Here is a 115,343-nt window from a genome sequence, read left to right on the forward strand (position 1 = left end):
CTAGCAGATCCAGAGGAAGCTGCCAACCGTGATCTCGTCCGGTGAAGCGGTTTCTAAGCGATCGACCCCAACCCGTCAACACCATCCAACATAAAAACTTCAAAAAAGTGCGTCTTAATTTTTAGAACACACCAAAACCCCAGTTTCCCGCCAGTTTCCAACGGGATAGCCGCAACATTAACGGCTTGGGGGCTCCCCAATCAGCTGAAACCCCACTTTTGGGCCCCAAGAAGGCTTAGGAATCATGGAAGCCAACAGGGCTCCGCCCTTCCTCTTTATATAAGAGAGACCGTTCTATGCCGCGCCCCTCTCCGTGCTCACGACTGTTCACGAAAAACGCGCCGCCTCGTCCCTGCCCCGCTTGAGGCGACCTTGACTATATGGAGCGTGCCACGATTTGTGCATGTGTGCAGGTTACACTGCCGCACAGAAACAGGTTGATGAGGCACCCGATGACGCAAGCAGAAATGACGGACCATGCCTCAATACAAGAGGTGTTATTTCACTGATGCGCGTTCTTTTCCCTTATATCGCACAGCCGCACCAAACCTTGCATTCTCTGCCGATTGCAATGGAAATCGCTAGCAGACACCCTGAAACAGAGGTCCATATTGCCTGCGCCACGCAAGCCCATCTGGATTATGCGCAATCCCTTGCGTCCTATTATCCGGAATCGAGAGCGAGCTTCGAACTTTTGCACCTCCCGAACCTGATCCGGGAGCGTGTTGAACGGCATGGGCACACCGTTTTTTCCCGGTTTGCGAGCCTTTTCTTCAACAAGAAATATTTCTCTACGTTTCAGGGCATCGTCGTGCCTGAACGCACATCGCTCTATTTAAGGAAGCTTGGTGTGCGCCAGCCCCGCCTGATCTGGACCCGTCATGGGGCGGGTGATCGGGCCATTGGCTTTGCCCGCGACGTCAAGAACTTCGACTATGTTCTTATGGCTGGCAAAAAGGTCGAACAGCGGCTTCTTGCTCAGGGGGCCATCCGCCCCGGCCACTATCATACTGGCGTTTATGCCAAGTTTGACATGGTGCGCCGGATGCGAAGCACGAGCTCCCGCCTGTTTAACAACAACCGTCCGACCATTCTTTATAATCCGCATTTCAATGCCCGCCTGTCCTCCTGGCCAAAAATGGGACTGAATATTCTCAGCCATTTTGCCAATCAGGATCGTTACAACCTCATTTTTGCCCCGCATTACCGGCTGTTCGATAATCGCCGGACCGAGGCTGCGCAGCTCAAGCGGGCTTTTGGCGGCCACTCTCATATGATTGTGGATACGGGGAGCACCCGCAGCATTGATATGACCTATACCTCTGCGGCTGACCTGTATCTGGGGGATGCCAGTTCCCAGATTGCCGAGTTCCTTATCCATCCCCGCCCCTGCGTTTTCCTGAATGCGCACGACGTTACCTGGCAGGGTGATGAGAACTACCGCTTCTGGACTCTTGGGCCCGTCCTGAACCAGCTGGAAACCTTCTCTGAGGACATTGAAGGCGCATTTTCTTCACATGATGCTTTCGTAAATCTCCAAAAAGACTATATACGCGACACGTTCGATCTCACGGGAGACGAACCAACCGCGCCGGTAGGGGCCGACGCTATTGTTGATTTTCTTCGAATGGCCAGCTGATGAACGTTATAAATCCTGCATCTTCACCTTCTAACGAAGAGGCCCTGCAGCCGGTTCCCACCGGTTCTGGTCAGCAGCGCCGTTATGGAGATTTTGCAACATTCCCCGAAGCGCTTGATTACGCTGCGCAGGGTGAAGCTGGCTTTAATATCTATTCCGGCCGAGGCGTTCTGCTGGAAGCGCTGCCGTATCGCACACTGCGTGAGCAGGCGATTGAAACCGGCCTGCGCCTTTTGGGAATGGGCCTCCAGCCGGGTGACCGGGTTGCGATTGTCGCCGAAAGCGATGGTGATTTTGCCCGCATTTTCTTCGGCTGCCAGTATGCTGGTCTGGTGGCGGCTCCCCTCCCCCTGCCCGTCGCTTTTGCCGGGAAAGAAACCTACCTGACCACGCTGCGCGGTATGATTACCAGCGCCGGGGCCAGTGCGGTGATTATCCCCCAGATTATTGAAGGCTGGACCGACGATATCGTCAGCGGCATGGGACTGGCCTTTGCAGGCTCCCCCGCTGAACTGATGGAACGGCCTGTGCCGGACATGGCGCTGCCGAACATTCACCCGGAAGCCCTGTCTTATCTTCAGTTCTCCTCAGGCAGCACCCGCTCCCCCATGGGTGTGTGTGTCAGCCAGCGTTCCGGCATGGCCAATGTGGCTGCCATTGCGCATGATGGCCTGTGTGTGCGGGAAACCGGCGACCGCTGTGTGTCCTGGCTGCCGCTTTATCATGACATGGGGCTGGTCGGCTTCTTTCTGACCCCCATGACATGCCAGCTGACGGTTGATCTGCTGCCGACGCGCGAATTTGCACGACGTCCGCATGTCTGGCTGGACCTGATTAGCCGCAACCGTGGGACCATCGCCTACAGCCCGTCTTTTGGTTACGAGCTCTGCGCGCGCCGTCCGGCCTCTGCTGAGCTGGATCTGTCCTGCTGGCGCGTTGCCGGGATTGGCGGCGATATGATCCGTCCGCACATTCTGAAAGAATTTGCCGAGCGGTTTGAAGCGGTTGGCTTCAACGCGAAAGCCTTTGTCGCCAGTTACGGTATGGCAGAAGCCACGCTTGCCATCAGCTTTGTGCCGCTGAATACCGGGATTGAGACCGACACGATTGATCTCCCTGCACTGGAAAATGACGGTATTGCCCGTGCGGCAACGGATCCTTCCACCCCGACCAGAACCTTTGTGGTCTGCGGCAAGGTTCTGCCCGGCCACGAGCTGGAAGTGCGGGACCCGGAAGGGCATGTGCTGGGCGACCGTCAGACCGGCACCATTTTTGTGCGTGGCCCGAGCCTGATGAACGGCTACTTCCGCAAGCCTGCCGACACAGCCCAAGTGCTGGATCAAGACGGCTGGCTGAACACGGGTGACCTTGGCTACATGCTGAACGGCCAGATTGTCGTGACCGGTCGCGCCAAGGATCTGATTATCATTAATGGCCGGAATATCTGGCCGCAGGATCTGGAATGGTCTGCTGAAAGCCATATCCCTGCCCTGCGCAGCCGCGATGTGGCCGTGTTCTCCATGGAAAAAGGAGAGCATGAGGAAATTGTGGCCCTCATCCAGTGCCGCGTAACCTCCCCGGAAGCGCGGGAAGCGCTGCGTGCCGAGGCCGCCAGCCTGTTCCGCCGCCTGCATGGCGTAGATGTGTCTGTGGTTCTGGTGCCGCCACACGCTCTGCCGCAGACGTCCTCCGGCAAACTGACACGCGCCAAAGCCCGCAAGATGTTCCAGACCGGCATGTTTGAACCGCAGCCTGAAGCAGCCTCTGCCTGCTGAGGCGGGAAAATAAGGATTTTAAAATGAGCGAAACCGTTGAAAGCGTGTCTGCGCTGATCATCCAGAAGCTTCTCGCCAATCCGAAAGTGCCGCGTGATATCGACGGCAACTGTAAGATTATGGACGATCTGGCCTTTGATTCTCTGGCAGTCATGAACTTTGTCATGGAAGTGGAAGACAGCATGGATGTCTCCGTTCCGCTCGACAAACTGGCTGATATCCGGACCATCAATGACCTTGCTGCCTGCGTTGTTGATCTGAAAAACAAAGGCTGAACACGCATGACGTCTATTTTTTCCAAATTTGACGGCATTGCAGGAGCTCTCGGCTCCCTGGTGGAAGCTGGCGGACGTAACCCGTTCTCTGTGGTGATCGAAAAGCCCGTCTCTTCCACAGTTGGTATCATTGAAGGCCGCGAAACGCTGCTTTTTGGCACTAACAACTATCTGGGCCTGAGCCAGTCCCCCCGCGCGATCAAAGCGGCTCAGGAAGCTGCGGCAACCTGCGGCGTGGGCACAACCGGCTCCCGCATTGCCAACGGCACGCAGTCTCTCCACCGGCAGCTTGAGCGCCGTATTGCCGATTATTTTGGTCGCCGCGACGCCATGGTGTTCTCCACCGGATATCAGGCCAATCTGGGCATGATTTCCACACTGGCGGGAAAAGACGATTATCTGATTCTGGATGCGGATAGCCATGCCAGCATTTATGATGGCAGCCGCCTGAGCCCTGCACAGGTGATCCGTTTCCGCCATAATGATGCGGATGACCTTTACAAGCGCCTGAAGCGTCTGGACGGCACCCCCGGTGCAAAGCTGATTGTTGTGGAAGGTATTTATTCCATGACCGGCAATGTTCCGCCGATTGCCGAGATGGTCGCCGTCAAGCGTGAAACCGGCGCTTATCTGCTGGTTGATGAAGCCCACTCCTTTGGTGTGATGGGCGAACATGGCCGCGGCATTGCTGAACAGGCTGGCGTGGAAGCCGATGTGGACTTTATTGTCGGCACCTTCTCCAAGAGCCTTGGCACGGTTGGTGGCTACTGTGTGTCCGACCATCCGGAACTGGAACTGGTGCGGCTGAACTGCCGTCCTTACATGTTCACAGCGTCTCTGCCGCCGGAAGTCATTGCCGCCACCATGGCCGCTCTGGAAGACATGGCGGAACATCCGGAGCTGCGCACGCAGCTGATGGACAATGCTGCCCGTCTGCATGCCGGGTTCCATGGCCTTGGCCTGAATGCCAGCAAGCAGGTCAGCCCCGTGATTGCCGTCACTCTGGAAGAAATCGGGCAGGCCATTGTGATGTGGAACCGCCTGCTGGACCTCGGGGTTTACGTCAACCTCAGCTTGCCGCCCGCAACGCCGGACTCTCGCCCGCTGCTGCGTTGCTCTGTGATGGCGACACACACTGCTGAGCAGATCGACAAAGCGATTGCGATCTTCAAGCAGGCCGCTCTGGACGCTAACGCTCTGCCGGCAGCCGCCTAAGAGCGTTTGAAAGCCCCCTTGCGCCAGAGCCGCCAGAGTAACGGCGGTGCGGCCAGCAAGGGGTGCTTTTCAGCAAAAGGTGTCAGCGGCACCTTGATCCCGCTATGCCGTTCGATTTTCCACGCCGCGTAGCGTGCCCCTCCGGTAAATGTATAAGCTGCCTTCATCAGGCGCAGGATATTCAACGGACGCCCTATGCGGCGCCGGACCTGCCATGCCTGCTCTTCCCGGAATTTCTGTGCGGATGAGATAAGCGGCCTGACCTCTTCTCCCTCCACGTCATAAGGCAGCCCCGCCACCTGCCAGCATGGCAGCAGCAGGTCCCTGTAGCGGTCCTGATAGCTGGCGACGATCCCGGCCCCACGGCCTGCTTTTTCTACCCGGAGCTCTGTCTGGTAGGTCTGGCGATAGAGAGCGTTCCAGAAATCGTTCCGGCTGCCTTTTTCCGGACCGAGGAAGGCTGTCCAGCGAGCTGCCGTCAGGGTGGCGCGCATCACGCAGCGGCGCAATGTCTGGGCTGCTGCGGCATCCCGCTGCCAGACAAGCCGCACAGGCTGAGAAAAACGCGCCCATACCGTCGTATCCAACGCACTGAAGCCGGTCAGCCTGCGGAACTGGGCCAGCGTCAGGATGGCGACTTTGGCACGCAGAGGCTGCCCCTCAACAGTCAGCTCATGATATTCAACATTGGGAGGCAGAAGTGCATTGGCCAGACAGGCCAGTCGGCTGCGTGGCCAGTCGGATTGCTTGCGCACGATCACATAAAAATCGAGCAGCGTGTCCGCCTGAATGCCTCCCCGCAGGCCAGACCCATAAAACAGCACGCCCAGCGGCTCCGCCATCCCCACCATCTGTTCCACAAAATCCAGCACCGCAGGGCTGACGCGTGTTGTCAGTTCCTGCCGAACCTGGTCATCCAGAAAACGGGCGGCTTTGGCCTGTGTCGTGACGGTATGCAGTTCAGTTGGCTGCTGTTTTACCATGTCATGCCTGTAGGAAAGAAAGAATCGGTCCTGCGGAAATTTCCAGACTTTGCGTTGGTCCCGTTTCCAGAACCTCACCATCCAGCACGAATGACTGCTCCGTGTTGAGCAGAACCTGCCGGGCAGAACCGCTTGAATAGGTTGGGTCCGCCCGTAGCCATGCGGGGCTACGCCCACGCAACAGGCTCCAGATGGCCCGCATCAGTTTTTTGGGATTTGCCGCCACATCCAGATAGCTGATGCCTTCGTCCGCCCCGTTCTCACGCCAGAACGGCCAGATGCCATGCGGCAGACAATGCAGCCCCGTACACAGGAACAGGAAACGGTTGTGCGCTTCCAGCTCACCTCCGTTCAGGCCAAGTCCGACCGGCGTCCCATCCAGCCAGCTTTGCCGCAGGCGCGGCGTGATAATCTGCCGCAAGGTTTCCGCCAGCGTAATGAGCACAGCAGTGTCATGCGCATAATTTTTCAGGATGGCGGGCGAATGGGCAATTTCGATTCCGCGCGTAAACGCACCCAGACCGCCAAAAAAGCCCAGAACGGGCGCCCGGTCCTGCCCCGGCCAGGAGACAACCAGAGGCTGTCGCTGCTTGACGTCTGACACCAGACGGTCTGAGCGGGCTCTGTCCTGCAGCCGCTGCAAGGCTTCCTCACCCCGCATGCCAAACCCGACGTCGGCGGCTATCAGATTTGTATTACCGGATGGCAGAACGGCGATCATCGGCAGTCTGTCTTTGGGGTAAGACGAGACATACAGCGCACTCAGCACGTTACCGACTGTGCCGTCCCCTCCGTCCACTACCAGACACCGCACGTCCTGCCGTGCCATGTCTTCTATGACGTCATGCAGTTCGGTCTGGGAGTCTGGCGAGAAAAACAGCGGCCCCAGAGTGCGGCGCGCGCAGTCCAGATAACGACTATCCGCCTTGAGATTGCGTCGGCTGCGGGAATTGTGAATCAAGGCGAAACGATCGGGCACTCGGAAACTCTTGCTTTTGCAGATACGGTGCCAGCGCTTTTGCTCCGGCTTGTCGCGGTGGTATAATTAGAGTCCGCCCGCTTGTCACATACTGTCCTGTCAGGCCCCCTGCGCCGGAGACCTTCTTTCTTGCCTTCTTTTCAGATTGCGCACCTGTCCGACCCCCATCTTCCGCTGGCGGAATTCCCGGCTCTGGATGAAATTCGCTTCAAGCGTATCCTCAGCCTGCTGTCCTGGACATTAAAACGCCGCCATCTGCATAAAGCCGCCCCGCTGGCACGGGTGATGGACGATATCCGGCACTTTCAACCCGAACTGGTGGCGTTGACAGGCGATCTGACCAACCTTGGCCTCCGCTCCGAATTTCGCCGCGCCCGCTGCTGGCTGGAAGAGCAGGCTTTGCCGCCTACCCTGCTGGTGCCGGGGAATCATGATGCGCTGATCCGCCAGAATGCCACCGGCAAAGCGGCCCTGTGGGGAGAGTGGCTCAAAACGGATGCCTCTTTCCCGTCCCTGCTGGTGAAAGACCATATCGCCCTGATTGGGGTGAACACCGCCGTGCCAACCCGTCCATTTTTGGCCTCGGGCAAAATGGGAGCTGCGCAGGCTGAGCGCCTCCGTGCCGTCCTTCACAAAACCGGGCAAGAGGGACTGTGCCGGGTCGTGCTGATCCATCACCCGCCCGTTGCAAAACTGGTCAGCCGCCGGAAGGGGCTGGATGATCTGGCGCTATTCCAGTCTATTCTGCGCGAGGCCGGGGCCGAGCTGGTGCTGCATGGCCACTCGCACCGCGCGACTCTCGCCTGCATTCCGCACACGGATATTCCAGTTGTCGGCACGACGTCCGCCTCGCATAGTGCGGACAGCCCGGCCACCGCAGCCGGATGGAACGCCATTGCTGTCCATCCGCAGGCCGGACACTGGTCAATAACCGTGCGGCGGCGGGAACTTGGAACGGATGGCATCATGCGCGATGGTTTAACGCGAGTGTTCACGCCCCATCGCCTTTCCCCGTCAATCCGGCTATGACACCCCCCATGCCGAACCCGCCCCTGTTGCGCCGACTGCAAGCGTTCTTCACTCCAGGCACTCTGGATCGCTATCTGATTGCGCAGGTCATTCCGCCTTTTCTGGTCGCCCTCTCAGTCGTGATGGCCGCCCTGCTGCTTGAGCGGCTGCTGGTGCTGTTCAACCTGCTGGCCGCAGGCAACAACCATCTTGGCGTTTTTGTTGAGCTGCTGACCACTCTGCTGCCGCATTATCTGGGGCTGGCCATTCCGGCAGCGCTCTGCGTAGGCGTGTTCTCCATTATCCGGCGCATGAGCCAGAATGAAGAGATTGACGCCATTACCAGCAGTGGCATTTCTTTGGTTCGCATTACCCGACCCTATATTCTGATGGGGGCGTTACTGAGCTTTCTCGCCTTCCTGCTGTATGGTTTTGTGCAGCCGCATGCGCGGTATGACTTCCGGGCGACGTTCTACATGGCCAGCCACACCGGCTGGGCGCCCCGGCTGCAATCCAACATGTTTGCCAGCCCCTCACCCACGCTGACCATTGTGGCGGATAACGTCACACAGGGCGGGTCCGATCTGCATGGCGTGTTTATCCGCGATACGTCTGACAATCAGGAACGCGATATTACCGCCCGGCACGGCCATATCCGGCTGGCTTCAGACAGTTCCGCCGTGGAAATTGATCTGGAAGACGGCACAATCCTGACAGACAACCATAAGAGCGTGCCGACCCTTACGACCTTTGACCATGCCACACGCCTGCTGACCCGTGCGAACCATATCACCCCCTTCCGTGAACGCGGCGAGGATGAGCGCGAGCTGACCTCTCCGGAGCTTGTCAGCCGGCTGATCCATCAGGATCCGTCGATCTCCCGCCCGCATATGCGCTCGGAAGTGCATTTCCGGCTGGCGCGCAGCCTGACCATTCCGTTTATTCCGGCACTGGCGGCCGCCCTAGCCATCATGCGCAAGCGGCAGCGGAGCAGTGCCGGGCTGGTGCTGGCCTTTATCATCATGGTGGGGTTCGACCATATGCTCCAGTTCGGGCACAGCATGGTTGCCACAAAAAAAGCCTCTCTGCTGATTATCTGGGGGCCAGCCCTTTTCTTTGTCGCGATGAGTTCTCTGCTGCTTCTGTATAAGTCCGGCACATTTCAGACTCTCAAAGCCCGGTGGACGAGCAAACGACGCGCTGGGGCGAAAAACAGCCAGAAGGCCCTGCCTTGAAAACGCAGTCTCCCGCTCCGACCCACGTTCTCCTACGCTACCTGTCTGGCGTTCTGTTCAGCCGTGTCATGTTCAGTTGCGCCATTCTGGTGGGGCTGATGGAAATTCTGGCTCTGCTGGAACAGACCACCCCCATTCTGCAGCGGCATCTAGGTGTTTCCGGTATTCTGACCTATGCGGGGATGCGGCTTCCGTTTCTGATGGCGGGAGCCCTCCCGCTTGGAGTGCTGATTGGTGCGCTGATCATGCTCACGCAGATGACCCTCGCCAGCGAGATGGCCATTCTGCAAGCCTCCGGGCTTTCCATGTGGGGCCTCTACAAGCGGCTCATTCCCGCCACCCTGATTATTGGCGTGATGGGCGTGGTGCTGGACGACCAGGTTACCCCCCGCTCCGAACAGGCTCTGGCCGCATGGTGGAACCGCACAGACCCTCACCCCGAAAATGGCCATGCCTTCTGGTTTCATGAAGGTGGGCGGATAGGCCGCGTGCACTATGTGGCGGATGGCGGCAACATGCTTTCCGGCCTTGATCTGTACACACGCACACCAAATGGCCTTTTGCATAAAGCCATGCATGCGGAACGTGCGGATTATACCCACGCGCATGGCTGGCAGCTGCATGCCATCACAGGCATTGAAGTCGATGGGAATAAAACGGCCAGACTGCCGGTCGAGGCCGACGCCGCCTGGCAGACAACCCTGCATCCGTGGGACTTTATCCGCCTTTCAGCTGAAAATCCGCCCCTGTCTTCCGGCACCATTATCGGCATGTTGCGGGGGCGGCTGCCCTCCGATTCCAGCCCCGGCTTCCTGCAGGCGGGCCTGCTGGAACGCTTTCTACGCCCGGCGGCCATGATGGTATTGTTGTTGCTTGCCATGCCGGTAATCTATATTCCACCCCGAACAGGCACACGCAGTTGGGTCCCGGTCTGGTGTCTGGGGGCCGGTCTGCTCTTTATTATCGCGCAAGGGCTGTTACGGGCCATGGGCAATGCCGGACTTCTGCCCCCACCCGTTGCGACCATCCCCGGGTTGATCATTTTCACCCTGGGAGCGGCCACGGCGCTCCTGAGGAACGAGGCAAAATGAGCGGTACTCTGAATAATGCGACAATCCGCACAGGCCGGAGTTTTGATCTTGGCAAGATGAACCTCCGCCAGCTGTGGGTCGCCTATCTGACTTACCCGACCATCCTGCTGTATTTCGCACTGGTTATTGCCAGTGCTGCCCTGGCTACATGGTTTTTTGCCGGATGGGGCCCGACACTGATTTCCATTGTCGCGGTTATTCTGGTCTACCCGGTGGTGTGGTATCTGCTGCATCGCTACGTCCTGCATGGGCGCACGCTTTATAAGATGAAATGGACGGCCGCCCTGTGGAAGCGCATCCATTTTGACCACCATCAGGACCCGCATCTGCTGGACGTGCTGTTTGGCGCACCGGTCACCACGCTGCCGACCATTGGTGTGATCACCCTTCCCATCGGTTATCTGATTGGTGGATGGGGCGCTGCCGCCACCGCCTTCGGTACCGGTGTAGCCATTACCTGCATCTATGAATTCTTTCACTGCATCCAGCATCTGAACTACAAGCCCCGTGCCGCATGGATCCAGCGGATGAAGGCGCGCCACGTGCTGCATCACTTCCATGATGAAGACGGCAATTTCGGCATCACCAGTTTTGTGGTCGACCGCGTCTTTGGCAGCTACTATCTGGACGCCAAGGCCCGCCCGCGTAGCCCAACGGTGTTCAATCTGGGCTACGACGTGAAGGAAGCGAAGCGCTTCCCGTGGGTGATGGATCTGACCGGGTCTCCCCCGCGTGACCGGCCCGACGGTGCCCGCCCGGAAGCCAAACTGATGCGCGACAACACCAGACACGCTGCATGAACACGACTCATGGGGCGCTGTCCGCCCTTATTCTGGCGGGCACACGCCCCGGCGCGCCGGACCCCATGGCGCAGGCTTGTGGCGTTTCTCACAAAGCCATTTTGCCTGTAGCCGGCACCCCTATGGTGCTGCGTGTCATCCACGCCTTGCAAGCCACACCGGGCATTGGGCGGATTGCCGTTTGTATCGACAATCCGGCCGTGCTGGAGGGTTTGCTGCCCTCTGATATTGAGATTGTTCCTTCCAGCCCGAATGGCCCCAGTGCCAGTGTGCTGGCCGGGTTGACGCAGATGGGCACCCCCCTCCTCGTCACGACTGCGGACAATGCCTTGCTGCGTCCGGAATGGATTAGTGAATTTCTGGCTAAATGCAGCCCGCAAACGGATGTTGCCGCTGCTGTTGCACCGGAAGCCGTCGTGCTGCGCGATGTGCCCGGCACGCGACGCACCTTTATCCGGCTGGCTGATATGGCATTTTCCGGCTGCAACCTGTTCCTGTTCCGCACCCCGGCCTCCCTACAGGTGGCAGCACTTTGGCAGCGTGTTGAAAAAAACCGGAAGCATCCGCTGCGGATTGCCTGGCTGCTTGGCCCCGGCATTCTTCTGCGCGCAGTATGCAAAAAACTGACACGCGCCGCCCTGTGCAGGCGCATTGGCACGTTGAGCGGCACGATGGCGGAACTGGTGCCGCTCTCAGATGGGCGAGCCGCCGTTGATGTCGACAAACCGGCTGATCTGGAACTGACAGAAAAGCTGATTGCTGCCGACGTCGCAGCGAACACCTGACCTGTCATGCGCATTGCCTACATTATCAATTCCACAGAAGGCGGCGGCGCGGCCTTTCCTGTGCCTGCCATTACCAGCGTGTTTCGCAACGCCGGGCATGAGGTTGCTGTCTTTGCACTGACGCGGCGTGATGGCCGGGCCATCAAACCCATGCAGGACGCAGGGTTGGATGTGCGGGTTCGGGACGGTGGCCGGAAAGACCATCTTGCCGCCTTGCTCTGGCTGAAACGCCAGATGGAGCTGTGGCAACCCACTCATCTGTGGACGTCCCTGACCCGCGCGACTCTGCTCGGGCAGATTGTCGGCCAGAGGCGGGGCATTCCCGTTGCCAGCTGGCAGCACTCCGCCCGGCTGCGCCCCCCGAACGGCACTTTGCTATGCCTGCGGCGGAATGCCTCCTGTCTGTGGGTGGGAGATTCGCAATACGTCACGGACATCACCCGGCAGCAACTCCATATCCCGGCGGACCGCCTGCTCTGCTGGCCGATTTTCCATGCGCGGGCCAATGCCCCACAATCCCGGCCATGGCAGCATGGAGAGCCAGTGCGCCTTGGCTCTCTGGGGCGGCTGCATCCCGTTAAAGGGTTTGATACGCTTTGCCTCGCCCTTGCCCGGCTTCAGCAGGCCCAGCGCATTCCTCCTTTTCACCTAACACTCGCAGGAGAAGGAGAAGAGCGCCCGGCACTGGAAGCGCTCATTCGGGAAAACGGGCTGCAGGAGCATGTCTCCCTACCCGGCTTTTGTGAGAATACTGGCCAGTTTCTGGCCGATCAGCATCTCTACCTTCAGCCATCACATTGGGAAGGATTCTGCATGGCGGCACATGAGGCCATGCAGGCTGGCCTGCCGGTGATTGCCTCCGCCGTTGGAGAGCTCACCCATTCCATCCGTAATGGGGAAACCGGCTGGACCGTGCTGCCCAAAGACCCCGACGCACTGGCCACAGCCCTCGCAACAGCCCTCGCCCAGCCGGAACAACTGGCCGGTATGGGTCAGGCAGGACGTCATTATGTCCTGACCCATTTTAGTGAAGAGGCCTTTACCCATGCGGGTGAGGTAGCCCTGCATAAACTTGCAGCGCTGACGACCTGATAAGTCGGACGCAGCCAGAGCGCGACCCGTTACCCCAGCAAGGCCGCAGCTTTTTCCGGAACATCCGCCATACGCGCAGCACTGCCGTTTGCCTCTTTGGCAAAAGCCGGATTTCCATACCCCCACGCCGCAAACAGGGATCGTGCGCTGGCGCCTTTTGCCGCCAGCAGATCCGGCATCATATCCCCAATCATCACAGTGGAGGCCGGATGCCCTCCGGCCTGCTCAATCGTGCCCAGCAAGTGCGCGGGGTTGGGCTTTCGGACAGGAAAGCTGTCCCCGCCCCCTATGCTGGCAAAGAGAGAGGTCAGTCCAAAATGATCGAGAATATGCCGTGCCGCGGCTTCGGGCTTGTTGGTACAAACCGCCAGCTGCCAGCCCTGCGCCCGTAACGTCTCTAACGCGTCCTCCGTGCCGGGAAACAGGCAGGAGAGCCGCGTTGCACGAGGCATATAAAGACCCAGAAACTGCTGAACGGTCTGATCCGGATTGATCCCGATCTGCCCGTGTGGATCCGCCGTGCGAATCAGGCTCTCCACCAGCGCCTGAACGCCATTGCCAATCATCCCGCGCACAACGGGATCCGAGACGGGCGGCAGACCATGCGAGGCCAGAATTTCCCGCACGCAATCGGCAATGTCCGGCAGGGAGTCCAGCAAGGTGCCGTCCATATCAAACACGGCCAGTCCTGACTGCGTCATACGCTGTTATCCTTCTGTAAATTTTGGAAAAGTTTTATGATACACATATAACGTCTTTCCCCGGCCAGACGTTTGACACTTCCTTGAGCTTGGCTTACCGCAAGTGGATCATGACGTCTTCTCCCGCATCCCGTCCCGCCACTGCCGTCCTGCTTGCTGCCGGGCTTGGCACCCGTATGAAATCCTCCCGCCCCAAGGCCATGCAGCGTCTGGCAGGCAGGCCCATGCTGGCCCATCTGATCGCCAGCGCGGCAGAAGTGTTTGACCGGCTGGTTGTCGTTATCGGCCCGGAAATGGGCGATGTGGCCGAGCTGGCTGCGCCCTACCCCGTCGTCATCCAGCATGAGCGGCTGGGCACAGCGCACGCCGCGTTGCAGGCGGAAGCCTATTTTGGAGAGGGCGACGTTGCCGTTCTCTATGCCGATAATCCCCTGATTTCCGCAGATACGCTCAGCCGCCTGCTGGAAGCCCGGCATGCGCCGGATGTGGGACTGGCTCTTCTGGCCATGCGCCCTGCTGAGCCGGGCCGCTATGGCCGCGTGATTGCGCAGGACGGGCTTGTGGAACGGATTGTGGAATGGGCCGATGCCTCGCCGGAAGAGCGGGCTGTTGACCTGTGCAATGCCGGCGTGCTGTGCGCGGATGCCACCACCTTCCGCCGCTGGCTGCACAGCGTGAAGAATGATAACGCCAAGGGTGAATTCTACCTGACAGATGTGGTCGATTGTGCCGTGGCCGATGGTGTGCGCGTCCATGCTGTGGAAGCCGCAGAAGACGAACTGCGCGGCATCAATTCCCGTATGGAGCTGGCGGAAGCCGAAGCCGCCCTGCAAGATCGCCTCCGGCAGAAAGCCATGGAAAATGGCGTAACGCTGGTTGCTCCAGAGACGGTGTTCTTCTGCGCCGACACCACACTGGCCCCGGATGTACTGGTAGAGCCGCATGTGGTGTTTGGCCCCGGTGTGACGGTTGAAAGCGGCGCTGAAATCCGGGCTTTCAGCCATCTGGAAGGCTGCACCGTGCAGGCAGATGCCATTATCGGCCCGTATGCACGCCTGCGCCCCGGCACCACCATCGGCACGGCGGCACGCGTGGGCAATTTTGTGGAAGTGAAAAACACCACCCTGGGTGATGGCGCAAAAGCCAACCATCTGACCTATCTGGGGGATGCGTCCGTTGGCACCGGCTCGAATGTTGGGGCAGGCACGATTACCTGCAATTATGACGGGTTCTTCAAACACAAAACGACTATTGGGGACCGGGTTTTTGTCGGCTCCAATTCCATTCTGGTGGCCCCGGTCAGCATTGGCACCAATGCGCTGATTGCCGCAGGCAGTGTGATTACCAAAGACGTGCCGGAAGATGCCATGGCCTTTGGCCGCCCCCGGCAGGAAAACAAGCCCGAACTGGGCAAACGTTTTAAGGAAACCCTCAAAGCCCGAAAGGAAAACGGCTGATGTGTGGCATATGCGGCGTTGTCGGCCTGCGACACGCCACCCCGATTGTCTTTGAAGGTCTGCGCCGGCTGGAATATCGCGGTTATGACTCCGCAGGTATTGCAACGCTGGTCGATGGGCGGGTTGAACGCCGCCGGGCTGCGGGCAAGCTGGATAATCTCGGCCGCCTGCTGGAAGAAAGCCCACTGGGTGGCACCACAGGCATTGGCCACACACGCTGGGCCACGCATGGTGCGCCTACCGCCTGCAATGCACACCCGCATGGCACGGAACGCGTGGCGATTGTCCATAACGGCATTATTGAAAACTTTGAGACGCTGCGCCGGGAGCTGGAAGCCGTCGGACAGGTTTTCCAGACGGAAACGGACAGCGAAACCATTGCCCTGATGGTGGATTACTATCTGACGCAGGGTCTTGCCCCAAAAGAGGCCGCTCTTAAAACCCTGAACCGCCTTGAAGGCGCTTATGCCGTCGCCATGATCTTTGCTGGTCATGAAGGCCTGATGATCGGCGCCTGCCACAGCGCGCCCCTGGCTGTGGGCTATGGTGACGGGGAAATGTTCCTGGGGTCTGACTCCCTCGCCCTCGCCCCGCTGACCCGCCGTATTACCTACATGGAAGATGGCGACTGCGTGGTGATTACCCCCGCAGGGGCGGACTTCATGCGGTTTGATGGCACGCCTGTTACGCGCAAGGAGCAGACAACAGCTCTCGCCGCGGGCTCCATCGGCAAAGATGGCTACCGCCATTACATGGAAAAAGAGCTGCACGAGCATCCGCTGGTTATCGGCCAGACGCTGCAGCGCATGGTGGACCCGGCCAGCCGCCGCGTGATGCTGCCGGAGATGCCGTTTGATCTGGCTTCCGTGCCACGCGCCGTCATTACCGCCTGTGGCTCAGCCTTTTATGCCGGTATGATTGGTCGATACTGGCTGGAAGATATTGCCCGCCTGCCGGTGGATATCGATGTCGCCAGTGAGATGCGGTATCGCAACCCGCCCCTCACAGCCGGCTCTCTTGGTCTGCTCATTTCTCAGTCCGGTGAGACAGCCGATACGCTGGCGGCTCTGCGCAGCCTGCGGGAAAAAGCCGTTCATATCCTCTCCGTGCTCAATGTGGAGCACAGCACCATGGCGCGTGAGAGTGATGTTGTGCTGGGCACCGTGGCCGGTCCGGAAATTTCCGTGGCCTCCACCAAAGCCTTTACCGCGCAGCTGACGGTTCTGGCCTGCCTGACCATTGCTACCGCCCGCGCCCGTGGCACGCTGGACGCTCTGGGTGAGGAAGAACTGGTCTCCGCCCTGCTTGATCTGCCCAGCCGTGCGGCGGAAGTCTTCGCGCAGGGTGAAGCGGTCCGCCGTATGGCGCAGGTCGTGGCGGAAGCGCGGGATGTGCTCTATCTGGGCCGGGGCAGCATGTTCCCCGTCGCCATGGAAGGCGCGCTGAAGCTCAAGGAAATCACTTACATCCACGCGGAAGCCTATGCCGCGGGCGAGATGAAGCACGGACCGATTTCCCTGATCGACCGGACGGTGCCGATTGTTGCCAGCGCGCCCTACACCCCGCTGTTTGATAAGACGCTCTCTAACCTGCAGGAAGCAAAGGCTCGTGGCGGTCGCCTGCTGGTCTTTACGGATACCAAAGGAGCTGAGCGCGTCTCCGCCATAGCGGAAGACATGGTTGTGCTGCCGCATGTGCATGATTTTGTGACCCCCATCCTGCAAACCATTCCGGTGCAGATGCTGGCCTATGAGGTTGCTGTGCTGAAAGGCACGGATGTGGACCAGCCGCGCAACCTCGCAAAGTCAGTAACGGTCGAATAAGCCGACATTCACACAGTTTTAGACGAGGCTGACAAAACGTGCGGCGCACTGTGTCCTGAGAAAACTCTCAGACCTGCGCGCCACACGTTTTTGTTTTTTCAGGTCGCCTGCTTCGGCGTCCCATCCAGAAGAATGGTAATGCGGCCAAGTTTGGGGTGATCGATCTCAACCCGCACCGCTACAAAACCGGCTTCTCCTATTTTTTCAAACCACGCCCGGCCCGGCTGCGGGTTCCGCAACTTGCTCTTCTCGCTGTTGAACTTGAAGCCTTCGGTCTGCTGCGCCACAAAATCACACCGCAGCGCATCTTCACCCCATTCCAGCGGGCCGCCGGAAGGAAGGCGTTGTAAGCCCACCGGGTGCATGGAGAGTGTGCTCAAACGCATGCCATCAAAAACTTTGGCCTGCCCGCTACAGGTCTGGGTGGTGCGGACCTGATGCAGCAAATTCATCAACGCAGCGAGGGTATCGATGGCCCCCTTTTTGTCTGCGTCGGGCACAACTTCCCGATCCGTCTCGGCCGGGTCAAGCTGGGTGACCACAGGCATCTGATCCCGATAGACCAGAGAGACATGGCGGTTCCGGCCACGAGACCAGCCCACGCTATCATACGCGGCAGGCTCTGCGGTCTGGCCCGCAAACTGCCCCTGCGCAGTGGTCTGCAAATTCGTTTTCATGAACAGGCCGAAAAACCCGCCTGTCCTGATATGGGCGGCAACCCCATATTGCGTCTCGCTCAGCCGATAGGATGCCTGAATATCCATGACGTTGAAGCCATGCGCATAGACACGATAGTTCACGACAGTCTGGGGCAACGCGGCATCAGCGCGCGCAGCAGAGCCACACGCGCCCACCAGCAAAAGTCCGGCACACAGGCCCGGCACAAAAGACCTCAAAAGAGCGGCCCCACCGGACAGCAAACGTAAACGCGGCATAGCATTCCTTTTCAAACGGCCTCAGACAGACTCGGCCTGCACAGGACGATACCCCAACCGGCGGGAAAGCGCCTGCGCCAGAGCCCCAGCCATGCGCCCAAGCTGGCTGACATCATAACGGCCAAGCTCAGTTTGCGGCAGGCTCAGTCCTACCCCCGCCACCATGCGCCCGGAATGATCCTTCACCCCGGCGCCGAAGCACCAAAGGCCATCATGGATCTGTTCATCATCCACCGCGTAACCGCGTTCTCTGATTTCCGCGATTTCCCGCACCAGAGTCGTGACTGAGCGGATACCGTTGGGCGTCAGCGGTTCCGGCCATGTTGAAGCCGGATGCAGGGTCAGCCATTCCCGGAAGGCGTTATCGTCCATCTCGGCCAGCATGGCATTGCCTGTGGCCGTAAATATGGCAGGCAGGCGCATGCCAACTCGGAAGGACGCGCCCAGCACCGTGGCACTGTTCCGGCAGGCCATGTAGACCACTTCCGTATCTTCCAGCACCGTGAGTGTGACCGTAAAGGCCGCGAGGTCCGAAAAACTTTCCAGAGTCTGGTAAAATTCCGTCACCAGATCCCGCCGTTCCGTCACCCCTCCGGCCCAGTCCAGCAGGCGCGCGCCCAGCCGATAGCCTTGTGTGACGGTTTTTTCCAGCAGCCCCAGTTCCACCATAACCGCCACCAGCCCGTGGACTGTGCTGCGGGGCAGTTCAAGCTGGCGGGCGATATCAGCCGCAAGCGGCGGGCGCTCTGTGCTTTTCACCAGATCCAGAATGCGCACAGCCCGGCGCAGGGCGGGCACAGAATCATGAGATTTGGACATGCCGTTTCTTATTTTCCTTGTTGACAAAGAGGGGCCTTACCCTCATTATTCCAAATACGGGATCGAGTTCAATATAATGAACAATAAAAATCAGAACTCGATCCTACCGCAGACTATTCTGGTGGAAGCCTGACAAGAACCCGGAACAGGGCAGCAGGCTTCCCCCCGGACTTTTCTGATCTGACACATCTCCCCCTCCACACTCGCTCCTTTGGTTCTCTTACGCTAAACAGGACAGACGCAAGTCCCGTCAATGTCGTAAAGATGAGTGCCTGACCGTGACCACACTCTATGATTTTACCCTCCCCGCCCTTGAAGGTGGTGAGATCAATCTGGCTGATTACCGTGGCCGGCCCGTTCTGATTGTGAACACGGCCTCCAAATGCGGCTTCACCCCGCAATATGAAGGGCTTCAGGCCCTGTGGTACCAGTTCCGCAGCATGGGGCTGGTTGTTATCGGGATTCCCAGCAACGATTTTGGGGCTCAGGAACCGGGAACGGCCTCCGACATTGCCTCTTTCTGCCACCGGAACTACGGCGTGAGCTTTCCTATGGCGGCTCGCTCCCCGGTAAAAGGCCCCCACACCATTCCGCTGTTCCGCTGGCTGGACAAGGAATGCGGTTTTCTGGCCCGCCCCCGCTGGAACTTCTACAAATATCTGACCAACCGAAAGGGTAAACCTGTCGACTGGTTTTCCAGCATTACGTCCCCCACCTCCGCCCGTGTGACGAAAGCGGTGGAACGCGTGATCCTGAATCCCTGAGCGGGGTTTAGCGTTTAACGGGGAACGATCAGCCCATCCCGCAGCGTGACCACCCGGTCCATGCGGGTCAGGAGCTCTTCATTATGGGTGGCGACCAGAGCCGCCAGCCCCTGCCCGCGCACAGCCGCCATCAGTTCCGAGAACACGGCATCTGCTGTGCGCACATCCAGATTGCCAGTCGGTTCATCCGCCAGCAGCAAAGCGGGGTTATTTGCCAGCGCGCGGGCAATCGCCACGCGCTGCTGCTCACCGCCGGACAGCTTGCCCGGCAGGTGGCTCACGCGGTGCGCCAGACCAAACATGTCCAGCAGCTTTTCCGCTTTCTGACGCGCCTCGGCCTTGCGCACGCCAGCAATCATCTGCGGCAGCATGACGTTCTCACGCGCTGTGAACTCCGCCAGCAGGTGATGGAACTGATAGACGAAGCCAATCTGGTCACGCCGCAGCGCCGTACGCCCCACTTCCGGCAGACCATGCGTTCGCTGACCGCAGATCTCGATCTCGCCCTCATCCGGCGTATCCAGCAGGCCAGCCAGATGCAGCAGCGTGGATTTCCCGGTGCCCGAGGGAGCCACAAGCGCGACAATCTCACCTGCATGCAGAGTGAAGTCCACACCCTGCAAAACAGGCAGCGTGCCATCTTCCCCGCTTTTGTAGGTCTTCTTCACACCACGCAGGCTGAGGGCGACATTACTCATGGCGCAATGCCTCCACAGGATCAGTTTTTGCCGCACGCCATGAGGGATACAGCGTGGCAAGCAGAGAGAGGGTCAGAGCCATGGCGATCACTTCGCCCACCTGCCCCCAGACCAGCTTGGCCGGAAGGTGTTCGAGGTAATAAACCTCCGGGTTAAACAGATTCGTGCCGGTCAGCTTCTGCAGCGCCTGACGAATCCGCTCGATATTCTCACAGAACACCACGCCCAGCAGCGTTCCGGCCACGGTGCCGGTGACACCAACAGAAGCCCCGCACATCAGGAAGATGCGCATAATGGCCCCTCGGCTGGCCCCAATGGTGCGCAGCACGGCAATATCACCCGTCTTGTCCTTCACCATCATGATCAGGGAAGAAATGACGTTAAAGGCTGCGACCAGAATTATCAGCGTCAGGATCAGGAACATGACGTTCTGTTCCACCTGCACCGCGCCAAACAGAGCATTGTTGGCATTGGTCCAGTCCAGCACCCGCAGCCCCGGTTCTCCGATGGCATTCACAATCCGCATCGTCACCGGGCGAATGTTCTGCTCATCCTTCGCCATGACCTGAATCTGGGTCACCTTGTCAGGCATCTGGAAATAGACCTGCGCGGCGTGCATCGGCAGGAAGACATAGCTGGAATTGTAGTCGTTCACGCCCGCATCAAAAATGGCCACCACATGATAGGCCCGCACGCGAGGTACGGTGCCAAACGCCGTGGCCGCGCCATCGGGCGAAACCAGCGTGATGCGTGAGCCAATGGACAGCCCGGCACGGTCCGCCAGCGTCACGCCAATGGCGATGGAATCGTCACTGCCGAAATCATCCAGAGTGCCCGCCACCAGCGAGGAACTGACGCCTTTCAGGTCCAGCAAGCCCTGCCGGGTCATGCCATGCACCACCCCGCCGGAATTGTAAGACCCCGCACTAAGCAGCACCTGTCCTTCAATGAGTGGGGTTGCGCTGATAACCCCCGGCACTTTCCGCACCCGAGCCGCAACATCCTCATACTGAGAAATGGTGCGGCCCGCGCCGTAAATGCTCAGATCCCCATTCAGGCCGAGAATACGGCCCATCAGGTCCGCCTGAAAGCCGTTCATCACCGCCATGACGATGATGAGCGTGGCGACCCCGAGGGCAATCCCCACAAGCGAGAAAATGGCAATGACGGAAACAAAGCGTTCCCCGCGCCGTGCCCGAAGGTAGCGGCCTGCCACGGCCCGCTCGAAGGGACCAAACATCATCAGTCTGCCAGCACCAGAGCGAGGGCATCTTCCACACTGACTTCCTTGCGCTCGCCCGTTGCGCGGCGCTTGAGCTCCACGCGGCCTTCCTTGGCGCTACGCGGGCCGACGACGATCTGCCAGGGATGGCCCATCAGATCCGCATCCGCGAATTTTGCACCGGCACGGTCCGTGCGGTCGTCATAGAGGAAGGCTTCGATATTGGTGTTGTAGATCTGCTCACACATGGCGTCACAGGTTTCATCACCCACCTTCAGGTTGATGATTACTGCACGGAACGGTGCGACCGCATCCGGCCAGATAATGCCGGCATCATCATGGCTGGCTTCAATAATGGCCCCCGCCAGACGGGAGACACCAATGCCGTAAGATCCCATTTCCGGGTAGACCGGCGTGCCTTCCGGCCCGCTGACGGTCACATCCATGGACTGGGTGTACTTGGTGCCAAAGTGGAAAATATGGCCCACTTCCACGCCACGCCCTTCCCGACGACGGCCTTCCGGCACGGCATCCCATGCGGCGGTGTCGTGCATTTCATCGGTTGCGGCATAGGGTGTGGTCACGCGCTTGTAGAAAACTTCCAGCGCTTTGGGGTCTTCCACATTAACCGGCTCGTCCAGCCAGTCCTGCTCTTCCAGAGCGGCATCATAGAACACGCCACTTTCCCCTGTGGGGGCGAGGATCAGGAATTCGTGGCTCAGTTCACCACCAATCGGGCCGGTATCGGCACGCATCGGCACCGCCCGCACACCCAGACGCTGGAACGTGCGCAGGTAAGCCAGCAGCATCCGGCGATAGGTGGCGACAGCAGAATCGTAATCCAGATCAAAGCTGTAGGCATCTTTCATCAGGAATTCGCGGCCACGCATCACGCCAAAACGCGGACGTACTTCATCACGGAATTTCCACTGGATATGATACAGCATCTGCGGAAGGTCCTTGTAGGACTTCACAGCCTGCCCGAACAGATCGGTGATCATTTCCTCATTGGTCGGCCCGTAAAGCAGTTCGCGTTTATGGCGGTCCTGAATGCGCAGCATTTCCGGGCCATACGCGTCATACCGGCCGGAACGCTTCCACAAATCAGCGGACTGAAGGGTGGGCATCAGCACTTCCTGCGCGCCAATCCGGTCCTGCTCTTCCCGCACGATCTGGCTAATATTGCGCAGAACCTTCAGGCCTGCCGGCAGCCAGGCATAAATGCCGGATGCTGTCTGCCGGATCAGACCAGCCCGCAGCATGAGCCGATGCGAGACGATCTGCGCCTCTGCCGGGTTTTCCTTAAGCGTGGGAAGAAAACTACGCGAAAGACGCATGATGCACTCAGCCTTGTCTGGCAGGTGAGACCACAGGCGGCCTCACTCTGAAATTTTACTCTGTAATCTGCTCTAAAACAGTGCGGCGACAAAGAAAACCCGCCTGATGCAGGTCTTCTTTTAGTCGCCGTTTTTACCCTACCCGACGCAGGGTATGGTTCTGCGCGTCAGACGCGCAGAACGTGAACATCCACCAGCGGACGCTTCTGAAGTTTGCGGCCAAGTGCGCGACGCAGCGCAGTTTTGGCGGCATCCCGGAAGGACTGGTCATCGCTGCGCAGTTCGTCAGGGATCACATCAATCGCGTTGGCGAATTCTTCGCGCACGCGCACGCTTTCCAGATCATCCGGGTCCAGCAGACCGGGGGCGCTGACTTTCGGCTCACCGATAACGAAGCCTTCGTCATCCACCGCAAAGCTGGCAATCACCACACCGTTGAACAGCATCTTGCGGCGAGCCGCCAGCACGCCACCATTCATGGGCAGCAGACGCCCGGCATCCAGAGCCAGACGGCCAGACGGTGCGGTATCAACCACTTCTACCTTGCCGGGGGCGAGACGCAGGATGTCACCATCTTCCAGCAGGATCGGCGCAATGTCCTTTTCCTGAGCCAGAGCGGCATGGGCCGTCAGATGGCGCCATTCGCCATGCACCGGCACGGCATATTTCGGCCGGACCAGATCATACATGGTGCGCACATCATCGCCCGTCGCGTGACCGGACACATGCACAAAGGCTTCCTTGTCCGTAATCACGCGCACACCGCGACGGGAAAGGTTATCCTGCACCGCCATGATGGCGCGCTCGTTGCCCGGAATCATACGGCTGGAATAAATCACCGTATCGCCCTCACCGAGGGACACATTCGGGTGCATATCCAGAGAAATGCGGGACAGAGCGGAGCGCGGCTCACCCTGACTGCCGGTGATGATCATAACAATCTGATCATCCGGCACGTCATTCACGTCCTGCTCCGTCAGGAACGGCAGCACACCGGACAGATAGCCGCACTCACGCGCCGCCACATCCAGATTGCGCAGAGACCGGCCAACCAGCACAACCGTGCGGCCAGCAGCCTGAGCAGCCATGGCGATGGTTTCCACTCGCGCCACATTGGAGGCAAAGCAGGTGACGGCAATACGTCCCTTCAGCCCACTGATGAGGTCCGTCATGCTGCGACGCACTTCGGATTCCGAACGGGAGGGGCCGGAACTCATCACGTTGGTGCTGTCACACACCAGCGCCAGAACGCCTTCATCCCCCACTTCCTTCAGACGCTTGACGTCTGTCGGCGGGCCAACCAGCGGATCGGGGTCCAGCTTCCAGTCACCCGTATGCACGATCACGCCATCGGGCGTGCGCAGCACAACGGCCTGTGCTTCCGGCACAGAATGGGTGACGGGGATGAATTCCAGATCAAACGGACCGACCTTGAACTCGCCACCACAGGGAATGACGTGAATAGGCACCTGCTGGAGCAGACGGGCTTCACCCAGCTTGCGGCGCAGCACGGCACCTGCAAACGGCGTCACATAAACCGGGCATTGCAGCAGCGGCCACACATGCGCGACAGCGCCAATGTGATCTTCATGCGCATGGGTGATGACCAGACCGGCCAGCTTATCCTTGCGCTCCGCAATAAAGGTGGGGTCCGGCACCAGAATTTCTGCTTCCGGGGTGTCATTCCCGCTAAAGCCGATGCCGCAATCTATCGCCAGCCAGGTTTCCCCAAGGCGATAGAGATTCAGATTCATGCCAATCTCGCCCGTTCCGCCCAGGGGCAGAAAGACGAGATCGCCGTTCTGTTCTGTCATAAGTAGTACTACCCTTCTGTCAAAAAGTCTTTTTCGATTGTGAGACGCGGCAAGGGATTCCGCCCCGCCAATATCCGCAGCCCGTTAAGGGTCAGCATTGAATCCACGTGATCAAACACCGTTGTGCCTTCCGAGAAGAGCGGAGCCAGACCGCCAGTTGCGAGCACCTTCATGTTTTGCCCGACTTCCTGCCTGATCCTCTCGACGATCCCCTCGATCAAACCCACGTAACCCCAGAACACGCCTGACCGCATAGCGGCCACTGTATTACGCCCAATGACGGAATCCACCGCCGGGCGTCCAATTCCTATTCTCGGCAACCGTGCGGCTGCCTGATGCAGAGCCTCAACCGAAAGGTTGATGCCCGGTGCAATTACACCCCCGCAATAGCTGCCTTCTGCATCCACCACATCAAAGGTTGTGGCGGTGCCAAAATCAATCACCGTCAACGGACCACCGTACAGATGGTGTGCCGCAAGCCCGTTTAAAAGCCGGTCCACGCCAACTTCGTCCGGATTATCCATTTTGATGGAAAATCCCCAGTCCAGCCGGGCGGACGCCAGCAGCGGCTCCACCGCAAACCATTGGCGGCACAAGGTGCGCAGATGGTAGAGCGCTGCGGGCACCACCGTGCCAATCACAGCGCCTTCAATATCATCCGCCGCAATCCCCTGCATCTTCAGCAGGGCCAGCAGCCAGACCGCGTACTCATCAGACGTGCGCTGGGCCTGCATGGTAATGCGCCAGACACCCCGCCATTTTTCGCCATCATGCACGGCAAACACGACATTCGTGTTGCCAGCATCAATGACGAGAAGCAACGTCAGCCCCGTGTTCTGCCAGCAGGATATCCCCTGTTGCGATCGTTTTCATTCCATTTTCCGTCTCAAGCAGAAGCCGTCCATCAGCGGCAAGCCCTGCAAACTGGCCCTTTTCATAAGTAGTCCCGCCGCTTACGACAAGAGGCGTGCCCACAGGATGTGCGCGTTTCCGCCATTCCGCACACAAAACGGCAAAGCCATCCTGCTGCCAGACAGCACACCAGTGCGCCAGTTGTGCGAGAATGGCGCGGGCCACATCAGCAGGCGGCGGCACCGGCCCACATTGCCCTAAAGAGGCCGCTCTCCGGCCAATCTGTGCTTCCTCCGGCGGCTGCACGAGGTTGGCCCCCATGCCGATGACCAGCATCGGCCCTTCCCGCTCGATCAGGATGCCACCGAGCTTCTGACCGTCCAGCAGAATATCATTCGGCCATTTGATCATCAGCCGGTCTCGCGCTGCGGGAACGCTCGTCGCCAGCCCTTCAAAAAACGCCAGCGACGCAACAAAGGGCCAGCCCCCTAAGGCGTCCAGCCCCGCCTGCCCCGCATCCAGCAGAACAGAAAAGGCAAGACTTTGCCCGGCATTGGCCCAGTTGCGCCCCCGGCTACCGCGCCCTTTTGTCTGCCGCAACGCCAGAAGCGCCAGCCCCGGTGCTTCTCCGGTGCGGGCGCGTTCCAGACAGACATCGGAGGTGGACGTCAGTTCCTCATAACATTCCAGCCGCCAGGCTGCCGTCGGCTCACTCATCCGCCAAGGGCCAGAGCAGCCTGTCGGGCCATAGCCATCAGCGGGCCAAGAGCGAGAATAAAGAATACTGTCGCCAGCCCCATGCTGCCCGAGACAAACAGGAGGCTGCCTGCTGGCCGGTCCAGCCCCTCCGCAGAGGCATCAAAATACATCACCTTCACCACCCGCAGATAATAATACGCACCAATAACGCTCGAGACTGCCCCGATCGCCACCAGAACGTAAAGGCCGGATTGCCATGCAGCGGCAAAAACCATCAGTTTCCCGAAAAAACCTGCCAGCGGCGGCGCGCCGACCATGCTGAACATGAACACCGCCAGCGCAGCCGCCAGTCCGGGGTCTGTCCGACCCAGACCGGCCAGGTCAGAAATGGAGGTCACTTCATGCCCTCTGCGACGCATGGCCGTAATCACGGCGAATACCCCGGCATTCATGACCAGATAGGCCGCCAGATAGACCAGCGTGGCCCGCACGCCGTTGGTGGATGCCGCCGCTAACCCCATGAGCGCGTAGCCCATATGGCCAATGGAGGAATAGGCCATCAGCCGTTTGATGTTGGTCTGCGGAATGGCTGCAAACGCGCCATAGACCATTGAGAGGATAGACAGCGTTTCAATCAGGATCTGCCAGCGCGGAGCCATAGAGCCAAACGGGCCACTCATCACGCGCAGGAACAGCGCAAAGGCCGCAAATTTGGGAGCGCCTGCCATATAGGCGGTAATGGGCGTGGGCGCCCCCTGATACACATCCGGCGTCCACATATGGAACGGCACAACCGAGAGCTTGAAGCTCAGCCCTACCACAAGGAACACAAGGCCAACCATCAGCCCCGTGGGCAACGTTGCTGTTTGCTGAATGGCGGCAATCAGGCCTGTGTAGGCCATAGTCCCGGCATACCCATAGATCAGAGACATGCCATACAGCAGCAGGCCGGAGGCCAGAGACCCAAGAACGAAATATTTCAGCCCGGCCTCGGAGGACGTGACATCGTCCCGCTCCAGCGCGCACAGGATGTAAATGGAGAGCGAGGACAGCTCCAGCCCGACAAACAGCGTCATCAGATTGGCGGAGGACGCCATGATCAGCGCGCCGAGTGTTGAAAACAGGATCAGCACCCCTGTTTCAAACGGGAGCGGCGTGCGCTCTTCCGTGCGGTAGCTAAGGGTCAGCACCAGTGCTACCAGCCCGCCAAGCAGGGCCAGCATTTTCATGAAGCGGGCAAAGCCGTCATTCACAAAGGTGCCAGCATACGCCATGCCGTCTGGAGAGAGAGCTACCAGCACGCCACAGCCGACGAACGCTGCGACCGTCAGCAAGGTGCAGGACACAATGCCCTTCCCTTCCCGCTGCAGCACGCCAAACACAAGAATAACCAGCCCCGCCAGTCCGAGCATGATTTCCGGCAGAGCCAGCGTCCAGTTAACCGATGCAGCACTCATGGCTCGGCACTCCGTTCAGAGCAGGAGAAAACAGGAAAGACAGCGTGGGTCATTTCAGTCTCCTCACCCGCAGAGGGCTACGGTCAGCACCACGACCAGCCCCGCCAGCATGGTGAACGCATAGAACGCGATGGAACCGGTTTGCAGACGGATAGCGTCAGACGCGCCGTTGGCCGTTGCCTGCACCAGATCACGCGGGAGGCCTTCAACCGCCCCTTCCTCGCCGTCTTTCCAGAGAATACGGGCAAGGGCGGTATAAGGCCGGACAAAAATGCGGTCATACAGCTCATCAAAATACCATTTGTTGAGCAGGAACCGATAAAGCGGGCCACAGGAGCGAGCCAGCGCTCCCGGCATATCCGGTCTGGCAATATAGAACACATACGCCACAGCAATACCCGCCAGCCCGACCACAGAAGGCAGAAGCGCCACCAGTCCCGGCACATGCTCAAAGATTTCCATGATGCTGTTATCCGGCGCATTGAAGATGCTGCCTTGCCAGAACGCGGCCTGCTGCGTGCCGATATAATACGGAGCCAGTGCAATCCCGCTCACCACAGACCCGATGGCCAGCAGCACCAGCGGAACAGTCATGGAAAGCGGGCTTTCATGCGCGGCATCCCGCATTTGTGCATCCGCTGGCGCACCGTGGAATACCAGAAAGATCAGACGCCAGCTGTAGAAGGCTGTCAGGAAGGCTGTGAGGACGCCCAGCCCCCACGCATAATGGCTCATGCCGCTATCCGCCGCCCAAAGCGTGTTGAGAATGGCGTCTTTTGACCAGTATCCGGCAAAGGGGAACACGCCGGCCAGCGCCAGACTGCCAATCCACATCACCGCATACGTCAGCGGCAGTTTTTTCCACAGCCCGCCCATCCGGAACATGTTCTGTTCATCATGCATGGCATGGATTACCGAACCGGCTCCCAGGAACAGCAGCGCTTTAAAAAAGGCATGTGTTGTCAGGTGAAAAACGGACGCCTGATACGCTCCTACGCCGACAGCCGCGAACATATACCCCAGCTGGGAGCAGGTGGAATAGGCAATGCTCCGCTTGATATCCGGCTGCACCATGCCGACCGTGGCAGCAAAAAAACAGGTGGTGGCACCAATAAATATCACGAACAGGCGGGTATTCGGCGCGACCTCCAGCAAGGGCGACATCCGCGCCATCAGGAAGACGCCAGCCGTCACCATGGTGGCCGCGTGGATTAGCGCCGAGACCGGGGTTGGACCTTCCATGGCGTCCGGTAGCCATGTGTGCAGGAAAAGCTGGGCGGATTTCCCCATAGCCCCGACAAACAGCAGGAAGCTGATGACTTCCACCATATGGAAGGACTGCCCGAACAGCGTATAGGGTGCGCCAGCAACCTGCGGCACGGCGGCGAAAATGTCCTCATACCGCACGGACTGGAACTGGACATAAATCAGGCCAATCCCAACGAGGAAAAACAAGTCTGCCACGCGGTTGACCACAAAGGCCTTGATGGCCGCAGCCGTGGCGGCCGGACGGTCATACCAATAGCCAATGAGCAGATAACTGGCGAGGCCGACCCCTTCCCACCCAAAAAACAGCTGAATGAGGTCCGAGGACGACACTAGCATGAGCATGGCGAAGGTAAACAGCGAGAGATACGCAAAAAACCGATAAACCGGCATGCTCTCATGGCTCATATAGCCAAGGCTGTAACAGTGAACCAGCAGCGAGATGCACAGCACCATGGCCGTCATGGTCACAGAAAGCGTATCGAACCGCAGGGTCCATGTGGCGTGAAAGCCGCCTGCATTGATCCAGTCCGCCAGCGGCACGGCAGAGGAGCCAAAGCGGGAGGTCCAGCCGCCATACAGCGCTCCCACCCCGCACAGGGTGGCAACACCCATGCACAGCAGCGTCACGATTTTGGCCATGGTGTCGCCCATCAGGCGACCACCAAGCCCTGCCACAACGGCCCCCGCCAGAGGCAGGGTCACGGCTGCGGCAAACAGGTGAAGATCGGTCTGCATGAGTCCGCTCATCCCTTCATCATCGTGACGTCTTCGACCTGGATCGAGCCACGGTTACGGAAATACACCGTGACAATCGCCAGCCCGATGGCCGCTTCCGCTGCGGCAATGGTGAGCACAAACAGCACCATCACCTGCCCGGAGAGATCTCCATGTGCGGAGGAAAACGCCACAAAATTCAGATTGGCCGCCAGAAGAATGAGTTCCATGGACATCAGGATGATGATGATATTCTTCCGGTTAAGAAAAATACCCAGCACCCCCAGCACCAGCAGCGCCGCACTGACCACCAGATAAGGCCCAAGCCCGATAGGAGCGATTGCCGGTGTCATGCGCCAGTCTCCTCTTTTTCCGCCTCTTTGCGCTGCTCATCAGAACCGTAAGAGCCGGGAGCAGCAATTTCGTAATACGAGGTTCGGGGGCGCAGAAAACCACCCTGCTCCAACACGTTTTCGCCAAGTGGCAGTTGCACAAGCTCCAGCGTCTCTTCACGTGTGCGTGCATGCTGTTTTTCGATATTCTGACGACGCCCGCTACCGGTTTGACGGAGGGTGAGCACAATGGCCCCGATCATGGCGACGAGAAGCACCAGCCCGCAGGCCTGAAACAGCAACACGTAGTGGGTATAGATCAACGTACCCAAAGCCGCCGTGTTGGTCAGGCCGGGAACGGCCTGCACTACTCCCCCGGCACTGGCCGGAGCCATGGTCCAGTTGCTCACGGCCATAACGAGCTCGGCAAACAGGATGCCCCCAACACACGCCCCAATAGGCGCGTTACGCTGCAAGCCTTCCCGCAGTTGCGTAAAATCAACATCCAGCATCATGACGACAAACAGGAACAGGACCGCCACCGCGCCGACATAGACAATGACCAGCAGCATCGCCAGGAACTCGGCTCCAGCGATGAGAAACAGTCCGGATGCATTGAAAAATGCCAGAATAAGAAACAGGACTGCATGCACCGGGTTGCGAACACTGATGACCATACAAGCAGACATCAGCAACACGGCGGCAAAAACGTAAAAAACAACCTGCGCCAACATCAGCCGGCCTCCTGCCCCAGCCGGGGCTGCACGGGGTTAACGATACGGGGCATCGTATTCCAGCCGACGGGCTAGCAAGGCTTCCCACCGGTCTCCATTTTCAAGGAGCTTATCCTTGTCGTAGAGCAACTCTTCCCGTGTTTCTGTAGCGAATTCGTAATTGGGCCCTTCGACAATGGCATCCACCGGGCAGGCTTCCTCGCACAGACCGCAATAGATGCATTTTGTCATGTCGATATCGTAACGCGTGGTGCGGCGGGAGCCATCATCGCGCTCTTCCGCCTCAATCGTAATAGCTTCCGCCGGACAGGTTGCTTCGCAAAGTTTGCAGGCAATGCAGCGCTCTTCCCCATTCGGGTAACGCCGCAGGGCGTGTTCCCCGCGAAAGCGCGGCGAGAGCGGCCCTTTTTCATACGGGTAGTTCAGCGTCACCTTCGGCTGGAACATCATTTTGAATGTTGAAGCCATCCCACCGACAAGTTCTGTCAGCAGGAACGAGCGGAACGTGCGTGTTAAAGCGCCCATCAGTTTACGCCTCCTACCTGTGGCAACAGGCCTGTGGCCATTAGGAAACCAGCCGTTGCAATCATCCAGACCAGTGACAGCGGCAGGAAGACTTTCCAGCCAAGACGCATCAGCTGGTCATACCGGAAGCGCGGGAATGTTGCCCGGATCCAGATAAAGACAAACAGACAGAACAGAATTTTAAAAATCAGCCACAGCGGTCCGGGCACCCATGTAAAGGGCGCCAACCCTAGCGGTGGCAGCCAGCCTCCCAGAAACAGAATGCTAATCATGCCTGACATCAGGATCATGTTTGCATATTCACCAAGGAAAAAGAGACCGAAGGCCAGTGACGAATATTCCACAAAGAACCCGGCCACGAGTTCACTCTCGCCTTCCGGCAGATCAAACGGCGCACGGTTGGTTTCCGCGAGTGCCGATATAAAGAAGACGATAAACATCGGGAACATTGGCACACAGAACCAGATATGGCGCTGGGCCAGCACAATATCATTCAGGTTCAGGCTGCCTACGGCCAGCAGGACCGAGACAATGACCAGCCCGATGGACACTTCATACGAGACCATCTGCGCGGCAGACCGCAACCCACCCAGAAAGGCATATCGGGAATTGGACGCCCACCCGGCAATCAGAATGCCGTAAACCCCAAGTGAGGAAATGGCGAGCAGATACAAAATGCCAACATTGATATCCGCCACGGCCAGACCGTTCCCTGTCGGAATAACTGCCCAGGCCAGCATGGCGAGAGAAAAGGTGAGAAACGGTGCAAAGAGAAACAGCGCCCGGTTTGCCCCGGCGGGAATAACCGTTTCCTTCATAATCATCTTGATAGCATCGGCAAATGCCTGAAACATCCCGAACGGGCCGTTCACATTCGGCCCGCGCCGACGCTGCATGGCCGCCATCACCTTGCGTTCCATAAGCGTCAGATACGCCACGGCAATCAGCAACGGCACCAGAACGGCCAGTGTTTCCAGCAGCATCAGGATAATCTGGCCTGCGAGCGTATGATAAAAAAACTGCGCCATTCGCCCTTACTCCGCCGCTACTGCACGCACAGGCCCGTAAACACGGGAACAGTCCGCCATGGTGGGGCTGGCCCGGCTGATGGGGTTGGTCTGGTAGTAATCCTGCATCACCGGTCTGAAAGCGCTTGCAGCAAGCCCCTCCTCCTGCGCGGCGGAAACCGCCGGCGCAGTCGGTGCGGACACGCCCTGCCCTTCAATCTGCGTAATCGGCTGAGCAACAGCCCCGATCTGCCGGAAGACCGGATTGACCTCTGCCATCCTGTCCCGCAGAGCATCCAGCGTGTCATAGGGCAGTGTTTTGCCGATCACTTCAGAAAAAGCGCGAAGAATACGCCAGTCTTCCCGCGCCTCACCCGGCGGGAAAACAGCCCGGAAGCTCCGCTGGACGCGGCCTTCCGTGTTGACATACGTGCCCGGCTTTTCCGTATAGGCCGCACCCGGCAGGATGATATCGGCGCGGGCAGCGGCAGCATCGCCATGGTGGCCCTGATAGACCACGAAGGTGTCAGCCCCGATTTTGTCAATTGGGAACTCATCCGCGCCCAGAAGCCAGAGAACATCAACGCCACCCCGCAGCATGCCGCTGGCGTTGCGCCCACGCGTACCGGGCAGGAAGCCGAGGTCCAGCGCCCCAACACGTGAGGCCGCAGTGTGCAGGACGTTCAGCCCGTTCCAACTCTCTGCTATCACGCCAGTCTGACCGGCCAGTTTTTTACAGGCATCATAAATGGCTGATGCGTCAGGGCGGGTCAGCGCACCATGACCGATGATAATCATGGGCCGCTTTGCGGTTTGCAGAGTTTCGGCAAAAGGATGACTACCATCAAGAAGCTTTTCCAGAACCTCTGGCCCATCCCCAAGCAACTCAGCCGAATAGGTTGGGTCCGTCAGCGGGTGTCCGATCATGGCAATCGGGAAGCGACCGCGCCCGGAATCCAGAAAGCGTTTACGGATACGGGCATTCAGCACCGGAGCCTCGTGCCGAGGATGTGTTCCCACCAGCAGAAGGGCATCGGCCTCCTCTATGCCGAGAATGCCGCTGTTGAACAGATAGCCTTCCCGCGCACTGAGGTCATACCATGCGTTATCCTGACGGCAGTCGAGATTGGGCGAGCCCAGAGACGTCATCAGGTCTTTCAGAGCACACAGGCTTTCCGCATCGCACAGATCCCCCACAATGGCACCGATCTGATAGCCAGAAACCCCATCCAGACGCCGCGCAAGAGATACAAAAGCCTCCTGCCAGGACGCCTGCATCAGCTTGCCATGCACCCGCACCCACGGGCGATCCAGCCGCCTGCGCTTAAGCCCGTCAACTGAAAAACGCCCTTTGTCAGACAGCCATTCTTCATTCACCTCATCATTCACGCGCGGCACAATCCGCATGACCTCACCGCCACGCGCCTGAATCTGGATGTTGGTGCCGACGGCATCCATTACATCAATGCTGTCAGTCTTTTTGTATTCCCAGGAACGGGCATGAAAGGCGGAGGGCTTGGCCGTCAACGCGCCCACCGGGCAGATATCAATCAGGTTGCCAGATAGTTCAGACGTCAGCGCTTTTTCCACGTAGGTGGTGATTTCCGCATTTTCGCCACGGGAGACCATCCCCAGTTCCGGCGTTCCGGCCACTTCCGTAGTGAAGCGCACGCACCGTGTACACTGGATGCAGCGCGTCATGACGGTTTTGACCAGCGGACCGAGGTCTTTATCCGTTACGGCCCGCTTGGGCTCATGATAGCGAGATACCCCGGTGCCATACCCGTATGCCTGATCCTGCAAATCACACTCACCACCCTGATCGCAGATCGGGCAATCTAACGGGTGATTGATCAACAGGAACTCCATGACCGCACGGCGGGCACGACGCACCATCTCAGTGTCCGTCAGGATTTCCATCCCCTCGGAAACCGGGAAGCCACAGGAGGCAACCGGCTTAGGCGCACGCACTACCTGCACAAGGCACATCCGGCAGTTACCGGCTACGGAAAGCCGTTCGTGATAGCAAAAGCGCGGAATTTCCTTGCCCGCAGCCTCACAGGCCTGCAAGGCGCTGAAACCGGCTGGCACATCAACAGGAGTGCCATCAACAATCACCCTCACCATAGCGTTTACTCCGCAGTCACTGGCACGCCGGATGCTGGCACCTGAACCAGCCCCGTGCCGCCATGTGCTGCCTTATACTGGCGGATGCGTTCTTCCATTTCCGGCCGGAAATGGCGGATAAGGCCCTGAATCGGCCATGCGGCGGCATCACCCAGCGCGCAAATGGTGTGGCCTTCTACCTGACGGGTCACCTGCTCCAGCAGGTCAATTTCATCCAGTTCCGCCCGGCCCTGAACCATCCGGTCCATCATGCGCATCATCCAGCCGGTTCCTTCCCGGCACGGGGTGCACTGCCCGCAGCTTTCATGTTTGAAAAAGCGTGAGAAGCGGGCAATGGCTTCAATAATGTCGGTCGATTTATCCATGACAATCATGCAGCCGGTGCCCAGACCGGAACGCTCGGCGCGCAGACTGTCATAATCCATCAGCACAGTTTCACACACGGATTTTGGCAAAACCGGAACCGAGCATCCGCCGGGAATAACAGCCAGAAGATTATCCCAGCCACCCCGAACGCCACCGCCATGTTTTTCGATAATTTCTTTCAGCGGCACCCCAAGTTCTTCTTCAAAAACACACGGCGTGTTCACATGGCCGGAAATAGCCATCAGCTTGCTGCCCGCATTGTTAGGCCGCCCCAGCCCAACGAACCATGCCGCCCCACGCCGCAGAATGGTGGAGGTCACGGCAATGCTTTCCACATTATTCACAGTAGTCGGGCACCCATAAAGCCCTGCCCCGGCGGGGAATGGCGGCTTCATCCGTGGCTGGCCTTTTTTGCCTTCCAGACTTTCCAGCAGAGCCGTTTCTTCTCCGCAAATATACGCCCCGGCCCCGCGATGAATGAAGAAATCGAAATCCCAACCGGATCCAGAGGCATTTTTGCCAATCAGCCCGGCTGCATAGGCTTCCTCCACCGCAGTCTGAAGATGGGCGGCTTCATTAAAAAACTCGCCACGCACGTAGATATAGGCTGCATGCGCGCCCATGGCGAAGGAGGCAATCAGGGCGCTTTCAATCAGCTTATGCGGTTCATGCCTGAGAACTTCACGATCTTTACAGGTTCCCGGCTCTGACTCATCGCCATTGATCACCAGATAATGCGGTCTGCCATCGGACTTTTTGGGCATGAAGGACCATTTCAGCCCGGTCGGGAACCCGGCTCCGCCACGGCCACGCAGCCCGGATGCCTTCATTTCCGCAACAATGGCGTCCCGCCCTTTTGCCAGAATCTCCGCTGTATTCTGCCAGTCTCCCCGCTTACGCGCGCCCTCTAACCGCCAGTCATCCTGGCCGTAGAGATTTGTGAAGATCCGGTCCTTGTCCTGCAACATGCCCGTCTCTCCTACTTGTTTTCAGAAATAAAATGGACGGAATCCATCAGCGTCTTACGGCCACCTTCCGGAGCAGATCCGCAGCGGTTGATTGTCGGGCCGGCAGGCGGACGTTCCCCTTTGCGCAATGCGTCAATCAACGCCACAGTGCGCGGGCCGTCCATGTCTTCATAAAAATCATCATCAACCTGCAGGATAGGCGCATTGGAACATGCGCCGAGACATTCCACCTGTGTCAGGGTGAACTGTCCATCGGTGCTGGTCTCGCCAAACCCCGCAATACCGGTCGCCCGCTTGCAGGCCGCCACGACATCATCCGAACCCCGCAACCAGCATGGCGTTGTGGTACAAACCTGCAAATGGTAGCGCCCCACAGGCTTTGTGTTGAACATAGTGTAGAAAGACGCCACCTCGTAAACCCGGATAGCAGCCATTTCCAGCCGACGCGCAATTTCATCCATGGCTGCCACAGGCACCCATGCACTCCCGGTTTCCCGGCCCATTTGCCGTTGGGCAATATAGAGCAGCGGCATAACAGCACTGGCTTTGCGCTCTTCAGGGTATTTGGCGAGCACAGTCACAATTTCTGCCTCGGACGCACTATCGAAAGCAAAGCTATCCGGCTGTTCCTGCGGTGTCCGGTGTGTGTTCATCGGTCAACCTCCCCGAAAACCAGATCGAGCGAGCCAAGAACCGCCACCATATCGGCCAGCATGGAGCGGCGGGACAGTTCATCCAGAGCCTGCAAATGCGCAAAACCTGTCGGGCGGATTTTGCAGCGATATGGCTTATTGCTGCCATCAGCCACCAGATACACCCCGAACTCACCTTTCGGGCTTTCCACGGCGGTATACGTGGCCCCCGGCGGCACATGATATCCTTCACTAAACAGCTTGAAGTGATGAATGAGCGCTTCCATGGAGCGCTTCATTTCCGCACGGGGTGGCGGACTGAATTTGGGATCCTGCACTTTGACGTCCCCGGGGCGGATCTGATTCAGACATTGCTCAATAATGCTGACGCTCTCGCGCATTTCCGCAACACGAACGAGATAGCGATCATAGCAATCCCCATGTCGGGCCACCGGCACGTTGAATTCCACCTTATGGTAGTTGTCATACGGCTGCGTGCGGCGCAGGTCCCACGGCACGCCGGAGGCCCGCAGGCAGGGGCCACTAAATCCCCAGGCCAGTGCCTGCTCGGCTGTGAAAACGCCAATCCCGACCGTACGCTGTTTCCAGATTCGGTTTTCCGTCAGCAGGCCTTCCAGCTGATCAATCCATGCCGGGAATTCTTTGGCCCATGCGCCAATTTTATCTTCCAGCCCCGCCGGAAGGTCCTGTGCCACACCACCGGGGCGGAAATAATTGGCATGGAAGCGCGCGCCGGAGGCTGCCTCGTAAAACTCCAGCAGTTTTTCACGCTCTTCATACCCCCACAGAGCAGGCGTCACCGCGCCGCAATCCAGACCAAGCGCTGTGATATTCAAAATATGGTTTAGAACACGGGTGATTTCTGCAAACATCACCCGCAACCAGCGGGCACGCTCGGGAATTTCAATCCCCAGAAGCTTTTCCGTCGCCAGCGCAAACGCCTGTTCCTCACACATGGGAGAGACGTAATCCAGCCGGTCAAAATAGGGCAGCGCCTTCTGATAGGTTTTGTATTCTATCAGTTTCTCCGTGCCACGATGCAGAAGCCCGATATGCGGCACCGTGCGCGCCACAAGTTCACCTTCCATTTCCAGCACAAGACGCAACACGCCATGTGCGGAAGGATGCTGCGGCCCGAAATTTAGCGCATGGGAATCAATCTCCAGCGTCTTGCGTTCCCGCGCTTCCACCTGTTGCTCCGGCAGCAGGCTTTCCGGAATATCCGTCCGCAGAATAGCGTCTGCGTCATTCAGCAGGATGCCTTTGTCCGCGTCTGTCATCCGCGTGACCTCCTGATATGTTGCCGGACCTCGTGCGCTTTCTCATCCCCCGGCAAGGTCAGCATGCCTTCCCATGGGGAGACGAAATCAAAATTACGGAAATCCTGCGCAAGCGAGACAGGCTCCTTCACCACCTGCCGGCTTGCCACGTCGTAGCGCACTTCCTCATACCCGGTCAGCGGGAAATCCTTGCGCAGCGGGTAGCCTTCAAACCCGTCATCCGTCAGGATACGCCGCATGTCCGGGTTGCCGGAAAACTGCACGCCGAACAGATCGTAGCATTCCCGCTCCCACCAGCACGCACACGGCCAAAGGCCGGAAACGGATGCTACCGGCGCAACTTCATCCGTGGTGATAATCACACGGATGCGCTGGTTCAGCGTGACGGAAAGCAGGTTATAGACCACGTCAAACCGCTCAGCCCGGCTGGGATAGTCCACCCCGCACAAATCCATCATCTGCTCAAACCGGCACTGCGGATCATCCCGCAGGAAGGTCATGAGCGGCAAAAGCTGATCCCGGGTCGTGCGGACCACCAGTTCACCCTTCTCCAGCGCAGCGGATGAGACGTCTGGCCAGCCTGTGGAGAGGGTGAAGGCCAGAGCCCCGAGGCGCCCCTGAAGGCTGACCTGCTGCGGAGAGGACAGACGCGCCTCAACCACGGAGAATGGTCCCGGTGCGGCGAATTTTCTTCTGAAGCAGCATGATGCCGTAAATCAGCGCTTCTGCCGTAGGCGGGCAGCCGGGCACATACACGTCCACCGGCACAATCCGGTCACACCCACGCACCACGGAATAGGAATAGTGGTAATACCCTCCCCCATTGGCGCAGGACCCCATGGAAATGACCCAGCGCGGCTCTGCCATCTGCTCATAAAGACGGCGCAGCACCGGAGCCATCTTGTTGGTCAGTGTGCCGGCAACGATCATCACATCAGACTGGCGGGGAGAGCCGCGCGGGATAATGCCCATGCGGTCCAGATCGTACCGGGGCATATAGGCGTGGATCATCTCCACAGCGCAGCACGCCAACCCGAAGGACATGGGCCACAGGCTGCCTGTGCGCCCCCAGTTGACCAGCTTATCCAGATTGGCAACCACAAAGCCCTTCTCGGCAATGGCACCTGTAATGCCTCGCACCACGGCATCCTGCTCCGGACCGGGTGAAAGGGCTTCACGATTCCACAGAATGGTTTCGTCTTGCGGATTTGCAGACATCGGCGGCTCCCTCAATCCCAGTCCAGCGCGCCTTTGCGCCATTCATACAGAAAGCCGATCCCCAGCATGCTCAGGAACCCCAGCATGGACAAGAAGCCAAACAGCCCTATGCGAGACAGGCTGACAGCCCAGGGGAACAGAAACGCGACCTCGAGGTCGAAAATAATGAAAAGGATCGCGACCAGATAAAACCGCACATCAAAACGACGGCGCGTATCATCAAAGGCCTCAAATCCGCACTCATAGGCCGTTACTTTTTCAGGATAAGGTTTTTGATGGCCGCATAGCAGCGCCATACCCAGCATTGCAGCCGCAATAACGACTGAAATAGCACCGAATACCAAAACAGGGGCGTAATCACCAAGAACAGACTGCATCTGTATTCCTTGCATGAGAGAGATCATGAAGATCAAACGTCATGCAGAGGATCCTAGACCTAAGTCTTTACAACAGCCATGCCCTGACACCAGTAATAACGGGCACGTTCCCGTGACTACTTAGAGGGACCACGTGAAACCGCCGTGAATATGGCGGAAAACTACAGATTTTGGGGGATATTCATAAAAACGAGAGCATCTCACATTTTGGTGCTCTGCGCGGAAACCATGATCCCTTGAGAGAAATCATGGTGGGCGATGACGGGGTCGAACCGCCGGCCCTCTCGGTGTAAACGAGACGCTCTACCTCTGAGCTAATCGCCCGCTGGATGCGTATGTGTCACAAACAGAAGCGGCCGGCAACCCTTCCTGTGGAAGTTTTACCGGCCGAAACCAAAAAACTATCAGTCTGAAAGACTTTTAGCTTACGGCATCCTTCAGAGCCTTACCCGGCTTAAAGCGCACGGACGTAGAGGCCGGAATATCAATTTCCTCACCTGTACGCGGGTTGCGCCCTTTAGCAGCCTTGCGTGAGGCTGTAACGAACGTGCCGAAACCAACCAGACGAACTTCCTGCTTTTTGGAAAGCGCCTTTTCGATTGCACCGAATACGGCGTCAACCACTTCTCCAGCCTTCGCCTTGGGCAGAGCAGCCTCGTCGGCCACTGCCGCTACGAGTTCCTGCTTGTTAAGCGGCTTCTCCATATTACGCCTCTCTCTGTGTTTATCGTGACTGGAGCGGCGGGCGGCTTTACGTCCGCCTCTCCGCTTCCCGCTCGCACTATGCAGCCGTTTTACGCCACGTCAACCGAGCAACGGTAAACTTCGGCCACATAGTAAATTTTTCCCTTAGTGCGGCAGCACGGGCGCCGCACCAGCTCCTTCCGGGGTCGGAACAGCTTCCGAAACCTCATCCCAATGGATGGCCTGAGGCTTACGCACCAGCGCCCGGGCAATCACTTCATCCACGTGGGATACGGGAATGATTTCGAGATTGTTCTTTACGGAGTCAGGAATTTCCGCGAGATCTTTCTCGTTCTCCTTGGGCAGGAATACCGTCTTGATGCCTGCGCGCAGAGCCGCCAGCAGCTTCTCTTTCAAACCACCAATCGGCAGCACGCGTCCCCGCAACGTGATCTCGCCAGTCATGGCAACATCACGCCGAACCGGGATGCCCGTCATTACGCTAACCAGCGCTGTTGCCATGGCAATACCGGCTGAAGGCCCGTCTTTAGGAGTCGCACCTTCAGGCACATGCACGTGGAAACTCCGCTTTTCAAACAGAGTCGGCAGGATACCGAATGTGGTCGAACGGCTGCGCACGTAGGAATACGCCGCAGAGACGCTCTCCTTCATGACATCGCCCAGCTTGCCGGTTTCCACCACGGCGCCTTTACCGGGCACCATAACGCTCTCAATCGTCAGGATTTCCCCACCGACCTCTGTCCAGGCCAGACCGGTGACAATACCCACCATGTCTTCCGCCTCGGTCTCGCCGTAACGGAAGCGCTTCACACCGGCCAGCTTTTCAAGATTGCGCACGGTGATGGCAACTTTCTTTGCCTTCCCCGTCACAAGCTCTTTCACGACCTTACGCGCCAGATTCGCAATTTCGCGCTCAAGATTACGCACCCCGGCTTCACGCGTGTAATAGCGAATCAGATCCCGCAGAGCGTCATCACTGATCGACCACTCGCTCGGCTTGAGGTTATGAGCCTCGGCCTGCTTGGAGATCAGATGGCGACGGGCAATCTCAACCTTTTCGTCTTCCGTGTAGCCAGACAGACGGATGATTTCCATACGATCCAGCAGCGGCTGGGGCATGTTGAGGCTATTTGCCGTGGTGACGAACATGACGTCCGACAGATCATAATCCACTTCCAGATAATGATCCGCAAACGTGCTGTTCTGTTCCGGATCCAGCACTTCCAGCAGGGCTGAAGCCGGATCGCCCCGCCAGTCCGCACCCAGCTTGTCAATTTCATCCAGCAGGAAAAGCGGGTTCGAGACCTTCGCCTTCTTCATCCCCTGAATGATCTTGCCCGGCATGGAGCCGATATAGGTGCGGCGATGCCCACGGATTTCAGCTTCATCCCGCACGCCACCCAGAGACATGCGCACGTAATGGCGGCCGGTAGCCTTGGCGATGGAGCGTGCCAGCGAGGTTTTACCCACACCCGGCGGCCCCACGAGACAGAGAATCGGTCCCTTCAGCTTCTGGGAGCGGCTCTGGACTGCCAGATATTCCAGAATACGCTCTTTCACCTTTTCCAGAGCGTAGTGATCGGCGTCCAGAACAGCTTCAGCGGCATCCAGATCATTTTTGACCTTGGTGCGCTTCTTCCACGGGATGCCGAGCAGCCAGTCCAGATAGTTCCGGACAACCGTTGATTCGGCAGACATGGCGCTCATGCCACGCAGCTTCTTGAGCTCGGCAACCGCCTTTTCCCGCGCTTCCTTGGAAAGCTTGGTTTTGGCAATCCGCTCTTCAATCTCGGTGGTTTCGTCCTTGCCGTCTTCGCCTTCACCCAGTTCTTTCTGAATGGCTTTCAGCTGCTCGTTCAGATAGTACTCGCGCTGGGTTTTCTCCATCTGGCGCTTCACGCGGTTGCGAATTTTCTTCTCAACCTGCAGCACGCCGATTTCCGCTTCAATGTGCGCGAAAACCTTTTCCAGCTGCAATGTGACAGACGGCGCCTCCAGAATTTCCTGCTTTTCGGAAATTTTGAGGTTCAGGTGGCTGGCAACAGTATCGACCAGCTTGGACAGATCGCTGATCTGGTTAAGAGAGACCAGAACTTCAGACGCAATCTTTTTGTTGAGCTTAATATACTGCTCAAACTGAGAGACGATGGAACGGCCCAGCGCTTCGGCTTCCGCCCCTACCGCCGGCTCTTCAACCACATCCTCAATTTCTGCTTCAAAATGTCCGTCAATATCATGCAGGGCCTTCACCCGTGCGCGACGCACACCTTCCACCAGCACCTTAACGGTGCCGTCCGGCAGCTTGAGCAGCTGCAGGATGGTGGACACGGTGCCAAAGCGGTACACATCATCCACACCCGGATCGTCCTGAGCCGCATCTTTCTGCGCAATCAGCAGGATCTGCCGGTCTTCCCGCGTGACGGACTCCAACGCCTTGACGGACTTTTCACGACCGACAAACAGCGGGACAATCATGTGGGGAAACACGACAATATCGCGCAGGGGCAGAACGGCAATACGACCGTTACCCTGCTCTATCTTCTTGTCGGGGGTTGTGTTGTCCGCAGCGACAACGGCTGCGTTTTCGGTCGGTGTGACCGTTGCTGGCGTTTTGGCCGGCGTTTTTGCGGGTGATTTACGCTTACGTTTTACTGCTGGTTTTTCATTATCAGCCATAACCATGACCTCCTTCAAGGACGATCCAGGCCGGGCACCCGTAATGTGGCGTACCCAGACCCGCGAGAACCTGCCAACAGGCTCCCACCATCTACCATGTCGTTACGAACGCCCCATTCTACAATGGGTTAACCAGAAAACCCGGCCAGCAGGGCATTTCTTCCCTGCTGGCAGTTGTTTTGCAGTTCTTAGGCTGACTGTTCCGCCGGAACCTTTTTCCCTTTGCCATAGACATAAACCGGGTTTGTTTTTTCCTCGGCCACGTCACGGTTCACCACCACTTCTTCCACGTTATCAAGACCGGGAAGATCAAACATGGTGGACATCAGGATGCTTTCCATAATGGACCGCAGGCCACGTGCACCCGTCTTCCGGGTAATGGCACGGTCTGCAATCGCCTTCAGGGCATCATCCGTAAAGGAAAGCTGGACATCCTCCATCTGGAACAGGCGCTGATACTGCTTGACCAGAGCATTTTTCGGCTCGGTCAGAATGCGGATCAGAGCCGCCTCATCCAGATCCCCCAGCGTTGCCAGAACCGGCAGACGGCCAATAAATTCCGGGATCAGCCCGAATTTCATCAGATCTTCCGGTTCCACATCGTGGAGAATTTCACCGGTTTTTCGCTCATCGGGAGACCGGACATCAGCACCAAAGCCAATGCCTGTCCCCTTACCGCGGGCGGTGATGATTTTATCCAGCCCGGCAAAGGCCCCGCCGCAGATGAACAGCATGTTCGTGGTATCCACCTGCAGGAACTCCTGCTGCGGATGCTTACGCCCACCCTGCGGCGGCACAGAGGCGACGGTGCCTTCCATCAGCTTCAGCAGAGCCTGCTGCACGCCCTCACCACTCACATCACGCGTGATGGAGGGATTGTCAGACTTGCGGGAAATCTTGTCGATTTCATCGATATAGACAATGCCGCGCTGCGCACGTTCCACATTGTAATCAGACGCCTGCAACAGCTTGAGGATGATGTTTTCAACATCCTCACCCACGTAACCGGCTTCGGTCAGCGTGGTGGCATCTGCCATGGTGAACGGTACGTCCAGAATACGGGCCAGTGTCTGCGCAAGCAGAGTCTTACCCGACCCGGTGGGACCAACCAGCAGGATGTTGGACTTTGCCAGTTCAACATCGTTATTGCCTTTGGTCGCCTGCGTCAGCCGTTTGTAATGGTTATGCACCGCAACAGAGAGGACCCTCTTGGCCTCAAACTGTCCGATCACATAATCATCCAGAACCTTACAGATTTCCTTGGGAGTCGGAACGCCTTCGCGTGACTTCACCAGTGTCGTCTTGTGCTCTTCACGGATGATATCCATGCAGAGTTCAACACACTCATCGCAGATAAACACGGTCGGGCCGGCAATGAGCTTGCGCACCTCGTGCTGCGACTTCCCGCAGAAAGAGCAATAGAGTGTGTTTTTGGAATCACCGGACTTTGCGTTCATCAGCCCACTCCCTTGAACGTCCCGGACCTCAAAAAACCAGGAACCGAGTTACCAACTCTATCTGCCTTACTGCGGGCAGACCACCCCTGACATTGAACAGGAGATTTAGCGTACACCAGATTAAGGATGGCTTTTATCCTTCTTTCCAGCTTCTGTGGCCTTATGATGGCTGATTACCTTGTCAACAATCCCGAAAGACTTTGCTTCCTCGGCTGACATATAGGTATCGCGCTCCAGCTTCTGCTCAATATCTTCAAGCGTCTGGCCGGTATGCTCACGATAGATCTCGTTCAGGCGCTGCCGGATAATAAGGATTTCCTTGGCCTGAATCTCAATATCGCTCGCCTGCCCCTGTGCGCCGCCAGACGGCTGATGCACCATCACGCGGGCATTTGGCAGAGCGAAACGACGCCCGGCTTCACCACCCGCCAGCAGCAGAGAGCCCATGGAGGCTGCCTGACCGATACAGACGGTGCTGACCGGGCTGCGGATGTACTGCATCGTGTCGTAGATCGCGAGACCTGCGGACACAACGCCACCCGGGCTGTTAATGTAGAAAGAAATTTCTTTCGTCGGGTTCACGCTTTCCAGATAAAGGAGCTGTGCGGAGATCACAGACGCAACCTGGTCATAGACCGGGCCGGTCAGAAAGATGATCCGTTCCTGAAGCAGGCGGGAATAGATATCAAATGCCCGCTCGCCCCGGGAGGTCTGCTCGACCACCATCGGCACCAAAGCGTTGCTGAAAACCTCAACGGGATCACGATCCCTCATGTCAGTCATTCCCGTAAAAAACCTGCACCATCCTTCCCCCATTTTCGTCCGAAGACGCAAACCGGTTCAGGCACTCTCAATCAAGATAGAGATAAAGTAGCAAGATGCTACCCCGGAAAAGAAAATCTGCCCTGAAAAAGAGTGTCCCGCCGGTTCACACCGGCGGGACACAATTTTCTCAGATATCAGCCGGAGGAATATCCGATAACTCTTCCGGAGTAACTTCCTTGTCCTCCACTTTCGCGAGTTCAATCAGATAATCGACAACTTTGTTCTCGAAGATCGGACCGCGAAGGGATTCAATGGCCTGCGGGTTGTTCTGGAAGAAAGTAAAGACTTCCTTCTCCTGCCCCGGATAACGCATGGCTTCTGCGCGCATGGCGCGCCCCAGTTCGTCCTGCGTAACCGTAATGGCGTTCTTGCGACCGATTTCAGCCAGAAGAAGACCTAGCTTCACGCGGCGTTCGGCAATCTTGCGATAGTCGGCACGCAGCGTGTCTTCGTCTTTGTCTTTGTCTTCGTCATCAAGCTGACCAGCTTTGCGGTCGGCTTCAACGCGCTGCCAAATCTGCTGGAATTCCGCATCAACCATGCCCTGAGGAGCCTGGAAGTCGGTTTTCGTAGCCAGAGCGTCCAGCAGGTCCCGCTTGATGCGCAGACGGGACAGCTGATCGTATTCGCCTTCAACCTGCTTGCGGACGAGGTCACGCAGCTGTTCCAGCGTTTCAAAGCCCAGCTGTTTAGCCAGCTCATCATCAATCGGCGCGTCAACCGGCTTCTTCAGCTCTTTGACGGTGATGTCAAAGGTTGCTTCCTTGCCAGCCAGCTCTTCGGCCCCGTAGTTTTCGGGGAACGTCACGGTGATCTGTTTTTCTTCACCGGGCTTCATGCCTTCAATCTGCTCGGCAAAGCCGGGGATGAAGCCTTCGCCACCGATTTCAACATTGACGTCCTGCGCCGTGCCACCGTCAAACGGCACACCATCGCGCTTACCAACGAAATCAACAGAGACAACGTCACCCTTCACAGCCGGGCGAACTTCTTCGATCGTTTCGAAGGAACGCTGGCGCTTGGCAACGTCAGCCAGGATTTTGTCGACAGCTTCATCGCTGGCAACCGCCTTCAGGCGGGTCAGGGAGAGGTCGGACAGATCCGGCACGGTGATTTCTGGCAGGATTTCGGTTTCAACCTTAAACTCAAGGTCCTTGCCGTCATCTTCCTGACCGCTCACCAGCTCAACCTGCGGCTGACCAGCAGGGCGGAGGCCGCGTTCTTCAAGCGCAGAGCGCAGGGATTCGGAAACTGCCTGCTCCAGCACTTCAGCACGCACGGCTTCGCCATGACGCTGGCGCGCCAGAGAAACAGGCACCTTACCCGGGCGGAAACCAGGAAGAGTCAGGTTGGCAGCAACTTCTTTCAGACGCGCATCGCGCTTTTCTGCAAGCTCTGCTGCCGGAATGGTAATGGTGAAACCACGCTTCAGCCCTTCATTGAGGGTGTCAGTAACCTGCATCGGCCAGGCCTTCCTTTCGGTACAAACTCAAATTTCCCGCTGCAATGTGCCGAAAGGCTGCCGCGGAACAGGACGGGAGCACCATGAAAAATGGTACGGGCGGAGGGACTTGAACCCCCACGACTTGCGCCACCAGAACCTAAATCTGGCGTGTCTACCAATTCCACCACGCCCGCACGGTAAAACCCCGTCGCAAGTTGCGAGGACTTAGCCCAGAGCGTGGCTCCCGGCAAGAGACCCTCTGCACATCTCTCCATATTCATGCTGCATTCGGGTCGCTTTTTCACGCGCAGGGCCCAGATAACGGTCCAGATCCTCCGCAATTGGCCATGCACCAGCCTGAATCCCGGCCTCGCCATGCAGCCATACGCCCGCACAGGCGGCATCCCACGCAGGCATACCTGCCGCCAGCAACGCCGCAATCACACCGGACAGCGTATCGCCAGAGCCGGCAGTGCCCAGAGCGGGACTCGCATGGTCATTGATCGCCAGCCGTCCATCCGGGGCTGCGATCAGCGTGGATGCTCCCTTGAGCACCACAACAGCATTGATCTGCGCCGCCGCCTTCCGCACGGAGTCTGGCGGGTTTGCGCCCGGTGCCCCAAACAATTTGGTGAACTCCCCAATATGAGGCGTGATGACAGCCACACCGCGCAGTTTTTCCGGATGCCCGGCAGCAGCAGAAAGAGCGCCTGCATCAGCAAGCACGCATTTTTGCGCCTCCAGCAACGCCGGGAGCATTTGCGTCACCTCACCTTCTGTCAGGCCCGGGCCGCACACCCATACGGCACGCCGTTTATCAGCGAGCAAACTGTCCAGCGGGCCTTCATCAATCACCAACCCCGGCGCCCCCAGCCTGTAAGCGGGAGCATCTTTTCCGGCGGCAATCCGCACCAGCCCCGCCCCGGCGGCCCGCGCCCCGCCAGCGCACAGGCGCGCAGCCCCCGGCATGGACTGCCCGGCACACAGGCTGACGACGCCCCGTGTATATTTATGACTCTCAGGCCCTGGCTCGGGTAAACGCCACAAACCCGGAGCATTTTGCCAGGCCCGCGGCGGAACCTGTTCCAGCGCAGCCTGTGGCATCCCGATATCCGCCAGCACCAGCCGCCCCATGAAACTCCGCCCCGGATAGAGCAGATGCCCCGGCTTGAAGCGACAAAATGTGACCGTCATGGCAGCGTGCGGCGCACTGCCGCGCACCTGCCCTGTCCCACCATCAATCCCGGACGGGATATCAATCGCCACAATTTTGCGGGCTGCCTGCAGCAGATCAGCGGACAGGCCCGTTACAGCCCGGCTCAGCCCTGCACCGAACATGGCATCAATCACCAGATCGGCACGCTCCACTTCTGCCAGAGCAAATGGCACGCGGACGCCTTGAAAACGCGCCGAGGCTTCTGCTGCGGCCGACCCAGCACGCGGTGAAGCCATTTCCGCCACAGCAACCGGCCAGCCAGCCTCCGCCAGATAACGTGCCGCGACAAATCCATCGCCGCCATTATTCCCCGGCCCGCAGAGCACCAGAACCCGGCAGGGGCGCATGTAACGGCGCACCGCACGGGCAACGGCGCGCCCGGCGTTATCCATAAGTGTGGCAACCGGCACTAAGGCCGAGGCAAGTTGATCCACACGCCCCATGTCTTCTGGTGTATAAAGACTGAGGTCTGAAAGTGGGGAGACGGGCATGGAAATCCTCCTGATACGGGGAACCGGAACAGTGCCTGAAGAATACTGACTTGCACCCGGGGCGTCCCCTTGGCAATCAGACACCCTGTATCGCGCGGAGTGGCGACCTCCCGCCGCTGGCGTGCCAGTTTTTGAATTCAGTTTTTTTACGAGCGGAGTCTGCATGCCTCATTCCATTCTCTGGAGCGTCATCCTCGCTCTCCATCTCATCAGCGTCATGTTCTGGCTGGGCGGTACCGCCTATGCCGCCATCATCATGCGCCAGAGCCTCTCCCTGCTGGACCCGACGCAGCGCAATTCCGTGCAACTGCAATCGCTGGGCCGCTTTTTCCGGGTGCTGATGCACGTCATCCCCACAGCGCTGATTACCGGCTGGCTAATGATTCTCCATGAAGGCGGCTTTGCGCAGGCGCCGTGGACCACCAACCTCATGCAGCTGGTCGGTATCGTCATGGCTGTCCTGTATGTACGTGTGCTCACAGGACCGTTTCAGAAGGCTCGTCGGGCCCTGCGCCCGCAACCAGCCCTGTTCGACTCGATCCGTAACCAGATTCTGGTGATCATGGCGCTCGGTCTGATTGCTGTTCTGGCCGCCTCGCTGGGCCATCCGTTCCTGTAAAATAGACCGCAAGGATGGGGAAAGCTTGATTCTGCCGGGAAATGCCTTTATCGCAGCAAGCGCCTGACCGGCTTCAGCTTCTCTCCCTCCTCCGACCTTCGGGGCATGGAAAATTCAGGGCCTGTCGGTCCATGCTTATAACGACTGAAGTATCTCCGAGAGCATATTGATAGCCAAAACGCCCACCCGTCCCCGCAAGACCACGACGCGCAGCCGCACAAAAACGGCTGCCACGGCTGTAGACGCAGCCGCAACGGAAAAGGGTGCGGAAGCGCTTGAGGCTGCCCCTGCCGAAAAGGCAGAGGCGCCCAAAAAACCTGTACGGCGCCGACGGAAAGCCGCTGAACCGGCTGCCGTGGCTCCCGAAGCTATGGAACAGCCCGCCGCCCAGCCTGTGGAAGAGGCACCGGTTGCTGAAGAAGCACCTAAGCCCAAACGCCCCCGGCGCCGTGCGACCCCTGCAAAAAAAGCCACGACGAAAGCTGTCGCTGAGTCTGCCCCTGAGCAGCCTGCGACTGAAGACTCCGTAAGCATTCCGGTTCCGACTGCAGACGCAGCCGCCCCCGAGAAAGCGCCTGAGCCTGAAAAAATTGTGGTGGCACCGGCAGCAGAAGCTCCGGCTGAGGCAGTGACTACGGAAAGCCCTGAAGCAAAAGCGGAACCTGAAAAGGCCGCCGAGCCCAAGGCAACGTTTGCCGACCTGGAACTGTCCGCCCCCATTCTCCGCGCTGTAACGGAAATGGGCTACACCCACCCCACCCCCATTCAGGAACAGGCTATTCCGGCCATTCTGATGGCGAAGGATGTGCTGGGCGTGGCGCAGACCGGGACCGGGAAAACGGCATCCTTTACGCTGCCCATGCTGGAAATTCTGTCCGGCTCACGGGCCAGAGCGCGCATGCCGCGCTCCCTGATTCTGGAACCCACGCGGGAACTGGCACTTCAGGTTGCCGAAAACTTTGTGAATTACGGCAAGCACCTCAAGCTAACCCATGCGCTGCTGATTGGCGGCGAGAGCATGGCCGACCAGAAAGAAGTGCTGAACCGCGGCGTGGACGTGCTGATTGCCACACCGGGCCGTCTGCTGGACCTGTTTGAACGCGGTGGTCTGCTACTCAACCAGACACGTATTCTGGTGATTGATGAAGCCGACCGTATGCTGGATATGGGCTTCATCCCTGACATTGAGAAAATTGTCAGCCTGTTGCCTGCCAACCGTCAGACGCTGTTCTTCTCTGCCACCATGGCCCCGGCCATCCGGCAGCTGGCGGATGCATTCCTGCATTCCCCCAAGGAAATCACGGTTAGTCGTGCCTCTTCCGTCGCCACCACCATTACTGCTGGTCTGGTGATTGTGGATGAGCACAACAAGCGCGACACGCTGCGTAAGTTGCTGCGCGACCCCACGATGCAGAACGCCATTGTGTTCTGTAACCGCAAGCGTGACGTGGACGTGCTGATGCAGTCCCTGCAGAAGCACGGTTTTTCCGTGGGTGCCCTGCATGGTGACCTGCCGCAGTCAGTCCGGTTTTCCACCCTTGAAAAATTCAAGAATGGTGAGCTGAAAATTCTGGTCTGCTCTGATGTCGCCGCGCGTGGGATTGATATTGGCGGCCTTTCGCACGTCTTTAACTTCGACCTGCCGTTCCATGCAGAAGATTATGTCCACCGGATTGGCCGCACAGGTCGCGCCGGGAAGGAAGGCCACGCTTACAGTCTGGCCACGCCGTATGACAAAAATCTGGCCGAAGCCATTGAGACCCTGACCGGGAACAAAATTCCGCGTCTGACGATTGATGGTATTGAGCAGCTGGAGTGGTCGGACGAAAAACGTCCCCCGCAGGGCCGCCGCAGAGAAAAAACGGGCTCTAAAAGCCAGCACGGGACTCGGGGCGAGAAAACGGCTACCACGCCGCAGCAGCCTAAGGCCGCAACGCCGAAATCTGCCCCCGCAGCAGCCACCCCGCAGCCCGCGCAGGAAAGCCGCCGTTCCACGGGCCGCCTGCCCCGCCGGGATGATGCGCCACCAATGCCTGCGGGTGATGTGGTTGGTTTTGGCCACACCATTCCAGCCTTTATGCAGCTGCCGCGCCGTACAACTATTCTGGCAGACCTCCCTGCCCCGACTGCAGACGTTTCTGTATCTGAAGAAGAGGCCGCAAAGCACTCAAGGTGACAGCTCACACACCGGAGCAACACGCTTCAGACATTCGCGACGTAACCATTACCTATCTTGGCGCACAGGGTGACGGCGCCGCAGTTCTGGCTGACGGCCAGACCCTGCATGTGCCCTACACCCTACCGGATGAGCAGGTGCGGATAGAACGCACCGCATCAGGCAAATGGGCTGCCACGGAAATCCTTGTTCCCTCCCCAGAGAGAACCGAGCCCCCCTGCCCCCTGTTTGGCGAATGCGGCGGTTGCACGCTCCAGCACATGGACCGTGCCGAACTGCTGGTCTGGAAAACAGACCGCGTGATGGCAGCCCTCAAAAAAGCTGGCTTTTCTGATATGCCGGAACCGAAGGCGTTTCAGGTGCAGCCCCATAGTCGCCGCCGGGCAGATCTGGCCGTGCGCAGAGAGGGCAAAGAGGTTCTGCTTGGTCTGCATACCCGTGGCAGCACGGACGTGATTGACCTGACAACCTGCGCCGTTCTCCATCCTGCCATTATGGACTGCCTGCCCGCGCTCCGCCAGACGCTCAGAAGTCTGGAAGGGCTGTATCGGGCGGGGGATGTGCGGATTAATCTGCTCGAGTCGGGACTGGATATTCTTCTGGTCACTGATGGCCCCCTTTCCACCGTGGACCGCACCCGACTCGCAACCTTATCGGCTGAACAGGGCATTCCGCGCATCTGCTGGCAGCGGCAGGGCGATCAGGGTCTGCCGGAAACAGCCGCTCAAACGCGCCCGGTGCAGCATACGCTGGCGGGTTCCACCGTCAGTCCGCCGACCGGGGCCTTTTTTCAGGCGACCGCAGAAAGTGAGACGCTGATCCAGCAGGCCGTGCTGGACGCTCTGCCCAAGCTGAACAAGCGTGATGTGGTGATTGAGCTGTATGCGGGCTGTGGCACGCTCAGCTTTCCGCTGGCCAGCCGTGCGCGTGTGCAGGCTTATGAGGGCTATCCGCCTGCCGCAGCAGCCCTGAAGAACGCTGCTGGCGGCACGCGGCTGGAAGTGGCCTGCCGGGATTTAAACCGCCAGCCCATTATGGCCAAGGAACTGGCTCAGGCAGGCTGTGTAGTGCTGGACCCGCCGCATGCCGGCGCCAAGCTGCAAATGAAGCAGATGGTTATGGGCAAGCCCCGCAGCCTGATTTACGTCAGCTGTAATCCTGCCGCGCTGACCAACGATGCCGCAGCCCTGCAGGCTGCAGGCTATCGCCTGACCAGCGTGACAGTCATTGACCAGTTCCTGTGGTCAGCCGAAGTTGAAGCCGTTTGCGGCTTCAAACATGAAAGCTCTCGCCGCAGCCGCACCGGCCTTTCTCATTCGGGTTGATGAAGACAAACCCTTCCTCAAGTTCCGTCTGATGGTAGTCCATCTGCGTGCCGATCAGGAATAGGGTGGCCTTGCGGTCTACCAGCAGGGTCAGGCCTTTGTCTGACACGACCTCATCCCCTTCTGTCGGGGTTTCTACAAACTGCATGTCATAGGCTTTGCCGGAGCAGCCTTTGGTGGTGACGCTGATACGCAGCAACTGCCCGGCATGGGCCGTTTTATACAAATACCGGAGGCGTTCCGCCGCTGCGTCGGACAGACGCATTAACGGCGGCAGGGCTCTTTTGACGGGCGGCGCAACACTGGTCTGAGACATCGGTCCGTCCTTTCGATTAAAACATGTTCAGGGCAAGGCGGGCTTCATCGCTCATGCGGGACATATCCCACGGCGGATCCCACACCACTTCGACCTGAGCCGAGGCAACGCCCGGCACTTTCTCCACAGCGTCCTTCACCTGCACCGGCAGTTCCTGTGCACTCGGACAGTTAGGGGCCGTGAGAGTCATTTCGATTTTAACGCGGCCATCATCATACAGATCAATCGCGTAAATCAGCCCCAGTTCGTAAATATTGACTGGAATTTCCGGGTCATGAACCGTGGCAATGGCTTCAATCACTGCGTCTTCAGAAGCCGGACCGGTCGCGTCTCCGGTGCCCCCTGTTGCAGGACTGGAGGCTACCGCATCCCCAGCAGCAGGAACTGCGTCAGCTCCCTCCCCCGAAACACTGGCACTGGCACTGGCACTGGCACTGGCAGGCGCAGCATCGGCGTTATCCGGCGTCCAGCTTTCGACCCGTGCTGTCTTTGCACCAGCCTCCGGCGCATCAGCGTGCAGAACATCCGTGGTAGCAGTCTGCGTCATTGTGTCATGCTCCTGCAGTTCAGGAGCATGCACCTTTTCAGACATCGACATGAGAAAGCGCCTCCTTCAAAGCAACCCAGGGCAATTCTGCACAGCGGATTCGAGCCCGATGTGCGCGCAGCGGGGCAAATGCTTCCAAGGGCCCCAGTGCAGGTGTGTTCGTATTCGTATCCGGTGTGCTGGCAGGTTCATTCACCAGCATGGCGGAAAAGCGTCGGCTGAGATCCTGCGCCTGCGGGACAGTCAAACCGGTCACGCGTTCAGCCATCAAATCCGCTGCGGCAAGGCAAATAGCGCAGCCGCGCGTCTGATGTCTGATCTGACTGATATGGGTATCAGCCATCTGAACGTCCACCCGGGTCTTGTCCCCGCAGAGCGGGTTTTTCCCCTCTCCCTGCGCATCAGCCTGTTCCAGCCGCCCTGCATGAAGAGGAGTGCGGGCACGATCGACAATCAGCCGATCATACAACGCACCGCTATCCGTCAGGCTGTTCACACAAAGAAGTTCCGAATGCGCACCAGCGTATCCGCCAGTGTGTCGATTTCTTCCGGCAGGGTGTAGAGGCCAAAGCTGGCGCGCGCTGTAGCCGTCAGGCCAAGGCGACGCATGAGCGGCTCCGCACAATGATGACCAGCGCGCACAGCAATGCCGTTCCGGTCCAGCAGAGTCGCAATATCGTGCGGATGGACATCGTCCATGGTGAAGGAAATCACCCCGCCGCGCTCTTTGGGCTGGCCTACTATTTTGAGGCCCGGTACGTCCGCCAGACGGGTCAGAGCATGGGCTGTCAAAGCGGCCTCATGCGCCCCAATAGCCTCAAACCCGATAGCTTCCACCCATGAGATCGCCGCACCAAGACCAATGGTCTCGATAATGGCTGGGGTGCCTGCCTCGAATTTATGCGGGACATTGGCCCATGTGGATTTTTCAAAGGTCACGGTGGAGATCATGTCCCCCCCGCCCATGAACGGCGGCATGGCCTCCAGTAGTTCTTTGCGCGCCCACAGCACGCCAATCCCCGTCGGACCGTAAAGCTTGTGACCGGTAAAGGTATAGAAATCCGCGCCCAGAGCCTGCACATCCGTCTTGCGATGCACCACAGACTGGCTGCCATCAAACAGCACCTGCGCACCGGCAGCATGCGCCATATCCGCAATAGTCTTGGCCGGCGTGACGGTGCCCAGCACGTTAGACATATGGGTCATGGCAACCAGCGCCACCTTCCCATCTGCCAGCAGGCCTTGCAGCGCATCGAGGTCGATATCCCCGGCATCCGTAATGGGGGCAACACGCAGCTCAATTCCGGCGCGGTCCCGCAGCATCTGCCAGGGGATCAGGTTGGCGTGGTGTTCCATTTCGGAAATAACCACGGCCTGTCCCGGCTTGAGCAGCGCCCCAAAGGAATGGGCCACCAGATTGATGGCTTCCGTGCTGTTGCGCGTGAACACAATTTCTTCACGGGAGGGCGCGTTCAGAAAGCGCGCAACCTGATCGCGCACGGCTTCATACGCTTCCGTGGTGCGCTCACTCATCCAGTAGAGGCCACGATGAATATTGGCATACTGGCAGCGCATGGTGTGCGCCATCGCCTCAATCACCGCTTCCGGCTTTTGAGCGGAGGCCGCGCTATCCAGAAAGACCAGTGGGCGGTCATGCACTTTTTGCGACAGGATGGGGAATTGCTGGCGGATTGCCGCCAAGTCCAGATCCTGCCGGACTTTGTCCTGTGTGGATGCCATGCTCATGCACTTTCTCCTGCAACTGGGAAAGACCGGGCCAGCATCTGCGTGCAGAGTGTGCGGGCCGTGTCGTCTTCAATCAGACCCAGTGCTTCATCCATAAACGCATGGATAAGGATCTGCCGCGCTTCCGCATCCGGCACGCCACGGCTGCGCAGATAGAAAAGCTGATCGTCATCCAGCGCGCCAACCGTCGCGCCGTGGCTGCACTTCACATCATCCGCGTAGATTTCAAGCTCAGGCTTGGCATCAATTTCCGCGTTTTCAGACAGCAGCAGCGCCTGATTCATCTGGTAGCCGTCCGTCTTCTGGGCCACCCGATCCACAAACACCTTACCCTGAAACACACCGCGGGCATGGCCATCCAGCACGTTCCGCACGGTCTGGCGGGAAATGCAATCCGGTGCAGCGTGCGTGATGACACTGGTGACATCGCCAATCTGCTTACCACCCAGCATCTGCGCACCGTTCACATGAACAGTCGCAAACGGGGCCGCCAGACGGGCGTGAATTTCCTGACGGGACAAGGCTGCGCCCAGCCCCAGAACGAAGCTGTCATACGTGCCGCGCTCTGCAACCTGTGCGTAGGTCGTGGCCAGACACGCCGCATCCTGCCCTTCGGTCTGAAGGGTGACATGCTTGAGGTTGGCTTCCGCCGCCACGCTGATTTCCAGCACCGGGTTATGCAGATAATGCCCCTGCCCCGCCTGAATGCTGATCAGCGTCAGCTGTGCGCCCTCGTCCAGCGTGACAGAATGCCGCGGATGGAAAGACACCGGCGTATCCGTCTGGCCCAGAGAGACCAGCAGCACGTCACCACCGTTCTTGCCAGCCGGCACGTGCAGCTGTGCACCGTCAGACGCCAGAGCAGCGTTCAGAGCCGTCAGCGGGTCACGATCCGGAGCGGACAGCGCACCGAAGGTCTGGGTCTTTGCGAAGAAAGAGACATCAACCTCAGCAGGCAGCACAGAAAACGGCTCGGCATAACGACCGTTGACGAACACCAGACGCGGCAGTTCCGCAAGCGGGCCAGTGCTCAGCCCGAGGTTTTCAAGCTGCGCCTGAACCTGCCCGGCGTCATACACCTCAGCCGGCGCCCCCAGCGGCGTTTCCGTCAGAAAACGGAGGCTGGTATAGCGCCATTCTTCAACACGGCGGTCAGGCAGCCCACTTCTGTGCAAAGCGCCTATCGCTGCCTTGCGCACCGGGTCTGTCACCCCGTCCAGACGTGTGCCGAACGGGGCCAGCGTGTCTGACCGATCTTTTGTGATTGCGTTCACGCCGCCTCAGCCTCCGCCAGGAACCGGGTGTAGCCTTCACGGTCGATCTGCTGCGCCAGTTCCGGCCCGCCTGAATGGATAATCCGGCCTTTAGCCATCACATGAATGCGGTCCGGCACCAGATAGTCCAGCAGACGCTGATGATGGGTAATGACCAGCGCGGAGAAGCTGGGGGAGCGCAGACGATTAACGCCCTCCGCCACAATACGCAGAGCATCCACGTCGAGCCCGCTATCCGTTTCATCCAGAATAGCGAAGGACGGCTGAAGGAGTGTCATCTGCAGCACTTCGTTGCGCTTCTTCTCACCCCCGGAGAAGCCGACATTCACGTTCCGCTTCAGCATGTCCGGCGCCATGGAGAGTTCCTTGGCGGCGGCACGGGCTGTTTTCAGGAAGGTGACGGCATCCAGCTCGTCTTTCCCACGCGCACGACGCACTGCGTTCACAGCCGTGCGCAGGAAGTTGGCGTTGTTCACGCCCGGCAGCTCGATGGGGGACTGGAACGCCAGAAAGAGACCCGCCGCAGCGCGCTCTTCCGGTTCCATCTCCAGCAGGTCCTTGCCCTGAAAGTTTACGGTGCCTGCCGTTACTTCATAATCTTCACGCCCGGCCAGCACGTAGGACAGGGTGGATTTCCCTGACCCGTTCGGCCCCATGATGGCGTGAACCTCACCCGGCGGGATGCTGAGATCCACGCCCTTGAGGATTTCCTTTTCCTGCCCGTCAGCATCAATCCGGGCGCACAGACCGGAAATATCCAAAAACTGGGTCATGTCATGCACTCCCTTACCCTACGCTGCCTTCGAGGCTGATCTGCAACAATTTCTGAGCTTCCACGGCAAACTCCATGGGCAGCTCTTTCAGAACGTCACGGCAGAAGCCGTTGACGATAAGCCCCACCGCATCCTCTTCAGAAAGCCCGCGCTGACGGCAGTAGAACAGCTGGTCTTCCGAGATTTTGGAGGTGGTGGCTTCATGTTCAATGCGTGCGCCCATATTGCGGTTTTCAATATAGGGCACGGTATGCGCGCCACACTGATCACCAATCAGCAGGCTATCGCACTGTGTAAAGTTTCGGGCACCCGAGGCCTTGGGCAGTACGCGTACCAGACCGCGATATGTGCTGTCCGAATGCCCGGCACTGATGGTCTTGGCGATGATGGTCGAGCGGGTATTCCGCCCGATATGGATCATCTTGGTACCGGTATCGGCCTGCTGGTGATTGTTGGTCACCGCCACGGAATAGAATTCCCCCACGGAGCCTTCACCCTGCAAAATGCAGGACGGGTATTTCCATGTAATGGCGGAGCCGGTTTCCACCTGCGTCCAGGAGATCTTAGAGCGTGCCCCACGGCATGCGCCGCGCTTGGTCACGAAGTTATAGATCCCGCCCCGGCCATTTTCATCGCCCGGATACCAGTTCTGCACAGTGGAATATTTGATGGAGGCATCTTCCATCGCTACCAGTTCCACCACAGCTGCATGCAGCTGGTTTTCATCCCGCATGGGGGCCGTGCAGCCTTCGAGATAGGACACGGAAGCACCGTCTTCCACCACAATCAGCGTCCGCTCAAACTGCCCGGTATTTTTGGCATTGATACGGAAATAGGTGGAGAGCTCCATCGGGCAGCGCACGCCTTTGGGCACGAACACAAAGGAGCCATCGGTAAACACAGCGGAGTTGAGCGCGGCGTAAAAGTTATCGCCAGCTGGCACCACACTGCCCAGATACTTGCGGACCAGATCCGGATAATCCCGCACGGCTTCAGAAATCGGGCAGAAGATCACTCCCGCTTCTTCCAGCGTCTTGCGGAAGGTGGTGACAACGGAAACACTGTCAAACACGGCATCAACGGCCACGGGCGGGCGGGCGGTCTCGCCTTCCTGCAGCTCCACACCGGCCAGCATCGCCTGCTCATGCAGTGGAATGCCCAGCTTTTCGTAGGTGCGCAGCAGTTCGGGGTCCACTTCTTCAAGGGACTTCGGGCCGGGCTTTTTCCTGGGCGCCGCGTAGTAATGCAGGTCCTGATAATCAATCGGCGGGTAGGACACCTTGGCCCATTCAGGCTCTTCGGTTTTCAGCCAGGCGCGATAGGCCGCCAGCCGCCATTCCAGAAGCCATTCCGGCTCCTCTTTTCTGGCGGAAATCAGGCGAATGGTATCTTCGTTCAGCCCCTTGGGCGCGACGTCCATATCAATGTCCGTCTCGAAGCCCCATTTGTAGGAAGACTGACCGAGTTTTTCGACTGCTTCACGCGTTTCGGTGACTGCTGGCATTGTTCAAGCCCCTTCGCGTCTCGTGCTGGCGCTCATCAGCGCGTTTCTCTTCGTCATGACTGCACCGCATGCGCTCTTCTGGCGCATGATCTCCAGAGAAATACCTTCCAACGTGTCCCGAATGGCTTTGTTGATGGTATCCCAGCTGCCGCACATGCCGCAGGACACGCCGGTATCACACTCTCCACCATCCACACAGGCTGTCAGCGCAATCTTGCCATCCACTGCCGTAATAACGCTGGCCACAGAGATATCAGCCAGCGGGCGGGCCAGCCGGTAGCCGCCTTTGGCACCCCGCTGGGACAGCACAAACTTGTGAGCGGACAAAACCTTGAGGATTTTCGCGACAGTCGGTTCCGGCACACCGGTCTCGGCAGCAAGGGCGGGTGATGTCACCACGCCATCCTGCTCGCCAAGATTGACAAGTATGACAACCGCATAGTCCGCCAGACGGGAAAGTTTCAGCATTATCCTGCCATCAGGTGATTGGAGACCAGTCAGGTCCTGTTTCAGACACATGGGGCGAAGCGGGCCAAAGGTCAACCCAAAAGCAGCATAGCTGCCCCGGCGGTCTTACTGGGCGTTCAACCCAAACAGCAGCCGCAGGACAGCAAACAGCAACGCCCCTACGCCAAAGCCAACCAGCGTGCCGTTGAAGCGGACATATTGCAGGTCCTTCCCCACGCGCAGTTCCAGCTTTTCTGCAATCTGCACTGCGTCCCATCCCGCCACCACGCGGGCAATGAAATCCGCCATCCGCTCCCGCACAAACGGCAGAGCCTTGACGGTGGCCTTGTCCACACTGGCCATAATCCGCTGCCGCATGACCGGGTCTTCCCGCAACTGCGCGGTAATATGCGTCAGCCCCTCCTGCACCAGAGAGGCAATGCGACCATCCGGGTCTTCCACATCCGCTTCCACCAGACGCCGGAAGCGCTGCCAGATATCAGCCCACCAGCTCACGACACTTTCATGTGAGAGCACGCCCATAATGGCCTGAGAGATATCGCTGCCGCGTTCGGGGTCCGTCTCAATGCGGTCAATCTGGGACCGCACCCAGGTTGTAAAGCCTTCACGCAGGGTGGAATTCTGCGGGTCCACCCGCTCCAGTTCCTTACTGGCCGCCAGCAGCACCCGCGTTGCAATCGAACCGCCTATAGCCCAGCCGAGTAAACGGCCTCCCTGCTCACGCACCCGCTCCTCAATCATGGTGCGCAACGCGCCTTCTCTGGCCTGCAAACCATCCTTGATCTGGCTGAGCAGAAAGGACAGCACTTCCTGATGCCGGTCATCGTCCACAAGGCTGCGCAGAGCGCGCGCCACAATGGGAGCCAGATTGCTGTTGCCCAGCAGACGGGGGAAAATCTTGCCAATGGCCCCGCTGGCCCGCCCGTCTTCCAGCCGGTCCAGCATTTTGGGCATGGAAGCGAGAACGGAGCGCGTCAGCGTCTCCCGCGTTGCCGGGTCATCCAGCATGTTGGCCAGAAAGGTGGGGATGTCCACCTGCTCCAGCACGCGGGCAATTTCTTTTTCCGTAAAGACCTGCCCGGACACAAAACGCCCCAGCGCGCGGCCCAGCCGTTCCTTCTGGGCTGGCAGAATGGCCGTGTGGGGAATCGGCAAACCCATGGGGTGACGGAACAGGGCAACGACGGCAAACCAGTCCGCCAGACCGCCCACAACGCCAGCGCGCGCTCCGGCCCGCAGCATTTCCAGCCAGAAGCCATCCTTCACCCATCCGGCAGCGGGGGCCGCGTAGCCCGCAACAGTCAGCCCTCCCATGCCCACCAGCAGGCCGGTTGCAGCGCGCTGGTAGCGTTTGAGGGTCTTCCGGGCGGCGAGATCGCCGTCACTTTCAGGGTATGACGTCATAGTATCTGAATAGCACTCCCACTCTCGCCCCCCAAGTGTGCGTGAGTGTGTTGCAGCGAAAGAGCAGACATGAAACTGTAACGCCTCCCCCTTCCCCCCGCCGTACTGCGAACCCTGAGCGAGGTGCAATAATGGATTTTTCTACTCTTCCGCCCAAACTTCAGACCATTTTTGCACCGATCCTGCAGGACAAAGACGCCCTGCTCCCGGTGGAAGGCGTGAATCCGGTTCTCTGCACCGCCCGCCAGCTGGAAGATGCGCTGGAAGACGGCGATCTGTCTCTCTCGGATGTAACCGCTCTGGTGCAGACCCTTCGGGATTCCGCCTTTCTGCGTCGCGCCAGACGCCTGCATCGTTACGTAGGAGGCGCGGAGACCACCACCACCGCCAAACGGCTGTCTGCCGTTGCTCAGCGGGTCATAGCCTCCCTGCCCGTCCCTACGCCCGAGGCTTTCCAAGCCGCCGTCAGCCCCGTGCGTTTTGCCGCTGTTTTTACAGCGCACCCCACATTTGCCCTCAGCAACCCAGTCTATGCGGCACTGGCCGACTGTGCCTCCGAAGATGTTTTACCGGACGAGGCTCCGTTTTTTGAAACGCACCGGCGGGACGGACCGCCTACGCTGGAAGAAGAATTTACCCTCGCCACACAGGCCATCATCCGGGCGCGAGACGCCATGGACCAGCTGAATGGCGCGCTTTTAGAAACCGCCCAACAACACTGGCCAGAGTCATGGGCCTCCATCATCCCCCGCCCGGTCATCGCTACAAGCTGGGTGGGGTATGATACGGATGGACGCACGGATATCGGCTGGTGGGACACGCTGCGACTGCGACTGCGCATGAAGCTGTTCCAGCTGGAACGCCTTGATCAGCAGATAAGCGCGACTGGTGTTTCTGCCCCAGCTCTGACGGACCGGCTGCACAAGGCCATTGCCTGCGTCAAAACGCAGATCAGCGCCACGCCGACCGGCCCGGATGCCGAAGCCGTCGCCAAATTTGCAGACGCGCTGGTGAACGAACACGCGACAGCCCTGCTCAATGTGGATGATCTGGCAGAAGAGCTGGACGCTGCTGTGAAAGCTGCGCCGCCTGCTGCGCAGCTCCCGCTGGCCGTGGCGCGTGCGGGCTTCATGGCGCATGGTCTGGCACTGGCCCACACACATGTGCGGCTGAACGCCACACAAATTCATAATTTTGTTCGCCAGAAGCTCGATATTCCGGATGACCCGGCCAATCCGGCCCACCGGCGCGCACTCCTCAACCGCCTGAATGAAGCTCTGGAAAGCGTACAGCCTGTGCCGGTTGATTTCGGCGCGCTGATGAGTGACCCATCTACAGCAGGCCGCCTGATGATGACGGTCGCCCAGATAACCAAACACATTGATAGCCAAACGCCCGTCCGCTTTCTGATTGCTGAAACGGAAACGGGTTACACCCTGTTGGCAGCCCTTTGGGCGGCGCTGCATTTCGGCGTGGCGGACAAGGTGGAAATTTCCCCCCTGTTTGAAACAGAAGACGCGCTGAGCAATGGCGACCGTATTGTGGAAGAAGCCCTGCGCTCCCCCACATGGCGGGCCTATGTGCAGCGCACCGGGCGTATCAGCTTCCAGTTCGGCTATTCCGATTCCGGCCGTTATGTCGGCCAGCTGGCTGCCACCTATCTTATTGAGCGCCTGCGCCTGAAAATTCATGACCTGCTGGTCCGCTGGAACCTGCAGAACGTGACGGTCATTTTCTTTGATACGCATGGCGAGAGCATTGGACGCGGCGCGCATCCTTTCCGGATGGCCGGGCGGCTAAACTACCTCTCCCCCACCCATGTGCGGACCGAATTTGCCAAAACCGGCATTGCCTGCCGGGAGGAAACGGCCTTTCAGGGCGGCGATGGGTATCTACTGTTCGGCACCCCGCATCTGGCGGGCGCGACACTCGCGACCATTGCGGAAAACCTGTTCAATCCGCTGCATCAGGAAGGCGACCCGGTTTATGAGCAGCCGGTCTTTTCGGCTGATTTCTTCTCCAGCATTTCCGAAGGCATGCAGGCTCTGGTGGAAGACCCCGGTTACGCCGCCCTGCTGGGGGCATTTGGCCCGGCGCTGATTGACCGCACCGGCTCCCGTCCCCCGGCCCGCCAGAGTGCGGAAGCCGCCACCAGCACCCGCCTGACGCATCCGGGCCAGCTGCGCGCCATTCCCAACAATGCGATTCTCCAGCAGCTCGGCTGGTGCGCCAACACGCTGCAAGGACTGGGAGCCGCCGCGCGCCGACACCCGGAAACATTTGAAAGTTTCAACACCTCCAGCCCGCGCTTCCACCGCGCTCTGGATTTTGCGCGGCATGCCTTAACCAGTTCGGATGACCGGGTTCTGCAATCCGTCATTAATCTGCTGGACCCCAGCTACTGGCTGGACCGCGCCACGGCGGAACCCAAAGCGCCACGCCGGGCTGCCTTCCTCACCGTGATGCAGGATCTGGAAAAACTGAACCTTTCGGCAGACCTGCGGACCATGTTCCGCCGGATTCAGGCGGACCATCTCGCCCTGCGGGAAGCGTGGGAGGATGCCCCGCATGGCGCACCGCTCAACCGCGCCTTGCATGCCATTCGGGTAGCGTTGATTGAGCGCATCTGGATTCTGGCCTGCCGGATTCCCTTCTTCATGCCCCGCGGGGGCTTTAACCGCGATGTCATGATGCAGCAGATCCTGCGTCTGGAAATTCCGGCTGTGCTTAAGGAAATGGTGCATATTTTCCCATCCGGCACCGTCGCCTCCAACCTTGATTTCTATGAACCCCGCGGCCCGCGTGAGCAGGGCATTTACGAGCGGGAGCACCGGGAAATCTTTCTGCCCATGCAACAGATGTTCGCCCTGCTCCGTGAGATCAGCGTGGGCGTCATGCATGACATTGGCGCATTTGGCTAAACAGGGGCACAACCCCACCATGAATGCTTAGCCCGGAACCAAACTCTTCGGGCTGACGTTCAGGCTTGCAGGACTGACACAGGCTGCGAAGCGTTTTATGCCCAGATTTTTACTGAACCCAGAACAACGGAGTGTGTCCTCATGACCACCACGACCCCGGACACACAACGAGCCAGGCATCCCGTCCTGAAAATTCTCGGGGGCATCGCGCTCGCACTCCTGCTTCTGATTCTCTTCTGGTCGTGGGACTGGTTTGTGCCTCTGGTCAATTCCAAAGCCACAGCCCTGTTGCACCGCAAAACCACGATTGCGCATCTACATGTTCATCTTGGCCGTGTCACCACAATCAAGGTGGATGACCTGCGGATTGAACAGCCAAAAACCTTCGAAAAAGAAAAAGAGCAGTTTGCGCAAGCCAAAAGCGTGACGGTTTCGGTCGATGTCTGGTCCTACCTCTGGCACCGTACGCTGCATCTGCCGCTTATTGCACTAGAGCAGCCCACGGCAGACATTATCGCGCTGAAAAACAGCCTGAACAATTACACTTTTACCGAGGATGGTAAGCCGGCGAAGACACCCACAAAGCAGGATGCTTCCTCCTCAACCAGCCTGCCGGATATTGGGGAACTGCGGATTACCGATGGCAACCTGCATGTAAAGTATGACCCGCTGCAGGCCGATATGCAGGTCGCTGTGCAGACCACGCCACCTCAGGGGAATGATCGCGGCACCCTGCATCTGCAAGCCAAGGGGCGTTACGCGCAGCAGCCTATTACTGCCCGCTTTATTGGCGGAGCCCTGCTGTCCTTTGTTGCCGACAAAGAGCCTTACCCTGTTGACCTCACCGTGCAGAACGGCCCCACCACTGCCACCCTGAAAGGCGATGTGGTCCACCCGATGAGTTTTGCAGGGGCGCATCTGAAGCTGCATTTTGCCGGGCCGGATATGTCCCTGCTCTACCCGCTGACCGGCGTGCCCATTCCGCGCACCCCGGCCTACACCATTACCGGCAATCTGGATTACAGCCAGAGCCACATCCTCTTCAAAGAGTTTGAGGGCAAAATGGGCACCAGCGACATTGGTGGCACCATTGAACTGGACCCGCATCAGAAGCCCATGAACGTCCAGGCCGACCTCCATTCCCGTCAGGTTAATCTGGTGGATCTGGGGGGCTTTATTGGTGCCAAGCCAACCGAGACAGCGGCTGAGAAAAAGCAGGATGCCAAAAGCAAGACTGTCCTGCCGGATACGCCCATCAATATTCCGCGTCTGAACGCCATCAACACCCACGTCACGTATCATGGGACCCATATCGAAAATAAGCAGCTACCGCTTGATAATATCGACACCGAGTTCTTCATCACCAATGGTGAAATTGATCTCAAACGCCTAAACTTTGCCGTTGGCCACGGCACGCTGGCCAGTTCTGCAACGCTCAAGCCGGATGGCTCCCTGTTTGATACAACCGCCCGGATTGATTTTGCCCGGATTGATCTGGCCCGCGTCATGCAGGCGACGACCAATTCCAAAGCCCGCGGCATTATTGGCGGCCATATGACGCTGAAAGCCAAAGGGAATTCCATTGCCAGCCTGATGGCTGCAGGGAATGGTGGCCTTACGCTGGTACTGGATCAGGGTGGCGATATTACCGCCATCCTTCCGGATATTCTGGGCCTGCAGCTGGGCAACGCCATCCTGACGGCCCTTGGGCTGCCCGCCCATACCGACATCAAGTGCTTTATTGCCGATATGCCCCTGAGAAACGGCATTGTTTCCACCAATACGCTCCTGCTGGAAACCGGCGAGGCCCGTACGCTGGGGCGCGGCACAATCAATTTCAAGACCAATACGCTGGATTACTCTCTGACCACTCGTTCCCAGAACCCGACCATTGCGTCTCTGCCGGGGGCCTTCAACATTACCGGGGCGATCAAATCTCCTACGGTGCTGCCGGGTGCTGAAATTCTCGGGCGTGCCGCTGCTGCTGCCGGACTTGGTTTTGTCTTCCCACCGCTAGCGCTTCTGCCCACCATTCAGCTGGGTGTTGGGGATGATTCCCGATGCTCCCGCGCCGTGCAGGCCGTGAATGACAACCCGGCTGCGGGCATTGCGCCGGGCTCCCTTTCCCACGCCGTCGGCACCAAAGGCAGCGTTGCTCCGGCCAACCCGCATCACGCCAACGGCAACCACAAAAAAACGTCCGGCAAAGCACCGGCTGCCAAACAGCATGAAGGCCGTATGACACCGGCTGAAGTCCGAGCTGCGTGGAATGCTAAACTCCATAGAAAACCTTAATTGCTGCCTTCACGTAGCAATTAAGGCTTTACGACTCGGTAATAGATAAAATGTGTTCCAAAATGAACTCTCTTGCTGCCTAGTACACCGACAACACCGCATTTTTCTGCACTCCGTGGGAGCTACATGCACATGTAGCTCCCCAGCTTAGATATTAGGCGGAGAAATTACCGTGAAAAAAGGAGTGGCAAGAATTTCAAAAAACCACGCAATGCATGTCTTTTAAAACTTTCATGCCTCCCCTCAGCAGGGCAAAAGCCTTAAGAGGTCTGCATCAACCTATTAATGACACTGATAAAGCTTGGAACTGTTTGTGTTTTATCAAAATCATCCGCTGACAGCGATGTTTTGAAATACTCCTCAACAGCCATGATAATATTAACGTGCTTCAAGGAATCCCAACCGGAGATTTCTGACGGAAACTGGATATTTTCCAAGGAAAGATTAGGAATATTGAGCTGAAGAGATGCTATATTCGACAAAACATGAACAGCACCTTCCTGCTCTGAACTACATTTTTGAGGAGCAGATTCAATACTCTGATTTCCTTCTGAATATCCATCAAGTTCCGGATAAATCTGAAGAGCATTTTTCAGAAGCTCAAACCAATCCGCATCTTCGCTCCAATGCCCTTTCCAGTGCTCACTGGGCTTTTTGATATAGCCACACCATAAATCGGCCTCAATCTGATCAACCGTCCCCGGTGGATGTTCGTTATCGGCGGTTTGAACCCACAAAAGTTTGTTAGGACCATACTCTTTCAAAATATCACGAAGCTTCTTTATATTGGAAAGAGAAGATGGAACGCTACTTTTCCATATCCAGACTTTACGCCCCAATTCCAATTCTCTGAGAAACTGACTTTTCATAAATTCAATAACAACTGAAAAATCAGATATTTTTTGATTGATGGTCTCTTTCGGGAAATTTTTTACAAGAAGGCCCGTATGCGTAGACCATTTATATATTTTATGACGTATTCTCCATTCCGGATCGACATTATTCCATTCCTCTTCCGGAAGGAACATTTCCAGAAAATCTGTATGCTCCAGTTGATGAAGACGATATTTGAGCAACATAATTAAATGAGGCAAACGTTCTGCGCTGTTTTCAGACGCAGCTGAAAAGCGCAAAAGATGGGGATGCAGAATGCCGGCCCGCTGCTGCACAAGCCCAAACTCACAATCTTCTCCAAGGCTCTCAAAATTGCTTAAAACCCTAAGGCGCTCTGAGAGTTGTTGTGGCGGCTCAACAGAAGACGTTGTTGATGCAAGAGTAGCTTTCGTGACCAGGTCATTAATGGTTACAACACCATCGAGGAGAGTATCAGGGAGTTTGTGCGGCAACTTTTTCTGTAAAGCAACAACTGTAGTAACAGTCATATTGTTACCCCAGCCAACTATATCCGTAAATTTCAGATCAGGATTCCACTCAGAAATGGGATGACCTAAAGTTTCTTCCATCACTGCCTTAATAAATAAAAACATAGAATTTCTATCCATTTCCATTCTCCTTATTTTTTCAAAATTTTTCTTTGATTATTTCTTTTATTTTTTTTCTATCTATTTTCCCATTATCATTTCTTGGAAACGCTGGAATATTTAATATGACATCTGGAATAGCATAGTGTTCGAGAGCATTGGAAAGTTCTTTCCTAATAAGGCTACTGTCTGGAATCTGAGGTGTTTCAAGGACAACTACGATTTTTTGCTTCATATGTAAAACACAAGAGTTGTTGTAGCCAATATTACTAAGAGCACTATAAATTTCTTCTGTTTCTATGCGATAACCTTTGTGCTTAATTTGAAAATCAAGACGTTCAGCAAAATATATTTTACCATCAATTCTGATCCCCCGGTCTCCCGTAAAGTATCCCAGAACTGGACCGTGATCGGTTTGTACTGCTCGAAACGCGGCTTGAGTTGCTTCTGGATTATTCAAATACCCGTCAGCTAACTGTGGTCCTGTAATAACAATCTCTCCATCGTCCGAGTTTATTCCCACAAGTGACAAATTCATATCCTGAATTGGATTTCCTAATGTTACTGAAGGGAAATGCGTTTCCTGCAATAGTTTTTCTGTCACCTCAATTTCCGTTACAGAAACCGTTGTTTCTGTTGGTCCATATGTATTAAGAATTTTAGAATCCGGAAGAATTTGTTGTAAAGCGCGAGCCTGGCTCACAAGCAAAGCTTCTCCACAAAAAACAAATTGCTTTACTGTTTTTAAATTCTGGACTGTAAGTTCTTGAGATTGCTGCATTAAATTAATCACACTCGGAACAGAAATCCAAACGCTTATTTCTTTGCCTGCAATCATTCGAGCAGGCCGCATACGATCAAAAAAGGATTCTATGGGACACAAAGAAGCACCAGCACAAAGGGCCCCATAAATTTCCATAACACTCAAATCAAAAGCAATATTTGCATATTGGCTTACCCGATCCTGAGGTGTGATGAATAAGCGATCAGACATCCACTCCACATAATGGTCGAGCGCTTGGCGTCCCACGACAACACCTTTCGGCACCCCCGTCGAACCGGAAGTGAAAATAACATAGGCTGGCCGATGGGAAGGGCAAATCTGGATACCTGTATTTTTATAGAGTTCAGCGGAAGTTTTCATACTTTCTATAGAAAGTGTCGCACACTTTGCATTGCCCCCACACAAAGCATCTATTTCTTGCTGATTCCCTATAATCACATCAGGTTGAAATATCTCAACGATGCGCTGCTTTTTTTCTAAAGACGAGAGAAGATTTAAAGGAGCATAAGTCGCATCACTCGCAAGAGAGGCAAGCATGGCGGCATACGCATATTCGCCTACGGGGACAGCAATCAGTATTTTTCTAAAATTCTTTTTTGTAAAAATAGCCGCAAAGACTTTGGTTTTTTGAAGCAACTGCGAATAGGTTATGCAGTTCTCTTTGCGGAAAATTGCTGTGTTTTCGGAGTGTTTTTCGCATGCTTCAAGAAATTTTCTTACTGTATTATTTTTTACCATCGTTTATTGCCTGAGCTTTATTTGGTTTGGAATTGCGCAAGCACAACTCTCTATCCACTACATATGTGTAATTTTTCGAACATTAAGTATTCAGAGACAGCTATCCTCCACGTGCAATTTCCAGGATAGGTCGATACAGGTCATGTCAATAATTGTGGATACAAAAAAAGCCGCCTCGTGATGAGGCGGCTTTTCTGTATCCGCAGATAATCCCGGAGAGGATGGCTTATTTGGACTGAGCCATGATCTCTTCTGCCACGTTGCGCGGCACGGGGTCGTAGTGATGGAACTGCATGGTGAAGGACGCACGGCCCTTCGTCATGGAGCGCAGGTGAGAAATGTAACCGAACATTTCTTTCAGCGGCACATGAGAGCGAACCATAACCGTGGAACCAGAGGTTTCCTGGCTCTGGATCATACCACGACGACGGTTGATATCACCCACAACGTCACCAACGTGATCGTTCGGGGTGGTCACTTCCACGTCCATGATCGGTTCCAGAATAACCGGACCAGCCTGTTTCATACCTTCACGGAAGCAAGCCTTAGCCGCGATTTCGAACGCCAGAGCGGACGAGTCAACGTCATGGTACTTACCGTCAAGCAGCGTGAACTTGAAGTCGACGGTCGGGAAGCCTGCCAGCACGCCGGTAGAGGCCTGCATACGGATGCCTTTTTCGACCGCAGGAATGTATTCCTTCGGCACGGTGCCGCCAACGACCTTGTTCTCGAAGTGAATGTCTTCGTTCCGCTCAAGCGGCTCGAAAGCAATTTTCACTTCTGCGAACTGACCGGAACCACCAGACTGCTTTTTATGCGTGTAGGTTTCGGTGTGCGGCTTGGAGATGGTTTCACGATAGGCCACCTGCGGTGCACCGACATTTGCATCCACACCATATTCACGACGCAGACGGTCGATGATGATGTCGAGGTGCAGTTCGCCCATGCCGGACAGAATGGTCTGACCCGTTTCCTGATCCGTCTTCAGCTGCAGGGAAGGATCTTCACTGGCCAGCTTCTGCAGCGCCAGCGTCATCTTTTCCACGCCGTCTTTGGTTTTAGGCTCGACGGAGATGTCGATAACCGGGATCGGGAAGCTCATACGCTCCAGAACAACCGGATCGGCCGGATCAGCCAGCGTATCACCCGTCTGAGAGTCTTTCAGACCCACGAACGCAGCAATATCACCAGCATGAACTTCCGTCAGTTCTTCACGCTTGTCAGCATGCATCTGGTAGATACGGCCGATACGTTCCTTGTGGCCCTTCGTGGTGTTCAGAACGGTATCACCGGTCTTCAGCACGCCACGATAGACGCGCACGAAGGTCAGCGTGCCGTATTTGTCGTTGATGATCTTAAAGGCCAGACCAGCGAACTTACCATCGGGGTCAACCGGAATGATGGGCTGAGCGGCTTCGTCTTCTTCTTCACCTTCCGGCGGAGCGCAACGGATGCCTTCAACGTCGTCAGGAGCCGGCAGGAAGTCGATTACTGCGTCGAGCAGCGGCTGAACGCCTTTGTTTTTGAAGGCCGTGCCACACAGAACCGGGCGGAACTCACCAGAGATGGTGCCCTTCTTGATGCAGCGCTTCAGCGTCTCGATGGAGACTTCGCCCTTTTCGAAGTATTCTTCCATTGCTGCGTCATCAACAGCCAGAGCTGTATCGAGCAGGTTCTGGCGGGCTTCAGCAGCCTTTTCCTTCAGGTCGGCCGGAATTTCCTCATCGTGGAACTTTGCACCCAGCTCACCACCTTCCCAGATGATGGCTTTCATCTCGATCAGATCGACAACGCCAACAAACTGGTCTTCAGCACCAATCGGGAGCTGCAGCGGGATCGCAACGATGTCCAGCTTTTCCTTCAGCGTGTCGAATGCACGGTAGAAGTTCGCGCCGGTACGGTCGAGCTTGTTGATGAAGATGATGCGCGGAACCTTGTAGCGGTCAGCCAGACGCCAGTTGGTTTCGGACTGCGGCTGAACACCGGCCACACCTTCGATGATGAACACGGCACCATCGAGCACGCGCAGGGAGCGGTTCACTTCGATGTTGAAGTCGATGTGTCCGGGGGTGTCGATGATGTTGATGCGGTGGTCGTTCCACACGCAGGTCACAGCAGCGGAGGTAATGGTAATACCACGCTCACGTTCCTGCGCCATGTAGTCGGTCGTGGTGTTACCGTCGTGCACTTCACCAATTTTGTGAGAGACGCCGGTATAATACAGGATACGCTCGGTCGTGGTTGTCTTGCCCGCGTCAATATGCGCGGTGATCCCGATATTACGGATCTTCGAAAGTTCGGATTTGGCGGACACGAAAACCTCCAGAAAACAGGTCAGGCGCGACAGGAAACCCTTCGCGCCTGTGGCTACCGAACACCGTGCTGATCCTACTTGAATTCAGGAAGCCCGGCTGCCGGAAACCGGCCGATAGACGAAAGTGCCTGACACCCTGCCAGACACCTGCACAGCAAATCCGGACCGTCAGTTAATGACAGGCCCGGATCCACCGCAGTTAGGAAACCCCTGAATCAGGCGCCAGCGGCAGCCTGTTTTTTAGCCTGAGCGCGCAGAACGCGACGCTTCACGACCTGAGCTTCTTCCGGCAGCTTGCGGTTAGGCGTGCTGATCAGGAAGGCATCGAGGCCACCATTGTGTTCAATGGTGCGCAGGCCACGGGTGCTGACGCGCATGTGCACGGGAGCGCCCAGGATGTCGGACATCAGGGATGCTTCCTGCAGGTTGGGCAGGAAACGGCGACGGCTTTTGTTGTTGGCGTGACTGACGTTGTTTCCGGTCAGAACGCCTTTGCCGGTAATCTGGCAGCGACGGGACATTGTCTCATCCTTGTCTTAGGTATCAAACAGAGGGCCGAGACAATTTGCCCGGCGACCACATTCAGGATTGGCGCGGCTTATGGCTGAGCAAGCGCCTTCCGTCAAGGGTTGACCTCAGGCTTTCTCACTTTCCGGGTCGGTCTGTGCCTGCGTTGCAGCATGAATCTCGCCCGTACGCACGCTGTTCGCTGCGGAGTCGAGAATATGCAGGATGGTCTCCTTATCCATGCTGCGGGCCAGCAGACCCAGAGAACCGCCCAGCAGCGCTGAGGCAATAGCCAGCGGCGGGTGATTCTCCTTGAGCAGATGCTCCATAGCGCTTTCAATCACCATGGCGCAGCGGGCCAGATCTTCCGGCACGCCCGGCATATCTTCAGATGTTGTTTCTGCGGGTGTATTTCCAGCTTTATCCGTCATGCGTTTCATCTTCCTTCAATTTCTCAGGCGCCGGCTGGAAAGCCGATGCCGTCTCCGATTCGCCAGACCAGCCTGACGGGCGGGTTGCTCCCCTACCCGGCAATCCGTTCTGCAATTCCTTCCGCCCCCTGGGCTGCCCACATAGCGGCATACTGGCTGCCAGACGCCAGCAGAGCCTCATGCGTGCCGCGTTCCAGCACACGCCCCTGACCCATCACCAGAATTTCGTCCGCATCCACAATCGTGGACAGGCGGTGCGCAATCACCAGCGTCGTGCGGGAGGCAGAGACGGCTTTCAAAGCCGCCTGAATCTCTTGTTCCGTATGTGTGTCCAACGCGCTCGTAGCCTCGTCAAGCACAAGAACGCGAGGGTCTTTTAAAAGTGTTCGGGCAATCGCAACGCGCTGCTTTTCGCCGCCCGACAACTTCAGGCCACGTTCCCCCACCTGCGTCTGGTATCCGTCTGGCAGAGACATGATGAAATCATGAATCTGCGCCAGCCGCGCCGCCTGCTCCACATCGGCCAGAGAGGCACCCAGACGCCCGTAGGCGATGTTGTAGCCAATCGTCTCGTTAAACAGCACGGTATCCTGCGGGACCACGCCAATAGCGGCCCGCAGGTCCTCCTGCCGGTAGTCCCGCACGTTATACCCATCCACCAGCACTGCACCGGACCAGACATCATAAAACCGGAACAGCAGCCGGCTGATGGTGGACTTCCCGGCCCCGGTGGACCCGACAATAGCGACCTTCTTGCCGGGCGCCGCCACAAAGCTGACCCCGTGCAGAATTTCACGCTCAGGCCCGTACCCAAACCGGACATCCCGGAACTCAACCTGAGCCGGAGCGGAGTCCGCAAGGCGGGTGGCAATCGGTAGCGGATTTTCCGGGTCCGCCACTTCCACATTCTCTTCAATCAGGCCGAACATCTGCTCCAGATCCACCATGGCCGTCCGGATGGCGGAATAGACAGAGCCCAAAAAGTTCAACGGCCCATACAGCTGAAGCAGGTAGGTGTTGATCATGACAAACTGACCAACGCTGATGCGTCCGGCCTCAACATCCCGCCCTGCGAGCAACATGATCAGCGTGAGCGCCACCGCGATAATGGCGGCCTGCCCGAAGTTGAGCAGCCCAAGAGAATACTGAGTTTTCCGGGCGGCCTGCTCATAACGGGCCTGGGCATTGTCATAGCGTTCGGCCTCATGGGCCTCGTTACCGAAATATTTGACGGTCTCGTAATTCAGCAGGCTATCCAGCGCCTTGCCGCTTGCCTCGGTATTGGTCTCATTCATCCGCCGCCGGATGCCCAGCCTCCACGAGGTGAACATCACGGTAAAGCCGATATAGGCGGCGATCATCAGCACCATCAAGCTGACATAGCGCCAGTCAAACACCCGCCAGATGACCACAACCACCAGCAGAGCCTGCAGAATGGTGGGGGAGATGGACATGCCCATCCGCAGCAGGGTTTCAACCCCCTCCGTGCCGCGTTCTATGGCCCGCGTGACGCCCCCTGTGCGCCGGTCCAGATGGAACCGCAGAGAGAGCTTGTGCATGTGCTGAAAGCTGCGGAACGCCGCCTGCCGTGCCACCCGGAACCTGACCGGAGCAAACAGGGAATCCCTCAGGTTGGTCAGGGCAGCGGAGATCAGCCTGATCAGCCCGTAGCCCAGGATAAGGGCAACCGGAGCCATAGCCAGACTGCCGGGGTGCGAGAGCCGATCCACCACCCGGCTGTAGGCCATCGGCACAGCCAGTGTTGCGAGTTCTCCCCCCACCAGCACCAGAAGTACCAGCACGACGCGCCACCTCAGCCCGCTGTTTTCACGCGGCCAGAGATACGGGAGAAGACGGGAAAGCGTGACCGAAGCCGGCTGTTTCAGCGGCCCCGACGGAGAACGATTACGTGGAGACATACCGTCGCATGTGACACGCCTCCACAATTTTGCAACCCCGAGACATCTTGCCTCTCCCCTGCATACGCCGGATAAACACATACGCCTTGTGCGTTTATGGTCTCATTCAAGCACGACTGGATTTTCCGATGCCTTCGGACGATACGCCCTTCCTTCGTCATCTCAGGCAATGCAACACCGCCGTCGTGCCCGGTGCGCGCTTTCCGTTTTCTCTGGGCGGTAAGGCCGCAGGATGGATTGCCCCTGGCCTGACCGACGCGCTGGAGCAGCGTGGCCTTGGCTCCCGCGTGCAGGGTTTTGCCTTACCCAACCCGGCGGATCTGGAACCGTTGGGAGAAGCGCTGGCACGGGAAGGCGTTTATCGCTCCCACCATGAACTGTTTGATGTAATGGCCGATGTGGACCAGCCCGTGCTGGCCCGCATTGACCGTGGCGCCCTGCCCCTGTTCGGGCTGGTAGCGGCTGGCGTGCATCTGAATGGCTTAGTGCGGAAGGCAGACGGTCTTTACCTGTGGACAGGCCGCAGAGCCGCCAACAAACGGCTGGATCCGAGCAAGCTGGACCATCTGGTTGCTGGTGGCGTTCCAGCTGGTCATACGCCGTGGGAAGCGCTGTTAAAGGAAGCAGCGGAAGAAGCCAGCATTCAGGAATATCTTGCCTCGCAGGCGCAGCAGGTCGGTCGTATTGTCTATGCGCTGGACCGGCCAGAAGGACTGCGGCGCGACATTCTCTATTGCTACGACCTCTTCCTGCCCGAAAGCTTCTCACCCGTTGCAGCAGACGGTGAAGTGGAATCCTTCCACCTGATGCCGCTGGCCGAAGTTTACAAACTGGTACGGGATACGGACGAGTTCAAATTCAACGTCAATCTTGTGCTGATCGACCTGTTCCTGCGCAACGGCCTGATTGACCCGCAATCAGCCGAAGGCCGCCAGCTGCGGGATGGGCTGACACACGGCCTCTCGCCCGCCAGCCCGGGCCGTAAAGCCGCTCTGGCACCTGCCGCCCCCTGAGGGCATGGCAGGCCCCGCATTCCGGCCTCAGGCTGAAATGCGGGCGTCCAGCAGGGCTTTGGCTTCAGCCTCAGCTTCCTTCATGCCGGTCAGCAGGCGTTCCCGGATTTCTTCCAGACGCTTCTTGTCGGTAATTTTCAGGCCGAAGAGATCCTTCACGTAGAACACGTCCACCGCCCGCACCCCATAGGTGGTGATGTGGGCGGAGGCAATCTGAAGGTTTTCCTCGCTCATGGCCGCCGTCACGTCATGCAGCAGGCCGGGCCGGTCACGCCCGTTGATTTCAATGACCGTGTAGGTATTGGACGCGCCGTTATCAATCACCACACGCGGCGGCACATGAATGGCCCGCATCCGCATGGGCATATGCCCGAACCCGGCCTGTGCAATTTCCGCCCCGATATCAATCTGGCCGCTCAACGACTGCTCAATCAGCGAACACAGCCGCGCCAGACGATGCGTTTCTTCATAGGCACTCCCTGCGGTGTCCTGAATCCAGAACGTATCCAGCGCCATGCCGTGCATCATGGTGTGAATCCGGGCATCGACAATGGAAGCCCCGGCCAGCGCCAGTGCCCCGGCGATTTTGGAAAACAGGCCCGGCACGTCGACCGTATAAACGGTGACTTCCGTCACCCCACGCGCCGGCAGAGGCAGAACCTCCACTGTCAGCGGAGCATCCCGCCCGTCTGCATCCCTGATCAGGCGGGCATGGCGTTTGTGGGTTTCATGGTCGAAGGAAAGCCAGTAACCCGCATAACCCAGCCCCAGAAAGCGGTCGATATCCTGCGGGGCCACGCCATCTTCGGCCAGAATTTCGGCGGTAATTTCCTTGGCATGGCGCACACGGACGTCCCGCTCTGTCGTGGCGAGACCACCGGCCAGCACTTCGGCAACCCGCACATACAGCTCACGCAGCAGCGTAGCCTTCCACGCGTTCCACACGCGGGAGCTGACGGCGCGCATATCCACAATGGTCAGCAACAGCAGCAGACGCAGACGTTCGGGAGACTGAACGATGTCCGCCACATCCAGAATAGTTTTGGGGTCATCAATATCGCGCTGGAAGGCCGTATGGCTCAGCAGCAGATGATGCAGCACCAGCCAGGAAACGGTTTCCGTTTCCTCGCCTGACATCCCCAGTCTGGGACACAGGTCGGCGGCAATTTCAGACCCGATTTCCGAGTGATCGCCGCCGCGCCCCTTGGCGATATCGTGCAGCAGCACGGCCATATAGAGCGCCCGGCGGGAATGCAGGCCTTTAACAAGTTCATAGGCTACCGGAATTTCATCCGCCATGCGGCCAGATGCGACCTCATCCATGATGCGGATGGCTTCTATCGTATGCTCATCGACCGTGAACACATGATAGGTATCAAACTGCATCTGGCCAACAATCCGCGCCCAGTCCGGGATCAGCCGCCCGAAAATACCCGTCTCGTTCAGAATATGCAGCCAGTGCGCGTGGCCGGGAGGGGTCTGCTGCTCGTAGGCTGCATCTCGCAGAAGAGGTGCTCCTGCCTCATCGCCAGTCACGTGGCTCTCCCGTCGCCGACGCGGTGGCAGGTCCTGCGGTTCTGTTTCCCCACAGAGCAGATCCAGAAAAATACGGGCGGCTTCCGGGTTATCGCGCAGAGCCATGGCCCTGCGTTCCCACCGAATGAGCTGATGCCGCCCCAGCGGATGCAATGGCCGACGACGCATCCGCGCCCAGTCCAGAAACTGCATCATTTTGATGGGTTCCTGATCGAACGAAATCCCGCGTTCCGGCAGGATCTGCCCGTCAACCAGCGTAAAGCCAGCTTCCCGCATGGCTTCGTCCGGCTTGGCGGCGGTTGCCACCGGCCCCTGCGCCTGCCGCAGCACTGCGGGTTCCAGCACATGGGTCAGACGCATGACCTCACGCGCCGTCAGGAAGTAGTGGCGCATGAAGCGTTCCACACCGTTCTGGCGGCCATGCCGGGTGTAGCCCATGCGCGCGCCAATAACGGGCTGCATATCGAACGTCAGCCGTTCTTCCGCGCGCCCTGCGACATAATGCAGATGCAGACGCACCGTCCACAGGAAGTCCCATGAGCGGCGGGCACGCGCGGCTTCCTGCTCTGTCAGCAAACCCATCCAGATAAATTCAGGCGCCAGCAGGTCCATGACGTGACGGGTGCCGAAGGTGTTACGGCACATCCAGTAAAGCGTCTGCAAATCCCGCAGGCCGCCGCGCCCTTCCTTGATGTTCGGTTCCACCAGATAGGGGCTGTCGCCAAACCGGCGATGCCGCTCCAGACGTTCCCGCCGCTTGTCCTGAATAAAGCCAGCTGCTCCCGCTTCCACGCAGGCCACAATGTAGCGGGCCTCGAACATGGCAAACAGGGCGGCATCCCCGGCCAGCAGGCGGGCATCCAGCAGGGCGGTGCGGACAGTCGTGTCCTTCCCCGCTTCCTCAATACATTCGTTGATCGTGCGCGTCGCGTGACCCACTTTCAGGCCCAGATCCCACAGGAAATAGAGCACATACTCCACCAGACGGTGGGCGCTCTGAACGTTTTCTTCCTCAGTCAGAAACAGCAGATCAATATCGCTGAACGGGGCCAGCAGACCGCGCCCGTAACCGCCCGTTGCCGCCACAACCAGCCGCCCGGCAACCGGAGCGCCCTCCCCGATCTGCCCGACACCTTCTGCAGTGCCCGTTGCACGCAAAGCGAGATCGACAATGCCGCGCAGCATAACATCCGTGAACGCCGCAATCTGCTTGGCCGCCCTGGCGCCCTTGAGCACATGCGTTTCAAACCGACTGCGGATATCCGCCTGATACCGGCCAAGATGGCGACGGAAAATGGCCACAGCCTCGTCCCGCTCCGGGATGGTGGCGTCTGCCGGCGTGGCGTCCCTCAGTTCCCGCGCAAGGCAGGCGGCAAGCCCCTCCGGGGTGAGAGACGCAAGGGCGGAAACATCGGGCTGCTCGGAGGCAGCATGTGCGGGGGAAATCGACATTGCGGTCGGAATCTGCTCCTGAGGGTCGTCTGATAAAAAACCCGGTTTCAACTCTGGACCGGACATCCGTCTTCCCGCACTGCTTCCTTGTGAAGCTCATACAGAATGTCCAGCGCGGCACGCGGTGTCAGGGCATCCGGATCTACCTCTAACAGTCGCTTTCTTAACGTATTTTCGTCTTCTTGCGGTAATATCTTCTGCGTGTCGAACAGCGGCAGAGGCTTGGGACCCGTCGCATGGTCACGCTCCAGTTCACGCAACAAACGCCCCGCCCGATCCACCACTGAGGGAGGCACCCCCGCTAGCTTAGCAACATGCACACCCCAGCTTTTCTTGGCGGAACCGGCCAGTACTTCATGCAAAAAGACAATCTGGCCCCGCCATTCCCGCACCGCCATGGTGTGTGGAGAAAGGCGCGGCAGGGTATCCACCAGCCCAGCCAGTTCATGGAAATGTGTTGCAAAAATTGCACGGCAGCGGACCGTTGAATGCAATGCCTCCAGCACAGCCCAGGCGATGGCCAGACCATCCAGCGTGGCCGTGCCACGCCCGATTTCATCCACCACCACCAGAGAGCGCGGACCGGCCTGATTGAGAATGGCAGCCGTTTCCGTCATTTCCACCATGAAGGTGGAACGACCGCGTGCGAGATCATCCGACGCGCCGACGCGGGAAAACAGCTGATCCACAATCCCGATATGCGCTTTATCCGCTGAAACAGGAAAACCACCCTGCGCCAGCAACACCGCCAGCGCCGTCTGCCGCAGGAAGGTGGATTTACCGGCCATGTTCGGCCCGGTGAGCAACATCACCCGCCGGTTAGCAGAAAGGTCACACCCGTTTGGCGTAAAGCGCGTGCCTTTGGGAAGAGCGGCTTCCACCACCGGATGGCGACAGCCTTCCAGCACAAAAGCGGTATCGTCCGTCACCACAGGGCGGCACCAGCTCCCGCCAGCGGCCAGCAGAGCGCAGGACTGTAACACGTCCAGAACCGCCAGAGCCCGCGCCAGAACCGGAAGCGTTTCTTCCGCCAGAATCCGGTCAACCAGTGCGTTAAACACCGCTTTTTCACGCGCAGCGGCACGTTCCGCCGCTTCAGCAATCCGGGCGTCCAGTGAGGAAAGCTCTTCCGTCGAGAACCGGGCATTGCTGGCCGTGCCCTGCCGGAACATCAGGTCATCCCGGTCCTTGATGCGGGCACTGGCGGCAACCGGCACTTCAATCACGTAACCAAGCTGGGCGTGGTGTTTGATCTTCAAGCTCGCCACACCGAATCGGCTGGCATATTCAGTCTGCAATCCGGCCACGATGCGCCGGGAATTGTCGCGCAGACCGCGATAGCCATCCAGCTCACCATCATAGCCAGCGGCAATCACGCCGCCATCATCCAGACGCGCGGGCAGATCGTCCGCCACAGCTCGTACCAGTTCGGCTTCCAGTTCCGGAGCAGCGCCAAGGCTGGCAGCCGCACGCGCCAGATAGGGCGGCAAGGCTGTGTGGTCATCCCCCAAAGCAGCCGCAGCGGCCCGAGCGGCATGCAGGCCATCGCGCACGGCGGCCAGATCACGCGGCTGCCCGCGCCCCAGAGAAAGACGCCCCAGCGCACGGGCAATATCCGGCGCGCGCTTCAACGCATCACGCAGGGCGGCACTGCAACTTGGCGATTCGCGCAGCCAGCACCAGCCATCCTGCCGGGCGGCAATACGTGCGGGGTCCGTCAGTGGTGCTGCCAGCCATTCTGCCACCATACGCGCCCCGGCGGAGGTTACAGTCTGGTTCATGGCAGAGAACAGGGTGTGTTCCGTCCCGCCATCCCGCGCGCGCAAAATGTCCAGACTGGCGCGGGTGGCGGGGTCAATCCCCAGAATACCGCCTTCCATCTGCGGGCTGGGGTGCGCCAGACGCGGCAGCTTTCCGGCCTGACTGCGCTGCACGTAATCTACCGCCACAGACGCCGCGACGGCTTCTTCATCCGTAAAGGTGCCGAACGCATCCACGCTGGCGACATCAAACGCGGCGGCCAGACGCTGCCGCGCCGTCTCTATATTCGGAAACAGCACCTCCGGCGCACGTGCGGATTCATGTTCACCCAGCGCCATCTCTGCCGGAGCCAGAATTTCCGCAGGGTCCAGACGCCCGAGCAGCGCAGCCAGTGCGGCCCGTGTGACGCGGGCTGTTTCAAACAGGCCGGTGGAAACATCAATCCACGCCGCCCCGATCATGCTCGCGGCTTCTGCCTGCTTGCTTTTCCGGCCACGGCCCCCGGCTGCTTCTTCTGCCAAAGCGAGCAGCAAATTGGAGCGCCCCGGCTCCAGCAGTTCATCTTCTGTCAGGGTTCCCGGTGTCACCACCCGCACCACGGCACGCGCCAGAGGGCCTTTAGCAGCCCCCTTCCCTTTACGCGGTGCTTCCGTCTGCTCTGCAACGGCTACCCGAAACCCGCGGCGGATCAGCCGGGCCAGATAAGCCGAGGCTGCCCCCACCGGCACGCCACACATGGGGATGGGGTCACCCGCGTGGCTGCCTCGCGCCGTCAGCGCAATATCCAGCGCTGCGGCGGCGGCCGTGGCATCGTCAAAAAACAGCTCGTAAAAATCGCCCATGCGGAAAAACAGCAGGGCTTCAGGATTTTCGGCCTTCAGCGCAAACCATTGCGCCATGGCGGGGGTGGCACCCTCAGGAGAATAACGCGTCATTTCCTTATCATACGGGCGTCACCCGGCGGGGCAACAGGCGTTGCGGTTACATCTTAACAAGTTTGTGCAAAGCCTCAGCCACAGCCTTCACAGGTTTTTCCCACGGGGCATTGCCCTCACCGGGGGCGGCCTGAGAAAACAGGCGGAGACTCGGATACCACAGGTTCTCCGCCCTTCCGTCCGGCAAAGCCCGCGTTGAGCCTTCCGCCCAGCGCCAGTCTCCCCCAAAGCGGTTAAGCAGCCACACCGGTTTCCCCAACACGCCCGCCAGATGCGCAATGACGGTATCGACCGTAATCACCACATGCAGCCCGGCGACCAAACGGGCGGTGCTGAGCATGTCCCCGTCCGGTAACGGGGTCACAGAAAAGGGCAGCCCTTCCCCCGTATGGTCGCGCTGAAGAGACTGAAACGCCACGCCCGGCACCTCCGCCAGCGGCGCAAGGCAGGCAGGTGCCATGGAGCGACGACGGTCAAACCGATAACTCGGGTTCCCCGCCCAGCAGAGACCGACCCGAAGTGGCTTTGCAGCTGATTGAAGCGCAACACCGTCACCCGGCCCACGTAGCGGAACGCGGGCCTGCCCCTCTGAAAGGCCACCTGCTTCCGCTTCCTGAAATACCTGCGTCCATCGATACGGCGCATCCAACCCGAGCCGGGCGGGCAGACTGAGCAGAGAACAACACGCCACAGCTCCCGCAGAACGGGCCGTCTGTCCTTTTGCCAGAAGCGTGACACGCCCGGCCTGCACGCTCTCCATCTGCGCCACCAAAGAGCGCAGCCCTTCCGGCACGGCCAGAAGAATGGGCGCACGCTCCAGAGCCGGTTCCACATACCGCAGAAACTGGAGTGTATCGCCCAGCCCCTGCTCGGCATACAGCAGAACCGGGGCGCCACCGGCGTCCGCCCCATCCCATTGCTGCAACTCTTCCGTATGGCGCGCAGGCAGCAAACTCTGGCGAGCCTCGAAGGCCTGCCAGCCTTCATGAAAACGCCCCTCCGCCAGCAAGACCGTGCCCAGATTGAAGCGGGCGCGCGCCCGATCCTGCTCTGAAGCCTCCCAGTTTTCCACTTGCCGGAAGAGCGCTTCTGCCTCCTGCCGCCGTCCGAGGTCAGACAGCACCGTGCCGTAATTCACCGCCAGCCGGGCATCGTGTTTGCGGAGGGCAAGAGCTGCGCCCAGTTCCTGCTCAGCCTCATCAAGCGCCCCCAGCGCCATCTGCACCAGCCCCAGATTGGTGCGGGTTTCCGGTGCGTCTGGCGCACGACGCACCGAGTCCTGCAACAGGCTTCGGGCCTGTTCAAAGTCCCCTTTGGCAAACAGAGCCGCACCATAATTGGCGAGGGCGACGGCATCCTGCGGAAAAGCCGTGGCCACGACTGCAAAGAACGGTTCAGCCTCCCGCATCCGCCCCGCCCGCTCCAGCAACACGGCGTGCTGGTTGTGTGCAAAAACGTTCTCGGGAGCCAGACGCAGCGCTTTTTCTGATGCCTGCACAGCCTCGGCCACCCGCCCATGCCGGGCGAGAAATGCTGCGAGACTGAGATGTTTTTCACAGTCCAAAGGCCGCAAACGCAACGCGGTACGCAACGCCACCTCAGCCTCCTGCACGCGGTTTTCCGCTTCCAGAATAGTGGCCATGGCCTCATGCGCCCGCGGGTCACGCGGCGTTGTCATCACTGCCACATTAGCCGCCGCCCGTGCAGGCTCTGCATGCCCTTGCTCAAGCAATGCATGCGCCAGTGTAATGTGGAAATGCCCTTCAGGCCGCAGGCCAATCGCCCGCCCAGCCAGAGCAATGGCGGACTGCGCATCGCCCCCGGCACGGGCCACACAAGCCATGGCATGCCAGGCCTCGGCGTCCGATGCATCCTCACGCAACAGGACGCGCAACAGGGTTGCGGCCCGCTCTGCATCCCCGACAGAAAGAAGGGCCAGCGCCTGTTCAACCGATGGCTCCTGTGTCGCCATCCCGTTTTTCTGGGGCATGTGCTTTCCTTCGTTCTGTCAAACCGCCTGCGCAGAGAGTTCCGTCCCGCGAAGGGATGCTCTACCCTACAGGCCAGCATTGCCACCCTACAGGATCAGATCTCAGCTGATGAATAAAGCCTACCAGAGCCTTGAACGCCATTTTGCCCGTCTGTCCTCCCTGAATGATGCCATCGGCATTCTGTGCTGGGACAAGGAAGTGATCATGCCCCACGGCGCGGCAGAGCGCCGGGCGGAAAATCTGGCCATGCTGGAAGGACTACGGCACGAAATTCTCACATCCCCGGAAATGACGGACCTGCTGGCCACGGCAGACGCGGGGGATGATCTCTGGCGGCGTGCCAACCTTGCGGAAATGCGGCGCCTGCATACGCACGCCACCGCGCTGCCGGGGGATCTGGTGGAAGCCAGTGCACAGGCTACCGCCCGAAGCGAAATGGTATGGCGTGAAGCCCGCCAGAACAACGATTTCAAAACCTTTCTGCCCTACCAGCAGGAAGTGCTGAACCTCACGCAGCAGATTGCCAAAGCCAAAGGCGAAGCGCTGGGGCTTTCTCCGTATGATGCGCTGCTGGACTCGTTTGATCCCGGCACGCGCCAGACGGATATTGACCCGATTTTCAGCCGCCTGAGCACTGAACTGCCCGGCCTGATTGCCGCCGTGCTGGAAAAGCAGAACAGCCTCCCTGCCCCTACCCCGCTGCAAGGCCCGTTTCTGGTGCCACAGCAGGAAGCGCTGGGTCGCAAACTGATGCAGCAGCTTGGCTTTGATATGACGCGCGGCCGGCTGGACGTCAGCCTCCACCCCTTCTGCGGAGGGGCCACGCATGATGTACGTCTGACCACCCGCTATGAAGAAGCAGACTTCCTCCCCGCCATGATGGGCGTGCTGCATGAAACCGGCCACGCGCTGTATGACATGGGGCTGCCAGCAGACTGGCTCTCTCAGCCCGTCGGGCAGGCTGGCGGCATGACGCTGCATGAAAGCCAGTCTCTAACCATGGAAATGCAGGTTTGCCGCTCCCGCGCCTTTATGGAGTGGGTCACGCCGCTCCTGCGGACAGAATTCCACATCCCGGAGGGCACCCCCGGCTGGCAGGCGGACAATCTGCATCGTCTGGTAACGCATGTGGCCCCCGGCTTTATCCGCGTGGATGCGGATGAGGTGACCTACCCCGCCCATATTCTCGTCCGGTATGAACTGGAAACGGCCATGATCAACGGCGACCTCGCTCTCAAAGACCTGCCCGCCGCGTTTAATGACCGACTCCACGCCCTGCTCGGCCTGACGGTGCCCGATGACCGCCGCGGTTGTTTGCAGGACATCCACTGGCCGGAAGGGTTGTTCGGGTATTTCCCCTGCTATGCCTGGGGGGCGCTGGCAGCTGCCCAGATTCGTACAGCCGCCTTCCAGCAGGACAGACAGATTGCTCCGGCGCTGGCGCAGGGGAATTTTGCCCCACTGCTGAAATGGCTGCGCACCAACATCCACAGCCGCGCCAGGAGCGCCTCCATGCCCGACATTATTAAAGATGCCACCGACGCCCCTCTGGCGGCCGATGCCTGGCAGGCCCATATCCGCAGTCGTTATCTGGACCGCGCGCCAGACGCCTGAGACTTTCACACGTCCGCCTCTTCGCAGGGTTCTGACGGGCCATGCGAAGAATGCGGTTGTCGGGGTGGGGCAAAACGGGGGAGACTGGCCGCATGTTTTCGCCGCACACGCATAGCAAGGCTGCCAGAAATTTCATGATTATCAGACGCACCCGGCCTTTTTCGGGGTTCCGCCGCGCCCTCGCTTTGACAACTCTGACAGCAAGCCTTGCCGCTGCCCTGCCCACGCCCTCCGCATGGGCGGTGCATATGCCGAAAGTGCCAGAGCTTTCTGCCTCAGCCCTCACGCCCTTTACCCAGTCTGACAAACAGGTCTGGGATGCCGTAGTGCCGTTGCCCGATGGCCGGATGTTGTTTGAGGCCCCGGCATGGATCGGCAACCCCGGCCCGCAGCTTTCCGTCCGCAACCCGGATGGCAGCTTTGCCCCTTACCCCGATGCAGACTGGAACGCGACTGAAGGGGATGCCACAAAACGGATTGTGGCTGCTGCGGGCGTGACGCTTCTGCCGGATAGCACGCTATGGGTGCTGGATAGCGGCGTGCCCAACCGCAAGGCCCCGGCTATTGCTCAGCCCAAGCTGATCCATATCGACACACAGAAGAATACTGTGCTGGGCACCGTCGCAATTGAGAAAACAGCGCTCCACCCGGACAGCATTCTCTCCGGCATCGCTGTGCATGAGAACACGGCGTATGTGACGGATTCCGGCGTGGCCGGGGTGCTGGTGGTCGATATTCCCTCTGCCTCCACCCGCCGTTTTCTGGACCGTCACCCCTCTCTGACGGCCACGCGCCCCATTCAGATTCCGGGCGGCACGCTCAACTGGGGGGATGGTCGTGCCGCGGCCATTGATTCCAGCATGATCGCCGTCAGCCCGGATGGCCGCTGGATTGTCATGCAGGCCCCCGGCAACTACCTCTCCCGCGTGGAAACCAGCACCTTTTCCGACCCGGACATTACCCCGGCTGCCATGGAAGAAATTGTCACCCAATGGTATAAAACGCCCTCACTGGGCGGTATGACCATTGGCCCGGATGGCACGCTTTACTGGTCTGACGTCAGCACCAACAGCATCCTCAGCTACAGCACCGGCCGTATCCCGCGCAGGCTGATTACGGACCCGCGCCTGAACTTCCCCGGCACGCCGGGGCTGGATACGCACGGACACCTGTTTGTGCCCGCCATGCAGCTTGACCACACCGCCGCGTTCCAGAACGGTAAAGCGACTGTGACATGGCCTGTGACGGTCTATCAGCTCACGCTGCCTACCACCCCGCCTCCAACCTAAACATACGGATGCAGAAGGCTACTTCGCGCCGTCTCGCATTCAGGGTATAAGTCTGGCCATGCGCTATATCTCGACCCGGGGGAAGGCTCCCGCTCTCTCGTTCTCTGATGTCCTGCTGACAGGCCTTGCCGAAGATGGCGGCCTGTATCTGCCGGAAACATGGCCCAGCTTTTCACTCTCCGAGTGGCAAGCCATGCGGGGTCTGCCGTATCCGGAGCTTGCTGCCCGGATTATGCGGCCGTTTGTCGGGGAGGATATTGACCCCGGCACGCTGCGCAGCCTGTGCGAGAAAGCCTATGCCGGCTTTGACCACCCGGCCATTGTCCCGCTCACGCAGGTGGAAGATGGCCTGTTTGTGCAGGAACTGTTCCACGGCCCGACGCTGGCCTTCAAAGATATGGCCATGCAGCTGCTTGGCCAGCTGTTTGAGCATGTGCTGACCGAGCGCGACAGCCATGTAACCATTGTGGGGGCAACCTCTGGCGACACCGGGTCTGCCGCCATTGAAGCCTGCCGCGGGCGGGACCGCCTCTCCGTTGTCATTCTGCACCCCAAGGATCGCACGTCCGAAGTGCAGCGCCGCCAGATGACGACGGTGCTGGAAGCCAACGTGACCAATCTGGCCATTGAGGGCACGTTTGACGACTGTCAGGATCTGGTCAAAGCCCTGTTTGCAGATATGCCGTTCCGTAAGGACATGCATCTCTCCGCCGTCAATTCCATCAACTGGGCCCGCATCGCCGCGCAGATTCCTTACTACGTCTATGCCGCGCTCAACTTTGGCGCGCCGGAACAGGAAGTCTCCTTTGCGGTGCCGACGGGCAACTTCGGCAACATTCTGGCCGCATGGGCTGCGCGCAAAATGGGTCTGCCCATCCGCCATCTGTGCGTCGGTTCCAACCGTAACGATATTCTGACCCGCTTCCTGAACGCGAATGACATGACGATGAAGTCCGTCATGCCCAGCCTTTCGCCGTCCATGGATATTCAGGTCTCTTCCAACTTCGAGCGCCTGCTGTTTGAACTGCTGGGGCGTGATGCCGAGGCCTGCGCCCGCATCATGACCAGCTTCCGCGCGACCGGGCACATGGATGTGCCGGCGGAAGCGTGGGAGACGGCCCGCAGCCTCTTCTCCGGTCTGGCGCTGGACGATGCGGCGACGGAAGCGGAAATCAAAGGCCTGCATGACCGTTCCGGTTATCTGGCTGACCCGCACAGCGCCATTGGCATTGCCGCAGGCCGCCGCTTCCGGGAAGCCGGTGTGCCCATGGTCGCCATGGCAACGGCCCATCCGGCCAAATTCCCGGATGCCATGGTGGCAGCAACCGGCATTCGCCCGGCCCTGCCCGTGCATCTGGCAGACCTCTATTCGCGTGAAGAGCGCTACCGCACCGTTCCGGCCACGGCTGACGCCGTGAAAGATGCCGTGCGTGCGGCGGTACTTTCCAACGCCTGAGACGTTCTCACCTTCCTTCTCTTCAGGCCGCGCTTGCGGCCTTTCTTTTCAGGACAAGAATGACCGATCCGATCCAGCTGACCCGTCTGCCCTCGGGCCTGATTGTTGTGACAGAACGTATGGAGCGCGTCGAAACCGTGTCCTTCGGAGCCTATGTCTCCACCGGCACACGGGATGAAACCGCAGAAGAAAACGGTGTTTCTCACTTCCTTGAGCACATGGCCTTCAAAGGCACGGAGCGCCGCTCTGCCCTGCAGATTGCTGAGGAAATTGAAAATGTGGGCGGGCATATCAATGCCTACACCGCGCGGGAACAGACCGCTTATTACGTCAAGCTGCTGAAGGAAAATCTGGATCTGGGTATTGATATCATTGGCGATATCCTGACCCATTCCACGTTTGACCCGACGGAAATTGAACGCGAACGCGGCGTGATCCTGCAGGAAATCGGGCAGGCCAATGATACGCCGGATGATGTGGTGTTCGACCATTTTCAGGCCACAGCGTACCCGAACCAGCCCATGGGCCGCCCCACGCTCGGCACGGAAGACCTTATCCGCACCATGAGCCGTGAGACGCTGATGCGTTACATGAGCGCGCATTACACCACCGGCAACATGGTTGTGGCAGCGGCTGGCAATCTGCACCATGAGGACGTTGTGCGGCAGGTTGAACGGCACTTTGCCGACCTCGGCACCACCCCGCTCATCCCCGGCACGCCCTCCATTTATGGTGGCGGTGAATTCCGGCAGGAGAAGGATCTGGATCAGGCCCATGTGGTTCTGGGCTTCCCCTCTGTGGGGTATAATGACCCGGACTATTACGCGGCTCTGATGCTGTCCCTGCTGCTGGGCGGAGGCATGTCTTCCCGCCTGTTCCAGGAAATCCGGGAAAAGCGCGGTCTGGTTTATTCCGTTTATTCTTTCAACGCGCCGTTCCTCGATGGCGGTGTGTTCGGCATTTATGCCGGGACAGGCGAGAAAGAATGTGCGGAACTGGTGCCCGTCACGCTGGAAGAACTGAAAAAGGTTCAGAAAAGCGTCGGGAAAGACGAGCTGGCCCGCGCCTGTGCGCAGCTCAAGGCTTCCCTGCTGATGTCTCTGGAAAGCACCGGCAGCCGGTGTGAGCAGATTGCCCGCCAGCTCCAGCTGTTTGGTCGTCTGATCCCGGTGGCGGAAACAGTGGCACGCGTGGAAGCTGTCACGACGGATGATATCTGTCGCGTTGCAACCCGCATTTTCACCCAGAAGCCCACGCTGGCAGCACTGGGTCCTGTTAAACACGTCCTGTCTCTGGACACGATTACGGAGAACCTCGCGGCATGAGCGAACAAACCCTCGAAAAGATCTCTGATCTTGTCCGCCGCGCGCGCAACGCCGGAGCGGATGCCGCAGATGCGGTTTTTGTCTCCAGCACCGCACTGGGCGCGGGGGTTCGTAACGGTGTGACGGAAGAGCTGGAACGCTCGGAAACCACAGACCTTGGCCTGCGGGTGTTTGCAGGCCAGAAAACCGCCATTGTCTCCACAACCACGCTGGACCCGGCCCGTTTCGACGGGCTGATTGATCAGGCGCTGGCCATGGCCCGCATGCTGCCGGATGACAAATATGCCGGTCTGGCCCCACAGGCGCTGACTGGCACTCTCACCCAGAATGCGCTGGATCTGACGGATACCGCAGAGCCAGACGCCAACGCCCTTCTCGCCCGCGCCCGTGAGGGTGAAGAAGCCGCTCTGGCGATTGAGGGTGTGACCAACAGTGCAGGCAGCAGTGCCTCCTTTGGCCGCACAGAGGTCATTCTCGTCACCTCACAGGATTTTGCCGGCACCTATGCCCGCACCCGCCACTCCACCTCTGTCTGCGTTCTGGCGGGCAAAGGTGACCGTATGCAGCGCGATTATGACTATCACGGCACGGTCCATCTGGCGGATCTGGATGATGCCGCAACACTGGGCCGCAGCGCAGGCCGCAATGCCGTCGCACGTCTGAACCCCACCCGTCCGCGCACGGGCAAATATCCGGTTGTGTTTCACCCCCGCGTGGCGAACAGCTTTCTTGGACATCTGGTGGGAGCCATCAGCGGCTCTTCCATCGCGCGCGGCACGTCTTTTTTGAAGGACAAGCTCGGCCAGCAGATTTTTGCCAAAGAGATCACCATCACGGATGACCCGACGCGCCTGCGCGGCCTGCGCTCCCGCCCGTTTGATGGCGAGGCTGTGCAGGGCAAACCGCTGACGCTGGTTGAAAACGGCGTTCTGCAAAGCTGGATTCTGGATACCCGCAGCGCCCGCCACCTCGGCCTGACAAGCAATGGCCGTGCAGCACGTGGTGCTTCCAGCCAGCCCGCGCCCTCCCCCAGCAATCTGGCCTTCCAGCCCGGCAGCGTCACCCCTGCCGCTCTGATGGCGGACATCAAGGAAGGCGTGTTCATCACCGAGATGATGGGCTCGTCCATCAATGGCCTGACGGGCGATTACAGCCGTGGCGCATCCGGTTTCATGATCCGTGATGGTCAGATTGCCGAGGCCGCAGAAGAATTCACACTGGCAGGCAACCTGCTGGAAATTTTCGCGTCGATGACATTAGCGGACGATTTGCAGTTCCGTTTTGGGAGTGATGCCCCCACATTAAGAGTAGATGCCCTGAGCCTTGCCGGGGCCTAACATCGTCCGGAGAGACCAGACACCGTGAAAAAGCGTTTTCTTACGCCTGTTTTAACCGCTTTTCTGACCATCAGCATGCTTGGTGGCCCTCTGGCGCAGCATGCCGATGCCCGCCCCGGTCAGGGCAGTTCCATGGGCAGCCGTGGCAGCCGGACATGGAGCGCACCACCGTCCACCAACACCACGCCTTACGGCGCGGCTCCCATGGACCGCTCCATTACGCCGCGCTCCCCGGCTCCGGGCTATAATGGCTACCCCGGACAGAGTAATTACGGCGCACCGTTTAACCGGGGCATGGGCACGGCATCCCGCCACCCCTTCCTGACAGGCTTTGCCGGGGGCATGCTCGGGGCGGGACTGTTCGGCCTGCTGAGCGGGCACGGCTTTATGGGCGGTGTCCATGGTCTGTTCAGCTTTATCGGGCTGATGATCCAGATCGGGCTGATCGTCATGGTCGTGATGTGGCTGGTCCGTCGCTTTAGCGGCAATGGATCTTCCCGCGGAGGCAATTCCGGCTTCCCGCTGAATCAGGGTGGGTCCGGACCGGCTCCGTCCACCACACCCGCAGGCTTCCCGGCTAGCGGGAGTTCCTCTCTGGCTATTACCAGTGCGGATTATCAGGCCTTCCAGCAGACCCTGCTGGATATCCAGACAGCGTGGAACCAGCAGAACATTCCGGCGCTCCAGCAGATGGCCACGCCGGAAATGGTCTCCTACTTCAACCAGCAGCTTGCCACTCTGGCGAGCCAGGGTGCGCGCAATGTGGTGTCTGATGTGCACTTCATTCAGGGTGACCTGGCTGAATCCTGGCAGGAAGCTGGCATGGATTACGCCACAGTCGCCATGCGCTACAGCCTGATTGACCTGACAACCAATGCCACCGGGCAGGTGATTGAAGGCAGCTCGACAGAGCCTGTGACGGTTACAGAACTCTGGACCTTCACCCGGCCTTCCCGCGGGGGCCGCTGGTTGCTCTCCGCCATTCAGCAGGGGCGTGGCGCGTAACGCCTCGCCTTTTCCTCAGGCCTGCACGGCTCCCCCAAGAGCGTGCAGGCTTTTTTTTTAAGTATTTTATAGCAGGATTAAAGACATGCTGTTTCTGGAAATTGCCGTCGTGGCGCTGGCTGTCTCGGCCTCAGCTTTTGGCATCTTCCTGCACTTCTGGAGCAAGCGCAAAATTGCTGATCTGGAAGCTGATATCCTCAAGCTTCAGGAAAAAGGGGTGAACGTCCAGATGGATAGCCTGCTGCAAACAGCACGCACACCCGGGCAGAAAGAAGCCTGAGCGGGCAGGATAAGCCCCTGCCCAAACGTTATCTTTTAGAAGTGTGTAAACGTCAGGCCGTACATGACGCCGGCCAGCAGCACCATGAAGGCAAGCATGGCGCGGAGGCGCTCTTTCTGCCGACGCTGCTTTTCCGCAACTTCCTGCGGGTTCAGAACGCTTAGATTTTCCATCAGCCTATCCACCCCATCAGCATATGGTCGGCCAGCAGCCCGCAGAACAGCAGGAACAGGTAGGCCAGAGAAAAGCGGAACGACAGACGCGCCGCTTTATCGCCCTTCAGACTGATACCGGTCTCATCCTGCGGTTCGCGCAGCACACGCACTGCGCAGGCTATAAAGCCCAGCCCCAGTACCAGAGCCGTGCCCGTATAGAGCCAGCCGCACAGATGCAGGAAGGACGGCACCAGAGAAACCGCCAGCAGCACCAGCGTATAGACAAAGATGTTCCACCGTGTATGCCGCGCACCTTTGACAACCGGCAGCATCGGAATGCCCGCCCGGCCATAATCCTTGCAGGCATACAGGGAGAGCGACCAGAAGTGCGGCGGCGTCCAGAAGAACACAATGCCAAACATCACCACCGGCAGCACAGCCATGTGGCCCGTTGCTGCGGCCCAGCCGATCATGGGCGGGAAAGCCCCGGCAGCTCCGCCAATTACGATATTCTGTGGCGTGGAGCGCTTGAGCCACATCGTATAAATGACGGAATAGAAGAAAATCGAGAATGCCAGAATACCGGCGGCCAGCGCATTAGTAGCCATCCACATCAGGCAGACAGACAGGCAGGATAGTCCAACGCCATAGGCCAGTGCTTCCTGCGGCGGAATACGGCCACCCGGAATAGGCCGGGTAATGGTGCGCTGCATCACGGCATCAATATCGCGGTCATACCACATATTAATGGCCCCGGCGGCACCAGAAGCCAGACAGATACAGAGAATAGCCACGGCCGCTACAAACGGATTCAGGTGCCCCGGTGCCATAATCATCCCGGCAGCGCCCGTAAACACGACCAGTGAAATCACGCGCGGCTTGAGTAGCTGCACCCAGTCTTTAGCCGTCGTGCCAACCCGGTCCGCCTTGAAGCGAATGCGTCCCGCCGGAACGTCCGTTGCTACCGTATCGCTCATGACTGCACCGTTCCTTCAGAAGAGGCCCCAAGCACGGGCTGAGCAGAAGCCTCGCTGCCTTCCGGCACTTTCCGGTTCTGCATGAAGCTCAGGCCCATGGTCGCCACAAAGCACAGAAGCGATACGCCGAGCAGACCCCCGCTCCATATCTGCGCAGCGGCAGAGAGCGGCGAAAAGGACAAGCCGGTCGCGGCAGCCATCAGGACAAACTGTAAAACGGCCAGAGAACGAGGATACCAGTATCCACCATTTTCTCCGCGCCACAGATAGAGGCCACAGAAGGCGGCATACACAGCACCAAGCTGAAGCGCTGAATGCAGCCCATCACCCTGAATTAACTGCGCCACCCAACCTGTGGAGACAACCGCCAGAAAACCGAGCCCCCACAGCATGGGAACACGCAGGGAAAGACGGCTGCGCCATGTGCCTGCCATCCACAGGCCTGCCAGCAGGACAGACGCCAGAGTGGACGCAAAAAGCACAGCATTTTCAGGAGAAGTCAGTGTGCCGGGCTGCTCCACGCTGGCAGCCAGTCCGTGCGCGAAAACGCCGCGCGTCCAGATAATGACAGAGGCTGCCGCCGTCGCTGTCATGATGGCAATAACGGGTTTTTCAGAAAAACGGCTGGCGCGCGCGCCGGTCTCGAACACAAGACCAAAACCAGCAAGCAGCGTAACAAGGGTTACGGGCTCGGCAAAACCATCCAGAAGCGGCAGAATATCGGTCTGAGCGCCGGAGAGCAGCTGGTGCGTCATCACGGCGGCCAGAACCGGCACAGTCAGGAGCAGCACGGCAGAGGCCAGCATTTCACCCCAGACAAACGGAGAAAACGGCAGCTTCTGTTCTGTATCAGCACGGCTATCAAAAATGGTCGCCAGCACGGTCATGACGGCACAGAGCAGCCCAACGCACCAGAGCAGAATAGCCGGAGCCTGCGCCCCATTGACGACAGCCAGAACGCCGGACACGCCAACCAGCCCAAGGCCAGCACCGTTTAGTGCGGGCAAAACCATGCCTGCACGCCCCAAAGCACGCGGCAGCCAGAGATTACTGAAGCCGCATACCAGCGCTGGGATTACAACAAACAGAAGCATGAGCGGTGCATGGATATGTTCCAGAACAGGCCAGACGCCCTGGTCAGGCATCAGGCCCGCCTGACGCAGCACAGAAGCTCCGCCACCAAGCAGCCCCGCCACCGCAGCGACAAGCAGATATCCTGCTCCCACACCTGTACCCGATGCAGCCTGCTTGTTCATGCTTTTCTTCCCGTTCCGGCTTTTTGCCCGGCAAAGGCCATTTTCCGTAACCTGTACCTTATTCAGACCCCATAGCGCCATGCGCTCTGCGGACTCTGTAAAAAAGGCATAATAACGGTTTTTCGACAGACCGACGACCCGTTAAGTCCCGCGCCGCCGTCTGCCCTGCCTTGTTCAGAAAGAGAGACAAAAGCGGCGGGAGCAGGGAATTTTACGTCCGGTCGAGTGTCACAAGTGTAAACAGACCCAGCGGGGGCACCGGCTGAATCCGTGCACGGGCCAGGTCATCCGGCGGCAGCAGGGATTCCATAGCAAAATCCGGATGCCAGCCCAGAGAGCGGGACGCCCGCGCCATGCCACGTTCTACCGCACCACGAACACCATTGGGTGCCAGAAAGTGGTTTACGAAGAGAATATGACCACCGGGCCGCACAACACGCTTGAGTTCACACAGCAATTTGCGCGGATGCGGCACCACAGAAGCCACGAACATGGCCACAGCGATATCGAAAGAGGCATCAGCAAAGCTGGTCTCTTCCGCATCCATTTCCAGCAGACCTTCAACGTTGGTCAGATGCTCTCTCTGCACGCGTTCCCGCGCACGGGCGAGCATGTCACCAGACAGGTCAATACCAGTAATCTGCTTGTCCTGAGTGTAACAGGGCAAGGCAAGCCCCGTCCCCACGCCGACTTCCAGCACCCTGGTGCCCGAAAGCGCGTTGACAGCTTCAACCGCACGCCTGCGGCCCACGCCTGAAATACCGCCAAAGACAGTATCATAGCAGGCGGCCCACCGACGGTAAGCAACTTTTACAGCCTCTGCATCCAGCGCCGAGCGTGAAGGAGGAGGCACCGGATCTTCACCCTGACCGGGCGGGCATTCGTGGAGAACGTCACTCATGTTCTCTCTCTGCCCGCTTGCTGTAATTTCTTCAAGAGCCACAACGCATCTTCCCTGTATTAAATAACGCCCGCCATAAAAGCGCCCTTGTCTTCGGCCCCATTGTGCCCTTACCTTCCGCTCCGAAAGAACGGGTTGAAAAGAAAAACTGCCATGCTGAATCTGGTTATTGCCATCCTTGCGTTCATCATCTGGTCGTCCGTTGTCATTTACTACTTCAGGACGCCTCTGATGCACTGGTTTGACAACCGTTTTGGGAAAGACCCCGTCCTTCCCGATCTCGACAGTGAGGAAGAGCAGTCAGCATCTGCGGCGTCCGCGCCCCCTCCGGCCGATAAAGCGTCCTGAAATCAGGACGCCTTCCCCGCCAGCTTTGCTTCAATACAGTCCCAGATCAGCCCTGCTGCGTTAATCCCGTCAAAGCGTTCCAGTTCCTGAAGCCCCGTCGGGGATGTTACGTTGATTTCCGTCAGGTAATCCCCGATCACATCAATCCCGACAAAAATCAGGCCATGTTCTTTCAGGAACGGCCCGATCGCAGCACAGATTTCCTCATCCCGCGCCGTCAGCCCGACTTTGCGGGCCACACCGCCCACATGCATGTTCGAGCGATGATCTTCACCGGACGGCACCCGATTGATCGCCCCCACCGGCTTGCCATCCACCAGAATAATGCGCTTGTCACCGGCTTTCACGGCAGGCTCGTAACGCTGGATCATCAGCGGCTCGCGGGAGCGGGCAAAGTGCATTTCCAGCAGCGCGTTCAGATTCTGGTCATCCTCCCGAATACGGAAGATGCCGCTGCCACCGTTCCCGAAGAGCGGCTTGACGATAATATCGCGCCACTGACGACGGAACGCGCGGATTTCTTCCACATCCCATGTCACCAGCGTTGGCGGCATCAGGCCGGGGAAATGGGTGACCAGAAGCTTTTCCGGGGAATCCCGCACCCAGCGCGGGTCATTCACCACAAGTGCCTTGCCCGGACCAATGCCATGCACATGGTCCAGCAGATGCGTTGCCGTAATATAGGCCATGTCGAAAGGCGGGTCCTGACGCATCAGCACCACCTCCATCTCCCCCAGCGAGCGCCGGGTCACCGGGCCAAAGCTGGCATGCCGCCCCTGTTCACGCTGCACGGTCACGGGGCGAACAGCGGCACTCACGCGCGTTCTGACCGTCCCACCGGGTTCGGTCACGCCTTCACCCAGCGCCATGGAGCCGACTTCATACACAAACAGCGCATGCCCCCGAGCCTGCGCTTCCAGCATCATGGCGAATGTGGAATCACCATCAATATTGATGTGCTCCAGAGGATCCATCTGGACGGCCACATTCAGTGGAGATGACATACGCCCCCGCTTTCCTTTTTCATTACTCTTATACCACCGTAATCCTGTTCCGGCCCTCTGTCCAAACGGAGGAAGGATTCATCAGGACTGAACGCTCTCTTTTGAGACCTTTTTTCAAGGCAGCATGACGGCATCCAGACTATGCCCTGTGGCATCACACTGCATCCGCACATGAAAAACTGAATACGTATCAGCTACGGCCCCATGCCGCTGACGCACCTCCGGCTCCTCCTCACCCAGCACGATAAAGTGAGCCGCATCCGGCTGATCATGGCGTCTGTGGCTGCGAATCAGATACCCTTCCCCACATGCGGCACGCGGCAGATCAAACAGCGTCCAACGCGGCTCAACCGCCATCACCTTGCGGTCTTTGGGGGCGTAAAACGACAGTTCAGCCGCCAGACCATATTCATCCGCAATCAACACGGAAGACGCAGGCGTGCGAGCGGCAATAGTTTGCGAAAAATTCTGCCAGCCGCCCATCATCCGCAACGTCATGTCAAAATGCGGGGAAAGTCTCACAGGCGAGAAAACAGCCTGCACCACAATCACGCCGACCAGGGCCATACCCAGCAAGCTGGACGCCATCCATCCGCGCCAGACAGGCAGGACTGCCGCAACAGCAAGAGCCGGATACAGCACCACGGGCCAGTTAGCCTGCACGCGCGCACCAAATGCATGCTGCACAAACACAGCGGCTGGCAGCAGGATCATCAACAGCAAAAGGCGGGAAAAACTGTCTTTTTGTCGCCACAGCAGCCAGAAACCACCGAGAAAAAACACGAAGACACCCGGCGAGGCCAGCCCGACCTGACCGCCCAGCAATTCCCCAAAATAGGTTAATATTTTTGCCGGATGCCAGTCGCCCGTCCGGCCACCTTGCTTGAGAAAGCTCACCCAGCCATGCGTCGCATTCCACCAGATCACCGGCCCGGCACACAGCACGGCAACAGTACCGCCAGCCCACGGCCAGAGCGTTTTCAACCAGCTGCGCCCGGCGCGCGTCAGGAAGAGCCAGACCACAACCCCGAAAACAGGCAAGACAGCAGTATATTTACTTTCAAACCCTAGTCCGGCCGCCAGCCCGACCAGAAGCCAGCCAGCTCCCTGCCCGGCCAGACAGACACGCCCGAGGCTCCAGACAAGCAACGCCATAAAAAACAGGAGCGGCGTATCGGGCGTCATGATCAGTGTGCCGACACCCAGCGCCACTGTTCCGTTCAGCAGCAGGCCGGTTCGCACCATCCCCGCATCAGGCGTCAAGGACGCGCCAGACTGCGCCGTCGCTTCCCGTGCCCGCAGCCAGTCACGTGCGGTCAGAGCCAGAAAAACCGTACCAGCCAGTGCGGAAATCGGCCCCATGGCCCGCACACCCAAAGCGGTATCACCAAAAAGCGCCATCCCGGCCTGGATCCAGACGGCCACCAGCGGCGGATGGTCCAGATATCCTGCGGCAGGCGCTAAGGCCCAAATACGGTAATAGGCTTCATCAGGCGTAAGGGGCACCCATGCCGCCATAAGCAGACGGAAGAGCGTCAGCACTACAAGCGCGACGCCCCACATCCAGAGTCCGGCGCGTGGCGCGCGAAAGGTCACGGCCGCCAGATAATAGTGGCGGACATGGCGTAGTTCCACACAACCGCAATCAGAGCGCCGGCTACACTGGCCTCATTAAACTCGCGGTTCTGATTATAAACCATGTCCGCCACCCCGACGTTGGCCAGCGCACCAACAGAGCAAACCAGCATGAACAGCAGCAGCCCCCAGAGACAGCGCACGCCACGCAGGCGTCTGTCCCGGTAGGTGAAATTATTATCCAGCTGGAAATTGACGATCATGGCGACAACCGTGCCAATCCCCTGCGCCATGGAAAAATCGGCCCCCAGCGCCTTAACTGCCTGCATGACCAGCAGATTGGTGCCAATCCCGATCAGCCCGACAAGCGCAAACGCCACAAAACGCAGGGGCAACCAGCCACGACAAACTTTGTCCAGCAGCAAGGCGACAAACTGGAGCATAACCACCGCGTCCAGCTTGCTTTCACCGGCGAGCCGCTCCCGGAACCCGCATGCAATTTCCTGCACACGCAAAGGCTGAGGAGATGACAGCAACAGATCGACCAGAATTTTAAAACCCGTGCCAGACAGATGCGGTGCAATCCTCGCAAACGTGTCCTGCCGCAGGGCAAAAAACCCGCTCATCGGGTCACCCAGTCTAACGGGCAGGATCAACTGCGCGAGCTTAATGCCGCCATCAGACAAGGCATGCCGCCAGGCATTGGCCAGACCGGAATTATCACCGCCTTCAACATGACGGCTCCCCACAGCAACATCACACGCACCACTCTGCACGGCATTCACCAGTGCGCCGAGGCGGCTTTCATCATGCTGCATGTCGCCATCCATGACAGCGACAACCTGTGCGGAAGAAGACAAAGCACCCTCGATTACCGCAGAGGACAATCCGCGACGACCGATGCGGCACAGACCGCGCACGCGGGAATCCCTCTGCGCAATGGCGCGAACCGCGGCGGTTGTGCCATCCGGGGAATTGTCATCCACAAAAATGACTTCCCAGCGCCGCCCTGCCAGCGCGCGCTCCAGCGCAGCGACCAGCGGGCCGACATTCCCGACCTCATTATAGCAGGGAACAATAACGCTGATCTCGGGGCCAGCCTGCACGTCTGCGGTAATCACCGACGCCTCAGTCACGCGACACCGCCCTCGCTAAGCGGAAAAATCGGCACACCAGTACGGTCCAGACTGGTGCGGATTGTCTGCAACGTCTGCACACGGATCACATGAGGACCCTCCGTCAGACGGCGGGTCAGAGAATTTTCATGTGCTGCATCACGGGCGATCAGACGAACAAGGAAGTCTCCTCCCCCGCGAATCATGTGGCACTCGCGCACCTCCGGCCAGCGGGCCAGTTCTTCCTCAAATTCGGACAGAACAGCTTCTTTCTGACTATCCAGCCCGATCAGCGCAAAAAAGGTGATCGGCCAGCCCAGCGCCCCGGCATCCGGGTCTGCATGATAGCCATGGATCACGCCCAGCTCTTCCAGCCGCCGCACGCGCCGCAGGCAGGGCGGGGCAGAAATTCCAACGCGGCGGGCCAGCTCGACGTTGGTCATGCGCCCGTCTTCCTGAAGTTCCGCCACAATACGAAGGTCAACAGCGTCCAGTTCCGTCACCTTGCCTGATCCATTTCTCGCCGTAGCCTTTTTCAAAACAATCTGCGGTGTATATGCCACGCACACGCATACGCCGCAAACGGGTTCCGCTCTTGCTCTCCATGCATCCACCCGCCATATCGCAAGGCAAGAGAGTGCGTCTCAACGCATCATGGCTCCCAGCACGCAAAGGTCTGCCTTCCTCATGAGTGAAACCATCACCACCGATCTGCTTGTTATTGGCGCGGGCCCCGCAGGCTATACCGCCGCCATTTATGCCGCACGCGCCAATCTGGCCCCCGTGCTGGTAGCGGGTCTGCAGCCCGGCGGTCAGCTGACCATCACCACTGATGTCGAAAACTATCCCGGCTTTGCCGAAGCCGTCCAGGGCCCCTGGCTGATGGAACAGATGGCGGCACAGGCCCAGAATGTCGGCACGCGGATTGAATACGACATCATCACCTCCGCGAATTTCAAATCCGGCTCCCCCTTCCGCCTGATGGGTGATTCCGGCACGGAATATGTCGCAAAGTCCGTCATCATCGCCACCGGCGCTCAGGCCAAATGGCTCGGCCTGCCCAGCGAGAAAACCTTGCAGGGTGCCGGTGTTTCCGCCTGCGCGACGTGCGATGGCTTCTTTTATCGCGGTAAGAACGTGGTTGTGGTGGGCGGCGGCAATACTGCTGTGGAAGAAGCTCTGTATCTGACACATCACGCAGCCCACGTCACACTGGTGCATCGGCGTGACACGTTGCGCGCTGAGAAAATCCTGCAGGATCGTTTTTTCAAGAACCCGAAAACCTCCATCCTGTGGAACACGACAGTAGAAGACATTCTTGCCACCGGCACACCGCCGACCGTCAGTGCCATTCGTGTGCGCAACACGCTGGACAACACAACGCAGGACCTGCCGGCGGATGGCATCTTCATCGCCATTGGCCACGCGCCCACCACTGAGATTTTCAAGGGGCAGGTCACGCTGGATGCAGAGGGCTATATTGAGACAACCCCCGGCACCACCCGTACCTCCGTCCCCGGTGTGTTTGCTGCCGGTGATGTGCAGGACAAGATTTACCGTCAGGCCGTGACCGCCGCCGGCACAGGCTGCATGGCCGCTCTGGATGCTGAACGCTATCTGGCTGAACTGGGGGCTGAATAACAGGTCATCCCTTGACCCATCCCGGCAATTACTGCACGTAATGAAACTCGAAGCATGATAATTATGCTCTGATAACTTCATTCAATTTGCAGGAGGCGTGCGTGGACTGGGACAAACTCCGGGTATTCCATGCTGTGGCGGAAGCCGGTTCCTTTACCCACGCGGGAGATGTGCTTAACCTAAGCCAATCTGCTGTTTCACGGCAGATTTCCGCGCTGGAGGACGTCCTTCAGGTTCCTCTTTTTCATCGCCACGCCCGAGGACTGATCCTCACTGAACAGGGCGAGACGCTGCACAAGACGGTGCGCGAGGTCTTTTCAAAACTTGAAATGACCCAGACGCTTTTGACCGAAAGTAAGGAAAAAGCTGCAGGACGTCTGCGGGTTACGACAACCACAGGCTTTGGCAACTGCTGGCTTATGCCGCGGCTGCACAAGTTTATGGCTGCCAATCCAGACATTGATATCTGTCTTATTCTGGAAGACAGCGACCTTGATCTGGGGATGAGAGAAGCTGACGTTGCCGTGCGTATGCATGCGCCCCGGCAGCCTGACCTTATCCAGCGGCATCTGGCAGACTTCCATCTGCCGATTTTTGCTGCTCCGCTCTACATCGAAAAATACGGGATGCCGCGAAGCATTGAGGAAATCTCATCGCATCAGCTCGTGTTATTCGGAGAGCATCATCCGCCGGTTGCCCATATCAACTGGCTGGCTGAAAGCACACGGCACGGCACAACCAGACAGAATGCCCGTCTGGAAGTGAACAGCATGGCCGCCATGGCATCTGCCATTGCCGCCGGGCTTGGCATTGGGTCCATTCCGACCTATGCGGCCGCGCAGTTCCCTGATCTTATTCAGATTCTGCCTGACCTGACGACCCCGACAGTCGATGCCTATTTTGTCTATCCGGAAGAGCTGCGCAGCTCCAAACGCGTTGCAGTTTTCCGGGATTTCCTGATGAGCGAGCTCGGCATTCGCTGAACTCAGGCTTTTCAGACTCGGTTGCCTGCCGGCACGTGAGAACGAGTCGGGCGGATGACATAAAAAAAGCTCCCCTTTCCGGGAGCTTTTTTTATGTCTTTACTCGGTCTTTATTTATCAATTTCTATTATAACTGTCTTCCAGTCTTATAATGTCGTCTTCCCCCAGATAGGCCCCCGACTGAACTTCAATCAGCGTTAACGGAATTTTTCCGGGGTTTTCCAACCGGTGCACACAGCCCTGCGGCAGATAGACACTCTCATTTTCACGCACCAGCAACTCCTCGTCGCCCTTCGTGACCAGCGCCACGCCTTCGACAACAACCCAATGCTCTGCACGATGAAAATGCTTCTGGAGAGACAGCTTGCCGCCCGGATTGACCACAATCCGCTTCACCTGGAACCGCTCATTGCGGATCAGGCCTTCATAGAACCCCCAGGGGCGATAATTCCTCTGGTGCGCCGAGGCCTCTGAGCGTCCATCTTTCTTGAGGCGGTCCACCACTTTCTTGACGTCCTGCGCGCGGTCTTTATGGGTCACCAGCACCGCATCACTGGTCACCACAACAACCACATCATCCAGCCCGGTCACAGCCGTCAGCGGCCCCTCGGACCGCACGTAACAACCATGCGCATCTTCCGCTAAAACATCGCCCAGCAGCACGTTTCCTTCCGCCGTCTTCGGACTGATATCCCACAGCGCATCCCAGCTCCCGACATCCGACCACCCGAGATCTGCGGGGATCACGGCTGAAACCTGTGTATGCTCAGCTACAGCATAATCGATCGAAATATCCGGGGCCTGCGCAAATGCTTCTTTATCGAGCCGGATAAAATCAAGATCCGTCTTACGTTTTTCAAAAGCATCCTGAACGCTTTGCAAAACCTCCGGTGCGTAACGGCGCATTTCCTCCAGCAACACATCCGCCCGAAAGACAAACATGCCGGAATTCCAGAAGTAGTTACCGTCTTTTACGAAGTCTTCCGCAACGGCCTGCACAGGCTTTTCCCGGAAAGAACGGATTGTAAAAGCACCATCCACACCCGGCAGCGGGTCGCCTTTTTCAATATAGCCATATCCGGTTTCCGGGCGGGTCGGGGTCATCCCGAATGTCACCACCCGCCCCTGCTCCGCCGCCTGCACGGCTTTTTCCATCGCCTGCGTCAACGCGTCCGACTTCTTGATGTCAGCATCTGCCGCCATCATCCACAACACAGCGTCCGGATGTGTCTGCGCCACCAGCAGAGCCGCCGCCGTGATAGCCGGCGCGGAATTCCGCCCAACCGGCTCCAGCATAATGCGGGGGTCTGCCACCGAGACTTCCCGCAATTGCTCGGCAATCAAAAAACGGTGCTCTTCGTTACAAACAATAACAGGCGGCGCAAAACCCGCGACCTTCCCGCGCAGCACGGTTTCCTGAAGCATGCTGCGCTCACTCACGAGCGACCAGAGCTGTTTAGGGAAACTGGCACGAGACATGGGCCAGAGCCGACTCCCCGTTCCACCAGACAGCACAACCGGCACGATCATTTTGAACAGTCCTTATTCCGGGATCTTACAAATATTAAAGAGTTATAGCAGCCAATCGGCGCCTATTAAGAGGACTGTCTGCACGCAGCACAGTCGTTTTGGATAGTAGGCCAAACCGTAAAGTCAATTATGCCATTTGCAAATACCAGTGTCTCAAAAACAAACTCCGGCGATTACCCACCGTGGCTGCGCAGACAGAGCGAACAAGACAAATCATCCTTAAAATAGATTACCAAATGTTTATTTTACTTGCATACATCTCCTCTTTCACTCTCTCCCAGAGATGTTTTTCCTGACACATTCAATTTTATTCAATCACATTGCTATATTCTGTATTCACAAACAAGAACTGGAATAGTATGGGTGACTCATTCAGCCCAACAAATAAACGGAATTATCATGACAGAGAACCAGAGCTATCCCAACATTCTTGATCTGGCGGCAGAAATCGTTTCGGCACACGTTTCCAACAACCAGACCGATCCTGCTCTGATCCCCACCCTGATCCGTGATGTGTATCAGGCTCTGAAAACGGCTGATCAGCCGCAGAACGAACCGGAAAAACTGCAGCCTGCCGTTCCGGTCAAACGCTCTGTGTTCCCTGACTACATCGTCTGCCTGGAAGACGGTAAAAAACTGAAAATGCTCAAGCGCCACCTGCAGAGCGCCTATGGCATTACGCCGGAACAGTATCGTGAGCGTTGGGGCCTGCCGGCTGACTACCCCATGGTTGCTCCGAACTATGCAGAACGTCGCTCTACTCTGGCGCGTGAGATTGGTCTGGGCCGCAAAATCCATGCAACGCCGGAAGGTGAAGACGCTGGTGCACGTGGCCGCCGCGGCAAAAAAACGACAGCCTGATCTTTCAAAGTCTGACAGTATTCCTCTGGTTCGTGCTGTCAGACCATTTATGTATTGACGGATCACTCCGGCTTAGTGAATTTTGAAGTGCGCACCGGCCTTATGGCGGGTAGCGCACTTTTTTATTTGGCGTCCCTTTTTGTCACGCAGATCCGCTGGCCCCCTGATTGTCCGGCAGGTTGATATTCCAGAATTTGGAAGGTGGACCATGACCAAGTCTGAGCTTATTGCCGCACTCATGCAGAAACATCCGCATCTGCAGCTCAAGGACATCAATCTGATCGTCAATACTGTCTTCGACTCTATTTCCAGCAGTCTGGCAGACAATAATCGCGTAGAGCTACGGGGCTTCGGGGCTTTTTCCATCAAGGAACGAGACCCGCGCATTGGTCGCAATCCGAAAACAGGCGAGCAGGTTCAGGTCTCAAAAAAATACATCCCGTTCTTTAAAACAGGGAAAGACCTGCACGCCCGCATCAATAAAGCGCGTAAAGCCTGATATCCCTATCAGGCGCATTTTAGCGCCTGTCCTGATCTAAGGCGTCAGGTCAGACTATCCATAAACGTTTTCACGCGCCGCAGATCTTCTACAAAACGGGCATACTCCCGTTGCTTGTCGGCCTCACTGGGCAGGCGGAGCAAATAGGAAGGGTGAACTGTCACCAGTCCTTGGCTCCCTTCTCCTAACGGGAAAATGCGAGATCGCTCGCGAGAAATCGTGACCGGGCGATGCAGCAGACTTTGCGCGGCTGTCACCCCCATCATGACAATCAAGGCAGGCTGAATCAGCCGTCGTTCTGCATCCAGCCACATCTGGCAGGCCTGCACAGACTCCTGCTCCGGCTTTTGATGCAAGCGGCGACCATTCCGCCAGGTAAAGCGGAAATGTTTAACCGCATTGGTCACGTAGACCGTGTTGCGGCTCAGACCAGCTTCTTCCAGCGCCCGCTCCAGCACCTGACCGGCAGGCCCCACAAACGGACGCCCAGCCTGATCCTCCTGATCCCCCGGCTGCTCGCCCACCAGCATCACGCGTGCGGTAGGAGACCCTTCCCCAAATACTGTGCGAGAGGCCGGACGCCAGAGCGCGCAGGACCGGCAATCCATTGCCTCTGCGGCAAGAGCATCCAGCGATGTTGTAGTTTCGACTTCCGCACTGTCTGGCACCAGAACTGTACGGGGCCAGTCCTGCCACATCCCTTGCCCAGCCTGCTGCCAGCCTCCCTGCGGTTCAGCTGTAGCCTCAGCAGCAGCACCCGCGCCAAACCACAGGGCTCTGCCATCCCACTTCATACTCCGGTAGACAGTGCGGATTTCCCATGGCCGCGCATAGCGCGCCATACAATAAGCCGCGTTGCCTTCCACCACATAAGCGGTTGGCGTGGCTGACCAGACGGTCTGGGTGGAGTCTGCAAAAACACGGGAAAATTCGAGCCGGAACTGCTCCGTTTCGGCTTTAACGGCCTCCACAAGTGTCATCACACTGCGCACATCCGGGTCATCAAGCGCCGTTGTCAGATCCAGATGATCCTGCACGACGCGAAAAACCAGACGATAGAGCGCATCAAACCGCTCGGGCGACGACGCCTGAAGCCCCAGAAGAATCCACTCCACGAGCCGACGCGGCAGGTGAAGCACAGCATTAGGATCGGTTTGCTCGGCGGAGGCGACCTGAAAAACCTGCTGAGCCTCCTCAGCCGACTGCGCCACCCGCCAGGACAAGGCCTCAGGCGGCGTGCCTGCCAGAGCATAGTGCCGCGCAGCCTGTCGCCATGTTTTCAGATCAACCTGATGCGCCAGAACAATTTCTGTCACGGTTTTCCCCTCTTCCCTTTAGCGACAAAGCGCGATGCTTAAGGCTCGTCCTCAGAACGCAGAGGTGCCTGCCTCAACACCTCACGCACGACGTTTGCGCAAACGCTGCTGAAAGCGCGCCAGAATATCTGCAGCATTCATAATGCCGAACACGTGCAGCAGCGCACCATACAGAACGGCCCCAAGACCAACCATGCTGCCAAGCCACAGAATCCGGACACTCAACCCGGACGGGAACGCCAGAAGAGCCTGCGCCCCGAGCAACAGCCCTCCCATAAGAAGCGCCGCACAGGCCGTCTTGAACATTCTGAACTGCTCGATCCCGGAAACCTGCAACGCCTTACGCCGCATAAGCAGGATCGCCAGACACGCCACATTGGCGCAGGCGGCCAGACTACTGGCCAGCGGCGGCCCCATATGGGCCAGCGGCTTCATGAACAGCAGGTTCAGCAGAAAGTTCAGAACCAGAATGCCAATCCCGACATAAACGGGCGTGCGTGTGTCCCCACGAGCAAAGAAGGCCGGGGAGAAGACTTTCACCAGCACAAAAGCCGGAAGCCCGATGGCGTAGGCCCGCAGAGCCTGAGCAGACAGAAGCGCGTCATGCTCGGTAAAGGAGCCATGCCCGAACAGAACAATCATGATCGGGGCAGCCAGCGCCAGCAACCCGGCCACAGCGGGAAGCGTGAGGATCAGCACGTAACTCATGGCGCGATTCTGGGCGGAATGGGCGGCATCATGCTCGTCCGCAGCCAGATGGCGCGTCAGCACCGGCAGCAAGGTCGTCCCGGCCGCAGCGCCCAGAACACCGAGCGGCAGCTGATTGATACGATCCGCAAAATACATCAGCGAGACACTGCCTGAAGGCAGCAGGGTTCCGATGATCGTATCAACGGTGAGGTTGATCTGCCCCACGCCACTCCCTACCAGTCCCGGCACCATGCGGCGGACCAGCAGACGGATGCGAGGCGTCAAAGCAGGCCAGAGCGGCATCAGCCCAAACTGCGCCCGATGCGCCGCCCAAAGCAGCAAGCCAAGCTGTGCCACGCCCGAGGCCGTCACACCCCACGCCGCCGCATACGCCACATTCGGCAAAAACGGCGAGGCGAACAGGATGGCGGCAATCCCCACCACGTTGAACGCGAGATAGGCGGCTGCGGCCATACCAAAACGGTGCAACCCGTTGAGAACGCCCGCCACCAAAGCTGCTGCACAGATCAACACTAGATACGGAAAGGTAATACGGCTGAGGCTGACACCCAGCGCATAGCGTTCGCCCGTCTGCAAAAATCCGGGTGCAATCAGCCGCACCACCTGCGGCATGAAGATTTCCCCCAGCACGCACAGGAACAGCAGCCAGAGCAGCATGACGCCCAGCGCCCGCCGCGCAAATGTCCGGGCTTCTTCTTCCCCTTCCTTAGTCAGGACAGAAGAAAACAGCGGGACAAAGGCTGCGTTGAATGCTCCCTCGCCAAACAGCCGCCGAAACATGTTCGGCAACCGGAACGCCACCTGATAGGCATCCTGCAAAGCACCTGCGCCCATGAAGGCCGCCAGAAGCTGATCCCGCACCAGACCAAGGATACGGCTGAGCATGGTCCAGCCGCCAACAGTAAGAAAATTTTTGAGCATGACAGACTGCTTATACGGGCAGCCTTCCCTTTAGAGATAGGGGGATAAGCTTTCAAAGCTCAAATAAAAGCCGCCCCTGTGCAGAGCCCCGCCTCCTCTATATTTTGCTCGACCGAAAGCGTGGGAACGCGCAAACTTGTCAATAATGATATTTTTTACTGGGTAAGAGGAGAGACGCCCCATATGCCAGACACCACAAGCCAGCCCACAGGTTCCGGGCATCCACGCTGTATTCTGGTCAAACCGAGCCAGCGCTCCAGAAAAGGGCAGGAAACAGCGCGTAACGTTCTGGCATTTTTTATCTTCGCCGTTGCTCTTTACACGATCCATGGATTTTTGCCGGCGCTGGTATGGGGCGGGGTGTTCGCCATTGCCACATGGCCGCTCTATACGCGCGCTCAGGCAGCCTGGCCTAAAGCCGCCAATGGGACCATTTTGCCGCTTCTCTTTACGGCAGCCATGGCGCTGATTTTTGTGATTCCGCTGATGCTCATCACGCTGGAAGCCGTCGGCGAAGCCCAGAGTGCGCTCAGCTGGCTGGAACATGCCCGGCAAAACGGTGTGCCAGTGCCTGACGCCCTTGGCCGCCTGCCTTTTGGCAGCCAGACCCTTACGCACTGGTGGCAGGCCCACCTGTCTAACCCGGAAGACGTTTCCAACCTGACGGGGGCGCTGGACAGCAAGGGCATGGCGATTACCAAGGCGCTTGGGTCGCAGATTGCACATCGCGGCACGCTGTTCTGCTTCTCCATCATCACCCTGTTTTTTCTTTATAAAGACGGCACCTCTGTCATCCGCCAGTGTCGCATTGCCTCTCGCCGGGCCTTTGGCAAACGCGGAGAAACCATTGCCCGCCAGATTGTCGCCTCTGTCCACGGCACAGTGCTGGGGCTGGTGCTGGTTGGTATTGGTGAAGGGCTGCTGATGGGCATTGTCTATACCATTGCCGGGGCACCGCACCCTGCCCTGTTCGGTGTCATCACGGCCGTCGCCGCTATGATCCCCTTCTGCGCCATGATTGCCGTGGGCCTTGTGTCATTACTGATCCTTATGAAGGGCGCGTCCCTCGCTGGCATCGTGACGTTCTGCATCGGTGCTGTGGTGATTTTTGTGGCTGACCACTTTATCCGCCCGGTTCTTATTGGCGGCAGCACGCAGCTCCCCTTCCTGTGGGTTCTGCTGGGTATTCTGGGTGGTGCGGAAACATGGGGCCTGCTGGGCCTGTTTGTTGGCCCTGCGGCCATGGCGGCTCTCAATCTGCTGTGGCGCCGCTGGACTGCGGGCAACAACGCTGTAGAGGCCTGAACAGCAAAAAGGGTGTTCAAGTTCTGAACACCCACTCAACCGCTCTGAAATTTTTCAGAAAACCAAATAAACAAATATCGGGCAGGCGGGATTCGAACCCACGACCCCCAGTCCCCCAGACTGATGCGCTACCAGACTGCGCTACTGCCCGTCCATTTGGTGAAAGGGTGTTTAGCAGGCCCCTTCACAACGCACAAGCCACCTTGCGGTTTTTTTCACGCCGTGAGGCGATTACGGAATGCTTCCAGCTCCACCAGAATATCAGCCAGATCATTTTTCAGCTGCCCATTCTGCTTTTCCAGCCGACGCATCAATTCACCAGACACAGCGTCCGCCGCCGGTGCTGAAGGTGCAGGTGCAGGTGCAGGTGCAGCTTCAACAGCATTTTCAGGCTCTACAGCAACCTCGTGAGGCGGCTCCTCCGCATTTTGCGGCTCCTGAAGCTCTGAAGGCTGCGTAACAGCCGGACTTTCAGCCCACCCTTCATGCTCTTCCGGATTCGTAACTGAAACTGGCTCAGAGACGGGAGGAGTGCCTGCGTCCGAAGCCACAGACTCCGATGATCCCTGCGTCCCTTCAGACAAAGCAGCCGTCGGTTCTGGGACAATCGATTCAGGCACAGCTTCTGTTATTGCAGGACTCTGCTGAACCGCTTCGGCGTCCCCTTCACGCAGGAGACGCTGCACACCTTTCACGGTGTAGCCTTTGGCATACAGAAGATCGGAAATATGGCGGAGCAGTTCGACATCTGCCGGACGATAATACCGGCGACCACCGCCTCTTTTCAGCGGGCGGACCTGCTCGAAACGCGTTTCCCAGAATCGCAACACGTGCTGAGGGACATGCAACTCATCAGCCACTTCACTGATGGTGCGAAACGCGAGCGGCCCTTTTTCGGTACGGGCCAGCGCACCATTTTCCTCGTCCGGCAAGCCGGAAGGATCTGTGATGGAAGAAGGATGGTCGGTGTCACTCATCGTCATACGCCTCGCCACCCTCAAGCGGCTCGTGATTAATGGCTGCACGCAGCAGCTGACTCGGGCGGAAAACTAGCACGGAACGCGGAAGAATCGGGACTTCCTCACCCGTTTTCGGGTTGCGTCCGCAGCGCTGGCCTTTTTGCCTTACGGAAAAAGTCCCAAAACCACTGATCTTGACGCTTTCACCGCGTTCAAGCGCAAGCATGACTGTTTCCAGAATATCTTCCAGAAGCACAGCCGATTCTTTACGGGACAGCCCAACCTGCTGATAAATCTGCTCGACCAGAGAGGCACGCGTGACAGTTTCCATACTGATGAAAGTAACACGTTGGGCGACCTCGTCAATTCTCTCGTAAGGTCGCCCGTCGTGATGCCATCAGAATTTTGGAAATGCCGTTAGAAACGGGCGAGCGCGGAGCCCCAGGTCAGGCCACCACCCAGTGCTTCCATCAGCACCAGATCACCTTTCTGGATGCGGCCATCCCGCACGGCTTCATCCAGCGCCAGCGGAATCGAGGCCGCTGAGGTATTGGCGTGTCGATCCACCGTTATCACGACCTGTTCCGCAGGAAGGTTCAGCTTTTTAGCCACGCCTTCGATAATGCGGATATTCGCCTGATGCGGCACCAGCCAGGCGACGTCTGAATATTCCAGACCTTCAGCCTTCAGGGCCTCATCCACGGAAGAGGACAGCTTGGCGACAGCATGACGGAACACATCGCGCCCGCTCATTTTTAGGAAACCGCTTTTATCCCGGCGCCCTACAGCGCCATCAACATAGAGCAGATCACCCGCTGTGCCATCGGAATGCAGGTGGGTAGACAGCAGCCCCTGTTCGCCCGGTGCATCTGAGCCGGAAAGTACAACCGCCCCTGCCCCATCCCCAAACAGCACGCAGGTACCACGGTCAGACCAGTCGACAATACGGGAATAGACCTCACTGCCAATGACCAGAATATTCCGCGCCTGCCCGGCCCGAATAAACGCATCTGCTGTGGAGAGGCCATAAATAAACCCGGAGCACGCCGCAGCCAGGTCGAATCCAAAACCCTGCTTCATCCCCAGTTCAGCCTGAATCCGCACAGCAGTCGCCGGGAAAGCCTGATCGGGGGTGGATGTCGCAACAATCACGGCATCAATGTCATCAGCACTCAGGCCCGCATAGTCCAGCGCCTTGCGCGCTGCGGCGGCTCCCATGCTGGTCGCCGTATCATGCTCACCTGCGATGTGACGCTGGGTGATGCCGGTACGGGTTTTTATCCATTCATCGGAGGTTTCAAGCCGGGCTGCCAGTTCATCGTTAGACACGACCCGATCCGGCAGGAACCCGCCAAACCCTACCAGAAGCGAACGTCTCGCCATTACCGTTCTTTCATTATCAAACACCGGCATTCAGGACTGCCTGACGGCCAGTGCCCCGAACCTTGTCTGATCAGGAAGCCGTCGCCTCAGGCTCACGCTCCAGCGAGGCCTGCTGACGGGAAAGAAGCGCCCCCATATGGGTCAGACGCTCACGAATACCATCATTAAATCCATGCGTGACCATATCCATGGCCACATCCACAGCCGCAGCAAATCCTTCGGCATCCGTCCCGCCGTGAGACTTCACCACTACGCCATTCAGGCCGACAAAAACCGCGCCGTTACGACGGCGGGGATCAAGCCATTCCTTCATGCGCTCAAGGCCGGGGCGAACGAGCAGATAGCCAATTTTGGAAATAATGCCGCGATTGAAGACCTGCCGCAGCAGAGAGGTGGCCATTTTCAGCACACCTTCACCCGTCTTGAGGGCCACGTTCCCGGTAAAGCCGTCCGTCACCACTACGTCGGTTGTACCCGCCGTAATGTCATGACCTTCGATAAACCCGTGGAACTGGTCCGCAAGCGGGCTTTCACGCAGGGCTTCATACGCAACCCGCAGCTTCTCATCACCCTTCAGCTCTTCCGAGCCGATGTTGAGAAGCCCGATACGCGGTGCCGGAAGCCCCAGCACTGCCTTGGCGAAGGCCTCGCCCATCACGGCAAATTCAACCAGATTGCGCCAGTCACACGCCACGTTGGCCCCAAGGTCCAGCATGACCACATCGCCCTTGATGGTGGGGCTGATGGCTGCCATGGCGGGCCGGGAAATACCGGGCATGGTTTTGACGACAATTTTGGCCAGAGCCAGCATGGCACCGCTATTGCCAGCGGACACAACGCCCTTGGCGCGGCCACTTGCAACGGCATCCATCCCCAGACGCATGGAAGACCGGCGCACACGCAGGGCGGCGGTGGGCTTCATGTCCATGGGGACTGAGGCATCTGTGTGCCAGATGGTGCAGATTGCTTCCGCCTTGGGATGCTGCGCCAGAAGAGGGCGCAGACGGGCTTCGTCACCCGTCAGAAGCACACGCATCCCGGGATGGCGATCAGCTGCAATGGCAAGCCCGGCAACGACCACGTCGGGAGCTCCGTCCCCCCCCATTCCATCAACCGCAAGGCTGAAAACCTCACTCTGTTCAGTGGGGGAATTCTCGGAAATCTCTCTATCGCTCATGCCTGCTTCTCTGCCATGCCGCAGATGCCTTACTCCCGTACAACCACATTACCTCATGGCAATGTGAGCCGCCTGCCCTCAGGCGCGAACAGCGACTTTCAGTGCCTTACCAGCTGCAATCACTTCACGACCATCGTAGTGGCCGCAGTGGCTGCAGATGTTGTGCGGGCGCTTCAGCTCACCACAGTTGGAGCATTCAGCATGAGCCTCCACACGCAGAGCCTGATGGCTGCGACGCATGCCACGACGTGAAGGCGAAGTTTTTCTTTTGGGTACAGCCATGGGACCGAGCCCCTCCAAACAGATCTAAAGACTACCGGCACCGTGGACAATCCACACCGCCGAAAGACAAAACAGGTTAATCACCAGATTGAGGGCGGCCTCTAGCAGAGAGCCGCCACTTTCGCAAGCAAGAGCGCAATAAAACCTACTGCCACACGTCAGCTATCTTTGCGACGCAACCGTGCGAGATCGGCAAACGGATTAACTTTTTTCTCCGCCGCGTCCTTCTCAGCCAGCTTTTCCGCCTCTTCCTCGCTTATCACAAGCCCTTCGGGCAGGCTGGCGTCCGGAGCATGTGGATAAGGCTCCAGATCCAGAGCAAACTGCTCAACAGCGGCTTCCCCAAGGTCTATCGATTCCCCTTCATAGGGAATCTCATCCACGGCTTCCAGATCCGGGGCCGCACTTTCCTCAAAATGTTCTGCAGGCACAAACTGCACCGCAAAAGAGCCTGCAAGCATATCCTCAAACGGCTCCAGCGTGCGAACACATGTCTGTTTAAAGCGCACGGCCAGAGCCCCGTGGGCGGACACAAGATCCCGCCGCCCCAGAGTGAGTGTATATTTGCAGCGAAACATGCTGATTTCAGGCAGACCAAGCCGTCTGGCAATCTGTCCGCACTCCGCAGGCGTTGCCTCGACCGTGAGATCCAGTCCGGACGCGCCGATTCGACGCACGGCAACGGGACGGGAAAATTCCGGCTTATGGGGCATGGAAACCTCCTGAAACTCTAGCTTCTTAAAAAACAGACAGGCTTCCCGCTGCGGATTTGCAGGAACGCCTTTTTGCAGCCCTAACATAAAGCGCCCCAAGCGCAATGATCAGCCTGAAAACCCACGCCCTGCGCAATTCAGGAATTGACGCACAGAGCCCGTTGGGGCATCCGACAGAGTAGGTCTTCCTGCATGCCGCAGCCTGAAAGATCATACCTTCTTCAGAGTGACCGCACAGATTTGGGGACGCCTTACCGCCATGACACCGCACCGCAAGAAAAGTATGACGCGCTTCAGCACCGCCTGTGGTGCCCTTGCTGCTGTGTTTGTCATTTCCGGCTGTTCCGTGTTTGCCCCCACCCCCATTCCCCGTGGCTCGCTGATTGAAGCGGATGACTACAATCAGCTGACCCCAGGCACCAGCACGCGCGCTGATGCGGTGGATCTTCTGGGCTCCCCCACCACCAAGGGGGCCTTTGACGATAATACGTGGATCTACATTTCCATGACCACCTACATGAAGCCGCTGGATTTTCCGGGGATCGACAAGCAGCAGGTGGTTGTTCTGAAGTTTGACGGAGCCGGCATGCTGCAAAGCCTGCGCACCCTGAACCGTAAAGACAGCCGCTCCGTAGCCATGATCAGCAAGGTCACCCCCACACCGGGCACCAGCATCAACATCCTGCAGCAGATTCTGGGGAATGTGGGCCGCTACAACCCGATGCAGAACATGATGAACTCCAGCGGTGGCGGAACGGGCACGGGCATGATGGGCGGCAACAGCGGCCCGGGTCACTTCGGCGCAGGCAACTCGCTCTAAGCTCCTCCCTACCCTCAGGGCAGGATCAGTTTGACGCGTAGCCCTCCGGCGGGCGAGGCATCCAGTTCCATGTCTCCCCCATGGGCCCGCACAATATCGCGCGAGATTGTCAGGCCCAGACCTGTCCCCCCACCGCGGCCACTCTCAAACGCCCGAAAAACGGATTCGCGCCGCTCAGGACGGATTCCCGGCCCGTCATCATCCACCAGAACACAGACGCCTTCCTGCATAGCGTAAGCCGTTATGGCAATTGCACCGCCATGCCTGCGGGCATTGTCCAGCAGGTTCGTCAGGGCGCGCTTCATGGCATCAGGCCGCATGTGAACAGAGAGACCGGGCTGCACCGTGACAGACTCAACCCGTGCCCCGGCCCGGCGCGCAGCCGTCACGACGTCTTCAATAAAAGGCACCATCTCGACCTGTTCCGGCGTTTCGGCCCCCTCGCCGCGGGCAAACGCCAGATAGCTGCCGATCATGTGTTCCATCTCGACAACATCCCCAATCATGTCATCGACGTCCGGACTCAGCTCTTCTCCCTTAATCGTTCCGGTGCGCGGCATCATGGCCAGAGAAAGACGCAAGCGGGTCAGAGGCGTCCGCAGATCATGCGAGACACCGGCCAGAACGCCGGTACGTTGTGAGACAAAGCGATAGATCCGGTCCTGCATGCGGTTAAACGCCACAGCAGCCTTCCGCACTTCCTGCGCACCCTCCGGCTTGATAGGCCCGATATCCCGCCCCAGCCCGAACTGTTCCGCCGCACGCGCCAGGCGGCGGATGGCCCGCACCTGATTGCGCATGAACAGACTGGCCACCACAAAGAGCAGAATGGAGCTGCTAAGCGCCCAGCCCACAAAGAGCCAGATCTGCCCCATATCCAGCCGTTTACGGGGGGCATCCACATCCAGCACGCCATCAGGCAACTGAATGGCAATTTTCACGGTATGCGGATCGCTCTTCCAGTTCACAAAGAACGGATAATCAATGGCGCTATCCAGCGCATGCGCCAGATCATCATCCATCGGGCCGGTGATGTGATTAAATCCGAAGCGACGCAGGCGGGCACCGGGGTGCCATGTTTCCACCAGTTGCAAATGGTCCCGCGCCTGCGCGACGAACCAGTCCTTGTCGCTCCGCTTTTGCAAATGCTCCAGCGCATTGAGGGACAGGACAATATCCGCTGTCACACTGTCCGACAGCCGGCGGGACACAACCTTGAGGAAGTTCCCGTAAAACAGTTCCAGTGAGATGGCCTGTGTGACCAGCAGCGGGATCAGCACGATCAGCAGAGAGCGCCCCAGCAGAGAGCGAGGCAGCACCCGCCGCACAGATTTTTCCATACTGCGGGATTTCAACACACCCGAGGGGAAAAGCTTGAGGGGTCGTCTTTTCATGCCCGCAACACTAACGACGCTCCCTTACTGCACACCGGGCTTGAGCACATAGCCGCGCCCACGGATGGTGTGCAGAAAACGCGGTTCACGCGGGTCTGGCTCAATCCTACGCCGCAGCCGTGTGACCTGCACATCCACAGCGCGCTCTCCAATTTCTGCCATATCCAGCGCACGAGCAATCTCTTCGCGGGAGAAGACCTCATTCGGACGCCGCGCCAGCACGGACAGGAGCGCGGCCTCACCGCCCGTCAGATGCACATTCCCCTCCGGGCCGGAGAGCAGCGCCCGCACGGGGTCAAACTCCTTCTCGCCCAAGCGAATAATTCGCAAATTATCCGCTGCGGGGGCCGGGGCCAGTCGCCGCAGATGCGCCTTAAGTCGCAGCAGCAGTTCCCGTGGCTCAAACGGCTTGCCCAGATAATCATCCGCGCCTGCTTCCAGACCGGAAATCCGGTCCGCAGGCTCGCCCCGTGCCGTCAGCAGCACAATCGGCAGGTCCTGCCCGGCATCACGCAGGGCACGGGTGAGTTCCAGCCCGTTTTCCCCCGGCATCGTCACGTCCAGCACCATGGCATCGGGCTGGATTCCCTGCAACGTCTGCCGGGCCTCCGCCGCGTTGGCCGCTACACTGATCCGAAACCCCTGCTCCGACAGATACCGTTGCAGCAGACGCCGCAGACGCGGGTCATCATCCACCACAATAACATGCGGTGCCATCCCTTCTTCCGGCACAATATCGCGGTGGCTAAGTTCCATTGCGTCCCTTTCTTCGTCCTGCGGCATCATCTGCCATCATGGCGCGACTGCTTTCGGAGAGCATCCCGTGCATCACGCGGCGGAATCCTTCCACGGCCGCGCCGCCTGCTTCCCGATAGGCTGCACTCAGGCGCTGGCGCACAACTGCAAAAAGTCGTGCTTCCACAGCCTGCCCTTCTTTGCTGAGTCGCAATAGCCGTTGCCGCCGATCCCTCAGACTGGTCTCACTGTCCAGATAGCCGCGCTCCTGCAACTCGCCCAGCGTCCGCCCGAGGCTCTGCTTGGTCACACCCAGCGTGTCCTGGAGGCGGCTGACCGGAATACCGGGGCTGAAGGCCAGTACCTGCAACACCCGGTAATGCGCGCTCCCCAGTTTTTCTTCCGTC

101 protein-coding genes and 3 tRNA genes (1 of these 104 only partly in view) are annotated in these 115,343 nt (G+C 58.5%); 33 read left to right on the forward strand and 71 right to left on the reverse strand.

Annotated features, from left to right (window positions below; translation table 11 throughout):
* Positions 1–508 precede the first annotated feature (508 nt).
* From ACHQGU_RS09855 to spt, 4 genes are read left to right on the forward strand one after another with little or no spacing between them, the layout of a single operon-like run.
* Complete coding sequence (locus ACHQGU_RS09855) at positions 509–1,639, forward strand: sensor domain-containing protein (RefSeq protein WP_395494919.1); 1,131 nt, start codon at positions 509–511, stop codon at positions 1,637–1,639.
* Positions 1,639–3,414, forward strand: a complete 1,776-nt coding sequence (locus ACHQGU_RS09860; protein ID WP_395494920.1) for a fatty acyl-AMP ligase — start codon at positions 1,639–1,641, stop codon at positions 3,412–3,414. The genes ACHQGU_RS09855 and ACHQGU_RS09860 overlap by 1 nt, the downstream gene beginning before the upstream one ends.
* Before the next feature lie 23 nt (positions 3,415–3,437).
* On the forward strand, positions 3,438–3,689 hold the full coding sequence (locus ACHQGU_RS09865) for an acyl carrier protein (RefSeq protein ID WP_025826965.1): 252 nt from the start codon (positions 3,438–3,440) through the stop codon (positions 3,687–3,689).
* A 6-nt stretch (positions 3,690–3,695) separates the two neighbouring features.
* Positions 3,696–4,904, forward strand: coding sequence for a serine palmitoyltransferase (gene spt, locus ACHQGU_RS09870; RefSeq protein ID WP_062141852.1), 1,209 nt, complete (start codon positions 3,696–3,698; stop codon positions 4,902–4,904).
* Here the strand turns inward: spt and ACHQGU_RS09875 are convergent.
* Positions 4,901–5,887, reverse strand: a complete 987-nt coding sequence (locus ACHQGU_RS09875) for a hypothetical protein (RefSeq protein WP_395494921.1) — start codon at positions 5,885–5,887, stop codon at positions 4,901–4,903. The two genes, spt and ACHQGU_RS09875, sit on opposite strands and share 4 nt — an antisense overlap.
* 1 nt (position 5,888) lies before the next feature.
* On the reverse strand, positions 5,889–6,866 hold the full coding sequence (locus tag ACHQGU_RS09880; protein ID WP_395494922.1) for a diacylglycerol/lipid kinase family protein: 978 nt from the start codon (positions 6,864–6,866) through the stop codon (positions 5,889–5,891).
* Between the two features lie 129 nt (positions 6,867–6,995).
* On the opposite strand from ACHQGU_RS09880, the gene ACHQGU_RS09885 reads away from it, so the two are divergent.
* From ACHQGU_RS09885 to ACHQGU_RS09910, 6 genes are all read left to right on the forward strand, one after another.
* Complete coding sequence (locus ACHQGU_RS09885) at positions 6,996–7,895, forward strand: metallophosphoesterase family protein (RefSeq protein ID WP_395494923.1); 900 nt, start codon at positions 6,996–6,998, stop codon at positions 7,893–7,895.
* Complete coding sequence (locus ACHQGU_RS09890) at positions 7,892–9,109, forward strand: LptF/LptG family permease (protein ID WP_062141854.1); 1,218 nt, start codon at positions 7,892–7,894, stop codon at positions 9,107–9,109. The genes ACHQGU_RS09885 and ACHQGU_RS09890 overlap by 4 nt, the downstream gene beginning before the upstream one ends.
* Positions 9,110–9,177: 68 nt before the next feature.
* Positions 9,178–10,200, forward strand: a complete 1,023-nt coding sequence (locus ACHQGU_RS09895) for an LptF/LptG family permease (protein ID WP_082779613.1) — start codon at positions 9,178–9,180, stop codon at positions 10,198–10,200.
* Positions 10,197–11,000: a sterol desaturase family protein gene (locus tag ACHQGU_RS09900; RefSeq protein WP_062141856.1), complete on the forward strand. Its 804-nt coding sequence runs from the start codon at positions 10,197–10,199 to the stop codon at positions 10,998–11,000. Before ACHQGU_RS09895 ends, ACHQGU_RS09900 begins: the two co-directional genes overlap by 4 nt.
* Complete coding sequence (locus tag ACHQGU_RS09905) at positions 10,997–11,785, forward strand: nucleotidyltransferase family protein (RefSeq protein ID WP_395494924.1); 789 nt, start codon at positions 10,997–10,999, stop codon at positions 11,783–11,785. The genes ACHQGU_RS09900 and ACHQGU_RS09905 overlap by 4 nt, the downstream gene beginning before the upstream one ends.
* Positions 11,786–11,791: 6 nt before the next feature.
* Positions 11,792–12,877 carry a glycosyltransferase gene (locus ACHQGU_RS09910; RefSeq protein WP_395494925.1) on the forward strand — a complete coding sequence of 362 codons (1,086 nt, stop codon included), beginning with the start codon at positions 11,792–11,794 and terminating at the stop codon, positions 12,875–12,877.
* A 29-nt stretch (positions 12,878–12,906) separates the two neighbouring features.
* Here ACHQGU_RS09910 and ACHQGU_RS09915 read toward each other — a convergent pair whose 3' ends face one another.
* Positions 12,907–13,578 (reverse strand): HAD family hydrolase, encoded by a 672-nt coding sequence (locus ACHQGU_RS09915; protein ID WP_062141859.1) that lies wholly within the window; start codon positions 13,576–13,578, stop codon positions 12,907–12,909.
* Between the two features lie 110 nt (positions 13,579–13,688).
* Between ACHQGU_RS09915 and glmU the strand changes: the two genes are divergently transcribed.
* Together glmU and glmS are read left to right on the forward strand one after the other, a co-directional pair.
* Positions 13,689–15,035, forward strand: coding sequence for a bifunctional UDP-N-acetylglucosamine diphosphorylase/glucosamine-1-phosphate N-acetyltransferase GlmU (glmU, locus tag ACHQGU_RS09920; protein WP_395494926.1), 1,347 nt, complete (start codon positions 13,689–13,691; stop codon positions 15,033–15,035).
* A complete protein-coding gene (gene glmS, locus ACHQGU_RS09925; protein WP_395494927.1) occupies positions 15,035–16,858 on the forward strand; it encodes a glutamine--fructose-6-phosphate transaminase (isomerizing) in 1,824 nt (607 codons plus the stop codon). Before glmU ends, glmS begins: the two co-directional genes overlap by 1 nt.
* A 98-nt stretch (positions 16,859–16,956) precedes the next feature.
* Here the strand turns inward: glmS and ACHQGU_RS09930 are convergent, their stop codons facing one another.
* Together ACHQGU_RS09930 and ACHQGU_RS09935 are read right to left on the reverse strand one after the other, a co-directional pair.
* Complete coding sequence (locus ACHQGU_RS09930; protein ID WP_395494928.1) at positions 16,957–17,793, reverse strand: DUF3108 domain-containing protein; 837 nt, start codon at positions 17,791–17,793, stop codon at positions 16,957–16,959.
* 21 nt (positions 17,794–17,814) lie between these two features.
* Positions 17,815–18,612, reverse strand: coding sequence for an IclR family transcriptional regulator (locus ACHQGU_RS09935; protein WP_062141861.1), 798 nt, complete (start codon positions 18,610–18,612; stop codon positions 17,815–17,817).
* A gap of 278 nt (positions 18,613–18,890) precedes the next feature.
* Between ACHQGU_RS09935 and ACHQGU_RS09940 the strand changes: the two genes are divergently transcribed.
* Positions 18,891–19,376: a glutathione peroxidase gene (locus ACHQGU_RS09940; RefSeq protein ID WP_215753848.1), complete on the forward strand. Its 486-nt coding sequence runs from the start codon at positions 18,891–18,893 to the stop codon at positions 19,374–19,376.
* A gap of 14 nt (positions 19,377–19,390) precedes the next feature.
* On the opposite strand, the gene ACHQGU_RS09945 is transcribed toward ACHQGU_RS09940, so the two are convergent.
* From ACHQGU_RS09945 to ACHQGU_RS10075, 27 genes are all read right to left on the reverse strand, one after another.
* Positions 19,391–20,074: an ABC transporter ATP-binding protein gene (locus tag ACHQGU_RS09945; RefSeq protein ID WP_062141863.1), complete on the reverse strand. Its 684-nt coding sequence runs from the start codon at positions 20,072–20,074 to the stop codon at positions 19,391–19,393.
* The gene (locus ACHQGU_RS09950; RefSeq protein WP_043550760.1) at positions 20,067–21,314 is read right to left on the reverse strand and encodes a lipoprotein-releasing ABC transporter permease subunit; all 1,248 of its coding nucleotides are present in this window, start codon (positions 21,312–21,314) and stop codon (positions 20,067–20,069) included. Before ACHQGU_RS09950 ends, ACHQGU_RS09945 begins: the two co-directional genes overlap by 8 nt.
* A gap of 2 nt (positions 21,315–21,316) precedes the next feature.
* Positions 21,317–22,633 carry a proline--tRNA ligase gene (gene proS, locus ACHQGU_RS09955; protein WP_395494929.1) on the reverse strand — a complete coding sequence of 439 codons (1,317 nt, stop codon included), beginning with the start codon at positions 22,631–22,633 and terminating at the stop codon, positions 21,317–21,319.
* A 167-nt stretch (positions 22,634–22,800) separates the two neighbouring features.
* Complete coding sequence (locus ACHQGU_RS09960) at positions 22,801–24,447, reverse strand: ribonuclease J (protein ID WP_062250745.1); 1,647 nt, start codon at positions 24,445–24,447, stop codon at positions 22,801–22,803.
* Positions 24,448–24,455: 8 nt separating this feature from the next.
* On the reverse strand, positions 24,456–25,268 hold the full coding sequence (locus ACHQGU_RS09965) for a type III pantothenate kinase (protein WP_062141866.1): 813 nt from the start codon (positions 25,266–25,268) through the stop codon (positions 24,456–24,458).
* Positions 25,252–26,016 carry a biotin--[acetyl-CoA-carboxylase] ligase gene (locus ACHQGU_RS09970; protein ID WP_395494930.1) on the reverse strand — a complete coding sequence of 255 codons (765 nt, stop codon included), beginning with the start codon at positions 26,014–26,016 and terminating at the stop codon, positions 25,252–25,254. The genes ACHQGU_RS09965 and ACHQGU_RS09970 overlap by 17 nt, the downstream gene beginning before the upstream one ends.
* Entirely contained in the window at positions 26,013–27,455 is a 1,443-nt protein-coding gene (gene nuoN, locus ACHQGU_RS09975; protein ID WP_395494931.1) for an NADH-quinone oxidoreductase subunit NuoN, read from the reverse strand. The genes ACHQGU_RS09970 and nuoN overlap by 4 nt, the downstream gene beginning before the upstream one ends.
* Before the next feature lie 63 nt (positions 27,456–27,518).
* On the reverse strand, positions 27,519–29,459 hold the full coding sequence (nuoL, locus tag ACHQGU_RS09980) for an NADH-quinone oxidoreductase subunit L (RefSeq protein ID WP_395494932.1): 1,941 nt from the start codon (positions 29,457–29,459) through the stop codon (positions 27,519–27,521).
* A gap of 8 nt (positions 29,460–29,467) precedes the next feature.
* Positions 29,468–29,791 carry an NADH-quinone oxidoreductase subunit NuoK gene (nuoK, locus tag ACHQGU_RS09985; protein WP_043550666.1) on the reverse strand — a complete coding sequence of 108 codons (324 nt, stop codon included), beginning with the start codon at positions 29,789–29,791 and terminating at the stop codon, positions 29,468–29,470.
* A complete protein-coding gene (locus ACHQGU_RS09990; RefSeq protein WP_082779536.1) occupies positions 29,788–30,504 on the reverse strand; it encodes an NADH-quinone oxidoreductase subunit J in 717 nt (238 codons plus the stop codon). The genes nuoK and ACHQGU_RS09990 overlap by 4 nt, the downstream gene beginning before the upstream one ends.
* 36 nt (positions 30,505–30,540) lie before the next feature.
* Complete coding sequence (gene nuoI, locus ACHQGU_RS09995; protein ID WP_043550664.1) at positions 30,541–31,029, reverse strand: NADH-quinone oxidoreductase subunit NuoI; 489 nt, start codon at positions 31,027–31,029, stop codon at positions 30,541–30,543.
* Complete coding sequence (nuoH, locus tag ACHQGU_RS10000; protein WP_062141871.1) at positions 31,029–32,057, reverse strand: NADH-quinone oxidoreductase subunit NuoH; 1,029 nt, start codon at positions 32,055–32,057, stop codon at positions 31,029–31,031. Before nuoH ends, nuoI begins: the two co-directional genes overlap by 1 nt.
* 6 nt (positions 32,058–32,063) lie before the next feature.
* The gene (gene nuoG / locus ACHQGU_RS10005) at positions 32,064–34,163 is read right to left on the reverse strand and encodes an NADH-quinone oxidoreductase subunit NuoG (RefSeq protein ID WP_395494933.1); all 2,100 of its coding nucleotides are present in this window, start codon (positions 34,161–34,163) and stop codon (positions 32,064–32,066) included.
* A 5-nt stretch (positions 34,164–34,168) separates the two neighbouring features.
* Positions 34,169–35,497 (reverse strand): NADH-quinone oxidoreductase subunit NuoF, encoded by a 1,329-nt coding sequence (gene nuoF, locus ACHQGU_RS10010; protein ID WP_395494934.1) that lies wholly within the window; start codon positions 35,495–35,497, stop codon positions 34,169–34,171.
* Between the two features lie 11 nt (positions 35,498–35,508).
* On the reverse strand, positions 35,509–36,150 hold the full coding sequence (locus ACHQGU_RS10015; protein ID WP_395494935.1) for a complex I 24 kDa subunit family protein: 642 nt from the start codon (positions 36,148–36,150) through the stop codon (positions 35,509–35,511).
* Positions 36,147–37,430 carry an NADH-quinone oxidoreductase subunit D gene (locus ACHQGU_RS10020; protein WP_062141875.1) on the reverse strand — a complete coding sequence of 428 codons (1,284 nt, stop codon included), beginning with the start codon at positions 37,428–37,430 and terminating at the stop codon, positions 36,147–36,149. Before ACHQGU_RS10020 ends, ACHQGU_RS10015 begins: the two co-directional genes overlap by 4 nt.
* Entirely contained in the window at positions 37,427–38,092 is a 666-nt protein-coding gene (locus tag ACHQGU_RS10025; protein ID WP_395494936.1) for an NADH-quinone oxidoreductase subunit C, read from the reverse strand. Before ACHQGU_RS10025 ends, ACHQGU_RS10020 begins: the two co-directional genes overlap by 4 nt.
* On the reverse strand, positions 38,085–38,648 hold the full coding sequence (locus ACHQGU_RS10030) for a NuoB/complex I 20 kDa subunit family protein (protein WP_395494937.1): 564 nt from the start codon (positions 38,646–38,648) through the stop codon (positions 38,085–38,087). Before ACHQGU_RS10030 ends, ACHQGU_RS10025 begins: the two co-directional genes overlap by 8 nt.
* Before the next feature lie 11 nt (positions 38,649–38,659).
* On the reverse strand, positions 38,660–39,025 hold the full coding sequence (locus ACHQGU_RS10035) for an NADH-quinone oxidoreductase subunit A (protein ID WP_395494938.1): 366 nt from the start codon (positions 39,023–39,025) through the stop codon (positions 38,660–38,662).
* 249 nt (positions 39,026–39,274) lie between these two features.
* A tRNA-Val gene (locus tag ACHQGU_RS10040) sits at positions 39,275–39,349 on the reverse strand.
* A 96-nt stretch (positions 39,350–39,445) separates the two neighbouring features.
* Positions 39,446–39,730, reverse strand: a complete 285-nt coding sequence (locus tag ACHQGU_RS10045) for an HU family DNA-binding protein (RefSeq protein ID WP_025827010.1) — start codon at positions 39,728–39,730, stop codon at positions 39,446–39,448.
* A 144-nt stretch (positions 39,731–39,874) separates the two neighbouring features.
* Entirely contained in the window at positions 39,875–42,406 is a 2,532-nt protein-coding gene (lon, locus tag ACHQGU_RS10050; RefSeq protein WP_395494939.1) for an endopeptidase La, read from the reverse strand.
* Between the two features lie 188 nt (positions 42,407–42,594).
* The gene (gene clpX / locus ACHQGU_RS10055; protein WP_395494940.1) at positions 42,595–43,863 is read right to left on the reverse strand and encodes an ATP-dependent Clp protease ATP-binding subunit ClpX; all 1,269 of its coding nucleotides are present in this window, start codon (positions 43,861–43,863) and stop codon (positions 42,595–42,597) included.
* A 120-nt stretch (positions 43,864–43,983) separates the two neighbouring features.
* Positions 43,984–44,646: an ATP-dependent Clp protease proteolytic subunit gene (locus tag ACHQGU_RS10060; RefSeq protein WP_197463990.1), complete on the reverse strand. Its 663-nt coding sequence runs from the start codon at positions 44,644–44,646 to the stop codon at positions 43,984–43,986.
* Between the two features lie 169 nt (positions 44,647–44,815).
* Positions 44,816–46,150, reverse strand: a complete 1,335-nt coding sequence (gene tig, locus ACHQGU_RS10065) for a trigger factor (protein WP_062141880.1) — start codon at positions 46,148–46,150, stop codon at positions 44,816–44,818.
* Positions 46,151–46,241: 91 nt separating this feature from the next.
* Positions 46,242–46,326 (reverse strand) — tRNA-Leu (locus tag ACHQGU_RS10070).
* 31 nt (positions 46,327–46,357) lie between these two features.
* Positions 46,358–47,839 carry an NAD(P)H-hydrate dehydratase gene (locus tag ACHQGU_RS10075; protein ID WP_395494941.1) on the reverse strand — a complete coding sequence of 494 codons (1,482 nt, stop codon included), beginning with the start codon at positions 47,837–47,839 and terminating at the stop codon, positions 46,358–46,360.
* Positions 47,840–48,002: 163 nt separating this feature from the next.
* Between ACHQGU_RS10075 and ACHQGU_RS10080 the strand changes: the two genes are divergently transcribed.
* The 3 genes from ACHQGU_RS10080 to ACHQGU_RS10090 all read left to right on the forward strand — a co-directional run bounded on the left by ACHQGU_RS10080 (position 48,003) and on the right by ACHQGU_RS10090 (position 51,959).
* Complete coding sequence (locus ACHQGU_RS10080; RefSeq protein WP_395494942.1) at positions 48,003–48,458, forward strand: hypothetical protein; 456 nt, start codon at positions 48,003–48,005, stop codon at positions 48,456–48,458.
* 166 nt (positions 48,459–48,624) lie between these two features.
* Entirely contained in the window at positions 48,625–50,634 is a 2,010-nt protein-coding gene (locus ACHQGU_RS10085) for a DEAD/DEAH box helicase (RefSeq protein WP_395494943.1), read from the forward strand.
* Positions 50,631–51,959 carry a class I SAM-dependent RNA methyltransferase gene (locus ACHQGU_RS10090; RefSeq protein WP_395494944.1) on the forward strand — a complete coding sequence of 443 codons (1,329 nt, stop codon included), beginning with the start codon at positions 50,631–50,633 and terminating at the stop codon, positions 51,957–51,959. The genes ACHQGU_RS10085 and ACHQGU_RS10090 overlap by 4 nt, the downstream gene beginning before the upstream one ends.
* Here the strand turns inward: ACHQGU_RS10090 and ACHQGU_RS10095 are convergent.
* The 9 genes from ACHQGU_RS10095 to ACHQGU_RS10135 form a co-directional block, all read right to left on the reverse strand.
* Positions 51,907–52,275, reverse strand: a complete 369-nt coding sequence (locus ACHQGU_RS10095; protein WP_395494945.1) for a HesB/IscA family protein — start codon at positions 52,273–52,275, stop codon at positions 51,907–51,909. The genes ACHQGU_RS10090 and ACHQGU_RS10095 overlap by 53 nt on opposite strands.
* A gap of 16 nt (positions 52,276–52,291) precedes the next feature.
* Complete coding sequence (locus tag ACHQGU_RS10100; protein WP_395494946.1) at positions 52,292–52,873, reverse strand: SUF system Fe-S cluster assembly protein; 582 nt, start codon at positions 52,871–52,873, stop codon at positions 52,292–52,294.
* Positions 52,860–53,318, reverse strand: coding sequence for a Fe-S cluster assembly sulfur transfer protein SufU (sufU, locus tag ACHQGU_RS10105; RefSeq protein WP_062250777.1), 459 nt, complete (start codon positions 53,316–53,318; stop codon positions 52,860–52,862). Before sufU ends, ACHQGU_RS10100 begins: the two co-directional genes overlap by 14 nt.
* Positions 53,315–54,562 carry an aminotransferase class V-fold PLP-dependent enzyme gene (locus ACHQGU_RS10110; protein ID WP_395496419.1) on the reverse strand — a complete coding sequence of 416 codons (1,248 nt, stop codon included), beginning with the start codon at positions 54,560–54,562 and terminating at the stop codon, positions 53,315–53,317. The genes sufU and ACHQGU_RS10110 overlap by 4 nt, the downstream gene beginning before the upstream one ends.
* A 2-nt stretch (positions 54,563–54,564) precedes the next feature.
* On the reverse strand, positions 54,565–55,842 hold the full coding sequence (sufD, locus tag ACHQGU_RS10115) for a Fe-S cluster assembly protein SufD (protein WP_395494947.1): 1,278 nt from the start codon (positions 55,840–55,842) through the stop codon (positions 54,565–54,567).
* Positions 55,839–56,615: a Fe-S cluster assembly ATPase SufC gene (gene sufC, locus ACHQGU_RS10120; protein ID WP_061502878.1), complete on the reverse strand. Its 777-nt coding sequence runs from the start codon at positions 56,613–56,615 to the stop codon at positions 55,839–55,841. Before sufC ends, sufD begins: the two co-directional genes overlap by 4 nt.
* 13 nt (positions 56,616–56,628) lie before the next feature.
* Positions 56,629–58,119, reverse strand: a complete 1,491-nt coding sequence (gene sufB / locus ACHQGU_RS10125; RefSeq protein WP_395494948.1) for a Fe-S cluster assembly protein SufB — start codon at positions 58,117–58,119, stop codon at positions 56,629–56,631.
* 3 nt (positions 58,120–58,122) lie between these two features.
* On the reverse strand, positions 58,123–58,587 hold the full coding sequence (locus tag ACHQGU_RS10130; RefSeq protein WP_043550641.1) for an SUF system Fe-S cluster assembly regulator: 465 nt from the start codon (positions 58,585–58,587) through the stop codon (positions 58,123–58,125).
* Between the two features lie 105 nt (positions 58,588–58,692).
* Complete coding sequence (locus ACHQGU_RS10135) at positions 58,693–59,991, reverse strand: DUF445 domain-containing protein (protein WP_062141890.1); 1,299 nt, start codon at positions 59,989–59,991, stop codon at positions 58,693–58,695.
* Positions 59,992–60,122: 131 nt separating this feature from the next.
* Here ACHQGU_RS10135 and ACHQGU_RS10140 point away from each other — a divergent pair, with 131 nt between their 5' ends.
* Complete coding sequence (locus ACHQGU_RS10140) at positions 60,123–62,912, forward strand: phosphoenolpyruvate carboxylase (RefSeq protein ID WP_395494949.1); 2,790 nt, start codon at positions 60,123–60,125, stop codon at positions 62,910–62,912.
* A 141-nt stretch (positions 62,913–63,053) separates the two neighbouring features.
* A complete protein-coding gene (locus ACHQGU_RS10145) occupies positions 63,054–65,207 on the forward strand; it encodes an AsmA family protein (RefSeq protein ID WP_395494950.1) in 2,154 nt (717 codons plus the stop codon).
* A gap of 260 nt (positions 65,208–65,467) precedes the next feature.
* Here the strand turns inward: ACHQGU_RS10145 and ACHQGU_RS10150 are convergent, their stop codons facing one another.
* From ACHQGU_RS10150 to ACHQGU_RS10175, 6 genes are all read right to left on the reverse strand, one after another.
* The gene (locus ACHQGU_RS10150) at positions 65,468–66,709 is read right to left on the reverse strand and encodes an acyl carrier protein (RefSeq protein WP_395494951.1); all 1,242 of its coding nucleotides are present in this window, start codon (positions 66,707–66,709) and stop codon (positions 65,468–65,470) included.
* Between the two features lie 19 nt (positions 66,710–66,728).
* Positions 66,729–68,210, reverse strand: a complete 1,482-nt coding sequence (locus tag ACHQGU_RS10155; RefSeq protein ID WP_395494952.1) for an AMP-binding protein — start codon at positions 68,208–68,210, stop codon at positions 66,729–66,731.
* A 226-nt stretch (positions 68,211–68,436) separates the two neighbouring features.
* Complete coding sequence (gene fusA / locus ACHQGU_RS10160) at positions 68,437–70,524, reverse strand: elongation factor G (protein WP_062144650.1); 2,088 nt, start codon at positions 70,522–70,524, stop codon at positions 68,437–68,439.
* Between the two features lie 215 nt (positions 70,525–70,739).
* Positions 70,740–71,045: a 50S ribosomal protein L28 gene (gene rpmB, locus ACHQGU_RS10165; RefSeq protein ID WP_043550631.1), complete on the reverse strand. Its 306-nt coding sequence runs from the start codon at positions 71,043–71,045 to the stop codon at positions 70,740–70,742.
* A 114-nt stretch (positions 71,046–71,159) separates the two neighbouring features.
* Positions 71,160–71,462 (reverse strand): hypothetical protein, encoded by a 303-nt coding sequence (locus ACHQGU_RS10170; RefSeq protein WP_062144656.1) that lies wholly within the window; start codon positions 71,460–71,462, stop codon positions 71,160–71,162.
* Between the two features lie 92 nt (positions 71,463–71,554).
* Positions 71,555–73,381 (reverse strand): ABCB family ABC transporter ATP-binding protein/permease, encoded by a 1,827-nt coding sequence (locus ACHQGU_RS10175; RefSeq protein WP_395494953.1) that lies wholly within the window; start codon positions 73,379–73,381, stop codon positions 71,555–71,557.
* Between the two features lie 128 nt (positions 73,382–73,509).
* Here ACHQGU_RS10175 and ACHQGU_RS10180 point away from each other — a divergent pair, with 128 nt between their 5' ends.
* A complete protein-coding gene (locus ACHQGU_RS10180) occupies positions 73,510–74,394 on the forward strand; it encodes an NUDIX domain-containing protein (protein WP_395494954.1) in 885 nt (294 codons plus the stop codon).
* A 27-nt stretch (positions 74,395–74,421) separates the two neighbouring features.
* On the opposite strand, the gene ACHQGU_RS10185 is transcribed toward ACHQGU_RS10180, so the two are convergent.
* Genes ACHQGU_RS10185 through ACHQGU_RS10195 form a run of 3 tightly spaced genes read right to left on the reverse strand, consistent with a single transcriptional unit; the run spans position 74,422 to position 82,068 of the window.
* The gene (locus tag ACHQGU_RS10185) at positions 74,422–77,382 is read right to left on the reverse strand and encodes a [protein-PII] uridylyltransferase (protein ID WP_395494955.1); all 2,961 of its coding nucleotides are present in this window, start codon (positions 77,380–77,382) and stop codon (positions 74,422–74,424) included.
* Between the two features lie 47 nt (positions 77,383–77,429).
* The gene (gene mutS, locus ACHQGU_RS10190) at positions 77,430–80,078 is read right to left on the reverse strand and encodes a DNA mismatch repair protein MutS (RefSeq protein ID WP_395494956.1); all 2,649 of its coding nucleotides are present in this window, start codon (positions 80,076–80,078) and stop codon (positions 77,430–77,432) included.
* A 46-nt stretch (positions 80,079–80,124) separates the two neighbouring features.
* Positions 80,125–82,068: a tetratricopeptide repeat protein gene (locus ACHQGU_RS10195; protein ID WP_395494957.1), complete on the reverse strand. Its 1,944-nt coding sequence runs from the start codon at positions 82,066–82,068 to the stop codon at positions 80,125–80,127.
* Between the two features lie 109 nt (positions 82,069–82,177).
* Between ACHQGU_RS10195 and ACHQGU_RS10200 the strand changes: the two genes are divergently transcribed.
* From ACHQGU_RS10200 to ACHQGU_RS10230, 7 genes are all read left to right on the forward strand, one after another.
* Complete coding sequence (locus ACHQGU_RS10200; protein ID WP_395494958.1) at positions 82,178–83,683, forward strand: carboxypeptidase M32; 1,506 nt, start codon at positions 82,178–82,180, stop codon at positions 83,681–83,683.
* Between the two features lie 134 nt (positions 83,684–83,817).
* Positions 83,818–84,972, forward strand: coding sequence for an L-dopachrome tautomerase-related protein (locus ACHQGU_RS10205; protein ID WP_395494959.1), 1,155 nt, complete (start codon positions 83,818–83,820; stop codon positions 84,970–84,972).
* 58 nt (positions 84,973–85,030) lie between these two features.
* Entirely contained in the window at positions 85,031–86,428 is a 1,398-nt protein-coding gene (thrC, locus tag ACHQGU_RS10210) for a threonine synthase (RefSeq protein WP_215753870.1), read from the forward strand.
* Between the two features lie 59 nt (positions 86,429–86,487).
* Positions 86,488–87,753: a M16 family metallopeptidase gene (locus ACHQGU_RS10215; protein ID WP_395494960.1), complete on the forward strand. Its 1,266-nt coding sequence runs from the start codon at positions 86,488–86,490 to the stop codon at positions 87,751–87,753.
* Positions 87,750–89,090, forward strand: a complete 1,341-nt coding sequence (locus ACHQGU_RS10220) for a TldD/PmbA family protein (protein WP_395494961.1) — start codon at positions 87,750–87,752, stop codon at positions 89,088–89,090. The genes ACHQGU_RS10215 and ACHQGU_RS10220 overlap by 4 nt, the downstream gene beginning before the upstream one ends.
* 24 nt (positions 89,091–89,114) lie before the next feature.
* Positions 89,115–90,095 (forward strand): Tim44 domain-containing protein, encoded by a 981-nt coding sequence (locus ACHQGU_RS10225; RefSeq protein WP_395494962.1) that lies wholly within the window; start codon positions 89,115–89,117, stop codon positions 90,093–90,095.
* An 85-nt stretch (positions 90,096–90,180) separates the two neighbouring features.
* Positions 90,181–90,375 carry a hypothetical protein gene (locus ACHQGU_RS10230; RefSeq protein ID WP_395494963.1) on the forward strand — a complete coding sequence of 65 codons (195 nt, stop codon included), beginning with the start codon at positions 90,181–90,183 and terminating at the stop codon, positions 90,373–90,375.
* A 35-nt stretch (positions 90,376–90,410) separates the two neighbouring features.
* Here the strand turns inward: ACHQGU_RS10230 and ACHQGU_RS10235 are convergent, their stop codons facing one another.
* The 4 genes from ACHQGU_RS10235 to ACHQGU_RS10250 form a co-directional block, all read right to left on the reverse strand.
* Positions 90,411–90,548: a hypothetical protein gene (locus ACHQGU_RS10235; RefSeq protein WP_395494964.1), complete on the reverse strand. Its 138-nt coding sequence runs from the start codon at positions 90,546–90,548 to the stop codon at positions 90,411–90,413.
* Positions 90,548–91,507: a heme o synthase gene (locus ACHQGU_RS10240; protein WP_253554597.1), complete on the reverse strand. Its 960-nt coding sequence runs from the start codon at positions 91,505–91,507 to the stop codon at positions 90,548–90,550. Before ACHQGU_RS10240 ends, ACHQGU_RS10235 begins: the two co-directional genes overlap by 1 nt.
* Entirely contained in the window at positions 91,504–92,763 is a 1,260-nt protein-coding gene (locus ACHQGU_RS10245; protein WP_395494965.1) for a cbb3-type cytochrome c oxidase subunit I, read from the reverse strand. Before ACHQGU_RS10245 ends, ACHQGU_RS10240 begins: the two co-directional genes overlap by 4 nt.
* A gap of 211 nt (positions 92,764–92,974) precedes the next feature.
* A complete protein-coding gene (locus ACHQGU_RS10250) occupies positions 92,975–93,664 on the reverse strand; it encodes a class I SAM-dependent methyltransferase (RefSeq protein WP_062274104.1) in 690 nt (229 codons plus the stop codon).
* Between the two features lie 153 nt (positions 93,665–93,817).
* Between ACHQGU_RS10250 and ACHQGU_RS10255 the strand changes: the two genes are divergently transcribed.
* On the forward strand, positions 93,818–94,012 hold the full coding sequence (locus ACHQGU_RS10255) for a hypothetical protein (protein WP_395494966.1): 195 nt from the start codon (positions 93,818–93,820) through the stop codon (positions 94,010–94,012).
* Between the two features lie 2 nt (positions 94,013–94,014).
* On the opposite strand, the gene gshB is transcribed toward ACHQGU_RS10255, so the two are convergent.
* The 4 genes from gshB to ACHQGU_RS10275 form a co-directional block, all read right to left on the reverse strand.
* Positions 94,015–95,016 carry a glutathione synthase gene (gene gshB / locus ACHQGU_RS10260; protein WP_395494967.1) on the reverse strand — a complete coding sequence of 334 codons (1,002 nt, stop codon included), beginning with the start codon at positions 95,014–95,016 and terminating at the stop codon, positions 94,015–94,017.
* A 114-nt stretch (positions 95,017–95,130) separates the two neighbouring features.
* On the reverse strand, positions 95,131–96,651 hold the full coding sequence (locus ACHQGU_RS10265; RefSeq protein ID WP_395494968.1) for a glycosyltransferase family 39 protein: 1,521 nt from the start codon (positions 96,649–96,651) through the stop codon (positions 95,131–95,133).
* Positions 96,609–97,727, reverse strand: a complete 1,119-nt coding sequence (locus tag ACHQGU_RS10270; protein WP_395494969.1) for a glycosyltransferase — start codon at positions 97,725–97,727, stop codon at positions 96,609–96,611. Before ACHQGU_RS10270 ends, ACHQGU_RS10265 begins: the two co-directional genes overlap by 43 nt.
* On the reverse strand, positions 97,724–98,209 hold the full coding sequence (locus ACHQGU_RS10275; RefSeq protein WP_197464004.1) for an Lrp/AsnC family transcriptional regulator: 486 nt from the start codon (positions 98,207–98,209) through the stop codon (positions 97,724–97,726). Before ACHQGU_RS10275 ends, ACHQGU_RS10270 begins: the two co-directional genes overlap by 4 nt.
* Before the next feature lie 184 nt (positions 98,210–98,393).
* On the opposite strand from ACHQGU_RS10275, the gene trxB reads away from it, so the two are divergent.
* Both trxB and ACHQGU_RS10285 read left to right on the forward strand, forming a co-directional pair.
* Positions 98,394–99,347, forward strand: a complete 954-nt coding sequence (gene trxB / locus ACHQGU_RS10280; RefSeq protein ID WP_395494970.1) for a thioredoxin-disulfide reductase — start codon at positions 98,394–98,396, stop codon at positions 99,345–99,347.
* A gap of 101 nt (positions 99,348–99,448) precedes the next feature.
* Complete coding sequence (locus tag ACHQGU_RS10285) at positions 99,449–100,330, forward strand: LysR family transcriptional regulator (protein WP_062274098.1); 882 nt, start codon at positions 99,449–99,451, stop codon at positions 100,328–100,330.
* Between the two features lie 117 nt (positions 100,331–100,447).
* Here ACHQGU_RS10285 and ACHQGU_RS10290 read toward each other — a convergent pair whose 3' ends face one another.
* On the reverse strand, positions 100,448–101,860 hold the full coding sequence (locus ACHQGU_RS10290; RefSeq protein WP_395494971.1) for a mannose-1-phosphate guanylyltransferase/mannose-6-phosphate isomerase: 1,413 nt from the start codon (positions 101,858–101,860) through the stop codon (positions 100,448–100,450).
* A 399-nt stretch (positions 101,861–102,259) separates the two neighbouring features.
* Here ACHQGU_RS10290 and ACHQGU_RS10295 point away from each other — a divergent pair, with 399 nt between their 5' ends.
* The gene (locus ACHQGU_RS10295) at positions 102,260–102,721 is read left to right on the forward strand and encodes a MucR family transcriptional regulator (protein ID WP_062141941.1); all 462 of its coding nucleotides are present in this window, start codon (positions 102,260–102,262) and stop codon (positions 102,719–102,721) included.
* A gap of 208 nt (positions 102,722–102,929) precedes the next feature.
* Positions 102,930–103,220: an integration host factor subunit beta gene (locus tag ACHQGU_RS10300; protein WP_043550604.1), complete on the forward strand. Its 291-nt coding sequence runs from the start codon at positions 102,930–102,932 to the stop codon at positions 103,218–103,220.
* A gap of 44 nt (positions 103,221–103,264) precedes the next feature.
* Here the strand turns inward: ACHQGU_RS10300 and ACHQGU_RS10305 are convergent, their stop codons facing one another.
* Positions 103,265–104,536, reverse strand: a complete 1,272-nt coding sequence (locus ACHQGU_RS10305) for a UdgX family uracil-DNA binding protein (RefSeq protein ID WP_395494972.1) — start codon at positions 104,534–104,536, stop codon at positions 103,265–103,267.
* A gap of 81 nt (positions 104,537–104,617) precedes the next feature.
* Positions 104,618–106,168, reverse strand: coding sequence for a murein biosynthesis integral membrane protein MurJ (gene murJ, locus ACHQGU_RS10310; protein ID WP_395494973.1), 1,551 nt, complete (start codon positions 106,166–106,168; stop codon positions 104,618–104,620).
* A gap of 183 nt (positions 106,169–106,351) precedes the next feature.
* Here murJ and ACHQGU_RS10315 point away from each other — a divergent pair, with 183 nt between their 5' ends.
* On the forward strand, positions 106,352–107,473 hold the full coding sequence (locus ACHQGU_RS10315) for an AI-2E family transporter (protein WP_062141938.1): 1,122 nt from the start codon (positions 106,352–106,354) through the stop codon (positions 107,471–107,473).
* A 77-nt stretch (positions 107,474–107,550) separates the two neighbouring features.
* On the opposite strand, the gene ACHQGU_RS10320 is transcribed toward ACHQGU_RS10315, so the two are convergent.
* The 7 genes from ACHQGU_RS10320 to ACHQGU_RS10350 form a co-directional block, all read right to left on the reverse strand.
* Positions 107,551–107,624 (reverse strand) — tRNA-Pro (locus ACHQGU_RS10320).
* A 64-nt stretch (positions 107,625–107,688) separates the two neighbouring features.
* Positions 107,689–108,456 carry a MerR family transcriptional regulator gene (locus tag ACHQGU_RS10325; RefSeq protein ID WP_395494974.1) on the reverse strand — a complete coding sequence of 256 codons (768 nt, stop codon included), beginning with the start codon at positions 108,454–108,456 and terminating at the stop codon, positions 107,689–107,691.
* Positions 108,443–108,763 (reverse strand): integration host factor subunit alpha, encoded by a 321-nt coding sequence (locus ACHQGU_RS10330; protein WP_025825889.1) that lies wholly within the window; start codon positions 108,761–108,763, stop codon positions 108,443–108,445. Before ACHQGU_RS10330 ends, ACHQGU_RS10325 begins: the two co-directional genes overlap by 14 nt.
* A gap of 86 nt (positions 108,764–108,849) precedes the next feature.
* Positions 108,850–109,815, reverse strand: coding sequence for a beta-ketoacyl-ACP synthase III (locus ACHQGU_RS10335; protein ID WP_043550742.1), 966 nt, complete (start codon positions 109,813–109,815; stop codon positions 108,850–108,852).
* Between the two features lie 70 nt (positions 109,816–109,885).
* Positions 109,886–110,992: a phosphate acyltransferase PlsX gene (gene plsX, locus ACHQGU_RS10340; RefSeq protein WP_062141937.1), complete on the reverse strand. Its 1,107-nt coding sequence runs from the start codon at positions 110,990–110,992 to the stop codon at positions 109,886–109,888.
* A gap of 78 nt (positions 110,993–111,070) precedes the next feature.
* Positions 111,071–111,274 carry a 50S ribosomal protein L32 gene (rpmF, locus tag ACHQGU_RS10345; protein WP_025825885.1) on the reverse strand — a complete coding sequence of 68 codons (204 nt, stop codon included), beginning with the start codon at positions 111,272–111,274 and terminating at the stop codon, positions 111,071–111,073.
* A gap of 158 nt (positions 111,275–111,432) precedes the next feature.
* Complete coding sequence (locus tag ACHQGU_RS10350; protein WP_061492047.1) at positions 111,433–111,987, reverse strand: DUF177 domain-containing protein; 555 nt, start codon at positions 111,985–111,987, stop codon at positions 111,433–111,435.
* Positions 111,988–112,270: 283 nt separating this feature from the next.
* Between ACHQGU_RS10350 and ACHQGU_RS10355 the strand changes: the two genes are divergently transcribed.
* Positions 112,271–112,807 (forward strand): outer membrane protein assembly factor BamE, encoded by a 537-nt coding sequence (locus tag ACHQGU_RS10355; protein ID WP_062141952.1) that lies wholly within the window; start codon positions 112,271–112,273, stop codon positions 112,805–112,807.
* A 14-nt stretch (positions 112,808–112,821) separates the two neighbouring features.
* On the opposite strand, the gene ACHQGU_RS10360 is transcribed toward ACHQGU_RS10355, so the two are convergent.
* The 3 genes in view from ACHQGU_RS10360 to ACHQGU_RS10370 are tightly spaced (at most 24 nt apart) and all read right to left on the reverse strand, a layout consistent with a single transcriptional unit that may run on beyond the window.
* Positions 112,822–114,201 carry an ATP-binding protein gene (locus tag ACHQGU_RS10360; protein WP_062141935.1) on the reverse strand — a complete coding sequence of 460 codons (1,380 nt, stop codon included), beginning with the start codon at positions 114,199–114,201 and terminating at the stop codon, positions 112,822–112,824.
* A gap of 24 nt (positions 114,202–114,225) precedes the next feature.
* Positions 114,226–114,957 carry a response regulator gene (locus ACHQGU_RS10365; protein WP_253549907.1) on the reverse strand — a complete coding sequence of 244 codons (732 nt, stop codon included), beginning with the start codon at positions 114,955–114,957 and terminating at the stop codon, positions 114,226–114,228.
* Positions 114,947–115,343, reverse strand: partial view of a MarR family winged helix-turn-helix transcriptional regulator gene (locus tag ACHQGU_RS10370; protein ID WP_062141934.1) — the 3' portion only. 134 nt of this gene lie beyond the right edge of the window; only the last 397 of its 531 coding nucleotides appear in the window; its start codon lies off the right edge, out of view; it ends in the stop codon at positions 114,947–114,949. Before ACHQGU_RS10370 ends, ACHQGU_RS10365 begins: the two co-directional genes overlap by 11 nt.

It is taken from the genome of Acetobacter sp. KSO5 (assembly GCF_044094635.1).
GTDB classification, from domain to species: Bacteria; Pseudomonadota; Alphaproteobacteria; order Acetobacterales; family Acetobacteraceae; genus Acetobacter; species Acetobacter cerevisiae.

Bases quoted from the DNA above. Each gene is read 5' to 3' on its own strand.
- ACHQGU_RS10250 (WP_062274104.1), bottom strand. From the start codon at position 93,664: ATGAGTGACGTTCTCCACGAATGCCCGCCCGGTCAGGGTGAAGATCCG.
- thrC (WP_215753870.1), top strand. From the start codon at position 85,031: ATGCGCTATATCTCGACCCGGGGGAAGGCTCCCGCTCTCTCGTTCTCT.
- ACHQGU_RS10300 (WP_043550604.1), top strand. From the start codon at position 102,930: ATGACCAAGTCTGAGCTTATTGCCGCACTCATGCAGAAACATCCGCAT.
- ACHQGU_RS10245 (WP_395494965.1), bottom strand. From the start codon at position 92,763: ATGAACAAGCAGGCTGCATCGGGTACAGGTGTGGGAGCAGGATATCTG.
- ACHQGU_RS10185 (WP_395494955.1), bottom strand. From the start codon at position 77,382: ATGTCGATTTCCCCCGCACATGCTGCCTCCGAGCAGCCCGATGTTTCC.
- trxB (WP_395494970.1), top strand. From the start codon at position 98,394: ATGAGTGAAACCATCACCACCGATCTGCTTGTTATTGGCGCGGGCCCC.
- ACHQGU_RS10045 (WP_025827010.1), bottom strand. From the start codon at position 39,730: ATGGAGAAGCCGCTTAACAAGCAGGAACTCGTAGCGGCAGTGGCCGAC.
- ACHQGU_RS10240 (WP_253554597.1), bottom strand. From the start codon at position 91,507: ATGAGCGATACGGTAGCAACGGACGTTCCGGCGGGACGCATTCGCTTC.
- ACHQGU_RS10295 (WP_062141941.1), top strand. From the start codon at position 102,260: ATGACAGAGAACCAGAGCTATCCCAACATTCTTGATCTGGCGGCAGAA.
- ACHQGU_RS10330 (WP_025825889.1), bottom strand. From the start codon at position 108,763: ATGGAAACTGTCACGCGTGCCTCTCTGGTCGAGCAGATTTATCAGCAG.
- ACHQGU_RS10130 (WP_043550641.1), bottom strand. From the start codon at position 58,587: ATGCTGAAACTTTCCCGTCTGGCGGACTATGCGGTTGTCATACTTGTC.
- ACHQGU_RS10335 (WP_043550742.1), bottom strand. From the start codon at position 109,815: ATGGCGAGACGTTCGCTTCTGGTAGGGTTTGGCGGGTTCCTGCCGGAT.
- ACHQGU_RS10135 (WP_062141890.1), bottom strand. From the start codon at position 59,991: ATGACGTCATACCCTGAAAGTGACGGCGATCTCGCCGCCCGGAAGACC.
- ACHQGU_RS09855 (WP_395494919.1), top strand. From the start codon at position 509: ATGCGCGTTCTTTTCCCTTATATCGCACAGCCGCACCAAACCTTGCAT.
- ACHQGU_RS10315 (WP_062141938.1), top strand. From the start codon at position 106,352: ATGCCAGACACCACAAGCCAGCCCACAGGTTCCGGGCATCCACGCTGT.
- clpX (WP_395494940.1), bottom strand. From the start codon at position 43,863: ATGAACGCAAAGTCCGGTGATTCCAAAAACACACTCTATTGCTCTTTC.
- ACHQGU_RS10100 (WP_395494946.1), bottom strand. From the start codon at position 52,873: ATGTCGATGTCTGAAAAGGTGCATGCTCCTGAACTGCAGGAGCATGAC.
- ACHQGU_RS09945 (WP_062141863.1), bottom strand. From the start codon at position 20,074: ATGAGTAATGTCGCCCTCAGCCTGCGTGGTGTGAAGAAGACCTACAAA.
- nuoF (WP_395494934.1), bottom strand. From the start codon at position 35,497: ATGTTGCAGGACAAGGACCGGATCTTCACAAATCTCTACGGCCAGGAT.
- ACHQGU_RS10195 (WP_395494957.1), bottom strand. From the start codon at position 82,068: ATGCCCCAGAAAAACGGGATGGCGACACAGGAGCCATCGGTTGAACAG.
- ACHQGU_RS10220 (WP_395494961.1), top strand. From the start codon at position 87,750: ATGAGCGAACAAACCCTCGAAAAGATCTCTGATCTTGTCCGCCGCGCG.
- ACHQGU_RS10200 (WP_395494958.1), top strand. From the start codon at position 82,178: ATGAATAAAGCCTACCAGAGCCTTGAACGCCATTTTGCCCGTCTGTCC.
- ACHQGU_RS09935 (WP_062141861.1), bottom strand. From the start codon at position 18,612: ATGTCCAAATCTCATGATTCTGTGCCCGCCCTGCGCCGGGCTGTGCGC.
- ACHQGU_RS09930 (WP_395494928.1), bottom strand. From the start codon at position 17,793: ATGCCGCGTTTACGTTTGCTGTCCGGTGGGGCCGCTCTTTTGAGGTCT.
- ACHQGU_RS09860 (WP_395494920.1), top strand. From the start codon at position 1,639: ATGAACGTTATAAATCCTGCATCTTCACCTTCTAACGAAGAGGCCCTG.
- murJ (WP_395494973.1), bottom strand. From the start codon at position 106,168: ATGCTCAAAAATTTTCTTACTGTTGGCGGCTGGACCATGCTCAGCCGT.
- ACHQGU_RS10140 (WP_395494949.1), top strand. From the start codon at position 60,123: ATGGATTTTTCTACTCTTCCGCCCAAACTTCAGACCATTTTTGCACCG.
- ACHQGU_RS10215 (WP_395494960.1), top strand. From the start codon at position 86,488: ATGACCGATCCGATCCAGCTGACCCGTCTGCCCTCGGGCCTGATTGTT.
- ACHQGU_RS10095 (WP_395494945.1), bottom strand. From the start codon at position 52,275: ATGTCTCAGACCAGTGTTGCGCCGCCCGTCAAAAGAGCCCTGCCGCCG.
- ACHQGU_RS09910 (WP_395494925.1), top strand. From the start codon at position 11,792: ATGCGCATTGCCTACATTATCAATTCCACAGAAGGCGGCGGCGCGGCC.
- tig (WP_062141880.1), bottom strand. From the start codon at position 46,150: ATGCAGGTTACTGACACCCTCAATGAAGGGCTGAAGCGTGGTTTCACC.
- nuoI (WP_043550664.1), bottom strand. From the start codon at position 31,029: ATGGGCGCTTTAACACGCACGTTCCGCTCGTTCCTGCTGACAGAACTT.
- spt (WP_062141852.1), top strand. From the start codon at position 3,696: ATGACGTCTATTTTTTCCAAATTTGACGGCATTGCAGGAGCTCTCGGC.
- gshB (WP_395494967.1), bottom strand. From the start codon at position 95,016: ATGTCATCTCCACTGAATGTGGCCGTCCAGATGGATCCTCTGGAGCAC.
- ACHQGU_RS09875 (WP_395494921.1), bottom strand. From the start codon at position 5,887: ATGGTAAAACAGCAGCCAACTGAACTGCATACCGTCACGACACAGGCC.
- ACHQGU_RS10355 (WP_062141952.1), top strand. From the start codon at position 112,271: ATGACGCGCTTCAGCACCGCCTGTGGTGCCCTTGCTGCTGTGTTTGTC.
- ACHQGU_RS09970 (WP_395494930.1), bottom strand. From the start codon at position 26,016: ATGAGTGAGCCGACGGCAGCCTGGCGGCTGGAATGTTATGAGGAACTG.
- ACHQGU_RS09905 (WP_395494924.1), top strand. From the start codon at position 10,997: ATGAACACGACTCATGGGGCGCTGTCCGCCCTTATTCTGGCGGGCACA.
- ACHQGU_RS09865 (WP_025826965.1), top strand. From the start codon at position 3,438: ATGAGCGAAACCGTTGAAAGCGTGTCTGCGCTGATCATCCAGAAGCTT.
- ACHQGU_RS10075 (WP_395494941.1), bottom strand. From the start codon at position 47,839: ATGCCCGTCTCCCCACTTTCAGACCTCAGTCTTTATACACCAGAAGAC.
- glmS (WP_395494927.1), top strand. From the start codon at position 15,035: ATGTGTGGCATATGCGGCGTTGTCGGCCTGCGACACGCCACCCCGATT.
- ACHQGU_RS09915 (WP_062141859.1), bottom strand. From the start codon at position 13,578: ATGACGCAGTCAGGACTGGCCGTGTTTGATATGGACGGCACCTTGCTG.
- nuoN (WP_395494931.1), bottom strand. From the start codon at position 27,455: ATGAGTGCTGCATCGGTTAACTGGACGCTGGCTCTGCCGGAAATCATG.
- ACHQGU_RS09890 (WP_062141854.1), top strand. From the start codon at position 7,892: ATGACACCCCCCATGCCGAACCCGCCCCTGTTGCGCCGACTGCAAGCG.
- ACHQGU_RS10350 (WP_061492047.1), bottom strand. From the start codon at position 111,987: ATGCCCCATAAGCCGGAATTTTCCCGTCCCGTTGCCGTGCGTCGAATC.
- ACHQGU_RS10175 (WP_395494953.1), bottom strand. From the start codon at position 73,381: ATGTCTCCACGTAATCGTTCTCCGTCGGGGCCGCTGAAACAGCCGGCT.
- mutS (WP_395494956.1), bottom strand. From the start codon at position 80,078: ATGACGCGTTATTCTCCTGAGGGTGCCACCCCCGCCATGGCGCAATGG.
- ACHQGU_RS10360 (WP_062141935.1), bottom strand. From the start codon at position 114,201: ATGAAAAGACGACCCCTCAAGCTTTTCCCCTCGGGTGTGTTGAAATCC.
- ACHQGU_RS09895 (WP_082779613.1), top strand. From the start codon at position 9,178: ATGTTCAGTTGCGCCATTCTGGTGGGGCTGATGGAAATTCTGGCTCTG.
- ACHQGU_RS10030 (WP_395494937.1), bottom strand. From the start codon at position 38,648: ATGTCTGCAAATCCGCAAGACGAAACCATTCTGTGGAATCGTGAAGCC.
- ACHQGU_RS10155 (WP_395494952.1), bottom strand. From the start codon at position 68,210: ATGGTAAAAAATAATACAGTAAGAAAATTTCTTGAAGCATGCGAAAAA.
- ACHQGU_RS10110 (WP_395496419.1), bottom strand. From the start codon at position 54,562: ATGGCATCCACACAGGACAAAGTCCGGCAGGATCTGGACTTGGCGGCA.
- ACHQGU_RS10230 (WP_395494963.1), top strand. From the start codon at position 90,181: ATGCTGTTTCTGGAAATTGCCGTCGTGGCGCTGGCTGTCTCGGCCTCA.
- ACHQGU_RS09990 (WP_082779536.1), bottom strand. From the start codon at position 30,504: ATGTTGGCGCAGGTTGTTTTTTACGTTTTTGCCGCCGTGTTGCTGATG.
- ACHQGU_RS10325 (WP_395494974.1), bottom strand. From the start codon at position 108,456: ATGACGATGAGTGACACCGACCATCCTTCTTCCATCACAGATCCTTCC.
- ACHQGU_RS10150 (WP_395494951.1), bottom strand. From the start codon at position 66,709: ATGGATAGAAATTCTATGTTTTTATTTATTAAGGCAGTGATGGAAGAA.
- ACHQGU_RS10365 (WP_253549907.1), bottom strand. From the start codon at position 114,957: ATGGAACTTAGCCACCGCGATATTGTGCCGGAAGAAGGGATGGCACCG.
- lon (WP_395494939.1), bottom strand. From the start codon at position 42,406: ATGGCTGATAATGAAAAACCAGCAGTAAAACGTAAGCGTAAATCACCC.
- ACHQGU_RS09950 (WP_043550760.1), bottom strand. From the start codon at position 21,314: ATGTTTGGTCCCTTCGAGCGGGCCGTGGCAGGCCGCTACCTTCGGGCA.
- ACHQGU_RS10015 (WP_395494935.1), bottom strand. From the start codon at position 36,150: ATGAACACACACCGGACACCGCAGGAACAGCCGGATAGCTTTGCTTTC.
- ACHQGU_RS10035 (WP_395494938.1), bottom strand. From the start codon at position 39,025: ATGCAGTCTGTTCTTGGTGATTACGCCCCTGTTTTGGTATTCGGTGCT.
- nuoL (WP_395494932.1), bottom strand. From the start codon at position 29,459: ATGCAGACCGATCTTCACCTGTTTGCCGCAGCCGTGACCCTGCCTCTG.
- ACHQGU_RS10290 (WP_395494971.1), bottom strand. From the start codon at position 101,860: ATGATCGTGCCGGTTGTGCTGTCTGGTGGAACGGGGAGTCGGCTCTGG.
- sufC (WP_061502878.1), bottom strand. From the start codon at position 56,615: ATGACCCAGTTTTTGGATATTTCCGGTCTGTGCGCCCGGATTGATGCT.
- proS (WP_395494929.1), bottom strand. From the start codon at position 22,633: ATGCGTCTTTCGCGTAGTTTTCTTCCCACGCTTAAGGAAAACCCGGCA.
- nuoH (WP_062141871.1), bottom strand. From the start codon at position 32,057: ATGGCGCAGTTTTTTTATCATACGCTCGCAGGCCAGATTATCCTGATG.
- ACHQGU_RS10255 (WP_395494966.1), top strand. From the start codon at position 93,818: ATGCTGAATCTGGTTATTGCCATCCTTGCGTTCATCATCTGGTCGTCC.
- nuoK (WP_043550666.1), bottom strand. From the start codon at position 29,791: ATGACACCGGCAATCGCTCCTATCGGGCTTGGGCCTTATCTGGTGGTC.
- ACHQGU_RS10080 (WP_395494942.1), top strand. From the start codon at position 48,003: ATGCCTCATTCCATTCTCTGGAGCGTCATCCTCGCTCTCCATCTCATC.
- plsX (WP_062141937.1), bottom strand. From the start codon at position 110,992: ATGAGCGATAGAGAGATTTCCGAGAATTCCCCCACTGAACAGAGTGAG.
- ACHQGU_RS09900 (WP_062141856.1), top strand. From the start codon at position 10,197: ATGAGCGGTACTCTGAATAATGCGACAATCCGCACAGGCCGGAGTTTT.
- rpmB (WP_043550631.1), bottom strand. From the start codon at position 71,045: ATGTCCCGTCGCTGCCAGATTACCGGCAAAGGCGTTCTGACCGGAAAC.
- glmU (WP_395494926.1), top strand. From the start codon at position 13,689: ATGACGTCTTCTCCCGCATCCCGTCCCGCCACTGCCGTCCTGCTTGCT.
- ACHQGU_RS10060 (WP_197463990.1), bottom strand. From the start codon at position 44,646: ATGACTGACATGAGGGATCGTGATCCCGTTGAGGTTTTCAGCAACGCT.
- sufB (WP_395494948.1), bottom strand. From the start codon at position 58,119: ATGCCAGCAGTCACCGAAACGCGTGAAGCAGTCGAAAAACTCGGTCAG.
- ACHQGU_RS09960 (WP_062250745.1), bottom strand. From the start codon at position 24,447: ATGACAGAACAGAACGGCGATCTCGTCTTTCTGCCCCTGGGCGGAACG.
- ACHQGU_RS10145 (WP_395494950.1), top strand. From the start codon at position 63,054: ATGACCACCACGACCCCGGACACACAACGAGCCAGGCATCCCGTCCTG.
- ACHQGU_RS10235 (WP_395494964.1), bottom strand. From the start codon at position 90,548: ATGGAAAATCTAAGCGTTCTGAACCCGCAGGAAGTTGCGGAAAAGCAG.
- ACHQGU_RS10180 (WP_395494954.1), top strand. From the start codon at position 73,510: ATGCCTTCGGACGATACGCCCTTCCTTCGTCATCTCAGGCAATGCAAC.
- ACHQGU_RS10205 (WP_395494959.1), top strand. From the start codon at position 83,818: ATGATTATCAGACGCACCCGGCCTTTTTCGGGGTTCCGCCGCGCCCTC.
- ACHQGU_RS10170 (WP_062144656.1), bottom strand. From the start codon at position 71,462: ATGACGGATAAAGCTGGAAATACACCCGCAGAAACAACATCTGAAGAT.
- nuoG (WP_395494933.1), bottom strand. From the start codon at position 34,163: ATGGTGAGGGTGATTGTTGATGGCACTCCTGTTGATGTGCCAGCCGGT.
- rpmF (WP_025825885.1), bottom strand. From the start codon at position 111,274: ATGGCTGTACCCAAAAGAAAAACTTCGCCTTCACGTCGTGGCATGCGT.
- ACHQGU_RS10020 (WP_062141875.1), bottom strand. From the start codon at position 37,430: ATGACAGACGCGGACAAAGGCATCCTGCTGAATGACGCAGACGCTATT.